General features: G+C 67.2%; 102 protein-coding genes, 1 tRNA gene, 1 other RNA gene and 1 pseudogene (1 of these 105 running past the window's edge). 71 read left to right on the forward strand and 34 right to left on the reverse strand.

The features are described from left to right. Positions 1–170 precede the first annotated feature (170 nt). Positions 171–1526 (forward strand): N-acetylmuramoyl-L-alanine amidase, encoded by a 1356-nt coding sequence (locus K3F48_RS05790; protein WP_222574476.1) that lies wholly within the window; start codon positions 171–173, stop codon positions 1524–1526. 152 nt (positions 1527–1678) lie between these two features. Beyond that, positions 1679–4099, forward strand: coding sequence for a penicillin-binding protein 1A (locus K3F48_RS05795; RefSeq protein WP_222574477.1), 2421 nt, complete (start codon positions 1679–1681; stop codon positions 4097–4099). 265 nt (positions 4100–4364) lie between these two features. Here K3F48_RS05795 and ccmB read toward each other — a convergent pair whose 3' ends face one another. The 4 genes and pseudogenes from ccmB to K3F48_RS05810 all read right to left on the reverse strand — a co-directional run. Next, on the reverse strand, positions 4365–5036 hold the full coding sequence (ccmB, locus tag K3F48_RS05800) for a heme exporter protein CcmB (protein ID WP_222574478.1): 672 nt from the start codon (positions 5034–5036) through the stop codon (positions 4365–4367). Beyond that, on the reverse strand, positions 5033–5680 hold the full coding sequence (ccmA, locus tag K3F48_RS05805; RefSeq protein WP_222574479.1) for a heme ABC exporter ATP-binding protein CcmA: 648 nt from the start codon (positions 5678–5680) through the stop codon (positions 5033–5035). The genes ccmB and ccmA overlap by 4 nt, the downstream gene beginning before the upstream one ends. Positions 5681–5777: 97 nt before the next feature. Next, positions 5778–6086, reverse strand: coding sequence for a DUF167 domain-containing protein (locus K3F48_RS24225; protein ID WP_370631365.1), 309 nt, complete (start codon positions 6084–6086; stop codon positions 5778–5780). 18 nt (positions 6087–6104) lie between these two features. After that, positions 6105–6791, reverse strand: a pseudogene (locus K3F48_RS05810) (spermidine synthase); the annotation flags it as partial. 490 nt (positions 6792–7281) lie between these two features. Between K3F48_RS05810 and K3F48_RS05815 the strand changes: the two are divergent. From K3F48_RS05815 to K3F48_RS05840, 6 genes are all read left to right on the forward strand, one after another. Beyond that, positions 7282–8523 (forward strand): aminotransferase class I/II-fold pyridoxal phosphate-dependent enzyme, encoded by a 1242-nt coding sequence (locus tag K3F48_RS05815; RefSeq protein ID WP_222574481.1) that lies wholly within the window; start codon positions 7282–7284, stop codon positions 8521–8523. Between the two features lie 123 nt (positions 8524–8646). Beyond that, positions 8647–9834, forward strand: coding sequence for a hypothetical protein (locus tag K3F48_RS05820; RefSeq protein ID WP_222574482.1), 1188 nt, complete (start codon positions 8647–8649; stop codon positions 9832–9834). Next, complete coding sequence (locus K3F48_RS05825) at positions 9831–10826, forward strand: fatty acid desaturase (protein ID WP_222574483.1); 996 nt, start codon at positions 9831–9833, stop codon at positions 10824–10826. The genes K3F48_RS05820 and K3F48_RS05825 overlap by 4 nt, the downstream gene beginning before the upstream one ends. 8 nt (positions 10827–10834) lie before the next feature. Further along, positions 10835–11479 (forward strand): sterol desaturase family protein, encoded by a 645-nt coding sequence (locus tag K3F48_RS05830; RefSeq protein WP_222574484.1) that lies wholly within the window; start codon positions 10835–10837, stop codon positions 11477–11479. Between the two features lie 120 nt (positions 11480–11599). Further along, a complete protein-coding gene (locus K3F48_RS05835; protein WP_222574485.1) occupies positions 11600–13207 on the forward strand; it encodes an ATP-binding protein in 1608 nt (535 codons plus the stop codon). Positions 13208–13248: 41 nt separating this feature from the next. Then, positions 13249–14268: a sensor histidine kinase gene (locus K3F48_RS05840; protein ID WP_222574486.1), complete on the forward strand. Its 1020-nt coding sequence runs from the start codon at positions 13249–13251 to the stop codon at positions 14266–14268. 8 nt (positions 14269–14276) lie between these two features. Here the strand turns inward: K3F48_RS05840 and K3F48_RS05845 are convergent, their stop codons facing one another. Together K3F48_RS05845 and leuC are read right to left on the reverse strand one after the other, a co-directional pair. Continuing rightward, on the reverse strand, positions 14277–14699 hold the full coding sequence (locus tag K3F48_RS05845) for a metallopeptidase family protein (RefSeq protein ID WP_222574487.1): 423 nt from the start codon (positions 14697–14699) through the stop codon (positions 14277–14279). A 4-nt stretch (positions 14700–14703) separates the two neighbouring features. Beyond that, positions 14704–16113 (reverse strand): 3-isopropylmalate dehydratase large subunit, encoded by a 1410-nt coding sequence (leuC, locus tag K3F48_RS05850; RefSeq protein WP_222574488.1) that lies wholly within the window; start codon positions 16111–16113, stop codon positions 14704–14706. A 247-nt stretch (positions 16114–16360) separates the two neighbouring features. Here leuC and K3F48_RS05855 point away from each other — a divergent pair, with 247 nt between their 5' ends. The 3 genes from K3F48_RS05855 to K3F48_RS05865 are packed head-to-tail and all read left to right on the forward strand — an operon-like array spanning position 16361 to position 18280. After that, positions 16361–17365, forward strand: a complete 1005-nt coding sequence (locus K3F48_RS05855) for a small ribosomal subunit Rsm22 family protein (RefSeq protein WP_222574489.1) — start codon at positions 16361–16363, stop codon at positions 17363–17365. After that, complete coding sequence (locus K3F48_RS05860; protein ID WP_222574490.1) at positions 17362–17787, forward strand: glyoxalase/bleomycin resistance/extradiol dioxygenase family protein; 426 nt, start codon at positions 17362–17364, stop codon at positions 17785–17787. The genes K3F48_RS05855 and K3F48_RS05860 overlap by 4 nt, the downstream gene beginning before the upstream one ends. Before the next feature lie 52 nt (positions 17788–17839). After that, entirely contained in the window at positions 17840–18280 is a 441-nt protein-coding gene (locus tag K3F48_RS05865; protein WP_222574491.1) for a nucleoside deaminase, read from the forward strand. On the opposite strand, the gene K3F48_RS05870 is transcribed toward K3F48_RS05865, so the two are convergent. Continuing rightward, a complete protein-coding gene (locus K3F48_RS05870) occupies positions 18265–19137 on the reverse strand; it encodes a patatin-like phospholipase family protein (RefSeq protein WP_222574492.1) in 873 nt (290 codons plus the stop codon). The two genes, K3F48_RS05865 and K3F48_RS05870, sit on opposite strands and share 16 nt — an antisense overlap. Before the next feature lie 320 nt (positions 19138–19457). Between K3F48_RS05870 and K3F48_RS05875 the strand changes: the two genes are divergently transcribed. Then, on the forward strand, positions 19458–19694 hold the full coding sequence (locus K3F48_RS05875) for a bacterioferritin-associated ferredoxin (RefSeq protein ID WP_222574493.1): 237 nt from the start codon (positions 19458–19460) through the stop codon (positions 19692–19694). Positions 19695–19729: 35 nt separating this feature from the next. Beyond that, a complete protein-coding gene (gene bfr / locus K3F48_RS05880; protein WP_222574494.1) occupies positions 19730–20206 on the forward strand; it encodes a bacterioferritin in 477 nt (158 codons plus the stop codon). Positions 20207–20458: 252 nt separating this feature from the next. On the opposite strand, the gene K3F48_RS05885 is transcribed toward bfr, so the two are convergent. Continuing rightward, positions 20459–21712 (reverse strand): MFS transporter, encoded by a 1254-nt coding sequence (locus K3F48_RS05885; protein WP_222574495.1) that lies wholly within the window; start codon positions 21710–21712, stop codon positions 20459–20461. Positions 21713–21724: 12 nt separating this feature from the next. Continuing rightward, the gene (locus tag K3F48_RS05890) at positions 21725–22342 is read right to left on the reverse strand and encodes a helix-turn-helix domain-containing protein (protein ID WP_222574496.1); all 618 of its coding nucleotides are present in this window, start codon (positions 22340–22342) and stop codon (positions 21725–21727) included. Between the two features lie 181 nt (positions 22343–22523). On the opposite strand from K3F48_RS05890, the gene K3F48_RS05895 reads away from it, so the two are divergent. Then, positions 22524–23360 (forward strand): UDP-2,3-diacylglucosamine diphosphatase, encoded by an 837-nt coding sequence (locus K3F48_RS05895; protein WP_222574497.1) that lies wholly within the window; start codon positions 22524–22526, stop codon positions 23358–23360. Next, on the forward strand, positions 23360–24439 hold the full coding sequence (locus tag K3F48_RS05900) for a glycosyltransferase family 1 protein (RefSeq protein WP_222574498.1): 1080 nt from the start codon (positions 23360–23362) through the stop codon (positions 24437–24439). Before K3F48_RS05895 ends, K3F48_RS05900 begins: the two co-directional genes overlap by 1 nt. On the opposite strand, the gene K3F48_RS05905 is transcribed toward K3F48_RS05900, so the two are convergent. Next, complete coding sequence (locus K3F48_RS05905; protein ID WP_222574499.1) at positions 24389–25015, reverse strand: hypothetical protein; 627 nt, start codon at positions 25013–25015, stop codon at positions 24389–24391. The two genes, K3F48_RS05900 and K3F48_RS05905, sit on opposite strands and share 51 nt — an antisense overlap. Positions 25016–25147: 132 nt before the next feature. Between K3F48_RS05905 and K3F48_RS05910 the strand changes: the two genes are divergently transcribed. After that, a complete protein-coding gene (locus K3F48_RS05910) occupies positions 25148–25930 on the forward strand; it encodes a molybdopterin-synthase adenylyltransferase MoeB (protein WP_222574500.1) in 783 nt (260 codons plus the stop codon). Here K3F48_RS05910 and K3F48_RS05915 read toward each other — a convergent pair. The 9 genes from K3F48_RS05915 to secA form a co-directional block, all read right to left on the reverse strand. After that, on the reverse strand, positions 25914–26264 hold the full coding sequence (locus K3F48_RS05915; RefSeq protein ID WP_222574501.1) for a RidA family protein: 351 nt from the start codon (positions 26262–26264) through the stop codon (positions 25914–25916). The genes K3F48_RS05910 and K3F48_RS05915 overlap by 17 nt on opposite strands. A 493-nt stretch (positions 26265–26757) precedes the next feature. Beyond that, on the reverse strand, positions 26758–28293 hold the full coding sequence (locus K3F48_RS05920) for an acyl-CoA carboxylase subunit beta (protein WP_222574502.1): 1536 nt from the start codon (positions 28291–28293) through the stop codon (positions 26758–26760). A 48-nt stretch (positions 28294–28341) separates the two neighbouring features. Further along, the gene (locus K3F48_RS05925) at positions 28342–28998 is read right to left on the reverse strand and encodes a hypothetical protein (protein ID WP_222574503.1); all 657 of its coding nucleotides are present in this window, start codon (positions 28996–28998) and stop codon (positions 28342–28344) included. A 41-nt stretch (positions 28999–29039) separates the two neighbouring features. After that, positions 29040–29115: transfer RNA gene (locus tag K3F48_RS05930), tRNA-Val, on the reverse strand. A gap of 169 nt (positions 29116–29284) precedes the next feature. Then, a complete protein-coding gene (locus tag K3F48_RS05935; RefSeq protein WP_222574504.1) occupies positions 29285–29569 on the reverse strand; it encodes an HU family DNA-binding protein in 285 nt (94 codons plus the stop codon). Positions 29570–29822: 253 nt separating this feature from the next. Beyond that, complete coding sequence (lon, locus tag K3F48_RS05940; RefSeq protein ID WP_222574505.1) at positions 29823–32246, reverse strand: endopeptidase La; 2424 nt, start codon at positions 32244–32246, stop codon at positions 29823–29825. Between the two features lie 256 nt (positions 32247–32502). Continuing rightward, on the reverse strand, positions 32503–33765 hold the full coding sequence (gene clpX / locus K3F48_RS05945) for an ATP-dependent Clp protease ATP-binding subunit ClpX (protein WP_222574506.1): 1263 nt from the start codon (positions 33763–33765) through the stop codon (positions 32503–32505). A gap of 336 nt (positions 33766–34101) precedes the next feature. Next, entirely contained in the window at positions 34102–35322 is a 1221-nt protein-coding gene (locus K3F48_RS05950; RefSeq protein WP_222574507.1) for a 6-phosphofructokinase, read from the reverse strand. A 111-nt stretch (positions 35323–35433) separates the two neighbouring features. Next, on the reverse strand, positions 35434–38250 hold the full coding sequence (gene secA, locus K3F48_RS05955) for a preprotein translocase subunit SecA (protein ID WP_222574508.1): 2817 nt from the start codon (positions 38248–38250) through the stop codon (positions 35434–35436). A 382-nt stretch (positions 38251–38632) separates the two neighbouring features. Between secA and rimP the strand changes: the two genes are divergently transcribed. The 34 genes from rimP (at position 38633) to K3F48_RS06125 (ending at position 76728) form a co-directional block, all read left to right on the forward strand. Then, the gene (gene rimP / locus K3F48_RS05960; RefSeq protein ID WP_222574509.1) at positions 38633–39409 is read left to right on the forward strand and encodes a ribosome maturation factor RimP; all 777 of its coding nucleotides are present in this window, start codon (positions 38633–38635) and stop codon (positions 39407–39409) included. 39 nt (positions 39410–39448) lie between these two features. Continuing rightward, complete coding sequence (nusA, locus tag K3F48_RS05965; RefSeq protein ID WP_222574510.1) at positions 39449–41068, forward strand: transcription termination factor NusA; 1620 nt, start codon at positions 39449–39451, stop codon at positions 41066–41068. A gap of 15 nt (positions 41069–41083) precedes the next feature. Then, a complete protein-coding gene (locus K3F48_RS05970) occupies positions 41084–41800 on the forward strand; it encodes an RNA-binding protein (protein WP_222574511.1) in 717 nt (238 codons plus the stop codon). After that, positions 41793–44477: a translation initiation factor IF-2 gene (gene infB, locus K3F48_RS05975; protein ID WP_222574512.1), complete on the forward strand. Its 2685-nt coding sequence runs from the start codon at positions 41793–41795 to the stop codon at positions 44475–44477. The genes K3F48_RS05970 and infB overlap by 8 nt, the downstream gene beginning before the upstream one ends. A 26-nt stretch (positions 44478–44503) precedes the next feature. Then, positions 44504–44986: a hypothetical protein gene (locus K3F48_RS05980; RefSeq protein WP_222574513.1), complete on the forward strand. Its 483-nt coding sequence runs from the start codon at positions 44504–44506 to the stop codon at positions 44984–44986. A gap of 359 nt (positions 44987–45345) precedes the next feature. Then, positions 45346–45780: a 30S ribosome-binding factor RbfA gene (rbfA, locus tag K3F48_RS05985; RefSeq protein WP_222574514.1), complete on the forward strand. Its 435-nt coding sequence runs from the start codon at positions 45346–45348 to the stop codon at positions 45778–45780. Next, a complete protein-coding gene (gene truB / locus K3F48_RS05990; RefSeq protein WP_222574515.1) occupies positions 45777–46676 on the forward strand; it encodes a tRNA pseudouridine(55) synthase TruB in 900 nt (299 codons plus the stop codon). The genes rbfA and truB overlap by 4 nt, the downstream gene beginning before the upstream one ends. A 98-nt stretch (positions 46677–46774) precedes the next feature. Then, on the forward strand, positions 46775–47605 hold the full coding sequence (gene murI, locus K3F48_RS05995; RefSeq protein WP_370631363.1) for a glutamate racemase: 831 nt from the start codon (positions 46775–46777) through the stop codon (positions 47603–47605). Positions 47606–48028: 423 nt separating this feature from the next. After that, an RNA gene (gene rnpB, locus K3F48_RS06000) (RNase P RNA component class A) lies at positions 48029–48413 on the forward strand. Positions 48414–48708: 295 nt separating this feature from the next. Beyond that, positions 48709–49737 carry a 16S rRNA (cytosine(1402)-N(4))-methyltransferase RsmH gene (rsmH, locus tag K3F48_RS06005; RefSeq protein WP_222574516.1) on the forward strand — a complete coding sequence of 343 codons (1029 nt, stop codon included), beginning with the start codon at positions 48709–48711 and terminating at the stop codon, positions 49735–49737. After that, positions 49737–50126: a hypothetical protein gene (locus K3F48_RS06010; RefSeq protein WP_222574517.1), complete on the forward strand. Its 390-nt coding sequence runs from the start codon at positions 49737–49739 to the stop codon at positions 50124–50126. Before rsmH ends, K3F48_RS06010 begins: the two co-directional genes overlap by 1 nt. Next, complete coding sequence (locus K3F48_RS06015) at positions 50123–51874, forward strand: penicillin-binding protein 2 (protein ID WP_222574518.1); 1752 nt, start codon at positions 50123–50125, stop codon at positions 51872–51874. Before K3F48_RS06010 ends, K3F48_RS06015 begins: the two co-directional genes overlap by 4 nt. Continuing rightward, positions 51874–53325 (forward strand): UDP-N-acetylmuramoyl-L-alanyl-D-glutamate--2,6-diaminopimelate ligase, encoded by a 1452-nt coding sequence (locus K3F48_RS06020; protein ID WP_222574519.1) that lies wholly within the window; start codon positions 51874–51876, stop codon positions 53323–53325. The genes K3F48_RS06015 and K3F48_RS06020 overlap by 1 nt, the downstream gene beginning before the upstream one ends. Then, a complete protein-coding gene (locus K3F48_RS06025) occupies positions 53322–54743 on the forward strand; it encodes a UDP-N-acetylmuramoylalanyl-D-glutamyl-2,6-diaminopimelate--D-alanyl-D-alanine ligase (protein WP_222574520.1) in 1422 nt (473 codons plus the stop codon). The genes K3F48_RS06020 and K3F48_RS06025 overlap by 4 nt, the downstream gene beginning before the upstream one ends. 11 nt (positions 54744–54754) lie before the next feature. After that, positions 54755–55837: a phospho-N-acetylmuramoyl-pentapeptide-transferase gene (gene mraY, locus K3F48_RS06030; RefSeq protein ID WP_222574521.1), complete on the forward strand. Its 1083-nt coding sequence runs from the start codon at positions 54755–54757 to the stop codon at positions 55835–55837. 3 nt (positions 55838–55840) lie between these two features. Continuing rightward, positions 55841–57265, forward strand: coding sequence for a UDP-N-acetylmuramoyl-L-alanine--D-glutamate ligase (gene murD, locus K3F48_RS06035; RefSeq protein WP_222574522.1), 1425 nt, complete (start codon positions 55841–55843; stop codon positions 57263–57265). Beyond that, complete coding sequence (locus K3F48_RS06040) at positions 57262–58407, forward strand: FtsW/RodA/SpoVE family cell cycle protein (RefSeq protein ID WP_222574523.1); 1146 nt, start codon at positions 57262–57264, stop codon at positions 58405–58407. The genes murD and K3F48_RS06040 overlap by 4 nt, the downstream gene beginning before the upstream one ends. Further along, complete coding sequence (gene murG, locus K3F48_RS06045) at positions 58404–59507, forward strand: undecaprenyldiphospho-muramoylpentapeptide beta-N-acetylglucosaminyltransferase (protein ID WP_222574524.1); 1104 nt, start codon at positions 58404–58406, stop codon at positions 59505–59507. The genes K3F48_RS06040 and murG overlap by 4 nt, the downstream gene beginning before the upstream one ends. Continuing rightward, positions 59504–60910 carry a UDP-N-acetylmuramate--L-alanine ligase gene (murC, locus tag K3F48_RS06050; RefSeq protein WP_222574525.1) on the forward strand — a complete coding sequence of 469 codons (1407 nt, stop codon included), beginning with the start codon at positions 59504–59506 and terminating at the stop codon, positions 60908–60910. The genes murG and murC overlap by 4 nt, the downstream gene beginning before the upstream one ends. A 214-nt stretch (positions 60911–61124) precedes the next feature. Next, positions 61125–62033, forward strand: a complete 909-nt coding sequence (murB, locus tag K3F48_RS06055; protein WP_222574526.1) for a UDP-N-acetylmuramate dehydrogenase — start codon at positions 61125–61127, stop codon at positions 62031–62033. Then, positions 62030–63553, forward strand: a complete 1524-nt coding sequence (locus K3F48_RS06060; protein WP_222574527.1) for a hypothetical protein — start codon at positions 62030–62032, stop codon at positions 63551–63553. Before murB ends, K3F48_RS06060 begins: the two co-directional genes overlap by 4 nt. A gap of 68 nt (positions 63554–63621) precedes the next feature. Further along, positions 63622–63858 (forward strand): AbrB/MazE/SpoVT family DNA-binding domain-containing protein, encoded by a 237-nt coding sequence (locus K3F48_RS06065; RefSeq protein WP_222574528.1) that lies wholly within the window; start codon positions 63622–63624, stop codon positions 63856–63858. After that, positions 63845–64228, forward strand: a complete 384-nt coding sequence (locus tag K3F48_RS06070; RefSeq protein ID WP_222574529.1) for a type II toxin-antitoxin system PemK/MazF family toxin — start codon at positions 63845–63847, stop codon at positions 64226–64228. Before K3F48_RS06065 ends, K3F48_RS06070 begins: the two co-directional genes overlap by 14 nt. Continuing rightward, positions 64225–65148, forward strand: a complete 924-nt coding sequence (locus K3F48_RS06075; protein ID WP_222574530.1) for a D-alanine--D-alanine ligase — start codon at positions 64225–64227, stop codon at positions 65146–65148. Before K3F48_RS06070 ends, K3F48_RS06075 begins: the two co-directional genes overlap by 4 nt. A gap of 173 nt (positions 65149–65321) precedes the next feature. After that, the gene (locus tag K3F48_RS06080; protein ID WP_255608400.1) at positions 65322–66122 is read left to right on the forward strand and encodes a cell division protein FtsQ/DivIB; all 801 of its coding nucleotides are present in this window, start codon (positions 65322–65324) and stop codon (positions 66120–66122) included. Beyond that, positions 66119–67438 (forward strand): cell division protein FtsA, encoded by a 1320-nt coding sequence (gene ftsA, locus K3F48_RS06085; protein WP_222574532.1) that lies wholly within the window; start codon positions 66119–66121, stop codon positions 67436–67438. Before K3F48_RS06080 ends, ftsA begins: the two co-directional genes overlap by 4 nt. A gap of 93 nt (positions 67439–67531) precedes the next feature. Further along, positions 67532–69262 carry a cell division protein FtsZ gene (gene ftsZ / locus K3F48_RS06090; protein ID WP_222574533.1) on the forward strand — a complete coding sequence of 577 codons (1731 nt, stop codon included), beginning with the start codon at positions 67532–67534 and terminating at the stop codon, positions 69260–69262. Positions 69263–69576: 314 nt separating this feature from the next. Further along, a complete protein-coding gene (gene lpxC / locus K3F48_RS06095) occupies positions 69577–70506 on the forward strand; it encodes a UDP-3-O-acyl-N-acetylglucosamine deacetylase (protein WP_222574534.1) in 930 nt (309 codons plus the stop codon). Between the two features lie 153 nt (positions 70507–70659). Next, positions 70660–71433 (forward strand): 3D domain-containing protein, encoded by a 774-nt coding sequence (locus K3F48_RS06100; protein WP_222574535.1) that lies wholly within the window; start codon positions 70660–70662, stop codon positions 71431–71433. A 156-nt stretch (positions 71434–71589) separates the two neighbouring features. Next, positions 71590–72702: an endonuclease/exonuclease/phosphatase family protein gene (locus K3F48_RS06105; RefSeq protein WP_222574536.1), complete on the forward strand. Its 1113-nt coding sequence runs from the start codon at positions 71590–71592 to the stop codon at positions 72700–72702. A gap of 309 nt (positions 72703–73011) precedes the next feature. Then, a complete protein-coding gene (locus K3F48_RS06110) occupies positions 73012–74430 on the forward strand; it encodes a histidine kinase (RefSeq protein ID WP_222574537.1) in 1419 nt (472 codons plus the stop codon). A gap of 287 nt (positions 74431–74717) precedes the next feature. After that, positions 74718–75512 carry a L,D-transpeptidase gene (locus K3F48_RS06115; RefSeq protein ID WP_222574538.1) on the forward strand — a complete coding sequence of 265 codons (795 nt, stop codon included), beginning with the start codon at positions 74718–74720 and terminating at the stop codon, positions 75510–75512. Positions 75513–75638: 126 nt separating this feature from the next. Further along, entirely contained in the window at positions 75639–75782 is a 144-nt protein-coding gene (locus K3F48_RS06120; protein ID WP_222574539.1) for an oxidoreductase, read from the forward strand. A gap of 7 nt (positions 75783–75789) precedes the next feature. Further along, positions 75790–76728: a site-specific tyrosine recombinase XerD gene (locus tag K3F48_RS06125; protein WP_222574540.1), complete on the forward strand. Its 939-nt coding sequence runs from the start codon at positions 75790–75792 to the stop codon at positions 76726–76728. Between the two features lie 6 nt (positions 76729–76734). Here the strand turns inward: K3F48_RS06125 and K3F48_RS06130 are convergent, their stop codons facing one another. Next, on the reverse strand, positions 76735–77613 hold the full coding sequence (locus K3F48_RS06130) for an alpha/beta fold hydrolase (RefSeq protein WP_222574541.1): 879 nt from the start codon (positions 77611–77613) through the stop codon (positions 76735–76737). Between the two features lie 351 nt (positions 77614–77964). Between K3F48_RS06130 and sucD the strand changes: the two genes are divergently transcribed. From sucD to K3F48_RS06150, 4 genes are all read left to right on the forward strand, one after another. Next, a complete protein-coding gene (gene sucD, locus K3F48_RS06135) occupies positions 77965–78849 on the forward strand; it encodes a succinate--CoA ligase subunit alpha (RefSeq protein WP_222574542.1) in 885 nt (294 codons plus the stop codon). Between the two features lie 330 nt (positions 78850–79179). Continuing rightward, complete coding sequence (locus K3F48_RS06140; protein ID WP_222574543.1) at positions 79180–82197, forward strand: 2-oxoglutarate dehydrogenase E1 component; 3018 nt, start codon at positions 79180–79182, stop codon at positions 82195–82197. Between the two features lie 2 nt (positions 82198–82199). Further along, positions 82200–83438, forward strand: a complete 1239-nt coding sequence (gene odhB / locus K3F48_RS06145) for a 2-oxoglutarate dehydrogenase complex dihydrolipoyllysine-residue succinyltransferase (RefSeq protein WP_222574544.1) — start codon at positions 82200–82202, stop codon at positions 83436–83438. Positions 83439–83623: 185 nt separating this feature from the next. Further along, a complete protein-coding gene (locus K3F48_RS06150) occupies positions 83624–83893 on the forward strand; it encodes a DUF1150 domain-containing protein (protein WP_222574545.1) in 270 nt (89 codons plus the stop codon). 230 nt (positions 83894–84123) lie between these two features. On the opposite strand, the gene K3F48_RS06155 is transcribed toward K3F48_RS06150, so the two are convergent. Beyond that, complete coding sequence (locus tag K3F48_RS06155) at positions 84124–85530, reverse strand: Do family serine endopeptidase (RefSeq protein ID WP_222574546.1); 1407 nt, start codon at positions 85528–85530, stop codon at positions 84124–84126. A 74-nt stretch (positions 85531–85604) separates the two neighbouring features. Further along, positions 85605–86276, reverse strand: coding sequence for a spermidine synthase (locus K3F48_RS06160; RefSeq protein WP_222574547.1), 672 nt, complete (start codon positions 86274–86276; stop codon positions 85605–85607). Positions 86277–86468: 192 nt separating this feature from the next. Here K3F48_RS06160 and cysS point away from each other — a divergent pair, with 192 nt between their 5' ends. From cysS to cimA, 4 genes are all read left to right on the forward strand, one after another. Further along, positions 86469–87833, forward strand: a complete 1365-nt coding sequence (cysS, locus tag K3F48_RS06165; protein ID WP_222574548.1) for a cysteine--tRNA ligase — start codon at positions 86469–86471, stop codon at positions 87831–87833. Positions 87834–88297: 464 nt separating this feature from the next. Continuing rightward, positions 88298–88432, forward strand: coding sequence for a hypothetical protein (locus K3F48_RS24230; protein ID WP_255608403.1), 135 nt, complete (start codon positions 88298–88300; stop codon positions 88430–88432). Then, positions 88432–88935 carry a GNAT family N-acetyltransferase gene (locus K3F48_RS06170; RefSeq protein ID WP_222574549.1) on the forward strand — a complete coding sequence of 168 codons (504 nt, stop codon included), beginning with the start codon at positions 88432–88434 and terminating at the stop codon, positions 88933–88935. The genes K3F48_RS24230 and K3F48_RS06170 overlap by 1 nt, the downstream gene beginning before the upstream one ends. After that, the gene (cimA, locus tag K3F48_RS06175) at positions 88932–90527 is read left to right on the forward strand and encodes a citramalate synthase (RefSeq protein WP_222574550.1); all 1596 of its coding nucleotides are present in this window, start codon (positions 88932–88934) and stop codon (positions 90525–90527) included. The genes K3F48_RS06170 and cimA overlap by 4 nt, the downstream gene beginning before the upstream one ends. A gap of 47 nt (positions 90528–90574) precedes the next feature. On the opposite strand, the gene K3F48_RS06180 is transcribed toward cimA, so the two are convergent. Next, a complete protein-coding gene (locus K3F48_RS06180; protein ID WP_222574551.1) occupies positions 90575–91180 on the reverse strand; it encodes a TIGR00730 family Rossman fold protein in 606 nt (201 codons plus the stop codon). Between the two features lie 171 nt (positions 91181–91351). Here K3F48_RS06180 and K3F48_RS06185 point away from each other — a divergent pair, with 171 nt between their 5' ends. Then, a complete protein-coding gene (locus tag K3F48_RS06185) occupies positions 91352–93253 on the forward strand; it encodes an ABC transporter ATP-binding protein/permease (protein WP_222574552.1) in 1902 nt (633 codons plus the stop codon). A 25-nt stretch (positions 93254–93278) separates the two neighbouring features. On the opposite strand, the gene K3F48_RS06190 is transcribed toward K3F48_RS06185, so the two are convergent. The 6 genes from K3F48_RS06190 to ccmI all read right to left on the reverse strand — a co-directional run bounded on the left by K3F48_RS06190 (position 93279) and on the right by ccmI (position 99335). Continuing rightward, entirely contained in the window at positions 93279–94040 is a 762-nt protein-coding gene (locus K3F48_RS06190) for a methyltransferase domain-containing protein (protein WP_222574553.1), read from the reverse strand. A gap of 15 nt (positions 94041–94055) precedes the next feature. Next, the gene (locus K3F48_RS06195; RefSeq protein WP_222574554.1) at positions 94056–94973 is read right to left on the reverse strand and encodes an outer membrane protein; all 918 of its coding nucleotides are present in this window, start codon (positions 94971–94973) and stop codon (positions 94056–94058) included. A gap of 214 nt (positions 94974–95187) precedes the next feature. Next, positions 95188–95634, reverse strand: a complete 447-nt coding sequence (locus K3F48_RS06200) for a cytochrome c-type biogenesis protein (RefSeq protein ID WP_255608405.1) — start codon at positions 95632–95634, stop codon at positions 95188–95190. Positions 95635–95816: 182 nt separating this feature from the next. Then, a complete protein-coding gene (locus K3F48_RS06205) occupies positions 95817–97793 on the reverse strand; it encodes a heme lyase CcmF/NrfE family subunit (protein WP_222574555.1) in 1977 nt (658 codons plus the stop codon). Next, positions 97790–98242, reverse strand: a complete 453-nt coding sequence (gene ccmE / locus K3F48_RS06210; protein ID WP_222574556.1) for a cytochrome c maturation protein CcmE — start codon at positions 98240–98242, stop codon at positions 97790–97792. Before ccmE ends, K3F48_RS06205 begins: the two co-directional genes overlap by 4 nt. A gap of 4 nt (positions 98243–98246) precedes the next feature. Then, positions 98247–99335 (reverse strand): c-type cytochrome biogenesis protein CcmI, encoded by a 1089-nt coding sequence (gene ccmI, locus K3F48_RS06215; RefSeq protein ID WP_222574557.1) that lies wholly within the window; start codon positions 99333–99335, stop codon positions 98247–98249. Positions 99336–99516: 181 nt separating this feature from the next. Between ccmI and K3F48_RS06220 the strand changes: the two genes are divergently transcribed. From K3F48_RS06220 to rplA, 8 genes are all read left to right on the forward strand, one after another. Continuing rightward, positions 99517–99918, forward strand: a complete 402-nt coding sequence (locus K3F48_RS06220; protein ID WP_222574558.1) for a CCDC90 family protein — start codon at positions 99517–99519, stop codon at positions 99916–99918. A gap of 21 nt (positions 99919–99939) precedes the next feature. After that, on the forward strand, positions 99940–100956 hold the full coding sequence (gene pdxA / locus K3F48_RS06225) for a 4-hydroxythreonine-4-phosphate dehydrogenase PdxA (protein ID WP_222574559.1): 1017 nt from the start codon (positions 99940–99942) through the stop codon (positions 100954–100956). Continuing rightward, positions 100953–101852 carry a 16S rRNA (adenine(1518)-N(6)/adenine(1519)-N(6))-dimethyltransferase RsmA gene (rsmA, locus tag K3F48_RS06230; protein ID WP_222574560.1) on the forward strand — a complete coding sequence of 300 codons (900 nt, stop codon included), beginning with the start codon at positions 100953–100955 and terminating at the stop codon, positions 101850–101852. Before pdxA ends, rsmA begins: the two co-directional genes overlap by 4 nt. Next, positions 101849–102067, forward strand: a complete 219-nt coding sequence (locus K3F48_RS06235) for a hypothetical protein (RefSeq protein ID WP_222574561.1) — start codon at positions 101849–101851, stop codon at positions 102065–102067. The genes rsmA and K3F48_RS06235 overlap by 4 nt, the downstream gene beginning before the upstream one ends. A 214-nt stretch (positions 102068–102281) precedes the next feature. Beyond that, positions 102282–102473: a preprotein translocase subunit SecE gene (secE, locus tag K3F48_RS06240; RefSeq protein ID WP_222574562.1), complete on the forward strand. Its 192-nt coding sequence runs from the start codon at positions 102282–102284 to the stop codon at positions 102471–102473. Between the two features lie 80 nt (positions 102474–102553). Beyond that, positions 102554–103084 carry a transcription termination/antitermination protein NusG gene (nusG, locus tag K3F48_RS06245; protein ID WP_222574563.1) on the forward strand — a complete coding sequence of 177 codons (531 nt, stop codon included), beginning with the start codon at positions 102554–102556 and terminating at the stop codon, positions 103082–103084. A 169-nt stretch (positions 103085–103253) separates the two neighbouring features. Beyond that, positions 103254–103682, forward strand: a complete 429-nt coding sequence (gene rplK, locus K3F48_RS06250) for a 50S ribosomal protein L11 (RefSeq protein WP_222574564.1) — start codon at positions 103254–103256, stop codon at positions 103680–103682. A gap of 4 nt (positions 103683–103686) precedes the next feature. Beyond that, positions 103687–104391, forward strand: a complete 705-nt coding sequence (rplA, locus tag K3F48_RS06255) for a 50S ribosomal protein L1 (protein WP_222574565.1) — start codon at positions 103687–103689, stop codon at positions 104389–104391. Between the two features lie 77 nt (positions 104392–104468). Here rplA and K3F48_RS06260 read toward each other — a convergent pair whose 3' ends face one another. Next, a complete protein-coding gene (locus K3F48_RS06260; RefSeq protein WP_222574566.1) occupies positions 104469–105143 on the reverse strand; it encodes a glycosyltransferase in 675 nt (224 codons plus the stop codon). Between the two features lie 226 nt (positions 105144–105369). Between K3F48_RS06260 and K3F48_RS06265 the strand changes: the two genes are divergently transcribed. Then, on the forward strand, positions 105370–106773 hold the full coding sequence (locus K3F48_RS06265) for a cation diffusion facilitator family transporter (RefSeq protein ID WP_222574567.1): 1404 nt from the start codon (positions 105370–105372) through the stop codon (positions 106771–106773). A 64-nt stretch (positions 106774–106837) separates the two neighbouring features. Next, entirely contained in the window at positions 106838–107086 is a 249-nt protein-coding gene (locus K3F48_RS06270) for an exodeoxyribonuclease VII small subunit (protein WP_222574568.1), read from the forward strand. 43 nt (positions 107087–107129) lie between these two features. Here K3F48_RS06270 and K3F48_RS06275 read toward each other — a convergent pair whose 3' ends face one another. From K3F48_RS06275 to K3F48_RS06285, 3 genes are all read right to left on the reverse strand, one after another. Then, a complete protein-coding gene (locus K3F48_RS06275; RefSeq protein ID WP_222574569.1) occupies positions 107130–108401 on the reverse strand; it encodes an efflux RND transporter periplasmic adaptor subunit in 1272 nt (423 codons plus the stop codon). Continuing rightward, on the reverse strand, positions 108398–111583 hold the full coding sequence (locus tag K3F48_RS06280) for an efflux RND transporter permease subunit (RefSeq protein ID WP_222574570.1): 3186 nt from the start codon (positions 111581–111583) through the stop codon (positions 108398–108400). Before K3F48_RS06280 ends, K3F48_RS06275 begins: the two co-directional genes overlap by 4 nt. A gap of 130 nt (positions 111584–111713) precedes the next feature. Further along, positions 111714–112181, reverse strand: a complete 468-nt coding sequence (locus K3F48_RS06285) for a MarR family winged helix-turn-helix transcriptional regulator (protein WP_222574571.1) — start codon at positions 112179–112181, stop codon at positions 111714–111716. Between the two features lie 195 nt (positions 112182–112376). Here K3F48_RS06285 and K3F48_RS06290 point away from each other — a divergent pair, with 195 nt between their 5' ends. After that, positions 112377–112622 (forward strand): hypothetical protein, encoded by a 246-nt coding sequence (locus K3F48_RS06290; protein WP_222574572.1) that lies wholly within the window; start codon positions 112377–112379, stop codon positions 112620–112622. Positions 112623–112640: 18 nt separating this feature from the next. Here K3F48_RS06290 and K3F48_RS06295 read toward each other — a convergent pair whose 3' ends face one another. After that, positions 112641–112946 carry a hypothetical protein gene (locus tag K3F48_RS06295; protein WP_222574573.1) on the reverse strand — a complete coding sequence of 102 codons (306 nt, stop codon included), beginning with the start codon at positions 112944–112946 and terminating at the stop codon, positions 112641–112643. Positions 112947–113200: 254 nt separating this feature from the next. Between K3F48_RS06295 and K3F48_RS06300 the strand changes: the two genes are divergently transcribed. Next, positions 113201–113966: the 5' portion of a hypothetical protein gene (locus tag K3F48_RS06300; protein ID WP_222574574.1), read on the forward strand. Its footprint extends 65 nt past the window's final position; the window shows 766 of its 831 coding nt (coding positions 1–766); the start codon lies at positions 113201–113203; its stop codon lies beyond the right edge, outside the window.

The raw sequence follows: 113966 nt of genomic DNA on the forward strand, positions 1-113966 counted from the left end.
CGGGAATCGAATCGCAGAGGCATCATCGCCACCGCCGCAGCGCCGGCGAGGGGGCACTGGTCAGTACCCCGGCTAACGAGCTGTTAACCAAAACGCAGCAAGTAGGATTTGCTCTCGCCCGCCGAGGCGGGCCGCGCCATACTGGCTCGGGAGCGAACGGGGCGGAAAACATGGGCTGGACGAGACCGACGGGGACCGTCGTCGAGCGCGACGGCGCACGGCGAGGGCGCGGTTTCGTCTTTGCCCTCGCCTCCCTGCTGTCGCTCGACCTTTCGGTCCTGGCCGCGCCGGCGAGTCCCAGCCGCGACACGGCGCCGGATCATTCGACAGCAGCGACGAAATCCCCCGCGGTCGAGGCCATAGCGGCCCGGCTCGAGCAGAAAAAGGGGCGCGCTCGGCTCGTCTTCGAGACGACAGCTGCGGTCGCCGCCACGGCCTTTCCGGTCGCCGACCCGCCCCGCATCGTCGTCGATCTGCCCGAGGTCGCCTTTCGTATCGATCCCGGCGCCGGCCAGCCCGCCCCGCGTCGCGGCGCGTCAGCGGCGGAGCCGGACGGATTGGTGCGGTCCTTCCGCTTCGGGCTTTTCGCGCCCGGCCGCTCGCGCATCGTCCTCGATCTCGCCGGGCCGGCGAAAATCCTGCGCGCGGAGAGCGAAGCCGATCAGAAAGAGCCGCGCCTCGTCGTCGAGCTCGAGCGGACCGACGCGGCGAGCTTCGCGGCCGCCGCCGCCGCCCATGCTCGGCCCGTCGCGCCGACGGCCGAGGCGGCGGCCCCGCCGCAGCCGGGCGACAAGCCGGTGCTCGTCATCGATCCGGGACATGGCGGCGTCGACGTCGGCGCGACCGGCGCCCATGGCGAGCAGGAGAAGGCTATCGTCCTCGATTTCGCCCGCACGCTGAAAGCCAGGCTCGAGGCGACGGGCAGGCTGCGCGTGGTGCTGACGCGCGAGGAGGACGTCTTCGTCGCTCTGGACGAGCGCGTTCGCGTCGCGCGTCGCGCGGGCGCAGAGCTGTTTCTCTCGATCCATGCGGACACTCTGGCCGAGACCAACGTCGAGGGCGCGACCGTCTATACCGCGTCGGGGCGCGCCTCGGACGCCGCGGCCGCCAAGACGGCGGAGAAGGAGAATCTCGCCGACCGCGCCGCGGGCCTCGACGCCGCGGCGGAGGAGGACGCGGCCGGCGTCGGCGACATTCTCTACGATCTCGCGCGCCGCGAAACGCGGGCGTACAGCCGCGTCTTCGCCCGCACGCTGGTCGCCTATTGGCGGACGTTCGGCCATCTCAACAAGAATCCCGACCGCTCCGCCGGATTTGTCGTGCTCAAGGCCTTCGACGTGCCTTCGGCTCTGCTCGAGCTCGGCTATCTGTCGAGCGCGAGCGATCTCGCGCGGCTGACCTCGGCCGAATGGCGGGAGCGCGCCGCGGATTCGACCGCGCAGGCGATCGACAGCTATTTCGCCGAACGAGACGAGCCGAAGACGGAGCCGGCCAAGGCGGTCGCCGCCAGCGCGCGCCCACAATAAAACATAAAACGCGCCGATAAGCCGCGGCGGCGGCCAAAGCGAACGATTCGCCGAACGGCTTGCCGCGGCGGCGAAATATGCTCTACACGGGACGCCGGCGGCGCGGCGCGCGCCAGATAATGTTGCGGCGTGTCCCTCAAGGATGAACATTCATGCGGCTGTTCGCCCGGTTTCTCGGATTCCTCTTCGCGACCGGCGCCATCGTCTTCCTGATCGGCGTGACGGCGGCTGCGGGCATAGTCTACATCTTCTCCAAGGACCTGCCGGACACGGCGCAATTGCGCAATTACGAGCCGCCGGTGACGACCCGCGTCCACGCCAATGACGGGTCGATCCTCGCCGAATATTCGCACGAGCGCCGCCTGTTCCTGCCGAGCGCCTCGATTCCGCCGCTGGTCAAGCAGGCCTTCATCTCGGCCGAGGACAAGAATTTCTACACGCATAATGGCGTCGACTTCGAGGGCATCGCCCGCGCCGTGTCGATCCTCGCCCAGGGCGGACGCCATATGCAGGGCGCCTCGACCATCACCCAGCAGGTGGCCAAGAACTTCCTCGTCGGCAATGAGCGCTCGATGGAGCGCAAGATCCGCGAGGCGCTGATCTCCTTCCGCATCGAGGCGGCCTATTCCAAGGACCGCATCCTCGAGCTCTATCTCAACGAGATCTATCTCGGCCTCGGCAATTACGGGGTCGCGGCGGCGGCGCTCAACTATTTCAACAAGTCGGTCTATGAGCTGACCGTCGCCGAGGCGGCCTATCTCGCCGCGCTCCCCAAGGCGCCGAACAACTATCACCCCTTCCTGCATCGCGAGCGGGCGATCGAGCGGCGCAACTATGTCATCGACCGCATGGTCGCCGACGGCGTCATCGCGCAGGCGGACGGCGACAAGGCGAAGACCGAGCCGCTCGGCGTCAATCCGCGCGTCACGTCGCCCAACACTTATGTCGCCGGATTTTTCGCCGAGGAAGTGCGCCGCGAGCTCTTGGAAAAATACGGGGACAAGAAGCTCTATGAGGGCGGGCTGTCGGTGCGCTCGACGCTCGACCCGAAGATGCAGGCGATCACCCGCAAGGCGCTCGCGGACGGCCTCGTTCGCTTCGACGAGGCGCATGGCTTCCGCGGGCCGATGCGCCATATCGACATCTCCTATGATTGGGGGCTGCCGCTCGCCGAGATTCCCGCGCTCGGCGATGTGAAGCCGTGGCGTCTCGCCGTGGTGCTCGAAACCTATGACGCCTATGCGCGCGTCGGCCTGCAGCCGGGACGCGAGAAGTCCGGCGAGGTGGCGCGCGAGCGCGAGACCGGCCAGCTGACGCAGGAAGGCATGCGCTGGGCCGGCCGCAGCGTCCGCGCGGCGCTCACGCCGGGCGATGTGGTCTATGTCGAGCCGCTGGCCGGCAAGCCGGGGCAGTTCCGCCTGCGGCAGATTCCGGAAATCTCCGGCGCCATGGTGGCGATGGACCCCTATACGGGCCGCGTCTTCTCCATGGTCGGCGGCTTCTCCTACGACCAGTCGGAGTTCAATCGCGCGACGCAGGCGCTGCGCCAGCCGGGCTCCTCGTTCAAGCCCTTCGTCTACGCCACGGCGCTCGACAATGGCTACACGCCGTCGTCGTCGATCCTCGACGAGCCGATCACCATCGTTCAGGCCAATGGCGAGAGCTGGACGCCGGAGAATTTCGAGGGCGGCCACGGCACGGGCGCGCACCCGCTGCGCTATGGCGTCGAGCATTCGAAGAACATGATGACGGTGCGCCTCGCCAAGGACGTCGGCATGCCGCTCATCGCCGAATACGCGAAGCGCTTCGGCATCTATGACGACATGCCGCTCTATCTGCCGATGGCGCTCGGCGCCGGCGAGACCACGGTGTTGCGCATGGTCACCGCCTATTCGATGCTGTGCAACGGCGGCAAGCGCATCAAGGCGACGCTGATCGACCGCATTCAGGACCGCTGGGGCCACACGCTCTACAAGCACGACGAGCGCCAGTGCCTCGGCTGCGACGCGCCCAAATGGGAAAACCAGAACGAGCCGAAGCTGATCGACAAGCGCGAGCAGGTGCTCGATCCGCTCACCGCTTATCAGATCACCTCGATCATGGAGGGGGTGATCGAGCGCGGCACCGGCCAGTCGATCAAGGCGGTCGGCAAGCATCTCGCCGGCAAGACCGGCACCACCAACGACGCCAAGGACCTGTGGTTCGTGGGCTTCTCGCCCGATCTCGCGGTCGGCGTCTATATCGGCTACGACCGGCCGCGTCCGGTCGGCGAGGGCAAGAGCGCGCAGGCGGCGACCTATGCGGCGCCGATCTTCCGCGACTTCATGACGGTGGCGCTGAAGGACAAGCCCGACGTGCCGTTCCGCGTGCCCCCGGGCATCAAGCTGATCTCGGTCGATGCGCATTCGGGCCTGCGCAGCAAGGGCCAGGGCTCGATCCTGGAGGCGTTCAAGCCGGGAACGGCCCCGCCCGATTCCTATTCGGCGGCCGGCTCCGACGGCGGGCTGCGCTCCGGCGGCGCGCAGGATGTCGACACGCAGCTCGGCGGCAGCGGGACCGGCGGACTGTATTGAGCGGGGGCGGGAGGGGATAAGGGGAAAAGCGCCACGGCGCAGATCGCGCTCTTCCTTCCTCCCACTTTGTGGGAGGAAGGTGGTCCGGCGCAGCCGGGTCGGGATGAGGGCGCCTCGGGTCTGCGCCTTCTTCTGAAGCGGCCGACTTTCTTTCGTATGCACTTTTGAAAATTCTGCGCGTTTCCGCGGACCCTCATCCGACCCGACTTCGTCGGGCCACCTTCTCCCGCGAGCGGGAGAAGGGAGCGCGCGTCGAGATTCCGCTCTACTCCCCCAAATGCCGCAAGGCCGCCGCCGCGGCGAAGGGGCAGAGGGCGAGCGACGCCAGGGTGATCGCGCAGAGAATGGCGAAGGGCGCGGCGAAGGGCACGGTTCCGCCGGAGGCCGCTCCGGCCGCAGACACGCCGAAAATCAGCACCGGGATCATCAAGGGCAGCGCCAGCAGCGCCATCAGCAGGCCGCCGCGCCGCAGCGTCACCGTCGCCGCCGCGCCGATCGCGCCGATCAGCGTCAGCGCCGGCGTGCCGGCGAGCAGCGTCGCCGTCACCGCGGCCAGCGCCGTCTCGTCCTGCTGCAGCATCAGGCCGAGCGCCGGCGCGGCCAGCGTCAGCGGCAGTCCGGTCGTCACCCAATGAGCCGCGCATTTGACCAGAACCACCAGCTCGAGCGGCGTCGCCGCGAGCGGGAAGAGGTCGAGCGACCCATCCTCCATATCGGCCTGGAACAGACGGTCGAGGCAGAGCAGGCTGGCGAGCAGAGCGGCGATCCACAGAATCGCCGGGCCGATGCGCGCCAGCAGATTGGGGTCCGGGCCGATGGCGAAAGGGACGATGGTCACCATCACCAGGAAGAACACGACCCCCATGGTCGTAGAGCCGCCGATGCGACGGGCGACGGCGAGATCGCGCAGGAACAGCGCCGGCAGAGGAGAATTCACGGCTTGCCTCCCAGCGCCAGCTCGTTCGCCCCGGCAAGGCCGAGCGGCTCATGGGTGGCGGCGACGATCATTCCGCCCTCGGCGAGATGCGCGCGCATCGCCTCGGCGAGCCGCTCGCGGGAGGCGCGATCGAGCGCGCTGGTCGGCTCGTCGAGCAGCCACAGCGGGCGGAAGGCGACGAGCAGGCGCGCGAGCGCGATGCGTCGCTTCTGGCCCGCCGACAGAATGGCGACGGGCGCGGCGCCGAGATGGGCGAGCCCGACCCGTTCCAGCGCCTGCGCCGGCGCGAGGCCGCGGCGGCCGTCGCCGCCGCCGAGAAAGCGCCCCCAGAACGCGAGATTTTCCAGCGCGGTAAGCGGCGCTTTCAGGCCGTCGGCATGGGCCAGGTAGTGAAGATGGGCGGCCGGCTCGTCCTCGCGCGTCCCGACGACCTCGATGCGCCCGCGGCGTATCGGCAGCAAGCCGGCGATGGCGCGCAAAAGCGTCGATTTGCCGGCGCCGTTGCGCCCGGTGACGACGAGCGCCTCGCCGCTCGTGAGCGAGAAGCCGAGGCCGTCGATGACCGGCCGGCCGCCGCGCTCGACGCAGAGATCCGTGACCCGCAAGCGCAGCGGCTGTGAATCGGGGGACGGGTCGGCGCTCATGGGCAAGGCAATAGGCCAAATCGCGTCGTGATGGAAAGAGCCCCCCTCGAGCCTTCATTCAGATGACGCAGACCAGCAGCTTCCGGGGCCGGGCGGCTCAAGTCCGGCGAAACGGGCCCGGAAGCTTCTGCGGCGCCGCGATCCGCAATTGCTTGTTGACGTTCATGCGGCCGAACACCACCTCGATCGCCGATGGCGGGACGCCGAATTCGCCAGCGAGAAAGCGCACCATATGATCGGTCGCCCGGCCTCGGCGCGGCGCCGTGGTCACGCTGACCTCAAGCTGATGGCCCCGGGGCTTGCCGATGGCGTCGCGGCTGGCGGCCGGGCGGCCCAGAATATTGACCACCAGCGTCTCGCCGTCCCACCAGAAAAACGGCCCGTCCTCCGCCGATTTGCGCGTCACGGATCGGCTCGGCCGCGTCCGCGGCGGCGAATCGGCGCGCGTTCCGAGCCAGATCACATGCCGCGCGCCGCCGCCGCGTCCATTGGCGCGCGCTCCGACCTCCTCCACGCCAAAGCCGGCCTTGCGCAACCGCGCGGAAAACGCCCGATCCGGCGCGCAGGACCACACGGACAGCACGCCGCCCGGGCGCAGCGCGGCGCGCGCCGCCCGCAATCCGTCGAGGCCATAAAGCCCGTCATTGGCGTCGCGCGTCAGGCCCTCGGGGCCATTGTCGACATCGAGGAGAATGGCGTCATAGCCGCCGCGGCCGGCGCGGATCAGCCGTCCGACATCCTCCACCTCTATGCGGACGCGCGGATCGCCGAGGCTATCGCCGAAAACCTCCGCCATCGGCCCCCGCGCCCAGGCCACGACGGCGGGCGCGAGCTCGGCGACGATGATCCACGCCCGCGGGCCGAGAGCGCCGAGCGCGGCGCGCAGGGTGAATCCCATGCCGAGCCCGCCGATGAGCACGCGGGGCTGCGCCCGCTCCGCGATTTTCGTGCAGGAGAGCGTGGCCAGCGCCTCCTCCGAGCCGCTGAGGCGGCTGTTCATCAGCTCGTTGGCCCCGAGCATGATGGAAAATTCCGCGCCTCGCCGCTTGAGCCGCAATTCTCCGTCGCCGCCGGGCACGGGAGCCGTATCGATGAGGGTCCAGGGGATCAAGAGACGGCTCATTCCTCGGAGGCTAAGCGCTCGTCGCGTGATAGCCCGAGGCGCGCTTCCGCGTCCAGCCGGCGGGGCAATGGGGCGAGTGCCGACGCCTCGCCCGCGCAGAGGAAGGGGGAGGGGCTTGCGAGGCTCGGGGCGGCGCAGGGCGATCGGGTGAAGGACAAAAATCCCGGAACCCTCGTCCTGAGGAGCCGCCGCAGGCGGCGTCTCGAAGGACGGCCGCAGCGCGAATTCAAAGGCTTCTCCCGATTGCCGCCCTTCGAGACGCCCGCTTCGCGGGCTCCTCAGGACGAGGACTCTGAGTCATTCTCCCTTCACCCGATCGCCCTGCGGGGCGGCGACGGATCGCTGGCGCTCCGAGGCCGAAGAATGCTAAGCCTGCGGGTCTGTGCGGGCGCCGTCGAGCAATCGGGCGCCCGCTCATCGTGAGGCGGCCGCTCGCCCGAAGGCGCGCGCGGCGACACAATCGGGACGGCGCATCAAGGTGGCGAAGCACAACAGCCTTTCGGATTACGCATCGAGACGATTTCGGTTCGCCGGCAATGCGCTCCTGCAATTCCACGATCCCTTCTTCGCCGAGATCGATCGGATGAGGAGCGAGTTCGAGGCGAGGGGAACGCATTTCGTCAGCTTCGCCAATTATGATTATCTCGGCCTCGCCAATCATCCCAAGATCGTCGAGGAGGCCGATCGCGAGCTGCATCGGCTCGGCGTCGGCGCGCTCGCGTCGCGCCTCGTCGGCGGCGAGCGCTCGACGCACAAGCCGTTCGAGGCCGAGATCGCCGAGTTTCTGGGCATGGAGAGCGCGCTGACGCTGGTCTCCGGCTATCTCGCCAATGTCACCACCATCTCCTGGCTGCTCGGCAAGCGCGACGCGCTGTTCATCGACGAGCTCGCCCATAACAGCATCGTCGCCGGCTGCGAGGGCTCGCCGGCCGAGACGATCAAGTTCCGCCACAACGACTTCGATCATTTGGAGCAGCTGCTGCGCGAGCGGCGCGAGGAGTTCCGCCATGCGCTGATCGTCGTCGAGGGCATCTACAGCATGGACGGCGACACCGCCGACCTGCCGCGGCTCGTCGAGATCAAGGAGAGGCATGACGCCTGGCTGATGGTCGACGAGGCGCATTCGCTCGGCGTGCTGGGCGAGACCGGGCGCGGCCTCGCCGAATTGCAGGGCGTCGATCCCAATCGATTGGATCTCGTCGTCGGCACCATGTCGAAGACGCTCGCCTCCTGCGGCGGCTTCGTCTGCGCGAAGAAGCCGGTCATCGACTGGTTCCGCTACACGCTGCCTGGCTTCGTCTACTCCGTCGGCCTCTCGCCGGTGATCCTCGCCTCGGCGCGCACGGCGCTGCGGCTGATGCAGGAGGAGAATTGGCGCGTCGGCAAGCTCGCGCGCAACGCCGAATTCTTCCGCGATCACGCGCACGCCAATGGGCTGAGCACCGGCCCCGCGATCGGGCGCGGCGTGGTGCCGATCCTGTTCCAGGACAGCGTCGAGACCATGTGGGCCTCGCAGCATCTTTTGGAGAAGGGATTCTACGTGCCGCCGATCGTGCAGATCGGCGTGCCCAAGGACCAGCCGCGGCTGCGCTTCTTCCTTTCCGCCAGTCATTCGGAGGAGGAGATTCGCGGCGTCGTGGAGGCGCTGCGCGATCTGCCGCCGGTCGCCGCGGAAGCGCATGAATTGGTGAGAAAGGCGATGGCGGGGGCCGCAGGGTGAAAGCGAATAGAGAGTAGCGAATAGCGAATAGCCCCTACTCGCTATTCGCTATTTCGCTACTCGCCTTTCTCCGCGTCGTTTTGCCCGCTTTCGCCCGCCTCACAGGCTCGATAGGTGTTTCACATGGCCGGCATCGAGATTCTTCCCGTCGATAGCCTCTCGAGGTTTCTGACCTTCTGCAAGCTGCCGCGCCTTCTCTACAAGGGCGAGAAGGGTTTCGCGCCTCCGCTCGACGCCGAGCGCTGGACGGTCTACGGCCATAAGCTCAATCCGCATTTCAAGCTGGTCGAGGCGCAGGAGTTTCTGGCGCGGCGCAACGGACAATGGGTCGGCCGCATCGCGGCACAGATCTACAAGCCGCCGATAGAGCCGGTCGGCGCCTCGCGCGCGCAATGGGGCACGCTCGACGCGATCGACGATCTCGAGGTGGTGCGCGCGCTGACCGAGGCGGCGGAAGCCTGGCTCGGCGCGCGCGGGGCCGAGCGGATCAACGGCCCCTTCTCGCCGTCGATCAATGCGGAACTGGGCATGCTGGTCGAGGGGTTCGACGCGACGCCCATGATCTTGATGCCCTGGCATCCCCGCTATCTCTCGCGCCACGTCGAGGCGCTCGGCTATACGAAGGCGCGCGATCTCATCTCTTATCGCTACATCACGGCGGAGCAGGATTTCCGCGATAATCTGCGCATCGCCGAGCGGCGCGAGTGGCGCAACCGGCTGAAGATCCGTCAGCTCGATCTCGAACGGCTGAAGAAGGGCGAGACGGCGTTGATGGCGGAGCTGTTCAACGACGGCTGGCGCGACAATTGGGGTTTCGTCCCCTTCCTCAAGGAAGAGTTCGACGCCTCGGCCGATGTGCTGAAATATATCATGCCGCCGGAGTTCGGCATCGTCGTCGAGCTCGACGGCGTTCCGCAATCCTTCGCCGTCACCCTTCCCAATCTGCACGAGATCACCGCCGATTTCGACGGCCGGCTGCTGCCGTTCAACCTGCCGCGGCTGATCTCGCGTTTCCGCAAGCACAAGTTCCGCACCGCGCGCCTCGCTCTGCTCGGCACGCGCAAGACGCTGCAGAACAGCGCCACCGGCGGCGCCATTCTCCTCGCGATGATCGAGGAGATGCGCCAGCGCGGACGCAATGCGCAGATCGTCCAATTCGAGGCCGGCTGGGTGCTCGAGGACAATATGGGCATGCGCAAGCCGATCGAGATGTTCGGCGGCCAGATCGACAAGATTCACCGCATCTATGAGAAGCATTTGCCGGGCGGCGCGGGAGCGCCCGCGCCGGTCACGCAAGAGGCGACGCCATGAATGTCATCTCTATTTCCGCGACATCCTCGGCCGACCGCTCGCATGTGGAGCGGCGGCGGCTCATCCTCGAGGCGCATCCCGAAGTGAAAAGCCTCTTCGGCAAGGACGACGTCACCTTCAAGATCACCGCGGCGATTTTCGCCGGGCAATTGCTGATCGCCGCCATTCTCGGATGGCTCGGCCTCGCCTATTGGCCGCTCGCCCTGCTGCTGGCGATCTCTATCGGGGCCTTCGCCAATCACGCCAATTTCGTCGTCATTCACGACGCGATTCATAATTGCGTGTTCGAGAGCACCTTCGCCAACAAGCTTACGGCGCTGCTCGCCGATCTCCCCAACGCCTTTCCGACGGCGATGGGGTTTCGCTGCTATCACATCAAGCATCATTCGCATCTCTCGGCCTATGATTACGACGCCGATATTCCGAGCCGCTGGGAGGCGGATTGGGTCGGAAGCAGCACATGGCGCAAGGCGGCGTGGCTGTTCTTCTTCCCGGCCGTGCAGCTCGCGCGCCTGTCGCGGCTCAAGGGCACGGTGCCGATCATGGGCCTCTGGACCTATGTGAACATCGCCGTCATCGCCGCCTTCGACGTCTTCGTGCTGTGGGCTTTCGGCCCCAATGCGCTGCTCTATTTGTTCCTGTCCTTCTGGTTCTCGGTCGGCGGGCTGCATCCGTTGAGCGCGCGCTGGGTGCAGGAGCATTTCGCCTTCGGCCCGAACCAGGGCACGTTCGACTATTACGGCCCGCTCAACACGCTCGCGCTCAACATCGGCTATCACAACGAGCATCATGATTTTCACGAGATCCCGTGGCGGCGCCTGCCCGAGCTCACCAAAATGGCGCCCGAGTTCTACGAGCCGCTCGCTTGTCACCGCTCCTGGTTCGCTCTGCTCGTGACTTTCGTGTTCGATCCGCGCTACTCGCTGCGGACGCGCTCGGCCAATGTGGAGCTCGCCAGCGCCTCTCAGGCGATTCCCGTCCCCGCAGAATAGTGGAAACGATGACAGCGACCGAACACGATGCGCTCGCGGCCTCGCCGCGCCTCTTCGAGAGCGATGTTCTCGACAAGCTCTCGCGCGTCCACCATCTGACCCCGCCGCTCGTCTACGGCCCGATCATTCTCTGGCTGCTCGCCTACGCCAGCGGCTATGCGGGCGCGGGCGAGATCACGCTCGCCTTCGTCGTCGGCTATCTGGCGTGGACGCTCACCGAATATTTCGGCCATCGCTTCCTCTTCCACACCGTGTTCTCGCTGCCCTTCGGGCTCGGACCGCGCTTCCAATTTCTCATTCACGGCGTGCATCACATCTATCCGAACGATCCGCTGCGGCTGGTCATGCCGCCGCTGCTGTCGGCCCCGATCATGCTGATCGCGCTGACGCTGATCCGGCTCGTGTTCGGTGGCGCTTTCGCCTGGCCGACGCTCGCCGGCTTCATCGCCGGCTATGTGCTGTACGACTGCGTGCACTATTGGACGCATCACGGCCAGCCGAAGTCCGAGCTCGGGCGCCTGGTGCGCCGGCTGCATATGCTGCATCATTTCCGCGATCCGGAGCGCGGCTTCGGCGTTCACGCCATCTGGTGGGATTATGCCTTCGGCACCGCTTACGAGAAGGGCCAGACGCCGGGAACGCACGCCGTGTGAGCGCGCGCGTTTTCGCGTCGAATCCGCGCACTACAAGAATCCCCGACGCGGTCATAAATGAGCCGTGGGGAAGGGGAATGCTGAAGGCGCGGCGCAGGCTGCGGCGGTCGGACCGCTCACATGTCTCATGTCCGAGGATCGGAAAGCTCCGTGGCGGCGCATCCGAAGATCCTGAGGGAAGGGGCCGGCGGCGTCCGCGCCCTCGTCTCCGCATTCGCGGGCCGGCTGGCGACGCTGTATCATTCGCCGCTGTCCTGGCGCATCGCCCTCGGCGCCGCGGCGGCGCTCGTCGGCGTCGTGTGGCGGCTGCTCGTCGGCGGCGACGTCAGCCGCTACCCTTACGTTACCTTCTACCTGCCGGTGCTCTTTGCTTCCTTCGCCGGCGGCGCCGTGTCCGGTTCGCTGGCGCTGCTGCTCGGCGCTTTGGCGGCGCTGCTCTGGTTCACGACAATGGCGGGCGCGCAGGACGCGCTGGCGCTGCTCATCTTCCTCGGCGCCAATGCCGTCATCGTCTTCGTCGGCGAAGCCTTTCAGCGCACCTTGACGCATGTCGACAATCTGGAGACTCGCCACGCCGTCGAGCGGCTCGCGGCGCAAAATGCGATGCTGGTCGAGCAATTCGGCGCTGTGGCGCTGGCGGCGCCCGGCGTCGTCTTCTCCTTCCGGCTGGACGCTTCCGGCCGGGGCTCCTGCCCCTATCTCGCCGAGAATGTGCGGACCGTCTTCGGCGTCGCGCCCGACGACATCATGGGCGACGCCGCGCCCATGCTCCGCCGCATCGATCCGCAGGATGCGGAGCGCATGCGCGCGAGCTTCGCGCGCTCGGCCGCGCAGATGACGCTGCTGCGCGAGGAATTCCGCTTCGAGCATCCGACGAAAGGGCGGATCTGGCTGGAGACGCAGGCGCAGCCGGTGCGTCAGGCGGATGGGGCCATGATCTGGCACGGCTACGCCCAGGACGTCACCGAGCGCAAGCTCGAGGAAGCGGCGCGGCGCGCCGCCGAGCAGGCGCTCGAACAGCGCATCGTCGAGCTCGAGCGCGCCAATGAGCGCCTCGCGCGCTTCGCTTATGTCGCCTCGCATGATCTGCAGGAGCCGCTGCGCAAGATCGTCGCCTTCTCGCAAATGCTCGACGCCGCCATCGCCGCGACGGATTACGCGGATGTCGGGCACGCGGGCGAGGTGATGCGCCGCTCGGCGCTGCGCGCGCGCGAGCTCGTCGACGATCTGCTGGTCTATTCGCGGCTGACCGACGCGCCGCTGAAGCTGCAGCGGCGCGATCTGCGCGTCGAGATCCAGTCCGCCCTGACGGATCTCTCGGAGCTGATCGAGGAATCGAAAGCGGATATTCATCTCGACGCGCCGAATGTGGAGTTCTCGGTCGACCCTCCGCAATTCGCGCGGCTCATGCATAATCTCGTCAGCAATGCGATCAAGTTTCGTCGCCCGGGCGAGACGCCGCGCATCGCCATTTCGGCGCGCGTCGAGAAGGACGTTCTGCGCCTGCGCGTCTGCGACGAGGGCGTCGGCTTCGAGGCGAAATATGCGAAGGCGATTTTCGAGCCGTTCAAGCGGCTGCACAGCAAGGCGCAATATCCCGGCACCGGCATCGGCCTCGCCATCTGCAGGACCATCGCCGAGCGCCACGGCTGGACGCTGACCGCCTGCTCGCAGCCCCAGCAGGGCGCGACCTTCGAGCTGGCGATGCCGATCGACAGTCCCGCGTGACGCGCGAAAGCCGCGCGTCAGGCGCAGGAGGAGGAACGACCATGCTCCTCGCCGCGGCGAAGCGAAGCCGCGCTTGGCCCAAATGGATGCGCTATGCCGGCGCCACAGCGCTCGCGTTGCTCGCTTTTCTCGTCCAGCTGCTGCTCCGTCAGGATTTTCCGCCGCATCTCTTCTTCGCGCTCGCGCTTCCGGCCGTCCTCTTCTCCGTCACGCTGTTCGGCGGCAATCCGGCGGCCTGGTCGGTCGCGGTGAGCGCCTCCCTGACTGGCTATTTTCTGCTGGATCCTCCCGGCTTCGCGATTGCCGGCCCGGTCGACGCCATGGCGCTGGTGCTGTTCATCGGCATGTCGTCGCTGCTGATCTTCGTCGTCGAGGATCTCGTTCGGGAACTCGATCGGGCGACGCTCGACGCCACCGCCGCGAAAGGCGCGCTAAACAGCCTCTCCGAAGCGGACCGGCTGAAGGATCTGCTTCTGCAGGAAATGGCGCACCGGACCAAGAATGATCTGCAGTTTTTGTCCTCCATGCTCCAGATCGAGGGCCGCGCGCTCGAGGAGGGGAGAGGCAGGGCCTCGCTGCTCGCGGCGGCGAGCCGCATGTCAGTGGTGGGTCGCGTCCACTCGCTCCTGCAGCGCGGCGGCTGCGCTCGGGTGGACATGCAGCCGCTCATCGACGATCTCTGCGCCGATCTGCGCGTCTCGCTCGTCGGCCTGCGGCCGATCGCGCTCAGGGCCGAAGTCGAATGGGGGCTTCTGCCGGTCGATGCGGCGCGCTCGATCGCGCTGATCGTCAATGAGCTGGTCACCAACGCGCTCAAGCACGCCTTCCCCGACGACCGCCTGGGAACGGTGATCGTCCGCCTGAGGCGCGACGAGGACATGCTGCATTTGCTCGTCGAGGACGATGGAGTCGGCCTTTCCGCCACCGGACCGACATCGAAGGACGTCGCCTTGGGACAAAAGCTCGTGCGCTCGCTCGCCCAGCAGCTCGGCGGCGTCCTCCGCATCGCCCCCGCGGAGAAGGGAATGCGCTGCGAGCTGCGCCTTGCCGCGCCGGCGTGAAACGAAGCTCACCCGGCCCGCTGCTCGATCTCCTCGATGTCCTCGTCCGAGAGGCCGAAATGATGGCCGATCTCATGCACGAGGACGTGCGTCACGACCTCCTGCAGCGTATCCTCGCCGTCCGCCCAATAGTCGAGGATCGGGCGGCGGTAGAGCCAGATCATGTTGGGCGGCTCGCCGGTGCGCGACACGGCCTCGCGCTGCGCGAGACCCTGGCCGCGAAACAGCCCCAGGAGATCGAACTCCGTCTCGCATTCCATCTCCTCGAGGATCTCCTCGTCCGGAAAATCCTCGACATGGATCACGAGCCCTTCGCACAGGCGCGTGAAGCGCGACGGCAGCGCAGCGAAAGCGGCGTCGGCCAGCACCTCGAGGTCCTCGAGAGTGGGCGCCCGCAGCTGGGCGAGAGCGCTGTCGTCGAGCGGGGCCATGGCGCTATCTCCAGCTGCGCACATCCACGAAGCGGCCGGCGATCGCCGCCGCCGCCGCCATGGCGGGCGAAACGAGATGCGTGCGGCCCTTATAGCCCTGGCGGCCCTCGAAATTGCGGTTCGAGGTCGAGGCGCAGCGCTCGCCGGGCGCGAGGCGATCGGGATTCATCGCGAGGCACATGGAGCAGCCGGGCTCGCGCCATTCGAAGCCGGCGGCGACGAAGACCTTGTCCAGCCCTTCGGCCTCGGCCTGCGCCTTCACGAGGCCGGAGCCCGGAACGACAATGGCGTTTACCCGCGGGTTGATGGATTTGCCGGCGATCATCGCCGCGGCGGCGCGCAGATCCTCGATGCGGCCATTGGTGCACGAGCCGATGAAGACGCGGTCGATGGCGATGTCGCTGGCCTTCTCGCCGCCCTTCAGGCCCATATAGTCGAGCGCCCGCGCGATGGCCGCGCGCTTGGCCGGATTGGCGACGCTGTCCGGCGTCGGCACCAGGCCGGTGATCGGCATCACGTCCTCGGGCGAGGTGCCCCAGGTCAGCGTCGGCGGCAGGCTCGCCGCATCCAGCACGATCACGCGATCATAATGCGCGCCCTCGTCGCTGCGCAGCGTGTCCCAGTAGCGGCAGGCGGCCTCGAAAGCCTCCTCCTTCGGGGCTTTCGGCCGGCCGCGCAGATAGTCGTAGGTCTTCTCGTCCGGAGCGACGAGGCCGGCGCGGGCGCCGCCCTCGATCGACATGTTGCAGACGGTCATGCGGCCCTCGATCGAAAGATCGCGGATCGCCTCGCCCGCATATTCGATCACATGTCCGGTGCCGCCGGCCGTGCCGATCTCGCCGATGATGGCCAGGATGATGTCCTTCGCGGTCGCGCCCTCGGCCAGCTTGCCGTCGACGCGCACCAGCATATTGGCGGCCTTCTTCTGGATCAGCGTCTGCGTCGCCAGGACATGCTCGACTTCCGAGGTGCCGATGCCATGGGCGAGCGCGCCGAAGGCGCCATGCGTCGAGGTGTGGCTGTCGCCGCAGACGATGGTCGAGCCCGGCAGCGTGAAGCCCTGCTCCGGCCCGACGATATGGACGACGCCCTGACGCGCGTCATGCTCGTTGTAATATTCGACGCCGAATTCGGCGGCGTTGATGGCGAGCTGCTCGACCTGCGCCTTGCTCTCGGGGTCCTCGATCGGCTTGGAGCGGTCGGTGGTCGGCACATTATGGTCGACGACGGCGAGCGTGCGCTCGGGCGCGCGGAGCTTGCGCCCCGCGGCGCGCAGCCCCTCGAAGGCTTGCGGGCTCGTCACCTCATGGACGAGATGGCGGTCGATATAGATGAGGCACGCCCCGTCCTCCTGCTGCTGGACGAGGTGATCGTCCCAGATCTTGTCGTAGAGGGTGCGCGGGCCTGCTGACATTTTTCTGTTCCTCGACGACGCGTGACTCTCGAGAAGGCGCTCGGGAGGGAGTGAATCCCCCGAGTCTCGGGGAACACCCCACCCCGTCCGGCTTCGCCGGCCGACCCTCCCCCTCGAGGGGAGGGTGGGACGTCTCCGTTCCGACCTCACGCGAAAATTTGCCTATTGTCGGGTCCGGTTCTACCCGCAACAGAGGCGGCTTGGAATATCTAATCTCGGCGCCGCCGAAGCGGGAGGCTCATCCGACGTGACGCGATTTTCCACGACGCCGCCGGCCGATCTCACGGCGGCGGTCGCACGCCTGCTGGAAGAACGCTCGCGGCGGGAGCTGGCCGAGCGCGCGGCGCGCATCTCGGCCATTTATCGGGCGCAGGGCCGCACCGCCGACGCGATCGCCGACGAGGCCGACGCGCTCGCCTATGCGCTGACGCGGCTGCCGGCGACCTATGCCGCGACCATCGACGCATTCGGCCGGCTGGCCGAGCAGGCGCCGCAGTTTTGTCCGCGCCGCATGCTCGATCTCGGCGCCGGACTCGGGACGGCGAGCCTTGCGGCGGCCGAGGCCTGGCCTGAGATCGAGGCCGTCACGCTGCTCGACCGCAGCCGCGCCTTTCTCGACACGGCGCGGCGGCTCGCCGGCTGCGGCGTCGGCGCGCTCGCGCGGGCGCGGCTCGTCGAGGGCGATGTGCTCGCTCCGCCCGCGGAGCGCTTCGACCTCGTCGTCGCGAGCTATGCTTTGACCGAGATCGCCGAGGCTTCGCTCGCCGCCGCCGTGGACGCCGCCTGGGCCGCCTGCGACGGCGCGCTGGTCTTCGTCGAGCCGGGGACGCCGCGCGATCATGGGCGGCTGATGGCCGCGCGGGCGCGGCTCATTGCGGCCGGCGCGCGCATTCTCGCGCCTTGTCCGCACCATGCGCCTTGCCCGATCGCGCCGCCCGACTGGTGCCATTTCTGCGTGCGGCTCGCCCGCTCGCGCGATCACAAGCTGGCGAAAGGCGCCGACGCGCCCTTCGAAGACGAGAAATTCGCCTATCTCGTCGCCGCCCGCGAGAGCCTCGACGCGGCTCCCGCCGCCGCGCGGGTTCTGGCGCGGCCTGCGATCCTCAAGCACGGATTAAGGATAAAGCTTTGCATGCGGGCGGGAATCGCGGAAGCTACGTTCGAAAAGCGCGATAAGCGGACATTCGGTCCTATAAAGAAGAAGGCCTGGGGCGATGCGCTCGCCCTCGAGGAAACGCCAGCGAAACCATGACCATGCAGCGTCCGAGGGTCGCTCCCTATCTCACCGTCACGCCGGCCGCCGGCGCGATCGCGTTCTACACGGCCGCCTTCGGCGCGCAGCAGCGCGCGCTGATGCCGTCGGTCGACGGGTTGCGCATCGCCCATTGCGAGCTCGCCATCAATGGCGGCTCGGTGATGCTCGCCGATGTTTTTCCCGAGCTCGGCCACGCCCGCCCGCCTTTGCCGGGCGAGCAGGTGACGGTCTCGGTCAGCCTCGAATATGACCGGGCCAAGGAGGTCGACGAGATCGTCGCGCGCGCCGGGCAGCTCGGCGCCAAGATCGAGACGCAGCCGACCAACTCCTTCTGGGGCACGCGCTACGCCGCGCTGCGCGATCCGTTCGGCCACCGATGGATCTTGAACGCGCCGCTCGACGGCTCGCCGATGAGCTGACGATAGAGCGAGCCTTCAGGCTCGCTTTCTCGAAACACCGCAGGCGACTCTCGTGACCGATCCGCTCACCGCCGCCTTCGACGCCGCCCGCGCCGCCTTCGCGGCCGACGAGGTGCCGGTCGGCGCGGCGGTCGTCCGCAATGGCGCGATCGTCGCCGTCGCCGGCAATCGCACGCTGCGCGACTGCGATCCCACCGCCCACGCCGAAATGCTCGCCATCCGCGCCGCCTGCGCGACGCTCGCAACCGAGCGGCTCGCCGATTGCGATCTCTATGTCACGCTCGAGCCCTGCGCCATGTGCGCGGCGGCGATCTCCTTCGCGCGCATCCGCCGGCTCTATTTTTCCGCCGAGGATCCCAAAGGCGGCGGCGTCGAGCACGGCGCGAGATTCTTTTCACAAAAGACCTGCCATCACGCTCCGGAGGTCTATGGCGGCTTGCGCGAGCGCGAGGCGGCGGAGCTGCTGCGCGCCTTCTTTCAGGCGAGGCGCTGAAGAGAAAGCCGCGCCGACGCGCGCCGCAGCCCGTCCGCGACCTGCACGCGGCAGTCGTCGCCGGCGGCGAAAATCTGCTTGGCCTTGAACAGATCGAGCGCGAGATATTGGGTGACGGCGGGCGAGACCAGCACGTCGGGCGGCTGCTCGGCGAGCATGCGCGCGCTGATGGCGTTCATCATGATCTGGCTCGCGACGATGATGGTTTCGAACGGCGAGGGCGGCCGCCCGCGCGCGCGTCCATTGCTCGAGCCCGAGACGTCGACGGCGACGATGATGTCGGCGCGCCCGACGAGATGATTATAGGGAAGCGGATTCACGAGGCCGCCGTCGAGGAGATAGCTGTCGCCATGCGCCACCGGCCGCACGAGGCCCGGAATCGCCATGGAGCCGGCGACCGCCGGCCGCAGCGGGCCGGACGAGAGAACGACTTCACGCCGCAGGCGGAAATCCGTCGCGACGGCGAAAAAGGGGATCGTCAGCTCCTCGAAGCTCGCCGGAACGCCCTGTGGCCAGAAGGCGTCGAGAAACCGCTCTGCGTCCACCAGCGCCGGATGGGCGAAATCCGAGAAGGTGCGCGCGCGCCGCCGCGCGCGCGAACGCAGCAGACGGCGCGCGAGCCGCATGCGGTTGCGGAACAGCTCTTCGGCATGGGCGCGCATCTCGGCGCCGGAAAAGCCCGCGGCATAGGCCGCGCCGACAATGGCCCCGATCGACGTGCCCGCGATGGCGCAAGGGCGCACGCCCAATTCGTCCAGCGCCTCCAGCACCGCAATATGGGCGAGACCGCGCGCGCCGCCGCCGCCGAGCGCCACCGCGACGCTGAAGCCGAAAGCGTTTCCCGTCTTTTGTTCCATGAGAGAGGATGAACAATAATCTTCGGGCGAGCGCAATCTCCGACGTGGCGCGATCCGGCCTGGCGCGATTCTGCCTGGCGCGATCCGGCGCGGCGGCGGGAGCGCGGGCGCTCTCGGTGCGCCGGGGGGCTTGTTTTGGAAACTTTCCACAGTATTTAAGAGGCAAAATGGAGAGGTGGTGGCGCGTGATTTGCGTCGTCTCCGCGCAACGGCGCCTGGTGTCGGCAAGCCGACAACGAGGCGCTGGAAAAATTGGATCTGGTCAGGTAAGCTACTGAAATCACAGCTAGTTTACAACCTTTCCAAACTAGGTGCGGAAGATGATCGTCTGCTCTTGCAACGTGCTCTCGGATGGGCAAGTCCGCGAGCTCCTCGGAAGAAGATCGGATCGGCCCAGCGTCGGAGCGGTCTTTCGCCATATGGGATGCGAGCCGCGCTGCGGCCGATGCGCGCGCAACATCAGCGCGCTCGTCGATCAGCACGCGTCGTCGCCGTCGGATCATTGCAGCGGCGCCGGCGAGTGCGATAATTGTCGCGCGGACGAATTAGCGGCGTGACCTGAAAGCGCCGCGACGATGGGAAAGGGGCGCTTATGCGCGGCGACGCAAAACTGATCGAATATCTCAATCGCGGCGTTCGGGCCGAGTTGACCGCGATCAATCAGTACTGGCTGCATTATCGCATTCTCGACAATTGGGGCTTCAAGGAGCTCGGCAAGAAGTGGCGCGCCGAATCCATCGAGGAGATGGAGCACGCCGACCAGTTCGTGCATCGCATCCTCTTCCTCGAGGGCTTTCCGAACATGCAGAGCCTCGATCCGCTGCGCATCGGCCAGTCGGTCGAGGAGATCATCCGTCTCGATCTCGCCACCGAGGTCGACGCTCGCGCCCTCTATCTCGAGGCGGCCGCCTATGCGCTCTCGATCAATGATCGCATCAGCCAGAACCTGTTCGAGGATGTGGTGAAGAGCGAGGAGCGTCACATCGATTTCCTGGAGACGCAGCTCGAGCTCATCAAGCAGCTCGGCGTCCAGCTCTATTCGCAAAAGCACATCGGCGATCTGTCCTGAGCGGACCCGATCGGCTATGTCCTCCATTAGCCGACTCTCGAGGCGCGATCCTTCTCCCACTCGTGGGAGAAGCGACCCTCGCGTCAGCGAGGGTCGGATGAGGGCGCCTCCGGATGGCGGCGGCAGATTTGACCTGAAGAGGGTTTTCGGCCGGGACCCTCATCCGGCCCGGCTTCGCCGGGCCACCTTCTCCCGCCAAGCGGGAGAAAGGGAGCGCCCTATTTTGGAGTTCTGGGGGCGGGCTCGCTTATGTCAGGTCGCGCCGCTGTGCTGCGGCTCCGGCGGGACGAGATGCGTCGCGGCGCGCCACTGGTCCGCGAGCTTGGCCACGCCGAAGGACAGCGCCGTTCCCGCGAGGGCAAAACCCGCCATCGCCAGATAGGCGTGCTCACCCATCACCGTGTAGAGCGGTCCCGACAGCAGTGTGAACAGGCCATTGCCGCCGGCGATCGCCGCGGCGAGCCACGCCTGGGCCTGCGCCTGGCGCTCCCTGCCGCCGAGCGCGGCCAGCAGATAGGCCGGCCCGATCTGCACCGCCGCGCATGAGGCGCCGTGCAGCGCCTGGGCGAAGAAAATTCCCACAGGCTCGAGGTCGAACGACATCAGCATCCAGCGGATCACCGCCGCGACTCCGCCGACCACGAGGAAGGTCGCGGCGCGCGCTTCGCCGCCGAACCAGCGTCCGGCCATCAGAAAGGCCGCGACCTCGGTCGCGAGCGCGACGACCCAGGCGAAGGCGACAAAAGTGTCGCTGTGGCCCATTTGCTTCCAATGCAGCGCGCCGAAGGCGTTGACCATCGAATGCGAGCTCTGGATGAGCGTCGCTGCGGCGATCAGCAGAATGACGAGGCCCGGCCGCTCGACCGGCGCGCCGCGGCGCAAGGCGCAGCTCGGCGCCGCATGGCCGAGCCCGATCAGCGCGCCGAGGCTCCAAAGGCAGGAGAGCGCGCCGACGCCGGCGAGCAGCCAGATGATGTCCTCGGACGGAAGCGCGCCGGCGATCGGCCCGCTGGCGGCGAGAAAGACGAGGATCGACACCGAGCCCCAGCCGCGCACCCAGGAATAATGCATTTGCGGCAGGCCGAGATCGCGGCGCCGACGCGCTTGCTCGAAGCTGATGCCGTCGGCGAGCGGCGCGATCGGCCCTTGCGCGAGCGCGACCATGGCGACCGCGCAGAGTATGGCGGCAAAGCCGTGCGAGAGGCCGGTGACGGCGTAGCCGGCCGCGATCGCCGCCGCGCAGGCGACGAGCAGCGGGCCGTGATCGCCGTGGCGATCCGCCCGGCGCGAGGCGAGCAAGGTCGAGCCGATGCGGATCACCGGCTGCACGGCGAGAATGGCGGCGATCTGCAGAGCGTCGAGCCCGCGCCCCGACAGCCAGATCGAGAAGAACGGCAGCTGCACGCCGACGATGGCGTAAATCGCCGCGAACAACAAGGAGAGACGCAGCTCCGCATGGCGATCGTCCACACGCTCGATCGTCGCCGCGGCCTCGCGGCGTGGCATTCCCGACAAAACTCACTCCATTGCCGCTGCTTTGAGGATGACGACCATGGTCGCCTGGGCCATGGTCGCGCCGATGTTGCGAATCACATGCGGACGGTCGCAGCGATAGCGCAAGGTTTCGCCCGCGCGCACAATGGCTCGCGCGCCCGCCACCTCGACCTCGAGCTCGCCCTCGCGCGAGGACAGGCTCTCGACCGAGCCGCGCTGATGCGCCTCCGATTCCAGCACGCCGCCGGGATCGGCGGAGAACTCATAACATTGCAGCCATTCTACGGTTTTTATCCAGCCGATGATGGCCAGGCGACATTTTCCGTCGTCGGAGACGAGGATCGGCGTGTCCGATTTGCTCGTCTTTTCCAAAAAGGGCTCGTCCTCCGTCATTTGCAGGACGCCTTCGATCGAGACGTCGAGCGCCTGGGCGAGGCGCCAAATGGTCGCGAGCGTCGGATTGGTCTCGTTGCGCTCGATCTGGCTGATGATCGATTTGGCCACTCCCGACTGCTGCGAGAGTTCGGACAGCGAGAGATTATAGGCCTTGCGCAGCCGCTGGACAGTCGCGCCGAGCTGGCCCGTCAACGCCAGAGCTCCGGCTTCCAAGATTTTCTGCCTGTCGCGACCCTCGACGCCCATGCGCTCTCCCCGGCGAATTTCGATCGGAAAGATATTCGAAGGCGTTCGAAATATCGAACGAGAAATTCAGCCTTCGCGGCGCCCGACGACGCGACCGAGGCGATTGTCATCGTCGCGCAATATGAATCTGGTGGGAAGTCGTGGCGGCAAAGGGCGGCACTAGAAGAGGCGACGCGTCGAAATGACCGCAACGGATCCATCGGCCGACTCCCAAGAGGCCCGGCGCTTCCGGACCTTGTTCCTGTCGGACCTTCACCTCGGCACGCGCGGGCTGCAGGCCGAGCTCCTGCTCGATTTCCTCAGGCATCACGACGCCGAGACGATCTATCTCGTCGGCGATATCGTCGACGGCTGGCGGCTGAAGAACGGCTGGTATTGGCCGCAATCGCACAATGACGTGGTGCAGAAGCTGCTGCGCAAGGCGCGCAAGGGCGCGCGCGTGATCTATGTGCCGGGAAATCATGACGAATTCGCTCGCGACTATGCCGGCATGGTGTTCGGCGGCGTCGAGGTGACCGAGACCGACGTCCATGAGACCGCCGACGGCAAGAAGATGCTCGTCATTCATGGCGATCAATTCGACATCGTCGTGCGCCACGCCCGCTGGCTCGCCTTCCTCGGCGATTGGGCCTATGAGCTGGCGCTGTTCCTCAACATCTGGAACAATCGCATCCGCCGCTTGTTCGGCGTCGGCTATTGGTCCTTCTCCGCCTGGGCGAAGCTGAAGGTGAAGAAAGCGGTGAATTTCATCGGCGATTTCGAGGAGACTCTGGCCGCCGAGGCGGCGCGTCGCGGCGTGGATGGCGTCGTCTGCGGCCATATCCATCATGCGACCATTCGCAGGATCGGCGACATGCTCTATGTGAACACGGGCGATTTCGTCGAGAGCTGCACCGCTGTCGCCGAGCATTCCGACGGCCGCTTCGAGATCCTGCATTGGCGGACGACGGCGCAGGAGCGCGTGGCCGCAGCGCAGGAAGACACGGGCGCGGCCGCGCCGGCGAGGGCCGCCGCCTGATGCGAATACTGATCGCGACGGACGCCTGGCGTCCGCAAGTCAATGGCGTCGTGCGTTCCCTCGAGTCGATGGCGGGCGCGGCGAGCGCGCTCGGAGCGACCATCGAATTCCTGACGCCGCAGGACTTCGCCTCCTTTCCGATGCCGACCTATCCGGAAATCCAGCTCGCTCTGGCGTGGCCCGGGGCGGTGTCGCGCCGGCTCGCGCAAGGCTATGAGCATGTCCACATCGCGACCGAGGGACCCGTCGGGCTCGCGACGCGCGCCTGCTGCCGGCGCCAGGGCCGTCGCTTCACGACGAGCTATCACACGCGCTTCCCCGAATATATTCACGCCCGCTCGCGCCTGCCGGTCAGCGTGACCTATGCGCTGCTGCGGCGCTTCCACAATAGCGGCTGCGGCACGATGGTTTCGACGCAGACCTTGGCGCAGGAGCTCGCGGGGCGCGGCTTCCGCCGGCTGATGCGCTGGTCGCGCGGCGTCGACCATGGCCTGTTCCAGCCCGGCGCCGCGATCGATCTCGGCCTGCCGCGGCCGATCTTCCTCTATGCAGGGCGCCTCGCCGTCGAGAAGAATGTCGAGGCTTTCCTCTCGCTCGATCTGCCGGGGACGAAGCTGGTCGTCGGCGACGGGCCGGCGCGCTCCGCGCTGGAGGCGCGCTTTCCGCAGGCGCGTTTCGTCGGCGTCAAGACCAGCGCGGAGCTGGCGACGCTCTATGCGAGCTCCGACGTGTTCGTCTTTCCGAGCCGCACCGACACATTCGGCATGGTGCTGCTCGAGGCGATGGCTTGCGGCCTGCCGGTTGCGGCGTTTCCGGTCGCCGGCCCGCTCGATGTCGTCGGCGGCAGCGGCGCCGGCGTTCTGAGCGAGGATCTGCAAGCTGCCTGCCTCGCGGCGACCGAGGTCCCCCGCGCCGTTCCGCGCGACCATGCGCTGACCTTCACCTGGGAGGCGAGCGCGCGGCAGTTCCTCGACAATGTGGCCGCCGCCCATCAGGCCGGCGAGTCGGCCGCCTCCGGCAAGGCCGCCTCAGCCGAACAGCCGAAGCTTTTCGTGCAGGGAGAGATGATCAAGCCGTGACAGCGCGGCGAGACGCGGGTCGACGACGATCGGCTTCGCCTTTGCCGGCTCCGGCGGCTCGGCGTGTTCGACCGCCTGCGCTTCCGCGGCGATGTCCTCGGACCATTCCGCCTCGTCATGGGCGAGGTCCGTGGCGAAGACTTCCGGCGCGCCCACGATCTCGACAATGATCCCGCTCTCCGGCTCGACGGGCGACGGCGCGGCTTCGCGCGCAGCGGCCGCGGCGTAAGCGGCGAATTGCTCCGCGAGGGCGTCGGCCTGGGCGCAGAAACTTTCATCGAGTCCGCTGGCGCGCAGGGTGTGCGCGAATTCGCGCGCCCGCTCGGCGAGGCGCTGCGGCAGCCGCCAGTCGCGGGCGGGCTCCGCCTCGGGCGTCTCTCGCTGGTCTTCGACGCGCGTGGCCACATAGCGCTCCAGCCGGTCGACCGCCTGCACCAGCCGCTCGGTCTCGGCGGCGCGCTGACGGCGTGCATATTCGAGCAGGAACCAGCGGCCGCGCACGGTTTCCATCACCGCGGCTTCGATTCTGTCATAATCTTCCGGGTAGAGCCCGGTGGGCGGAGCCGGTAAATTCATGAACCAGTCCTCGCGAAGCCGGCGCCGCGAATCGGCGCATGCCCAGCAAAAGCGCGGTTCGCGTCTTATGCAAGTCTTATTGACGGAATGGAGGCGGGACCGTGCCGCCGTCGGAGGAAAAGGAGCGGAGCAATGACCTTTTCGGCGGAAGAGATCGAGCGCTATGCGCGGCATATCGTGCTGCGCGATGTGGGCGGGCCCGGTCAGCAGCGGCTGAAGGCGGCGCGCGTGCTCGTCATCGGCGCCGGCGGGCTCGGCGCGCCGCTGCTGCAATATCTCGCCGCCGCCGGCGTCGGCGCGCTCGGCGTCGCCGACGACGACGAGGTCTCGCTGTCCAATCTGCAGCGGCAGGTGATCCATGGATCGATGGATGTCGGCCGGCTGAAGGTCGAGAGCGCGCAGGACGCGCTGCAGCGGCTCAATCCGCATGTCCATGTCGAGGCGCATGCGCTGCGCGTCACCAGGCAGGACGCACGCGCGCTCGTCGCCGACTACGACATCGTCGCCGACGGCTCCGATAATTTCGCGACGCGCTACATCGTGTCCGACGCCTGCTTTTACGAAAAGAAGCCGCTCGTCACCGCCGCGGTCGGCGGCTTCGACGCCTCGCTGACGACGCTGCGGCCTTTCGAGACCGGGCCGGACGGAACGCCCAACCCGACCTATCGCTGCCTCTTCCCCGCGCCGCCGCCGCCCGGCGCCGTGCCGAGCTGCGAGGAAGCGGGCGTGCTCGGCGCCCTCACCGGAATCGTCGGCGCGATGATGGCGCTCGAGGTGATCCGCGAGATCGTCGGATTCGGCGAGGGGCTGGTCGGGCGGCTCGTGCTGTTCGACGCGCGCGCCATGCGCTTCGAGACCCTGCGCTACGCCTATGATCCCGACAATCCGCTATCGGGCGTCACAGCGCCGCGATGACGGCGATCTCGACCTTGTAGGCCGGGGCGACGAGCTTCGCTTCGACCGTGGCGCGCGCCGGCGGGTCGTTCTTGTCCACCCAGACGTCCCAAACGGAATTCATTTCGGCGAAGGTGGCGATGTCGGCGAGATAGATGGTCGCCGACAGAATCTTGGCCTTCTCGCTGCCCGCCTCGTCGAGGATCGTGTCGATGAGACCGAGAATCTCGCGCGTCTGTTCGGCGACCGAGCCGCCCTTGGTCGCCTCGGCCACCTGGCCGGCGGTGTAGATCACGCCGCCATGGACGACGGCCTTGCTCATGCGCGCGCCGGCGCCGATCCGCTTGATGGACATTGTCGCTCCCTTATCTCGATGCGGCGAGGCATAGGCCGAGGCGGCGAGACGAGCAACAGGAACGTCCCGTTCTGCGGCGCGTCCTATCGATCGAAAGGAAAACTCTATCGCGGCTCTACATACACAAAGAGCGGGGACGGCCCGTGCCTTTCCCCACTCTTTGGTACCCGTCCTTTGACCGGAAGATTCGATGCGGCCTCGGCGGGCCGCTGCGCGGACATTGGTGTGGAGCGTCTCGCGGATCGAAATAGCTTCCGGCGTCCTCCCCGACTTGGACCTCAGCCAGCGACTCGTCGAACGCCTTTGGCGCTCTTATGTTTTTTCCTGCCAGCTCGGCGTGGAGGACATTATGACAGGCCGAGGTGTTTGTCATCTGAAAAGGGCGCAGGATGAAAAGAAATTGTGCGGCGGGCGCCTTCGCTGACGGCATTTTTTGCTGCGCCGCCGCGCTCGTCGAGACCGGGCGGCGCAGAGCCCCGCCCGGTCGGATAGGTCAGAGCGGGATGTTGTCGTGCTTCTTCCAGGGATTCTCCAGCTCCTTGTGGCGGAGCAGGGCGAGCGCGCGGGCGATGCGCTTGCGCGTCGCGCTCGGCATGATGACCTCGTCGATGTAGCCGCGCTCGGCCGCGACGAAGGGCGAGAGGAAGCGGTCCTCGTATTCCTTGGTGCGCTGAGCGATCTTCTCGGCGTCGCCGAGATCGGCGCGGAAGATGATCTCCACCGCGCCCTTGGCGCCCATCACGGCGATCTGCGCCGAGGGCCAGGCGTAATTGACGTCGCCGCGCAAATGCTTGGAGGCCATCACGTCATAAGCCCCGCCGAAGGCTTTTCGCGTGATCAGCGTCACCTTCGGCACGGTGGCCTCGGCATAGGCGAACAGCAGCTTGGCGCCATGCTTGATGAGGCCGCCATATTCCTGCGCCGTTCCAGGAAGGAAGCCCGGCACGTCGACGAAGGTGACGATCGGAATGTTGAAGCAGTCGCAGAAGCGCACGAAGCGCGCCGCCTTCTTCGAGGCGTCGATGTCCAGCACGCCCGCCAGCACCATCGGCTGATTGGCGACGAAGCCGACCGTGCGCCCCTCGATGCGGCCGAAGCCGACCACCATGTTCTTGGCGTGCGTCTCCTGAATCTCGAAGAAATCGCCCTCGTCGGCGATCTTCGTGATCAGCTCCTTGATGTCATAGGGCTTGTTCGGATTGTCGGGGACGAGGGTGTCGAGCGAGGCGTCGAGCCGCTCGGTCTCGTCGAAGCTCGGCCATTCCGGCGGGTCCTCCTTGTTGGAGGAGGGCAGGAAGTCGATGAGCCGGCGCATCTGCAGCAGCGCCTCGACATCATTGTCATAGGCGCGGTCGGCGATCGAGCTCTTGGTGGTGTGCACCGAGGCGCCGCCGAGCTCCTCGGCCGTCACCGTTTCATTGGTGACGGTCTTCACCACATCCGGGCCGGTGACGAACATATAGCTCGTGTCGCGCACCATGAAGATGAAGTCGGTCATCGCCGGCGAATAGACGTCGCCGCCGGCGCAGGGACCCATGATCACGGAAATCTGTGGAATGACGCCGGAGGCCAGCACATTGCGCTGGAACACCTCGCCATAGCCCCCGAGCGCCGCGACACCCTCCTGAATGCGCGCGCCGCCGGCGTCGAACAGGCCGATGATCGGCGCCCGGTTCTTCAGCGCCATGTCCTGCAGCTTGGTGATTTTCTGCGCATGCGTCTCCGACAGCGAGCCGCCGAACACGGTGAAGTCCTTGGCGAAGACGAAGACGGCGCGGCCGTTCACCGTGCCCCAACCGGTGACGACGCCGTCGCCCGAGATCTTCTCGCCCTTGTCCATGCCGAAGTCGGCGCAGCGATGCGCGACGAACATGTCGAATTCTTCGAAGGAGCCGTGATCGAGCAGAAGGTCGATGCGCTCGCGCGCCGTGAGCTTGCCGCGCGCATGCTGCGCGTCGATGCGCCGGGCGCCGCCGCCGAGACGCGCCGAGTCGCGGCGCTGTTCGAGACCATCGATGATATGCTTCATGGAACGCTGACCTTTGTTGGAGCGGCTGCGAGGCCGTTCGTTCTTCTTTTACAGGTTGGGCGTGCCGAGACGCCAGCGGGAGATTTCGGCCGATGTGAGCAGATGCACGCGATCGGGCGAGGTGCGCTCGGCGAGCGCGATGAGGTCGCGGCTCACCCCCATGGAGGCGCTGTAGCGGGAGAGCGCTTTGCGCATCCCGCCATCGGCGTAGCGGCGCTCGCGCAGCGTCTCGCCGCTCATCGGATCGACGCCGTCGACATAATTGAACATGCGGTGGACGCCGACCCGGCTCTGGCGCGGGATGACGCGCTTCAGCCCGCCCATCAGCGCATAGACGCAGGCGGAATAGCAGCGGCCGGACACCAGTGGGCCGCCCTCGGCGGCGATGCGGGCGACGACGACCGCCATGCCGAGCTTGCGCAGTTCTTGGCCGAGCTCCATCGAGGCGACCACTTTGCCGCCGGGCGAATCGATCAGCAGAATGCCGCGCAGCGGCTCGCGGCTCGCGCGCATGCGCAGAAAGCGCAGAAAGGCGTCGGGCGTCTGCTCGACGATCTCGCCTTCCGCGGCGACCACCTGCGGGCAGCTGCCGCCGCAATGGGAATCCGCCAGCGTCACCAGACGAAACGACATTTCGTCCGCGCGGGCCGCCGGGGCCGCGGCGATCGCCACGGAGGCGACGAGAGACGCATAAAGGATGTTCATTCGATGCCGCTCGGCGCTCCGCTGCGTCGATTGCGCTGGACTGGTGGGCGGTGACGGACTCGAACCGCCGACCCTCTCGGTGTAAACGAGACGCTCTACCAACTGAGCTAACCGCCCCGTGCGTCCGGCGCAGCCGAAAGACGCGGCATAGATTTACGGGACAGGGGCCCTTCGGCGCAAGATGGCGCCGGGCGCATGCAGCCGCCGGCGAGGGTCGCGCCCCGACGGCGAGCGGACGCTTGCTCCGCTCTTCGAACGAGCGGCGCGCGAGCGCGCGGCGTTTTCCTCACTTCGCCTTGTTGAGCGCGGCCTTCAGCGTTGCGCCGGGCTTGAAACGGGCGCTGTTGGACGCGGGAATCTTGATCTCTTCGCCCGTGGCCGGATTGCGGCCCACGCCGGCGGCGCGCTTCTTGACGGAAAATGTGCCGAAGCCGACGAGCCGGACTTCGTCGCCCTTTTTCAGGGCCATGGTGATGCCTTCCAGCACGGCGTCGATAGCGGCGGCAGCGGCGGCTTTCGACGTGTCGGTGGCTTCCGCGACGTGCTCGACCAGCTCCAGTTTATTGACCATGGTCCAATCCCTTCTCTTCTCCGCCGGGGAGCCGGGCGTCGAAAGGGCGAGCGGCCACGAATCGTCGAACCCGGCGTCCGAGAGTGATGTGCCGGAATCTCAGTAAAAGCAAGGGTTGGAACGTCAAGGACCGCCGCAATCCCTGGGAAACGGGGACGGCGGACGCAGATCGACGCGCAAAGGCCCGAAATTCCGGGCGGGGGCGGGGAAGACCCGCGCCGCTCTGCGCGGCGCGGGCCTCGAGCTCGGGCGGTCAGTGCGCGCGCACGCCCGCCGAATCGTCCTCGACGACATTATGGGCGATCGTCGCGGGCTCCTCCCAGACGATCGGGGTCGGCTGGCGCACGAGCGCGTGAGCGAGCACCTCGTCCATGCGCGAGACCGGCACGATCTCGAGCGCGTTCTTCACCGCCTCCGGGATGTCGGCCAAGTCCTTGGCGTTCTCCTCGGGGATCAGCACCTTCTTGAGGCCGCCGCGCAGCGCCGCGAGCAGCTTCTCCTTCAGGCCGCCGATCGGCAGCACGCGGCCGCGCAGCGTGATCTCGCCGGTCATGGCGATATCGCGGCGCACCGGAATGCCGGTGAGGATCGAGACGATCGTCGTCGCCATCGCGGTTCCGGCCGAGGGGCCGTCCTTGGGCGTCGCGCCTTCCGGCACATGGACGTGGATGTCGCGGCGGTCGAACAAAGGCGGCTCGATGCCGAAATCGACGGCGCGGGAGCGCACATAAGAGGCGGCCGCGGAGATCGACTCCTTCATCACGTCCTGCAGATTGCCGGTGACGGTCATCTTGCCCTTGCCCGGCATCATCACGCCTTCGATCGTCAGCAGCTCGCCGCCGGCGCCGGTCACGGCGAGTCCGGTGACGACGCCCACCTGATCCTCGAGCTCCGCCTCGCCATAGCGGTATTTGTGGACGCCGAGATAGTCGGAGATATTGTCGTTGGTGACGTGGACCTTCCTGCCCTTCTCCTTCGACAGCAGGATCTCCTTCACCGCCTTGCGGGCGAGATTGGAGATTTCGCGCTCGAGATTGCGCACGCCGGCCTCGCGCGTGTAGCGGCGGATCAGCGTCTGCAGCGCATCGTCGTCGATCGCCCATTCGTCGACCGCGAGGCCATGCTTCTTGACCGCGCTGGGAATGAGATGCTTGCGCGCGATCTCCGCCTTCTCGTCCTCGGTGTAGCCGGCGATGCGGATGATCTCCATGCGGTCCATCAGCGGCGCGGGAATGTTCAACGTGTTCGCCGTCGTCACGAACATGACGTTCGACAGATCGTAGTCGACCTCGAGATAGTGATCGGCGAAGGAGGAGTTCTGCTCCGGATCGAGCACCTCGAGCAGCGCCGAGGACGGATCGCCGCGGAAGTCCATGCCCATCTTGTCGATCTCGTCGAGCAGGAACAGCGGATTGGACGTCTTGGCCTTGCGCATCGACTGGACGATCTTGCCGGGCATCGAGCCGATATAGGTGCGCCTATGGCCGCGGATCTCCGCCTCGTCGCGCACGCCGCCGAGCGACATGCGCACGAACTCGCGGCCCGTGGCCTTGGCGATCGACTTGCCGAGCGAGGTCTTGCCGACGCCGGGCGGGCCGACGAGGCACAGGATCGGGCCGGTCAGCTTGTTGGCCCGGGTCTGCACGGCGAGATATTCGAGGATGCGCTCCTTGACCTTGTCGAGGCCGAAATGATCGGTGTCGAGCACGTCCTGCGCCGCCTCGAGATCGCGCTTGATCTTCGACTTCTTGCCCCAGGGCAGCGCCAGCAGCCAGTCGAGATAATTGCGCACGACCGTTGCTTCCGCCGACATCGGCGACATCTGACGCAGCTTCTTGAATTCGGCGACGGCCTTGTCGCGCGCCTCCTTCGAGAGCTTGGTGTTCTTGATGCGCTCCTCGAGCTCGGCGAGATCGTCCTTGCCGTCCTCGTCGCCGAGCTCCTTCTGGATCGCCTTCATCTGCTCGTTGAGATAGTACTCGCGCTGCGTCTTCTCCATCTGGCGCTTGACGCGTGTGCGGATGCGCTTCTCCACCTGCAGCACGGAGATTTCGCTCTCCATCAAGGCGAGGCACTTCTCCAGCCGCTTGGCGACGGAAATCGTCTCCAACACGTCCTGCTTCTCGGCGATCTTCACCGAGAGATGCGAGGCGACGGTGTCGGCGAGCTTGGAAAAATCCTCGATCTGCGTGACCGCGCTGGCGATCTCGGGCGAGACCTTCTTGTTGAGCTTCACATAGGAGTCGAACTCGGCGATCACCGAGCGGCCGAGCGCCTCGATCTCGACAGGCGTGTCGGTCTCGTCGCCGAGAGCCTCGGCGTCCGCCTCGTAATAGTCGTCGGTGCGCGTATAGGAGCGCACCTTGGCGCGCGCCACGCCCTCGACCAGCACTTTCACCGTGCCGTCGGGGAGCTTCAGCAGCTGCAGCACCGAGGCGAGCGTGCCGATCTGATAGATGGAGTCCGCCGCCGGATCGTCGTCGCCGGCGTTCTTCTGCGTCGCCAGCAGAATGAGGCGATCGGATTTCGTCACCTCCTCGAGCGCGCGGATCGATTTGTCGCGCGCGACGAACAGCGGAACGATCATATGGGGAAAGACCACGATGTCGCGCAGCGGCAGAACCGGGTAACTCTCGACCGCGCCGGGCGCGATGGAATTCCGCTTTTCGTTCGTCATTTCGTGTTTCCTGTTCCGTTTCGCCCTTCGCCCCGGGCGGGTCGAGGCGGGGCTATGACGCTTGGAGGCAAGCAAGTTCTGGGCTAGACGCCGTCGATTGAAAGAGCCGCCTTCTTCGCACATATGCTTTGAAGGCGTTACGCAACAAATGGGCCTGACGGCCGCGCTATTCAAGAACTCTTGAAAAACAACCATCTGCGACCAATTCGCGAGCGGGGGCGGCGCTATCTAGAGGCCGCTCCTGCCGAAATTCGCGTCACGCGCTGGCTCCGCTCTTCTCGCTGCGCTCGGCATAGATATAGAGCGGCCGCGCTTTGCCTTCGACGACCTCGGGACCGATGACGACCTGCTCGACGCCTTCGAGGCCCGGCAGCTCGAACATCGTGTCGAGCAATATGCCTTCCATGATCGAGCGCAGGCCGCGCGCGCCGGTGTGGCGCTCGATCGCCTTGCGTGCGACGGAGGAGAGCGCCTCGTCCTGGAAGGTGAGCTCGGTGCTCTCCATCTCGAACAGGCGCTGATACTGCTTGACCAGCGCATTCTTCGGCTCGGTGAGGATGCGCTTCAGCGCCTCCTCGTCGAGATCCTCGAGCGTCGCGATCACCGGCAGGCGGCCGACGAATTCGGGGATGAGGCCGAACTTCAGCAGATCCTCCGGCTGCACATGGCGGAAGATGTCGCCGGTGCGGCGCTCGTCCGGCGCCTGCACGGTGGCGCCGAAGCCGATGGAGGTGCCCCGTCCGCGCGAGGAGATGATCTTCTCGAGGCCGGCGAAGGCGCCGCCGCAGATGAAGAGAATATTGGTCGTGTCGACCTGCAGGAATTCCTGCTGCGGATGCTTGCGCCCGCCCTGCGGCGGCACGGAGGCGATCGTGCCTTCCATGATCTTCAGCAGCGCCTGCTGCACGCCTTCGCCCGACACGTCGCGGGTGATCGAAGGATTGTCCGACTTGCGGGAGATCTTGTCGATCTCGTCGACATAGACGATGCCGCGCTGCGCGCGCTCGACATTATAGTCGGAGGCCTGCAGCAGCTTCAGAATGATGTTCTCGACATCCTCGCCGACATAGCCCGCCTCGGTCAGCGTCGTCGCGTCCGCCATGGTGAAGGGCACGTCGAGAATGCGCGCGAGCGTCTGCGCCAGCATGGTCTTGCCGACGCCGGTCGGGCCGATGAGCAGAATGTTCGATTTGGCGAGCTCGACGTCGCCGTGCTTGGTCGCGTGATTGAGCCGCTTGTAGTGATTGTGCACCGCGACCGACAGCACGCGTTTCGCCTGCGCCTGGCCGATCACATAATCGTCCAGCACCTTGCAGATTTCGCGCGGCGTCGGAATGCCGTCGCGCTGCTTGACGATGGACTTGTTCTCCTCGCGGATGATGTCCATGCACAGCTCGACGCATTCGTCGCAGATGAACACCGTCGGCCCAGCGATGAGCTTGCGCACCTCGTGCTGGCTCTTGCCGCAAAAGGAGCAGTAGAGCGTGTTCTTCGAATCGCTGCTGCCGACCTTGCTCATGTCTCAGTCTCCTGACGGATCGGCCCGCAGATGCGAATCGAACCAACCTCACTCGATATCAGCGTCGACCTAACAAAACGTGCAGGCGGCGCCCGCCCGTCGCTTCCCGGGATCCGCGACGCTTCGGCGTCGTGCTCGGACCTCAGTCTATAAGTCTCGACGCGCTATGCAACCACGACGCCCGGCTATAAATCAAGCAAGAATCGAGCCTTGGGTAGAGGCGAATGGAAATTTCCGGTCAACAAACCATTTCCGACATGGAAAGAATTTCTAAATCAGCAGGTTGAGCTCGTGTTGGGCAGCCGGCGGCGCCCGCGCCCGCCGGCTGTGCGTCTGTCACTTTTTCAAGATTTTAGCGACATGATTGTGTCGCAAACGATAGGCGTCGGGCATCCCGCTGCCGAGCAGGGGACGCAGATAGAGCCGGAAGGCGTCGGTCACATCGGTCCCGCTCTCGCTGATGAATGCGTCGGGCATCACCTTGGTCTTGCCGGCGACCGCCTCGAGCGGCGTGAGCTGATAGTCGACCGAGTAGAAGCCCGTGCGGTGAATTGTCACGGAGCCGTTCTTGTCGCCCCACAGCGCGAACTGCACCGCCTTCTCGCCCACCTCGCGCGCCTCGCGCTGATCCACATCGGAGACGCAGCCGACGAAGCTCCGCTGCACATAGCCGAAGGTGTCGGCGCGCACGCGCTTATAGCCGAGCCTCTTCTTGATGAGCTCCGTCAGCATGTCGGCGAGCGCGCCGCCGCCGAGATGCACATTGCCATGCGCGTCCTTCTCCACCTGCTCGGCGAGCTTGGCGGCGATCGGCGTGTGATTCTCATCGGCGATTCCTTCCGACACGGCGATGACGCAGCGGCCGTATTTGTCCATCGTCGCCATCACATCGGCGAGGAAGCGCTCGGTGTCGAACGCGCGCTCGGGCACATAGATGAGATGCGGGCCATCATCCGGGAACTTCTTGCCGAGCGCCGAGGCCGCAGTCAGGAAGCCCGCATGGCGGCCCATGACCACGCCGATATAGACGCCGGGCAGCGCCCAATTGTCGAGATTGGCGCCGGCGAAGGCCTGCGCGACCCAGCGCGCCGCGGAGGGAAAGCCGGGGGTGTGGTCGTTGACCATCAGATCATTGTCGATGGTCTTGGGGATATGCACCACGCGCAGCGGATAGCCGGCTCTGGCGGCTTCGTCGGAGACGATGCGCACCGTGTCGGAGCTGTCGTTGCCGCCGACGTAAAAGAAGCAGCCGACGCCATGCGCGCGCAGCACCTCGAAGATCTCGTGACAATATTTGAGGTCCGGCTTGTCGCGCGTGGAGCCCAGCGCCGAGGACGGCGTGCCGGCGACCATCTCGAGATTATGCGTCGTCTCCTGCGTCAGATCGACGAAGTCCTCATTGACGATGCCGCGCACGCCGTGCAGCGCGCCATAGACGCGCTCCACGCAGCGGAACTTGCGCGACTCGAGAATGGCGCCGACGAGCGATTGATTGATGACGGCGGTCGGCCCGCCCCCTTGCGCGATGAGGACTTTGGAGAAGTCGATGTCGGACACGGATAGGCTCCAGTAGCAGCGGCGTTTCAAAGGCGAATAGCGAGTAGCGAATAGCGAGTGGTTCAGTCACGCTCGCTATTCGCTATTCGCTATTCGCTATTCGCTACTCGCTCACACGAGCGCGCCGTGGCAGTGCTTGAATTTCTTGCCCGAGCCGCAAGGGCAGGGCTCGTTGCGGCCGACCTTGCCCCAGCCCGCCGGATTGTCCGGATCGCGAGCCTGCGCTTCGGCGACGGCGCCCATCGCCTGCGGCGAGAAATCGGCCGCGGCGAGCCGCGCGTTGAGTTCAGCGAGCGCGCTCTCTCCGCCGCCCGCCGCATTCGGGTCCGGATGCACATATTCCATCGGCGGCAGCTCGGTGGGCGCCGGCGGCGCCTCGAAGGAGACCTCGACGCGCATCAGCTGCGAGGTGACGGCCTCGTCCCAATGCGTCATCAGGCTGCGGAACAGCTCCAGCGCCTCGGACTTGTATTCGTTGAGCGGGTCGCGCTGCGCCATGCCGCGCCAGCCGATCACCTGACGCAGATGGTCGAGCACCACGAGATGATCGCGCCACAGCTGATCGAGCGCCTGCAGCACCACCTGCTTCTCGATCATGCGCGAGAGCTGCGCCGTATTGCGCTCGACGCGCGCGGCGTAGGACTCATTGGCCGCATTGAGCAGACGCTCCTTGATCTCCTCGTCGGCGATGCCCTCCTCCTTCGCCCAATCCTCGATCGGCAGATCGAGATTGAGCTTGGCGCGCGCTTCGTCGGCGAGGACCTCGACATCCCAGGACTCGGCATAGGCGTCATGCGGAATATGCTCCGCGACGAGCTGCGCGACGACGTCCTCGCGCATCTCGTTCACCGTCTCCTCGACGCTCTCCTCCGCCATGATCTCGCGCCGGCGCTCGAAGATCACCTTGCGCTGGTCGTTCATGACGTTGTCGAACTTGAGGATGTTCTTGCGGATGTCGAAATTGCGCGCCTCGACCTTGTGCTGCGCCTTCTCGAGCGCCTTGTTGATCCAGGGATGGACGATCGCCTCGCCCTCCTGCAGGCCGAGGCTGACCAGCATCTTGTCCATGCGCTCGGAACCGAAGATGCGCATCAGATCGTCCTGCAGCGACAGGAAGAATTTCGAGCGGCCGGGGTCGCCCTGGCGGCCGGAGCGGCCGCGCAGCTGATTGTCGATGCGGCGGCTCTCGTGACGCTCCGTGCCGATGATGAAGAGGCCGCCGGCGGCGATCGCCTTCTCCTTGAACTCGGCGACCTCGGCGCGGATCGCGGCTTCCTTGGCTTCGCGCGCGGCGCCCTCCAGCGCGGCGCATTCCTGCGCGACGCGCATCTCGACATTGCCGCCGAGCTGAATGTCGGTGCCGCGGCCGGCCATATTGGTGGCGATGGTGATCGCGCCGGGCACGCCCGCCTCGGCGACGATATAGGCCTCCTGCTCGTGGAAGCGTGCGTTGAGAACGGCGAACAGCCGCGACGGCTTGCCGGAATGCGCCGCCTCATAGAGCTTGCCGAGCGCCTTGGTCGGGTCGGAGAAGTCGATTTGCTTATAGCCCTTGGAGGCCAGGAACTCGGCGAGCTGCTCGGATTTCTCGATCGAGGTCGTGCCGACCAGCAGCGGCTGCATCTTGGCGCTCGCCTCCTCGATCTCGGCGGCGATGGCGTCGAGCTTCTCCTTGCCGGTGCGATAGACCTCGTCGTCCTCGTCGATGCGCTGCACCGGACGATTGGTTGGAATCTCGACGACGTCGAGCCGGTAGATCTCGGCGAACTCCTCCGATTCCGTCGAGGCCGTGCCGGTCATGCCGGCGAGCTTCTCGTAGAGGCGGAAATAGTTCTGGAAGGTGATCGAGGCGAGCGTCACATTCTCCGGCTGGACGGTCACGCGCTCCTTGGCCTCTAGCGCCTGATGCAGCCCTTCCGAGTAGCGGCGGCCCGGCATCATGCGGCCGGTGAACTCGTCGATGATCACCACCTCGCCCTTGCGGACGATGTAATCCTTGTCGCGCTGAAACAGCTTGTGCGCACGCAGCGCCTGATTGACATGGTGGACGAGCGTGACGTTCTGCGCCTCGTAGAGCGCGCCCTCGACGAGCACGCCGGACTCGGCCAGCAGCTCCTCCATATGCTCGTTGCCGGCCTCGGTCAGATTGACGGTGCGCTGTTTCTCGTCGAGCTCGAAATCGTCCTTGTCGAGCTTCGGAATGAGCTTGTCGATGGCGTTGTAGAGGTCGGACTTGTCGTCCGAATGGCCGGAGATGATGAGCGGCGTGCGCGCTTCGTCCACCAAAATGGAGTCGACCTCGTCGACGATGGCGAAGACATGCGCGCGCTGCACCATCTGCGCCAGCTCATATTTCATATTGTCGCGCAGATAGTCGAAGCCGAATTCGTTGTTGGTGCCATAGGTGATGTCGCTGGCGTAGGCCGCGGCGCGGTCCTCGTCGGAAATATCGTGGACGATGACGCCGACGCTCATGCCGAGGAAGCGATAGACGCGGCCCATCCATTCGGCGTCGCGGCGGGCGAGATAGTCGTTGACGGTGACGACATGGACGCCGCGCCCGGCGAGCGCGTTGAGATAGACGGCGAGCGTCGCCACCAGCGTCTTGCCCTCGCCGGTGCGCATCTCGGCGATGGCGCCCTCGTGCAGCACCATGCCGCCGATCAGCTGCACGTCGAAATGCCTCTGGCCGAGCACGCGCTTGGCCGCCTCGCGCACAGTGGCGAAGGCGGGGACGAGCAGATCGTCGAGCTTGCGGCCGTTCTCCAGCTGTTCGCGGAACTGCTGCGTGCGGGCGCGCAGGTCGTCATCCGAAAGAGCGGCGAGCTCATCCTCCAAGCCGTTGATCGCCTTGACCTTCGGCTGATAGGTCTTGAGACGGCGGTCGTTGGCCGAGCCGAAAATCTTCTTGGCGATGGCGCCGAGCATTGCGGGGACCCTTCCAGATGAGCTGCCGGCGGAGGCCGGAGCTGGCCGCCTTTTCGCACAACTTCCTTTCGATTTGGAAATCTATTTTCGAAAGGCGGCGGGGCGCGACAGCGCGGCCGCGCCTCAGAAAGGCCGGCGCTGCGATGACGCGCGAGAGATAAGAGCCGCTCGAGCCCTTGTCAATCAATCCGGCGGCGGCGTCCGACCGGCCGAGCCGACGCTCCTGGCTTTTACTTGCCTCCGGGGCCAGCCGTGGTGTATAAGCGCGCCCAGTTTCCATCTCATAACGGTCACGCCGTCGTGATCGCTGCTTGAGAGTGGGGCCCGGCCGGGACCCGCTCTTTTTTGTTTGCGCCGGCCCGTGAGGCTTCGAAACCCGAGGATGAGCCGCTTGGCAGAAACGCCCGCCGCCGGCGCCGACAGCGCGCCCACTCCGCTCGACGAGCCGCGTCTCAGCGGCGAAACGGGTGTCGCGGCGCGCGTCGCGCATATCGCCGAGCCGGTGCTGGCGCAGCTCGGCTATCGCCTGGTGCGCGTGCGCATCCTCTCGCAGAATGGCGTCATTCTGCAGATCATGATCGAGCGGCCCGACGGGACCCTGGCCATCGAGGATTGCGAGGCCGCGAGCCAGGCGCTCTCGCCCGAGCTCGATGTCGAGGATGTGATCGCCGAGGCCTATCGGCTCGAGCTGTCCTCGCCCGGCATCGACCGGCCGCTGGTGCGCGTCTCGGATTTTCGCCGAGCCATCGGCCAGGAGGCGAAAATCGAGCTGACGCTGCCGCTGGCGTCTGGCCGCAAGCGATTTCGAGGCGATATCATCGCCGTCGAGGGCGAAGGACGCGAGGCGGTGGCGACGCTCGAGCGCAAGGATGCGCCGCCGGACGAAGAGAAGACTGTGCGCCTGCCTCTGCGCGACCTCGACGAGGCCAAGCTGATGTTGACCGAGGCGCTGATCCGTGAATCGCTGCGCGCCGGCAAGGCCGACGCCGAGCAAGACCAAGACCAAGAACAAGAGGAGGCCGGCGCGGCGCAGGAGCGTCCGCGCCGCGGTCCGGGCCGTTTCGCCGCCGCGGCGAAGCAAAAGGCCAAGCCGCTGGTTCCAGCCGGAATTCAGGCGGGGTTGAAAAAAGGAGGCGGGCCCGGTCGCACGCGCGTCTGACGCGCCGCTCCGGAGCCGGCTCTTATTGAGGAGCGACAGATGGCCGTCAGCGCCAACAGGTTGGAAATCCTGCAGATCGCCGATGCGGTCGCGCGCGAGAAATCGATCGACCGCTCGATCGTGATCGCCTCCATGGAGGACGCGCTGCAAAAGGCGGCGCGCTCGCGCTATGGGCAGGAGACCGAGGTGCGCGCCGAGATCAATCCGAAGAGCGGCGAGGTGCGCTTCTCGCGCCTGCTGCTCGTCGTCGATCTGGTCGACAACGACGCGACGCAGATTTCCATCGAGGACGCGCGCAAGCGCAATCCGGCGGCGCAGGTCGGCGACTGGATCTCCGAGACGCTGCCGCCCTTCGACTTCGGCCGCATCGCCGCGCAATCGGCCAAGCAGATCATCGTGCAGAAAGTGCGCGAGGCCGAACGCGATCGCCAATATGAGGAATTCAAGGACCGCATCGGCGAGATCGTCAACGGCGTCGTCAAGCGCGTCGAATATGGCAATGTGATCATCGATCTCGGCCGCGGCGAGGCGATCATCCGCCGCGACGAGATGATCCCGCGCGAGACCTTTCGCCCCGGCGACCGCGTGCGCGCCTATGTCTATGACGTGCGCCGCGAGCAGCGCGGGCCGCAGATCTTTCTCTCCCGGACGCATCCGCAATTCATGGCCAAGCTGTTCCGCCAGGAGGTGCCGGAGATCTACGACAATGTCATCGAGGTGAAGTCGGTCGCCCGCGACCCCGGCTCGCGCGCCAAGATCGCCGTCATCTCGCGCGATTCCTCGATCGATCCGGTGGGCGCCTGCGTCGGCATGCGCGGCTCGCGCGTGCAGGCCGTCGTCGGCGAATTGCAGGGCGAGCGCATCGACATCATTCCCTGGTCTGCGGACGCGGCGACCTTCATCGTCAATGCGCTGCAGCCGGCTGAGGTGGTCAAGGTGGTGCTCGACGAGGATACGGCGCGCATCGAGGTGGTGGTGCCGGACGATCAATTGTCGCTCGCCATCGGCCGGCGCGGCCAGAATGTGCGGCTCGCCTCGCAGCTCACCGGCTGGGACATCGACATTCTGACCGAGGCCGAGGAATCGGAGCGCCGGCAGAGGGAGTTCATCGAGCGCACCAAGGTGTTCATGAACGCCATCGACGTCGACGAGGTGGTCGGCCGCCTGCTGGCGTCGGAAGGCTTCACATCGGTCGAGGATCTCGCTTTTGTCGACCTCGCCGAGCTGGCGACGATCGAGGGCTTCGACGAGGATACGGCGGGCGAGATCCAGATGCGCGCGCGCAACTATCTGGAAAGGGTGGAAGCCGAGAACGAGGCTCGCCGCAAGGAGCTCGGCGTGCTCGACGAGCTGAAGGAGATCGACGGGATCACCACCGCCATGATGGTCAAGCTCGGCGAGAACGATGTGAAGTCGATCGAGGATCTCGCAGGCTGCGTCCCCGACGATCTCGTCGGCTGGACCGAGAAGAAGGGCGGCGAGACGGTCAAGCAGGCCGGCTTCCTCGAAGGCGTCGATCTTTCGCGCGAGGAGGCCGAGGCGCTGATCATGGCCGCGCGCGTGCGCGCCGGCTGGATCGAGGCGCCGCAGCCTGCCGAGGAAGAGGCCGAGGGCGACGAGGAGACGCAGGCGCAATCGGCGGATGGGGCCGCGGAGTAAGGAGCAGAGAGCCGGGTGAGAGACGTGGAGGCCAGCGAGCGGATGTGCATCGTGACGCGACGGCGCGACGCGCCGGAGGCGATGATCCGCTTCGTGCGCGCGCCGGACGGCGTCCTGACGCCGGACATCAGGGAGCGCCTGCCCGGCCGCGGAGCCTGGGTGACGGCGCGCGCCGATCTCGTCGCCGAGGCCTTGAAGAAGCGCGCTTTCGCCCGTCAATTGAAGGCCGAGGTCTCCGCCTCGCCGACGCTGCCTCAGGATGTGGATCGCCTGCTCGAGGCCGACTGCCTGCAGTCGCTCGCTCTCGCCAACAAGGCCGGCGCGGTGACGACCGGCTTCGGCAAGGTCTGCGACGCGCTCGAGAAGCGCGCGGTCGCCGCGCTGCTCGAGGCGCGCGACGGCTCTGCGGAAGGCCGGCGCAAGCTCGCGCAGGCGGCGCGGCGCGCGGCGGCGGCGACGGAACGAGACGCCGAGCCGCCCGCGACGATTGCTCTCTTCGATTCGTCGCAATTGGATTTGGCTTTGGGCCGCACAAATGTGATACATGCAGCCCTCGCGCCGGGCGGACCGACGCAGGCCTTTTTGACGCGCTGCCGCCGTCTCTCCGCCTATCGAGGCGAAAACGCTCGGAATCAAGCGGAAGAGAGCGGCGGCGACGACGCGAACACCGTCGGCCCGACGGCCGACGCCAACGAACCGGCGCAGCCCGAGGATCGGAAACTGGATGAGTGAGACCGAGAACACCGGCGAGAAGGGGACCGCCCCGTCGAAGACGCTGCATCTGAAGCAGCGTCCGACGGAACATGGCGGCATGGTGCGGCAGAGCTTCCCCCACGGCCGCTCGAAGGTGGTCGTGGTCGAGAAGGTGAAGCGCCGGGCCCCGGGGCATGTCGAGCCGACCAAGCCTGCGCCAGCCGCGGCGGCCCCGTCCGCAGCGGCTCCGTCCGCGCCGGCTCCATCGCCGCCGCCGCCGCCCCCGCCCCCACGCGCCGAGAGGTCGCATGCGCCCGCGCCCAAGCGAGGAGCCGGCGTCGTTCTGCGCGCTCTGACCGACGAGGAGCGCGAAGCCCGCGCCCGCGCCCTGGTCGATGCGCGCACGCGCGAGGAGGAGGACCGCCGCCGCGCCGAGGCCGAGGCCAAGGCGCGCGCCGAGCGTGAGGAGCGCGAGCGCGCCGAACGCGCCGCCGCCGAAGCGCGCAAGCGCGAGGAAGAATCCCGTCTCGCGCGCGAAGCCGAGACGAAGCGCAAGTCGGAGGAGGAGGCGCGTCGGCGTCTGGCCGGCGGCGGCGCGCCCGAGCCGCAGCCCGCGAGCGCGGCTGCGCGTCCCGCCGCCGCTCCGCGTTCGACGACGACGGCCCCGCGCGAAGGCGCCCCGCGCCCCGCCGGGGGAGCCGCGGCGCAGCCGGCCGGCGAGAGCGCCGACGCCAAGCGCGTCGTGGCGCGTCGTCCCGCCGGCGTCATCGCCGTCAAGGCGCCGACGCCGCCGCGTCCGACGCCGTCCCGCGGCGGCGCGCAGAAGGACCGCGGCCGCCTCACCGTCTCCACCGCGACCTCGGAGGAGGAGGAGCGCACGCGCTCGGTCGCCGCCTTCCGCCGTCGCACGCAGCGCCTCAAATCCTTCGGCCAGGCCGAGCAGAAGGAAAAGATCACGCGCGAGGTGATCCTGCCCGAGACCATCACCATCCAGGAGCTCGCCAACCGCATGTCGGAGCGCGGCGTCGATGTGATCCGCCTGCTGATGAAGCAGGGCGCGCTGCACAAGATCACCGATGTGATCGACGCCGACACGGCGCAGCTCGTCGCCGAGGAGATGGGGCACACCGTCAAGCGCGTCGCCGAGTCCGATGTGGAGGAAGGCCTGTTCGACACGCCCGACGCGGAAGGCGAGCTCGCGCCGCGTCCGCCGGTCGTCACCATCATGGGCCATGTCGACCACGGCAAGACCTCGCTGCTCGACGCGATCCGCCAGGCCAATGTGGTCGCGGGCGAGGCGGGCGGCATCACGCAGCATATCGGCGCCTATCAGGTGACTGCGCCGAGCGGCGCGCCGATCACCTTCATCGACACGCCCGGCCACGCCGCCTTCACGGCGATGCGCGCGCGCGGCGCCAAGGTGACCGACATCGTGATCCTGGTGGTCGCGGCCGACGACGGCGTCATGCCGCAGACGATCGAGGCGATCCATCACGCCAAGGCGGCGGAGGTCCCGCTGATCGTCGCGATCAACAAGATCGACAAGCCCGACGCCAAGCCGGAGCGCGTGCGCACCGAGCTGCTGCAGCACGAGGTGCAGACCGAGACCTTCGGCGGCGAGACGCTGGAGGTGGAGGTCTCCGCCAAGGAGAAGCTCAATCTCGACAAGCTGCTCGACGCCATCATCCTGCAGTCGGAAGTGCTCGACCTCAGGGCCAATCCCGAGCGCTCGGCCGAGGGCACGGTGATCGAGGCGCGGCTCGACAAGGGTCGCGGTCCGGTCGCCACCGTGCTGGTGCAGCGCGGCACGCTGGAGATCGGCGACATCATCGTCGCCGGCTCGCAATGGGGCCGCGTGCGTGCTCTGCTCGACGACAAGGGCGCGGCCGTGCAGAGCGCCGGCCCGTCCTTCCCGGTCGAGATCCTCGGCTTCTCCGGCACGCCGGAGGCGGGCGACCGCGTCGCCGTGGTCGAATCCGAAGCGCGCGCGCGAGAGATCACCGAATATCGCGAGCGTCAGCGCCGCGAGAAGCTGGTGGCGCGCGGCGGCGGGGCCCGGACCTCGCTCACCGACATGATGAGCCAGTTGAAGATGGCGGGGCGCAAGGAGTTCCCGCTGGTCATCAAGGGCGACGTGCAAGGCTCGGTGGAGGCGATCATCGCGGCGCTCGACAAGCTCGGCACCGACGAGGTCGGCGCGCGCATCGTGCATGCGGGCGTCGGCGGCATCTCCGAGTCCGACATCGCCCTCGCGGAAGCGTCGAATGCCGTGGTCATCGGCTTCAACGTGCGCGCCCATAAGGAAGCGCGCGAGGCGTCCGAGCGCGGCGGCATTGAAATCCGCTACTACAACATCATCTACAATCTCGTCGATGATGTGAAGGCGGCGATGTCCGGCCTGCTGGCGCCGACGCTGCGCGAGACCATGCTCGGCAATGCGCAGATTCTCGAAGTGTTCGACATCACCAAGGTCGGCAAGGTGGCGGGCTGCCGCGTGACCGACGGCTCGGTGGAGCGCGGCGCCAATGTGCGTCTCATCCGCGACAATGTCGTCGTCCACGAGGGCAAGCTGTCGACGCTCAAGCGCTTCAAGGACGAGGTCAAGGAGGTCCAGGCCGGACAGGAATGCGGCATGGCCTTCGAGAACTATCAGGACATGCGCGTCGGCGACGTCATCGAGTGCTATCGCATCGAGGAGATCAAGCGGACGCTGTGAGGGCGTTGCCGACCAGGAGAGTTCCGATGGGCGATACGCAGGAACGGAAGCTTGCGTCGCAGCAAGTCGCGATCGACGTTCGTAAGCAGGGCGGGTCTGCCGCCTTCGATGGCAATGATGAGCTTTGGAGCACGCTGGGGAGGAGACTCGCCGCAGCGTCTGGGCGCATGGATAGCGACGCTATGGAGTCCGCGCTGACGCGTGGCGACATCGACGGCGCTATCCTCGCAATGCTGGGCCGCGTGGGATTCTCGAGCAAGGCCCCTGCGGAATCGGAAGGCTCACTCGTGACTGCGCAGGAAATGCTTGAAGAATTTTGCGCTTCCGATCCTCCTCTGGCATTCGATCTTGCTCTCGCTTCGCTGAAGCGTTCGGCTGACATGATGGCGGAAATCGTCGATGAAACGCGCCGCGACCTCATCGAGATCGAGATTCGACGAAAGCAGATCGATCGGACGCAAGCGCGAACTCGCGAAATTCTCGAAGAGCTTATCGGGGAATCGCGATGACGGATGAGCGCGAGGCTGGAGGGCCGAAGCCATCCGGCCAGACGTCCGACCGTGGCGGATGGAAACTGACATGGAGCCGATTCTTCGAGTTCGGCAAGAATATTCTCGAACTCGAGCACTCCGTCTCGGCGTTGAAGGCCGAGAACAAGGATCTCCGTAGAGAGCTACGCGACACCCAACGCCAGCTCGATGAGTTGAGCGGGGAAGTGAAAGCCTATCCAGGTTCGTCGGCAATGCTATGGATGACAAGATCGACGCGAAGGTCGAGAAAGCGGAAGTCCGCGCCTTCGAGCGACTGCTCTCCATGGTGCGCGGATCGACGCGCGAAATCGAATAACATTCGATAAAGAAAAAAGCCCATGTCCAGAACCCATCACGCCCACGGGGCGGAGCCGTCGCAGCGCATGTTGCGCGTCGCCGAGCTCGTCCGCCACTCCATCGCCCAGATGCTCTCGCGCGGCGAGATCGTCGATCCCGTGCTGGAGACGCATGTCGTCACCGTCTCGCGGGTGACGATGAGTCCCGATCTGAAGCTCGCCACCGTCTATGTGATGCCGCTCGGCGGCAAGGACGGCGAGGAGGTGGTGCGCGCCTTCGAGCGGCACAAGAAATTCCTGCGCGGCGAGATCGCGCATCACGTCAATCTCAAATTCGCGCCCGAAGTGCGCTTCCGCATCGACGACAGCTTCGACAATGTCGCGCGTATCGACGCGCTGCTGAATTCCGAGCGCGTGCGCCGCGATTTGGAGCAGCCCTCGGATCAAGACAAAGACGAGAACGGCGCCCGCCAATGAATGAGAGAAGATCGACCCGCACCGTCGTCGACGGCTGGGTGGTGCTCGACAAGCCCGTCGGCATGACCTCGACGCATGCGGTCTCGCGCTTGAAGCGCATCTACAATGGCAAGAAGGCCGGCCACGCCGGCACGCTCGATCCACTCGCCTCCGGCATATTGCCGATCGCTTTCGGCGAGGCCACCAAGACCGTGCCCTTCGTGCAGGACGGCGAGAAGGCCTATAGCTTCACCGTGCGCTGGGGCGTCGAGACCGACACCGACGACGCCGACGGCAAGGCGACGCGCGAGAGCGAGGCGCGTCCGACGATCGGCGACATAGAGGCGCTGCTGCCGCGCTTCACCGGCGACATATTGCAGGTGCCGCCGCAATATTCCGCGATCAAGATCGCTGGCGAGCGCGCCTATGATCTCGCCCGCGACGGTGAGACGGTGGAGCTGAAGCCGCGTCCCGTCACCATTCATCGCCTCTCCATCGTCGATGCGACGGAAGAGGAGACCAGGCTGGTCATGGAATGCGGCAAGGGCGCCTATGTGCGCTCGATCGCGCGCGATCTCGGCCGGCTGCTCGGCTGCTTCGGCCATGTGAGCGCGTTGCGCCGCACGCGCGTCGGGCCATTCTATGAGGAAGACTCCTACACGCTCGACGAGATCGAGGGCGGCGAGGCCGGCAATGCGCTGCTCTCCGTCGAGGCCGGCCTCACCGAACTGCCCTGCGTGATCGTCGATCGCGATGCGGCGGCGCGGCTGCGGCGCGGCGGCTCGCTGATCCTGCGCGGGCGCGACGCACCGGCCGGCGGCATCGTCTATGCGGCCTGCGGCGGCGTGCCGGTCGCTTTCGGGCCGGTGGTGGAAGGCGCGCTCGAGCCTTCGCGCGTGTTCAACCTGCCGTTTTGAATTGCAATCGGTCGGCGAACCGCTTTCTATTGTGGGGACGTCGGCGTTGGGGCGGTCGGAAGTAGCATCGGGGCCGACTGCCTATTGCCGACTGCCCAATGCCGACAGATAGCTCACTGCCCATGTTTCCCGCGCCAAAAATCCTCGTTTTCGACTCCGGCCTCGGTGGCCTCACTGTCTTTGTGGAGGTCGCGAAGCTGCGACCTCATGCGACCCTCGTCTATTGCGCCGACGACGCGGGCTTCCCCTACGGGCCGCTTTCGAACGAGGCGCTGGTCGCGCGCGTCATGCTCGTCATGGAGCGGCTCGTTGCCGAGCATTCGCCAGATCTCGTGGTCATCGCCTGCAACACGGCCTCTACGCTCGCTCTGCCGCATCTGCGCGCCCGCTGGCCGCAAATTCCATTCGTCGGCACCGTGCCGGCGATAAAGCCCGCCGCCGAGCGCTCCCGCTCGCGCCTCATCTCCGTGCTGGCGACGCCCGGCACGGTGGCGCGCGATTACACGCGCACGCTCATCGCGAGCTTCGCCGAGGGCTGCGAGGTGACATTGGTCGGCTCGATGCGCCTCGCCCCCATCGCCGAGGATTTTTTGCGCGGCGTCGAGGTCTCGGAGGCGGAGATCGCCGGCGAGATCGCGCCTTGCTTCGTCCGGCGCGCCGATGGCGCGTGGACGGATGCGATCGTGCTCGCCTGCACGCATTATCCGCTGCTGCTGGAAATATTCCGGCGCCTCGCGCCCTGGCCGGTCGAGTGGATCGATCCGGCGCCCGCCATCGCCCGCCAGGCGGACCGCCTGCTGGACCAGCGCTTCGGCCCCGATCGCGTCGCCGCGCCGGCGCCGCGCCGCGCGATCTTCACGAGCGGCGCGCGCCCGGCGCCGCCTTTGGCCGCCGCTCTGGCGCGCCTCGGATTTGAAGAAGCGGAATGAGTTCCCGGCTCGGCCCGAGCGGGGGCGAGACGCGCCGCTAGCGGCATCGCCTCGCCCCCGTGGCTTGAAAAACGCTGGGAACCGCCCCTGCGCCAAGCCGCTTGGCGCCGAACAGCATCGAGAATGCGCGCGATGACGCGGAATCCCCTGTTGCCCCCCGGCTCAAAAAAGCATCTTGGAAAAGGACGCGTCGCAGAGCCGGGCAAAGCGCCCGCATTTGAATAGAGCCGCGAATATCGCGCCTCCTGCGGGGTTCCGCGAGCGAAAGACCCTTAGCACGGACAGAATTTCCTGAGCATTTCCCAACTCTCGGTCGGCCGATCGTTTCTCCCCCGGCGGGCCAATGGCGCCTCACCCGATCGCCCTCGTCCTGCGGGCCAATTCTCTTGACCTTCCCGATCGCGACGCCTATCGCTCAAGGGGCCAGCCGGCTGGATGGCCGCTGCTCTCGAGCAGAGGAAAGTCCGGGCTCCACGGAGACACGGCGCCGGATAAGGTCCGGCGGGGGCGACCCCAGGGAAAGCGCCACAGAAAGCAAACCGCCACGGTCCTTCGGGCCCGCGGCAAGGGTGAAAGGGTGCGGTAAGAGCGCACCGCTCGGGCGGCGACGTCCGAGGCATGGCAAGCCCCGCCGGGAGCAAGACCGAATAGGGGCGAATTCGGAAGCAGCGATGTTTCCACGGCCCGTCTCCGGGCCGTCGCCCGGGTTGGTCGCTAGAGGCGGCAGGCAACCGCCGTCCCAGAGGAATGGCCATCGCGCGCGGGAGACCGCGCCATACAGAACCCGGCTTACAGGCCGGCTGGCCCTGTCGGGGCAGTGGGCGGTCGGCAATGGGCAGTCGGGGCCGGCATGGCGAGCGACCCGCCCATCGCCGGCCGCCCCCCGCCTCCCCGCCCTCCTCGTCGACGCTCTCTCGTCAACGCTCCCTTAACCCTGAGGTTGTCTTAATGGAGCATCGGCGCTTTGCCGCTTTTTCGCTCGCCGCGCCGATTTCGACGCCTCTCGGTTCTCCATGCTCTCCGTATGTGTTCGATACGATGATGCTTCCGGATGCTCGGCGGGACGGTCCTTCGCGCGCCGGCGCCCGGGGCGGAGCGCCGTCATGACGTCGAGCGGCCGGACGCGCCCGGACGAGCCCGCGCGCCACATTCCCGTTCTGCTCGAGGAAGCGATCGCAGCGCTTGCGCCGCATGCTGGCGCCGTCTATCTCGACGCCACCTTCGGCGCTGGCGGCTACACGCGCGCGCTTCTCGCGTGCGAAAACACGCGCGTGCTCGCTCTCGATCGCGACCCGCGCGCGATCCGCGACGGCGCGGCCCTGGTCGACGCCGCCGGCGGGCGGCTCATGCTGGTCGAAGCGCGCTTCTCCGAGCTGGCGCTGATCGCCGAGCGAGCCGGTCTGGCGCCGCTCGACGGAATCGTCGCCGACATCGGCGTCTCGTCCATGCAGTTCGACGAGGCCGAGCGCGGCTTCTCCATCCGCAATGACGGCCCGCTCGACATGCGCATGGAGGGTCGCGGCCGCAGCGCCGCCGACATCGTCGCCGAGGCGGACGAGGAGACGCTCGCCGATATTTTCTATCACTATGGCGAGGAGCGCGCGTCGCGGCGCATCGCCCGCGCCATCGTCCATGCGCGCAACGAGGCGCCCATCGTCACGACCCACGCGCTGGCCGCGCTCATCCAGCGCGCCGCGCCGGGGCGGCCGGGCGACATCCATCCGGCGACGAAGAGCTTTCAGGCGTTGCGCATCGCCGTCAATGACGAGCTCGGCGAGCTGGTCGCCGCGCTCGTCGGCGCAGAGCGCGTGCTGAAGCCGGGCGGCAAGCTCGTCATTGTCTCGTTCCATTCGCTCGAGGACCGCATCGTGAAGCAGTTCCTCGCCGAGCGCTCGGGGCGCGGCGAGACGCGCTCGCGCCGCCTGCCGGGCGAGCCGGTCCCGCCGCCGCCGACCTTTATCGTCGAGGATTTCAAGCCTGTGGCGCCGTCCGACCGGGAGATCGCCGCAAATCCGCGCTCACGCTCGGCAAGGCTGCGCGTCGCGACACGGACCGACGCGCCGCCGCGGCCGATGGGCGAGGCGCTCGCGCGCCTGTCGCGTCTTCCCGAACGCGTTCCGAGGAGACGCTGATGCTGCGCTTTCTCAATATCGTCGTCATTCTCGCGCTGATCGGCTCGGCGGTCTACGCCTATTCGATCAAATATCAGACGATCCTGCGCGCCGAGCAGATCACCAAGCTGAAGCACAAGGTGAAGGCCGAGCAGGACGCCATCGCCGTGCTGCGCGCCGAATGGTCGTTTCTGACGCGCCCCGAGCGCGTGCAGGAGCTCGCCGACAAATATCTCGAGCTCGAGGCGCTCGGCGTCGGCAAGATCGTGACGGCTCAGTCCTTGCCCGAAAAGCCGGAGCGGATCGATTCGATCGGCCGCAAGCTCGATGCGCTCGGGCTCGGCGGCGCGGCGACCACGCCCGCCGCCAGCGAGCCGGCGCCGACCACCCCGAAAGGAAAAGCGCGATGACGACGCCGCACCCCCCTGCGCCGAAGCCGCTCGGGCGCTTTCTCGCGGCGCTCTTTTCCATCTCGCTCGACAAGAGCGGCGCGCGCATGCGCTTCGTCGCGGGCTGCTTTCTCTGCCTCTATCTCGGCATTGGCGCGCGTCTCGCCTATCTCGGCTTCAAGCCGGAGCCGCCGACCGTGCGCCGCGCCGCAGCCGACGCCGTCGCCGCCGCGCGTCCCGACGTGCTCGACCGCAATGGCGAGATTCTCGCGACCGATGTGAAGACCATGTCGGTGTTCGCCGAGCCGCGCCGCATCATCGACAAGGACGAGGCGACCGAGCTTCTCACCGCCGTGCTGCCCAATGTCGACCCGCGCGAGCTGCGCGAGCGCTTAGGGTCGCGCAAGGGCTTCGTGTGGGTGAAGCGCGAGGTGACGCCGCATCAGCGCGACGAGGTGTTCCATCTCGGCCTGCCGGGCGTCGGGCTGCTGCCGGAGAACCGGCGCGTCTATCCCGCCGGGCCGATCGCGGCGCATGTGCTCGGCTATGTGAACATCGACAATGCCGGCATCGCCGGAATCGAGAAATATATCGACGGCCAGGGCCTCGCCGACCTGCATGGCTTCGGCTTCAGCGTGACGCCCGAGGATCTGCGGCCGATCTCGCTCTCCGTCGACATCAGGGCGACTCATGCGCTGCGCGACGAGCTGGAGCGCGGCGTCGAGCATTTCAAGGCCAAGGCCGGCGCCGCGGCGATTCTCGACGTCAACACCGGGGAGGTGGTCGCGCTCGCCTCGCTCCCCGACTATGATCCGAACAAGCCGCCGGACATGCGCGACCAGACCTATATCAACCGCATGAATGTCGGCGTCTATGAGATGGGCTCGACCTTCAAGGCGTTGACCATCGCCATGGCGCTCGATTCCGGCAAGGTCAATCTCAACTCGCGGCTCGACGCGCGCGGCGCCTTGAGCTTCGGCCGCTTCCGCATTCACGATTATCACGCGCAGAACCGCGCGCTGACCGTGCCGGAGGTGTTCACCTATTCTTCCAACATCGGCACCGCGCGCATGGCGCTCGGCCAGGGCGTCGAGCGGCACAAGACTTTTCTGCGCAAGATGGGCCAGCTCACGCGCATGCGCACCGAGCTGCCCGAGAGCGCCGAGCCGATCGTGCCGAGGAGCTGGGGCGAGCTCAACACCATGACCATCGCATTCGGCCATGGTCTCGCCGTCGCGCCGCTGCAGGCGATGATGGCGGTCGGCGCGCTCATGAACGGCGGCTATCTCATCACGCCGACATTCCTGAAGCGCAGCGAAGCCGAAGCCAAGAAGGACGCGCCGCAAGTGGTGAAGGCCGAGACCAGCGAGGCCATGCGCTATCTGATGCGGCTCAACGCCGAGATCGGCACGGCCAAGAAGGTCGACGTCGAGGGCTATTATGTCGGCGGCAAGACCGGCACGGCGGAAAAAGTCGTCGGTAAGCATTATTCCAAGAATCGTCTGTTCACCACATTCATGGCCGTGGCCCCGTCCGACAAGCCGAAATATCTGTTCCTCACCATCATGGACGAGCCGCAGGGGCTGCCCGAGACGCATGGCTACGCCACCGCCGCCTATAACGCCGGCGCGGTGACCGCGCAGATCATCGAGCGCGCGGGGCCGATCCTCGGCCTGCCGCCGCGCTTCGAACGGCCGCAGCTGCCGTTCCCGCTGCTTTCCAAGCTCTACCCCCAGGCCAATGTGACGGCGGGCGGAGGAGGACATTGATGAAGCTCTCGCAGCTTCTCGGCGCGGCCGCCGCCGCCGGGCTCGGCGATCTCGACATCGCCGGCGTCACGGCCGACAGCCGCGAGGCCCGTGACGGCTACGCCTTCTTCGCCGTGCCGGGACACGCCGGCGACGGCCTCGCTTTCGCCGAAGACGCGCGGGCGCGCGGCGCGAGCGTCGTCGTCGCGCCGCGCGCGGCGGAGATCGGCCTGCCGCTGGTCGTCGTTCCCGACGTGCGCGCCGCGCTCGCCCATGCGGCGGCGAAATTCTATCCGCGCCAGCCGCAGATCGTCGCCGCCGTCACCGGCACCAGCGGCAAGAGCTCGGTCGTCGATTTCCTGCGCCAGATCTGGATTGCGCTCGGCCGTGAGGCGGCGTCGCTCGGCACCATCGGCGTCATCGACAAGACTGGCGCGCATTACGGCGCGCTGACGACGCCGGGACCCGTCGCGCTGCACCAGACCCTCGACGATCTTTGCGCGCGCGGCGTCTCGCATCTCGCCATGGAGGCGTCCTCGCTCGGCGTCGACCAGCGCCGGCTCGACGGCATGCGGCTCTCGGTCGGCGCCTTCACCAATTTCTCGCGCGACCATCTCGATCATCATCACGACCTCGAGGAGTATTTTTCCGCGAAGATGCGCCTCTTCGACACGCTGCTGCAAAAGGGACAGACCGCGGTGATCGACGCCGACAGCGCTGTCGCCGCGCGAGTCGCGGCGGTTTGCGCCGCGCGCGGCCTCGTTCTCTTCGACGTCGGCGCGAAGGGCCGCGCGATCGAGCTGCTTTCGGTCGCGCCGAGCGCGCTCGCGACGCGCATGAGTCTGCGTCACGCGGGCGAAACCTATGACGTCGCGCTGCCGCTCGCCGGCGGCTTTCAAGTCTCCAACGCGCTCGTCGCGGCCGGCATGGCGATCGCGAGCGGCGAAGCGCCCGCCCGCGTCTTCGCCGCGCTCGAGAATTTGCGCGGCGCGCCGGGGCGGCTCGAATTGATCGGCGCGCGCGACGGCGCGCCGGTGTTCGTCGATTATGCGCATAAGCCCGACGCGCTCGACAAGGTGCTCGCCACTGTGCGCGAGCTGGCGAAGGGCCGGCTCGTCGTCGTCTTCGGCGCCGGCGGCGACCGCGACAAGGGCAAGCGTCCCTTGATGGGCGAGATCGCCGCGCGCACGGCCGATGTCGTCGTCGTCACCGACGACAATCCGCGCAGCGAGGAGCCGTCTTCGATCCGCGCCGCCATTCTCGACGCCGCGCGCGCCGGCGGCGGCGCCGAAATTCACGAGATCGGCGATCGCCGCGCGGCGATCGAGACGGCGATCTCCTGGCTGCGCGACGGCGACGCCTTGATCGTCGCCGGCAAGGGCCATGAATCGGGCCAGATCATCGGCGATCAGGTCCTCCCCTTTTCGGATCGGGCCGTCGTCGAGGCGGCGTTGCGAGGCAGGGCCGGATGAAAGCAGAACCGCTATGGTCGGGGCTCGGACTGGTCGGAGCGCTGCGCGCGCGCGTCAGCGGCGGCCTGCCGCGCGACGTCTCTGGAATCTCGATCGACACGCGCACGCTCGCGCCGGGCGATCTCTTCTTTGCGATCAAGGGCGAAGCGCGCGACGGACATGAGTTTGTCGCCGGCGCCTTCGAGCGCGGCGCCGCCGGCGCCGTCGTCGACGAGGCGCATGCTGGCGCGCTCGCCGGCCTCGCGCCGCTCTATGTCGTCAAGGATGTGCAGGAGGCGCTGGAGCGGCTCGGCGCGCGCGCGCGTGAACGCTCCAATGCTTATGTCGTCGGCGTCACCGGCTCCGTCGGCAAGACCTCGACGAAGGAGATGGCCGCCGCCGTGCTGTCGCGCTTCGGCGCGACGCATGCCTCGGCGGCGTCCTACAATAATCAATGGGGCGTGCCGCTGTCGCTCTCGCGCATGCCGGCCGCGACGCGCTTCGGCGTGTTCGAGATCGGCATGAATCATGCCGGCGAGATCGCTTCGCTCGCGCCGCTCGTCGAGCCGCATGTGGCGTTGGTGACGCGCGTCGCGCCGGTGCATCTCGAGCATTTCGCCTCGCTCGAGGCTATCGCCGACGCCAAGGCGGAGATTTTCTCCGGCGTCGTCGACGGCGGCGTCGCCATTCTCAACCGCGACGACGAGACCTTCGAGCGGCTGCTCGAAGCCGCGACCGCCTCGAGGGCCGCCCATGTGTTCGGCTTCGGCGTCTCGGAAGGCGCACAGGCGCGGCTGCTCTCCTATGATCCGCGCGAAAATGTCGTCGAGGCGGATATTTTCGGGCGGCGGCTGCGCTATCGCATCGGCGCGCCGGGGCGCCATTTCGCGCTCAATTCGCTCGCCGTGCTGAGCGTCGTCCATGTGCTCGATCTCGATCTCGCGCTGGCCGCGGCGGCGCTCGCCGATTTCGCGCCGCCCAAGGGGCGCGGGCGCCGCGAGCTGCTGCCGGCCGGCGCGGCGCCGATGACGTTGATCGACGAGAGCTACAACGCCAATCCGACCTCCATGCGCGCGGCGATCGAATTGCTCGGCGCGGAACGGCCGCTCGGGCGGCGCATCGCCGTGCTCGGCGATATGCTGGAGCTCGGACCGACCGCCGGCGAGCTGCACGCCGAGCTGGCGCGGGATCTCGAGGCGGCGGGCGTGGATCTTCTGTTCACCGCTGGCCCGCTGATGGCGCGGCTCTTCTACGCCGCGCCCGAGCGAATGCGCGGCGCGCATCGCGCCACGGCGCGCGAGCTGGAGGAGGCCGTGCTCGATGCGATCGGCTCCGGCGACGTCGTGATGGTCAAAGGCTCGAATGGCTCGCGCATGACGCGGATCGTCGAGTCGATAAGGGCGAGATTCGCTCCCGCGCCGGAGGGCGCGGCGGAGTAGAGGAAAATCCGATGCTGACGCTGCTCGCGGACTTCTCCAATCTGTTCAGTCCGCTCAATCTCTTCCGCTACATCACCTTCCGCGCCGCCGGCGCGGCGGCGACGGCGCTCGCCTTCGTCTTCTTCTTCGGCCCCGGAATCATCGCGGCGTTGCGCATCAAGCAGGGCAAGGGGCAGCCGATCCGCGAGGACGGACCGGCGAGCCATCTGCTCACCAAGAAGGGCACGCCGACCATGGGCGGGCTGATGATCCTCTCGGGCCTGCTCGTCGCCACATTGCTGTGGGCCAATCTGAAGAATCCTTATGTCTGGATCGTCATCCTCGTCACCGCCTGCTTCGGCGCGATCGGCTTCTACGACGATTATCTGAAGGTGACGAAACAGTCGCACAAGGGCTTCTCCGGAAAGGCGCGGCTCGCGCTCGAATTTCTCGTCGCGGCGCTCGCCTGCTATGCGCTGACGCGCATCGGCGGCGAGAACATGTCGAAGCTCGCTCTGCCGATGGTCAAGGGCTTCGCCTTCTCGCTCGGCTGGTTCTTCCTCGCCTTCGGCGCCTTCGTCGTCGTCGCGGCGGGCAATTGCGTCAATCTCACCGATGGGCTCGACGGGCTCGCCATCGTGCCCTCGATGATCGCCGCCGGCGCCTTTGCGATCATCGCCTATCTCGCCGGCAATTCGATCTTCTCGGATTACCTCGGCATCAATCACATCGCCGGCACCGGCGAGCTCACCATCGTCTGCGCCGCAGTGATCGGCGCCGGGCTCGGCTTCCTGTGGTTCAACGCGCCGCCGGCGCAGATCTTCATGGGCGACACCGGCTCGCTGGCGCTCGGCGGGCTGCTCGGCGCCATTGCGGTGGCCATCAAGCAGGAGTTCGTGCTCGTCATCATCGGCGGCCTGTTCGTGCTCGAGGGCGCCTCGGTGATCGTGCAGGTCGCATCGTTCAAGCTCACCGGCAAGCGTGTGTTCCGCATGGCGCCGATCCATCATCATTTCGAGCAGATGGGCTGGACCGAGCCGCAGATCGTTATCCGCTTCTGGATCATCGCCTTCGTGCTGGCCCTCATCGGCCTCTCGACTCTGAAGCTGAGGTGAGCAATGACGCCGGTCACGACATTCGCGCATCGCAGCGTCGCCCTGTTCGGCCTCGGCGGCTCCGGCCTCTCGACCGCGCGCGCGCTGATCGCCGGCGGCGCGACGGTCGCCGCCTGGGACGATGGCGAGGCGGGCCGCGCCAAGGCGGCGGCGCAGGGGATCGAGCTCGTCGATTTGTCGAGCGCCGATTGGAGCGGCTTCGACGCGCTGGTGCTGTCGCCCGGCGTGCCGCTCACGCATCCGACGCCGCATTGGACCGTGGAGCGCGCGCGCGCGGCGGGGATCGAGATCATCGGCGATATCGAGCTGTTTTGTCGCGAGCGCGAGCGCCATGCGCCGGGCGCGATCTTCATCGCCATCACCGGCACCAATGGCAAATCGACGACGACGGCGCTGATCGCCCATATTCTGCGCCGCGCCGGCAAGGATGTGCAGCTCGGCGGCAATATCGGCACGCCGATCCTCGATCTCGAGCCGCCGTCGGAGGAGCGCATTCACGTCGTCGAATGCTCCTCCTTCCAGATCGATCTCGCGCCCTCGCTGGCGCCGACGATCGGCACTCTCATCAATCTGACGCCCGATCACATCGACCGTCATGGGACGATGGAGAATTATGCGGCGGTGAAGGAGCGGCTCGTCGAGGGCGCCGACATCGCGCTCGTCGGCGTCGACGACGCTTACTCTCATGCGATCGGCGCGAGGCTCATGCAGGCGCATTGCGAAGGCCAGCGCGTCATTCCGGTCTCGGCGACGCGCGCGCTCGATTGGGGCTTTTACGTCGAGAACGGCAAGGTGATCTATCGCGAGGCCGGACATGGGCCGGAGGAGGCGGAGACGCTCGGCGACCTCGCCGATGCGCGGGCGCTGCGCGGCGCGCATAATGCGCAGAACGCCGCTTTCGCCGCCGCCGCCGTCTGGCATTGCGGCCTCTGCTGCGAGGAGATCGCGGGCGGCCTCGCCGATTATCCGGGCCTGCCGCATCGGATGGAGGAGGTCGGCCGCCGCGGCCGCGTGCTGTTCGTCAACGACTCCAAGGCGACCAACGCCGACGCCGCCGAGAAGGCGCTGCTCTCCTTCGACGACATCTTCTGGATCGCCGGCGGCAAGGCCAAGGAAGGCGGCGTCGAGCCGCTGCGTCCGCTGTTTCCGCGCATCCGCAAGGCCTATCTGATCGGCGCCGCCGCGCAGGATTTCGAGCGCACGCTGCACGGCGCCGTCGAGCTCGAGCAATGTGGAACGCTCGACCGCGCGCTTCGCCGCGCGGCCGAGGATGCGGCGCTGAGCGATGCGCGCGAGCCGGTCGTGCTGCTGTCGCCGGCCTGCGCCTCCTATGACCAATTCGCCAATTTCGAAGCGCGCGGCGACGCCTTTCGGCGCCTCGCGCAGGATATGCATGCGCAATCTCGCGACTCCGGAGAAGCCTCATGATCTCGCGCGCGGAGCGTACGACCTTTTCCGATTGGGCCTGGACGATCGACCATTGGCTGCTGGCGAGCATCGCGCTGCTGATCGTCAGCGGTCTCGTGTTCTCGATGGCCGGCAGTCCCGCGGTCGCGGAGCGGCTGCATCTTTCCACCTTTCACTTCGTCAATCGCCAGGTGATGTATCTCGCGCCGGCGCTCGTCGTGATGATCGGCGTCTCCTTCCTCTCGCCGCGCCATGTGCGCCGCGCGGCGCTCGTGCTGTGGCTCGTCGCGCTCGCCCTCGTCGTGGCCACCTTGTTCTTCGGCCAGGAGGTGAAGGGCGCGCGCCGCTGGATTTTCGGCGTGCAGCCCTCCGAATTTCTGAAGCCGGCCTTCGTCATCGTCGCCGCCTGGGCTTTTTCCGAAGGCGCGAAGCGCAAGGATGTTCCGGGCAGCGTGCTCGCCATCATCCTTCTGCCCGTCACCATCGCGCCGCTGGCGCTGCAGCCCGATATCGGCCAGACCATACTGGTCTCGCTCGTCTGGGCGGGACTGCTGTTCATGGCCGGCATTCATTGGTTCTGGGTCGTCGGCGTCGGCGGCGCCGGAGCGATGGGGGTGGTCGCGGCCTATAAATTCCTGCCGCATGTTCATGCGCGCATCACCCGCTTTCTGGAGCCGCAGGCGACGGGGCAGGGGGTCGCCGACACGTTCCAGGCCGACACCGCGCTCGACAGCTTCATCGGCGGCTCCTGGCTCGGCAAGGGGCCGGGCGAAGGGACGATGAAGCGCATCCTGCCCGACGCGCATACGGATTTCATTTTCGCCGTCGTCGGCGAGGAGTTCGGCGTCATCGTCTGCATGGCGCTCGCCTCGGTGTTCGCCTTCATCGTCCTGCGCGGGCTGTCGTCCGCCGCGCGCAACGAAGATGCGTTCTGCGGCTTTGCGACGGCCGGGCTCGTCATGCTGTTCGGCCTGCAGAGCTGCATCAACATGGCCGTCAATCTGCAATTGATGCCGGCCAAGGGCATGACGCTGCCTTTCGTCTCCTATGGCGGCTCCTCGCTCATCTCGCTCGCGCTCGGCATGGGCTTTCTGCTCGCGGTCACGCGCAAGCGCCCGAACATCGAAGCGGCGGCCGGCTTCCCGGCGGGAGCGGCGGCGTGAAGACGAGGCCCGTGCTCCTCGCCGCCGGCGGCACCGGCGGCCATTTGTTCCCCGCCGAGGCGCTGGCCCATGCGCTGCGCGCGCGCGGCGTCGAGGTCGAGCTCGTCACCGACGAGCGCGCGCTGCGCTACGGCGGCGAATTTCCCGCGCGCGCCATGCATACCATCGCCGCGGCGACGCCGCGCGGCGGCTCGGCGCTCGACAAGGCGCGCGCCATCGCGCTGCTCGGCTTCGGAACCTTGCAGGCGCTGCGTCATCTGCGCCGCCTGCGCCCGCGCGCCGTGGTCGGCTTCGGCGGCTATCCGAGCGTGCCGCCGCTGTTCGCCGCGACCTTGCTGCGCGTTCCGACCGTGCTGCACGAAGCCAATGCGGTGATGGGCCGCGCCAACGCCTTTCTCGCGCGGCGCGTCGACAGCATCGCGGCGGGCTTTCCACTCGCCGGCGTCCCCGATGCGCTCGCGCGCAAGATCACCGTCACCGGCAATCCGCTGCGGCCGGCCGCGCTGGCGGCCGCACAGCGCCCCTATCCGGATTTCGCCGACGGCAAATTGCGCCTACTCGTCACCGGCGGCTCGCAGGGCGCGCGCATCATGGCGGACATCGCGCCGCCCGCGCTCGAATCGCTGCGACAAGAGCTGCGCGAGCGCATCGAGCTGACGCAGCAGACGCGCGAGGAAGATCTCGCGCGCGTCGCCACATCTCACGCGCGCGCAGGGATCGTTGCGCAGATCGCGCCCTTCTTCGCCGATCTTCCCGAGCGCATCGCGCGGGCGCATCTCGTCATCGCCCGCGCCGGCGCGTCGACCGTCACCGAGCTTTCCGTCATCGGCCGGCCGTCCATTCTCGTGCCGCTGCCGCATGCGCTCGATCAGGATCAGGCGGCCAACGCCGCCGTTCTCGCGCAGGCGGGCGCGGCGGAGGTCGTGCGCCAAGCGGATTTCACGCCGCAATGGCTCGCGGAGCGCATCGCCGATCTCGCCGCGCGTCCCGATCTGCTGACCGAACGCGCGCGCGCGGCGAAAGCGGTCGGCGTCGCCGACGCGGCCGAGCGCCTCGCCGATCTCGTGCTCGCCCTGTCCGAGCGAAGGAGCGTCTCATGAGACTTCCCGCCCGGCTCGGCCCCATTCATTTCATCGGCCTCGGCGGCATCGGCATGTCCGGCGTCGCCGAAATATTGCTCGCGCGCGGCTATGAGGTGCAGGGCACGGACGCCGCCGACGGCGCCAATCTGCAGCGGCTCGCCGGCAAGGGCGCGCGCGTGCATGTCGGCCATGGCGCGCAATGGCTGGGCGAAGCCGCCGTCGTCGTGATCTCGAGCGCGATCAAGCGCGACAATCCCGAGCTCGTGGAGGCGCGCCGTCGTCGCCTCCCCGTCGTGAAGCGCGCGGAGATGCTGGCGGAGCTGATGCGCGACAAGCGCTGCGTCGCCGTCGCCGGCACGCATGGCAAGACGACGACCACCTCGCTCGTCGCGACCTTGCTCGACGCTGGCGGATGCGATCCGACGGTGGTCAATGGCGGCATCATCAACGCCTATGGAACCAATGCGCGTCCCGGCGCCGGCGAGTGGATGGTGGTCGAAGCCGACGAGAGCGACGGCACCTTCTTGAAGCTGCCGGCCGAGGTGGCGATCGTCACCAATGTCGATCCCGAGCACCTCGATCATTTCGGCACATTCGAAGCGGTGAAGCAGGGCTTTCGCAGCTTCATCGAGAACCTGCCCTTCTATGGCTTCGCGGCGGTGTGCATGGATCATCCGACCGCGCGCGAGATCATCGAGGCGATCGAGGACCGCCGCATCATCGCCTATGGCGAGGACGAGCGCGCCGAGGCGCGTCTGGTCGGCCTCGAGCTGGCGGGGGGCGTCGGACGCTTTTCCGTCGTGATCCGCGACCGCGACACGGGCGCTGTGACGCGCATAGACGATCTCGTGCTGCCGGCGGCGGGGCGGCACAATGCGCTCAATGCGACGGCGGCGATTGCGGTCGCGCATCGTCTCGGCGTATCGGCCGATCAGATTCGCGCGGGGCTCGCGAGCTTCTCCGGCGTGAAGCGGCGCTTCACCAAGACCGGCGAGTGGAACGGCGTCGCGATCTTCGACGATTACGGCCATCACCCGGTCGAGATCGCCGCGGTGCTGCGCGCCGCGCGCGCGTCGACCAAGGGCAGAGTGATCGCGATCATGCAGCCGCATCGCTACACGCGGCTGCAATCCCTGTTCGATCAATTCGCCGCCTGCTTCGCCGACGCCGATGTGGCGCTGATCGCCGATGTGTATCCCGCCGGCGAGACGAAGATCGAGGGCGTCGACGGCGCCGCGCTCGCGCGCGCTGCGCGAGAGCAGGGACATGCGCGAACGTCGGCGCTCGCGTCGCCGAGCGAGCTGCCGAAGATCGTGGCCGAGATCGCGGCGCCTGGCGATTATGTCGTGTTTCTCGGCGCCGGGGACATCACGAAATGGGCCTATGCGCTGCCTGCTCAGCTCGAGGAGCTGTCCCGATGACGCGCGCGCGCGCTCTCGAGACGCGCGCGCTTCCTTCTCCCACTCGTGGGAGAAGGTGGCCCCGCGTAGCGGGGTCGGATGAGGGTCCTCGCCGTCACGACGATTTCGAAGCGCTTCCAAGACATCACCAACCGCAGCCGCCCTCATCCGACCCGACTGCGTCGGGCCACCTTCTCCCGCAAGTGGGAGAAGAAAGAGAGCACGGAGATTGTGGATGAATTTATCCGGTCTCTCCGCCCTCCTCCCCGATCTTCGCGGCCGCCTCTCCGCCGACGAGCCGCTCGCGCCCTTCACCTGGTTTCGCGTCGGCGGGCCGGCGCAGTTCTTCTTCTCGCCGGCCGACGAAGCCGATCTTTCCTATTTCCTTTCGCGCCTGCCGCGCGACATTCCGGTCACGATCATCGGCCTCGGCTCCAATCTCATCATCCGCGACGGCGGAATTCCGGGCGTCGTCATCCGCCTCGGCGCCAAAGGCTTCGGCGAGATCGCGGTCGAAGCGGGGGAGCGGCTGCGCGTCGGCGCCGCGGTTCCGGATGTGAAGGCCGCGCGCGCCGCCGCCGACGCCGGCCTAGACGGGCTCGCTTTCTATCGCGGCATTCCCGGCGGCATAGGCGGCGCGCTGCGCATGAACGCCGGCGCCCATGGCGGCGAGACCAAGGATGCGCTGATCGAGGCGCGCGGCGTCGACCGCTCCGGCGCCGTCCGCGTCTTCTCCAACGCCGATATGGGCTTCTCCTATCGCCACAGCGAGGCGCCCGAGGATGTGATCTTCACGCAGGCGCTGTTCCAGGGCCGCAAGGGCGATCCGCAAGCCATTCTCGCCGAAATGGAGCGGATCACGCAGGCGCGCGAGGCCTCGCAGCCGATCCGCGAGAAGACCGGCGGCTCGACCTTCCAGAACCCGCCCGGACACAAGGCCTGGCAGCTGATCGACGCCGCCGGCTGCCGCGGCCTCACGCTCGGCGACGCGCAGGTCAGCGAGATGCACTGCAATTTCCTCATCAACCGCGGCAGGGCTGCCGCCGCCGAGATCGAGGGGCTGGGCGAGGAGGTGCGGCGGCGGGTGCAAGCGGCGAGCGGCGTTCTCCTGCAATGGGAGATCAAGCGGATCGGCGTCCCATGACCGCGCTGGAGAAGAGCGGCACGGTCGAGAGGAGCGGCTCGGCCGCTCCGGACCCGCTCGAGCGCGCGCTCGGCAGCCCCTGGCTCGGCGCGGGGCTCGCGGTCGCGGCGATCGCCGCGCAGCTCGCCGGCCATATCGATTGCGACGTCTCCTGGTTCCTGACCTTCGCGGAAAAAACCGTCGACGGCGCGACGCCTTACATCGATGTGACCGATCCCAATCCGCCGGCCTCGTTTCTGTCGCTCGTCCCCGCCGTGCTGCTCGCCCGCGCGCTGCATGTCGCGCCGGAGGCGAGCGTCGCGGCGCTGGTCTTCGTCTTCGCCGCAGGGGTGATCGGCCTCGCCTTTCACCTGCTGCGGCTCGGCGCCGTGCGCAGCCGACGCTCCTCGCTGCTGCTGCTCAACGTCATCGTGTTCCTGCTGTTGTTCGCGCCGGCGCTGGTGTTCGCGGAGCGCGAGCACATTGCCCTGCTCGCGAGCCTGCCGCTGCTCGCCGCGCTCGCCATCGAGCAGCGGCGCCCGGCTCCATCCCGAGCGGCGCGCCTCGTCGCCGGCCTCGGCGGCGGCCTCGCCATCGCCCTCAAGCCGCATTTCGCGCTCGCCATTGCGCTGCCGGCGCTGGCGAGCGCCTGGCGCGAGCGCCGCCTGCGCGCTCTGTGGCGGGAGGAGCTCGTCGCGGCCGCTCTCGCCGCGGGCGCTTATGCGGTCGCAGTCGTCCTGCTGTTCCCGGCCTATGTCGAGCGAGCGCTGCCGCTGGCGCTCGAGGTCTATGGGCCGGCGCGCGACGGTCTCGCGCATCTGATGATCTTCTCGCTCGCGCCCGCCTATCTGGCGCTGCTCGCCGGCCTCCTTTTCGCGTCGCGCGGCGGGCTCGATCGCGCGACGCTGGTCTTTCTCTGCGCGTCGATCGGCTATTTCGTGGCCTTTCTGGTGCAGGGCAAGGGCTGGATCAATCACGCCTATCCCGCGCTCGCGCTGATCCTGGCCGCCTTTGCGCTGCTGGCGCTGCGCCGCCACGCGCCGGGCGCCGCGCCATCGACGCTCACCAAGTTTCTGTTCGTCCCCGCGCTCGTGGCCGCGCCGGCCTGCTTCGGCCTCGCCGAGCTCCTCGCCGACGCAGAGGAGCATCCGGGGCTCACCGAGGCAGTCGCCTCGGTCTCTCCGCCGCATCCGCGCGTCGCGACGATCGCACGCCAGCTCGACTTCGGCCATCCGCTCGTGCGTCGGCTGGAGGGCCAATGGATCGGACGGCAGAACGCGCTCTGGGTGACGGCGCTCGTCGGCCGCCTGCTCCCTTCCGCCGACCCCGAGCGACAGGCGCGGCTCGAGTCCCGGCGCCGCACCGATCTTTCCGACTTCGCCGAGGATTTGCGCAGGGGGCGGCCCGATATCGTCGTGGTCGAGGACGAGGCGACCCGCCGCTTCGCGCTGGCCCGCCCCGAGACCGCGGCGGCGCTCGACGGCTATCGCCTCGCCGCGCGCGCCGGAGAGATCGAAATCTGGCGGCGAGCGGCCGAGTGAGGGGCGCAATTTCAGATCGCGAGAAATTGTGGTAAGACTGTAAGACGGTAAGATGAGGAGGTAGGGCCATGACCTCGGCCCCGCGCAAAACGGTCTATTCTAAGGTTTCCGTCAAGAGCCAAACCGTGGTTCCGGCCGAGGTGCGCGAGCGCCTGCGCATCAAGCCGGGCGACCGGCTCCGATACATCATCGACGATACCGGAGTGCGGATCGAGCGAAGCGCTCCGGGACAGGAGGACGATCCGTTCGCGACCTTCTCCGAATGGGCGAGCGACGCCGACGACGAAGCCTATGCCGATCTCTGAGCCGCTCCGCTACCTTGCCGGGGATGTGGTCGTCGTGCCCTTCCCCTATGCGGACCGCTTCGCGGAAAAGCGGCGGCCGGCGCTCGTCGTCTCGAACGAAGAGCTCCAGGCCGCCGGCTTCATATGGGTGGTCATGATCACGACCGCTCAGAACTCCGGGATGGCGCACGACATTGCGATCGACGACCTCGCCCGAGCCGGGCTCTCCAGGCCCTCGATCGTTCGGCCGATGAAAATCGCAAATGTCGAGCCGTCTCGCATCCTCCGTCGCGCCGGGAGCCTGCGGCTGGAGCAGACCGAAGCCGTGTTCGATATCATTCGCACTTTCATCGGGCGCAGAGGCGCCACAACCGCGAAGGCCTCGTCATGACTGCTCACGTCGCCGTTCTCATGGGCGGGCTCTCGTCCGAGCGCCCGATCTCCCTGCGCTCGGGAGAGGCGAGCGCCAAAGCGCTCGAAGCCGAGGGTTACCGCGTCACGCGGGTCGATGTCGGCCGCGACGTGGCGCAGGTGCTCGAGGCCCTGAGGCCGGACGTCGCCTTCAACGCGCTGCACGGCCGTTTCGGCGAAGACGGCTGCATTCAGGGCGTTCTGGAGATTTTGCGCATTCCTTATACGCATTCCGGCCTGCTCGCGTCTGCGCTCGCCGGGAAGAAGGACATCGCCAAAGCCGTCATGGCGGCGGCCGGCGTGCCGGTCCCCGAGGGGTGTGTCGTGCATCGGCTGGAGGCGGCCAAGGAGCATGTCCTAAAGCCGCCCTATGTGTTGAAGCCGGTGAGCGAAGGCTCTTCTTTCGGCGTCTTCATCGTCAAGGACGGACGCTCTCATCCGCCGCAAGAAATGGCCGCGACCGATTGGGCGCATGGCGACATGATGCTCGCCGAGCAGTTCATCGACGGACGGGAACTGACCTGCGCCGTGATGGGCGAGCGCGCCCTCGACGTCATCGAGATTCTGGTGCCCGACGGCGGCTGGTACGATTATCACGCCAAATACGCCAAAGGCGGCTCCAAACACGTGCTTCCTGCAAATCTTAAACAAAATATTTACCAAGAGGTCCAACAGTTGGCGCTCGAGGCTCATCGGGCTCTCGGCTGTCGCGGCGTCAGCCGCGCGGACTTTCGCTACGACGATTCCCCCGGCGGCACGGGCGATCTCGTCGTTCTGGAGGTCAACACCCAGCCGGGAATGACCGAGACCTCACTCGTTCCGGAAATGGCCGCTCACGCGGGCTATTCGTTTGGCGGGCTTGTGAGATGGATGGTGGAAGACGCGTCCTGCGATCGCTGAGGGAGCCGCTTTCGGCTCTCTTTCCGCTCGCGCCTGCCCAACCCGTCCAGAGCCCCGCTTTCGCCGCTCCCTTTCCGGCGCCGGCCGCCGCTCCTCGCCCGCGCCCTCCGGCCGCTCCGGCGGCCTCCCCGGCGGCGCGCGCGCCGTCCGGCCGCTGGTCGCGCCTCGCGGCCTTGCTGTCCCTTCCCGGCGTCGGGCCCGTCTCGGCCGCCGCTCTGTTCGGCGTCGTCGGCCTCACTGCGGCGACGCAGAACGGCGATTACGACCGCTTCATCGCCGAGAACGGCGCGCTCCGGGACGTCGTCGCCCGCAATATCGGCTTCCCGATAGAGGTCGTCACCATCTCGGGCCTCGGCGAGATGACGGAAGGCGATGTGCTCGCCGCCTCCGGCGTGCAGCCGACCCAATCGCTGCTGTTCCTCAACGCCGAAGCCGTGCGCGGGCGCCTCGCCGAGCTGCCGCTGGTCGAGAGCGTGCGCGTGCTCAAGCTCTATCCGGATCGCTTGGTGATCGCGCTCGAGGGCCGCCGCCCTTTCGCGCTGTGGCAGCGCAATGGCGCGCTCTCCGTGATCGCGGCCGACGGCATGGTCATCGACGAGGTCAGGGACGAGCGCTTCCTCGATCTGCCCTTCGTCGTCGGCGAGGGCGCCGAGAAGCGCGTCGGAGACTATGCGCGGCTGCTCGAGGCGGCCGGCGAATTGAAATCGCGCATTCGCGCCGGCGTGCTGGTCTCCGGCCGGCGCTGGACCTTGACCATGACCAATGGCGTCGAGGTGAAGCTCCCCGAGAGCGAGCCCGAGACGGCGCTGACGCTGCTGCGCAAGCTGCAGCGCGAGGCGCGGATTCTCGACAAGGACATTCTTTCGGTCGATCTGCGCGCTCCCGGGCGCGTCGTGGCCCGCCTCTCCGAGGAGGGCGCGGCGGCGCGGGCGGCGGCGCAGGCGCGAAACGGACGCAAGGGCCGCCAGACATGAAAACGCGCTTGTTTCCGCCCCGCATGAAGCAGCTCCCGGCGCGCCGCAGCGCGACGATCGCCGCTCTCGACGTCGGCACCTCGAAGATCGCCTGCCTCATCGCCCGGCTCTCGCCGGTCGGCGGCGACGGCCCGAGCGCGCGCGGCCGCACGCATCGCGCGCGCGTGCTCGGCATCGGCCATCAGCGCTCGCGCGGCGTGAAGGCCGGACAGATCGTCGACATGGAGGAGGTCGAAGCCGCCATCCGCCGCACGGTGGACGCCGCCGAGCGCATGGCGCGGACTCAGGTCGACAGCGTCATCGTCACCGCCTCCGGCGGCCGGCTGGCCTCGCAGCATTTCGCGGCCAAGACGCGCATCGACGGCGCCGCCGTCGCGGCGAGCGACGTGCATCGCGTGCTCGAGGCCTCCGCCACCCATGTGACGGAGCGCGGCCGCGTGGTCCTGCATTCGCTGCCGATCGGCTTCTCGCTCGACGGCGCCTGCGGCATTCGCGAGCCCGCGGGAATGGTCGGCGCCGAGCTCGGCGTCGATCTGCATGTGGCGAGCGTCGATCAGGCGGCGATGCGCAATCTGCTGGTCGCGATCGAGCGCGCACATCTTTCCATAGAGGCGGCGGCGGCCGCGCCTTATGTCGCCGGCCTCGCCGTGCTCGAGGCTGACGAGGCCGAGCTCGGCGCCATCGTCATCGACATGGGCGCCGGCGGCGCCTCCGTTGCGGTGTTCTCCGGCGGCGTGCTGGTCCACACCGATGCGGTCACGCTCGGCGGCAACCATGTCACCATGGACATCGCCCGCGGGCTCGACTGCCGGCTCGCCGACGCCGAGCGCTTGAAGACGCTCTATGGCGCCGCCATCGCCTCGCCCTCCGACGAGCGCGAGACGGTCGCTTTCGATCATGTGGGAGAGAGCGGCGAGCATTCGGCGCATGCGTCGAAGTCGCATCTCGTGCGCATCATCCTTCCGCGCGTCGAGGAGACGCTCGAATTCCTGCGCGATCGGCTCGCCGCCGCCGGCTATCCGGCTCATGCGGGCCGCCGCATCGTGCTGACCGGCGGCGCCTGCTTGCTCACCGGGCTTCCGGAGGCGGCGCGGCGCATTCTCGGCGGCCAGGTGCGCGTCGGCCGTCCGGCGGGCATCGACGGTCTGCCGGAATCGGCCAGGAGCCCCGCCTTCGCCGCGGCTGTCGGCCTTATCGTCTATCCGCAATTCGCCGGCCGCGAATATTTCGAGCCGCGGCGCGAGCAGGAGGCGCGGGGGACGGGAACGGGCGGTTACATGGCCCGCGTCGGTCAGTGGTTGAAAGAGAGTTTCTAGCGTTCGAACGAGAGAGCGACGCGCGCGTCGGCGAAGCGCTCCGGGGGAATCGAAGCCGACGCCGTGGTTGAATAAGTCGAGAGGCCTCACAAAATGACGATCAATCTCAAAGCGCCCGAGCTCCGGGAATTGAAGCCCCGCATTCTGGTGTGCGGCGTCGGCGGCGGCGGGGGCAACGCCGTCAACAACATGATCATGTCGGGCCTCTCCGGGGTGGACTTTCTGATCGCCAACACCGACGCGCAGGCGCTCGCCTCCTCGCGCGCCGAGCGCATCATTCAGATGGGCCTGCAGGTGACCGAAGGCCTCGGCGCCGGCGCCCAGCCGGAAGTCGGCCGCGCCGCCGCGGAAGAAGCGCGCGAGGAAATCCGCGACCATCTCTCCGGCTCGCATATGGTGTTCGTCACCGCCGGCATGGGCGGCGGCACCGGCACGGGCGCCGCGCCGGTCATCGCCTCCATCGCGCGGGAGATGGGCATTCTCACCGTCGGCGTCGTCACCAAGCCCTTCCATTTCGAAGGCTCGCGCCGCCTGCGCATCGCCGAATCGGGCATCGCCGAGCTGCAGAAGTCGGTCGACACGCTGATCATCATTCCGAACCAGAATCTGTTCCGCATCGCCACAGAGAAGACCACCTTCGCCGACGCCTTCGCCATGGCCGACCAGGTGCTCTATTCGGGCGTCGCCTCGGTCACCGACCTCATGGTGAAGGAAGGCCTCATCAATCTCGATTTTGCCGACGTGCGCTCGATCATGCGCGGCATGGGCAAGGCGATGATGGGCACCGGCGAGGCGACCGGCGAGCGCCGCGCCAGCCTCGCGGCGGAGGCGGCGATCGCCAATCCGCTGCTCGACGAAGTGTCGATGAAGGGCGCGCGCGGCCTGCTGATCTCCATCACCGGCGGCAACGACCTGACGCTGTATGAAGTGGACGAGGCGGCGAGCCGCATCCGCCAGGAGGTGGATGAGGACGCCAACATCATCCTCGGCGCGACCTTCGACTCCTCGCTCGAGGGCGTCGTGCGCGTGTCGGTGGTGGCGACCGGCATCGATCTGCCGAGCGCCGCCATGGAGGACAGCGCGGCCGCCGAGGCGCGCCTCGCCGAAGCCGCCGAGCGCCTGCGCGCGCAGGCGGCGTCTCACCGGTCGCAGCCCGCGCCGACCGCCCAGCCGATCGTCGTCGAGACCGCGCCGCAGCCGGCTCCGCACGCCTATGCCGAGCCGCGGCCGGCGCCGGCTCCGGAGCGGCCCGCTCCGTCCTATTATGCGGAGCCCGCGCATGGGGCGCCGATGTCGTCGCATGGCGTCTATATCGAGCCGGTCCAGACTGTCCGGCCGACCTATGCGGCGCCCGAGCCGATGATGGAGCCGGCGCGCGCCCCCGCGCCCGAGTCGGAGGGGCCCTATATTCCCCCGGCTCCCGAGCTGCCGCGCACGCGCCTGCCGCAGATCGAGGATTTTCCGCGGCCGATCCAGGAGCAATATCGCCAGGCGCGCGGCGAATATCTGCAGCCGCCCGCGGGCGCCGGGACCGCGCCTGAGGCGCGCCGGCGCACGCTGCTCGAGCGTCTCGCCTCCTTCGGCGCCAGCCGGCAGGAAGACGCGATGCCGACGGCGCCGTCCGCCGCGCCGCGCCCGCCGCAGCGGACCGCCGCGGCGCCCGCGCCGTCCCATGCGGATTACGCCAAGCGGCCGGCCGCTCCGGCTCCTGCGCCAACAGGCCACGCCGGTCTCGACCCGCACGGCCGCCGCGCGCCTGTCCGCTCGCTCGAGGAGGAGCAGCTCGAGATCCCGGCCTTCCTGCGCCGGCAGGTGAATTCCTGACCGCGCGCCGGCGTCGACGGCGCTAGAGCGTCATCCGATCGGATCGGATGATGCTCTAGCCTTCTTTCTTTCGAGCGAATTCTGATCGATCGAACGGTTCCGTTCGATCGGAAAGCGCTCTAGACCCGCCACGGCGGGTCTATTTATTTGCCGCCGCGACGCTGCGGAGCCGGTAACAATCTGTAAGAAAGCGTGACTGGCGAAGCGCCGCGGCCGCGGCTATGGTGCGTCTTCAGAGGCGCGGGGCCTCGGGCGCTCGCGATCCGGCGCCCCGAATGACCAGTGGTGTTCCTTGCTCGGGTCGGCATGAGCTCATGAGATCGCGCCCATCGACAAATCTGCAGACGACGTTGGCGGCCGCCGTGACGCTCGAAGGCGTCGGCGCGCATAGCGGACGTCCCGCGCGGATCGTGCTGTCGCCCGGCGACGCCGGCTCCGGCGTCGTCTTCTCGCGCGGCGGCCGCGCTTCGGCGGTCGACGCGTCCATCGCCGCCCTTGCTCGCAACGTCTCCTCGACCGATCTCAGCGTGCGCATCGGCGCCGGCGAGGGAAGCGTCGCCACGATCGAGCATCTGATGGCGGCCTTGAACGGCCTCGGCGTCGACAATGCCGTCGTCGACATCGACGGGCCGGAAGTCCCCGCGATGGACGGCTCGGCGGCGGCCTTCGTCGCCGCGATCGACGAGGCCGGCGTCGTTCCGCTGCCGGCGCCGCGGCGGGCGATTCTCCTGCGCGCGCCGGTGCGCGTCTGCGACGGCGCCGCCTGGGCGGAGCTCGCGCCCGCGCCCGCCGGCGGCTTCCACATGGATGTGGAAATCTCATTTCCCGGCGCGCCGATCGGCCGCATGCGCCGCCGGCTCTCCCTCACGCCGGCGCGGTTCCGCGCCGAGCTCGCCCGCGCCCGCACCTTCGGCTTCCTCGGCGACGCCGAGCGGCTTTGGCGCTCCGGCCTCGCGCTCGGCGCCTCTCTCGACAACACGGTGGTCATCGCCGAGGAGCGCATTCTCAATCCCGAGGGATTGCGCTTCGCCGACGAATTCGTGCGCCACAAGATGCTGGACGTCCTCGGCGACCTCGCCCTCGCCGGCGCGCCGATCATCGGCGCCTTCCGCTCCTATCGCGGCGGCCACCGCCTCAATCTCGCGCTTCTGGAGACGCTGCTGGCGACGCCCGGCGCCTATGAGATTGTCGGCGCTGCCGAGCAGAGCGCCCGACCGACAGCGCGCGTCGGCGCCGGACGCTGAAGCGGCGAAGGGAGAGCATCTCCCGCCGCTTTGAGCGAGCCTTCAGGCTCGCTGTCGTGCGGCTTCAAAACCGTCGACGCAGATCATTTCGTTTTTCACTCAGTTCAATTTCAGGGCCGTCCTGCCGACGACCCGAAAAGCAGGAGAAAAGCAATGAGTTTTATCCTTAGATTTCGCTCTTCTCTCGATGCGCCGGCGCTCACGCCCAAAATCGCGCCGAAGCTCTCTTTGGCCATAGCCGTCCTTCCGTCTCTGGCCGCCGCGCAGGAAGCCCTGCCCGAAAAGCGAGCGATCAGCCAGTTCCTGGCTCCGACATGCGCCGAGATCGCCTCCCATGCGGATGAGTTTCCCAAATATGGCGTTCAGCGTGCGACACAATACTTTACGCCGCTGTTTGCCCCTGGTCCCGATGGCAGGCTGAAGCCGGAAGATCGCCGCGCTTGTCTCAACATAGAAGGGTCATGCCTGGTCGGAAATTACTTGTACAATTATCCGAGCACGAGCGGCGTTCGGCGCGATGCGATCACCTACAAATTCGGCAAAGGAAGCGGCAGAGGTCCGCATAATATGACGAATGCGTTGGATCCCTGTCGCACGCTCGCCGCTGATCCGAGGCATTATCCGAGCGGCACGGTGATCTTCATTCCAGATATGCGAGACAAGGTTTGCCCACAGTCGGCAAAGACCGTCGATGGCTGCTTCGTCGTCGGCGACGTCGGCTCGGCGATAAAGGGCAAGCAGCGTTTCGATATCTTCACTGGCGAGTGCTCGCGCTACAGCAAGAGGACGAACACGTGCAATGATCCGGCGAATGCGAGCTTCGTCGCGCCGGCCGGCGCGGCGTTTCACGTGATCGAGCCCGACCATCCTCTGGCGATGAAATTGCGGAGCGAAGCAGACGAGTTCATCAATCGAAATTGGCAGTGAGCCGGTCGAAGCCCGACCAATGTCGGCCGCGCCGAAAGGGGCCGCGGAGCGGGCGAGGGCGCCGCTCCGCGCAGGCTCGAAAATTGCGAGAAACCCGGTATAATCGCGCGCCGACGCATCGACATTTTTCGACGCGCATTTCGATGGGAGCAAGGAATGAAGCTCGCATCCTATAATCTCGAAAATCTTTTCCTGCGCGCCCGCGCCATGAATGGCGAGGCCTATACGGATGGCAAGAAGGCGCTCGAGGCGCATGCCGAGCTCGGCGTCATCCTCGCCAAGCCGACCTATACCGGCGCCGACAAGGCCAAGATCATCCGCCTGCTCGAGACCTTGCGGCTCGACAAAGCCGACGATCCCGGTCCCAACGGCTTCGCCGTTCTGCGCCAGAATCGCGGGCGTCTCCTGAAGCGCTCGCGCGACGGCGTCGAGATCGTGGCGGAGGGGCGCGCGGACTGGATCGGCTGGGTCGAGCTGAAGCGCGAGGAAGTGAATGAGGAGGCGACGCGCAACACGGCGCGCGTCATCAATGACGTCGGCGCCGATGTGCTCGGCGTCATCGAGGCCGAGAGCCGGCCGGCGCTGGTTCGCTTCAACGAAAATCTCATCGGCGCGATGGGCGGCGTTCCCTACGCCCATGCGCTGCTGATCGACGGCAATGACGACCGCGGCATCGATGTCGGCCTCTATGCGCGCGAAGCCTATGAGGTCGAGGCGATTCGCACCCATGTGGACGATAGCGACGCGCAGGGGCGCATCTTCAGCCGCGACTGCGCGCATTATGAGGTCCGCACGCCGCAAGGCAATGCGCTGCATGTGCTGGTCAATCATTTCAAGAGCAAGGGATTCGGCTCGCAGACGACGTCCAATCTACGGCGGCAGCGGCAGGCGGCGCGGGTGAAGCAGATCTACGCGCGTCTTCGCGAAAGCGAGACCTATGTCGCCGTGATCGGCGATCTCAACGACACGCCCGACAGCGCGCCGCTCGTGCCGCTGCTGCGCCAGACCGATCTGAAGGACATCAGCGAGCACGCGAGCTTCGACGACGGCGGCCGGCCCGGCACGTTCGCCAATGGGACCGCCGCCAATAAGATCGACTATATTCTGCTCTCGCCGGCGCTCTTCGACGCCGCGCGCGCGGGCGGCATCTTTCGACTCGGGGTGTGGGGCGGCCGCAATGGAACGCTGTTCCCGCATTATCCGGAGATCACGAGAGCCGTCGAGGCCGCCTCCGACCATGCGGCGATTTGGGCCGACATCGACATCTGATCTCGTCCCGCTCGGCTCGTGGTCCGCTTCATCGAAACTGATGGGCCTCGAGGGCGAGCCCGAAGGCTCGCGGTCCAGGGGCCGCGCTCGGAGCGCGAGCCTTCAGGCTCGCTATTTCAGCCCATCGAATCGACTGAATCACGCCACCGGTCCCGGGCGCGCCCCTGCTTTTCCCGATAAAATCAGGAATATTCGGCAATCGCAACAGGCGGATCGGGAGATTTTCCGTAGCCCGCAGGCGAAACACCGTGTCATCGTCGGGATGAACCGCCATCGACATCGCGTCGTCGAGGGCGACGGGGTGAAGCCATGCGCGCGCGATCTCTCAAATCTGGACTGAGCCGGCTCGTCGGCGTCGTCCTGGTCATGACCTTTCTCGTCAATGTCGCTGTGCTGGTCTTGCATGCGGGGCCGCGCATCCGCGCGGAGGACGAGACGACGGTGCGGCTCACGCATGAGCTGCTGGCGACGGCGCTGGCGAGCCTGCAGGAAACCGCCGATCCGGCGCCCGCCCTGCGGCGTTTCTACGAGAGCCTCGGCGCGCTCCGCCACGTCGACATCAAGATCGTCAAGAACGAGGATGCGGCTTCGCTCGCCCGCTTGCGGCCGAAGGCGCGAGCGGAGAGCGGCGTGCCGGACTGGTTCGTCGCTCTGGTCGATGCGCCCACCAGAGTCTCGATCCTGCGGCTCGGCATGTTGCCGAGCGCTCTCATGCGCGGCGCCGACGACGGCCGCATCGCCATTGTCTCCAATCCGATCGACGAGCTCGCCGAGATCTGGGCGGATGTGTCCTGGCTCGCTTTCATCAGCCTCTCCGTCACCGTGACCTTTTTCGGCGTCGTTCTCGTCTTCGTTCGTTCGTCGCTGAAGCCCTTCGAGGGAATGCGACGCGCGCTCGCCGATCTCGAGGCGGGCAAGACCAATGTTCGCGTCGCGCCGCATGGAGCCGAGGAGTTCAGGAGCATTGCCGACGCGCTGAACTCGCTCGCCGCGACGCTCGATCACGTCAAGGCCGAGAACCGGCGTCTCCTGAATGAGCTCATTCGCGTCCAGGACAAGGAGCGAAAGGAAATCGCGCGCGATCTCCACGACGAGGCGGGCCCGTGCCTGTTCTCGATCCGCGCCGGCGCCGTGACGCTGCTCGACATCGCCGCCAGCCCCGCGCCGGATATAGCGCGCCTGCGCCGCGCCTGCTTCGACGTCGACAAGGCGAGCGAGGCGATCCAGACTCTGGTCCGAAGCCTGCTCGATCGATTGCGGCCGCGCGGCCTGGCCGAGTTCGGGCTCGGCGCCGCCGTCGAGGATTTGATCGCGTCCTGGCGGGCGAGCCGTCCCGATGTCGTCTGCGAGCTGGTTTCTCCTCACGATCTCTCGTCCTTGGATGAGCCGACCGCCTCGACCGCCTATCGCGTCGTGCAGGAGGCCACGACGAATATTTATCGGCACGCGCGGGCGAAATTCGCCGAGATCCGGATCGAGTTCGCCTCGCTGCCGCTTTTTGCCGACGGCGAGTCGGAACAGGAATGCGCGCCAGGCCTGCAGATCACCGTCGAGGACGACGGCGTCGGGTTGCCGGACCGGCATCGCTTCGGCCATGGCCTGTCGGGAATGCGCGAGCGCGTGCAGGCGCTCGGCGGGCGGATGGCGATCGAGAATGGGCGGCTCGGTGGAGCGCGGATCTCGGTGGCCTTGCCGATTCAGGAGCTCGAGGACGAAGACGACGGGTGAAGCGGCGACGCGCTCTCGAGCCGTTTCCGATCCGAGTGGATCGGAAACGGCTCCAGTTCATTTGATTTGGAGCGCATTCCGATCGATCGAACGATGCCGTTCGATCGGAAAGGGCTCTCGAGCATTAGCGAAATATTCACCACGCCGCATCGGCTGTTTCGTAAACGATAACCATAATGAATGCTTCATATTTACATTCGAATTCGTGAGCTTATCCTTGTCTTTGTCAGCATTCACAATAGATGGCGCCGATGTTCTGATCGGCGCGAAGAGGGTTTACGCGTTCCATGCGTCGAAGAGCCTTTGCCCAAGCCGCGCCCCTCCGCGCTCTCACGACCGCCTTCTGTCTGGCCCTCGCATCCGGCGCCTTTGCCGAGCCGCGCGTCGTGCCCGGCATCGGCGAGCGCGAGGCCGCGCGCCTGTTCGCGGCCCCGCCGGCGCCTATCGCCGCGCCCGAGCCGGCGCCGGCAGCGGTCGCCGCCGTCTCTCCCGGCGCCTATGGCGGGGGCTTCATCGAGCTGCTGGTGACCGGCTCCACGCCGAGCCATGCGCGCCGCGCGCCGCAGGCGCAAGCGCCGGCGCACATGCAGCTCGCGGCCTATGCGCCGCCGCAGCAGGCCAATGTGCAGCGGGAGATCGAGCCGGTCTTCCAGCGCGCCGAGGTCGACTATGGCGGCGGCGAGCGGCCGGGGACGATCGTCGTCGATTCGGACAATAAGCTGCTCTACTACGTGCTCGCCCATGGCCGCGCGATGCGCTACGGTATCGGCGTCGGCCGTCCCGGCTTCACCTGGACCGGGGTCAAGCCGATCACGCGCAAGGCGCAATGGCCCGACTGGACCCCGCCGGCCGAAATGCTCGCGCGCCGCCCCGATCTGCCGCGTCACATGGCTGGCGGCCCGGCCAATCCGCTCGGGGCGCGCGCGCTCTATCTCGGCGGCTCGCTCTACCGCATCCACGGCACCAATGAGCCCACCACCATCGGCCAGAACGTCTCCTCCGGCTGCATCCGCATGATGAACGAGGATGTGGTCGACCTCTACGACCGCGTCCATGTCGGCACTCGGGTGGTGGTTCGTTGACTCTGTCGCTGCGTCGGGCATGGACGGACGCGGCGACTCCGATATTTTAGAGGTGCCGGCGCCGTTGCAATCGCCTCGGCTTCGCGCGATACCCGGCCGAGCCGATGTTCTTCGTGAGGCGCAGTCGTGCCCAGCCTGATCCGCTTTCTGGTCATCGTCGCCGTTCTCGCCGGCCTCGCCTATGCGGGCATGCTGGCGGTCGTCGGCACGGTCACGCCGCAGCCGCGCGAGATGACGCAGACGATCAATCCGCAGCGTCTCAACAAGTGAGCGACCCATGGGCGAGGCGAAGCGCCATCCGCTGATCGGCGCCTATCTCGACATGCTCGCCGCCGAGCGCGGCGCGGCGCGCAACACGCTCGACGCCTATCGGCGCGACCTCGAGGATTATCTCGCCCATCTCGCGCGCGCCGGCGCCGAGCCGCTCTCGGTCTCGACCGAGGGGCTGCGCGCCTATCTCGCCGCGTTGGAGACGCGCGGCATGACCGCCGCGACCAGCGCGCGGCGGCTCTCGGCGCTGCGCCAGTTCCACAAATTCCTCTATGTGGACCGCTATCGCGCCGACGACCCCTCCGCCCCGCTCGAAGGTCCGCGCCGCCAGCGCAGCGCGCCGGACATTCTCTCCGTCGATGAGGTCGAGCGCCTGCTCGACATGGCGCGGGAGGGGCTCGAAGATGAGAGCCGTCCGGCCGGCGAGCGCCTGCGCGCGGCGCGGCTCTACGCGCTGCTGGAGACGCTCTACGCCACCGGCCTGCGCGTGTCGGAGCTGGTCTCGCTGCCGGCGGGCGCGGCGCGCAGCCGCGATGATTTCTTCACCGTGCGCGGCAAGGGCTCCAAGGAGCGGCTCGCGCCGATGACGCCGCGCGCCAAGGCCGCGCTCACGGTGTTTCGCGCGCTTTTGGCCAAGCACGCGCCGGGGCTCGCCGATTCGCCTTTCCTGTTTCCGTCGGACGCCGCCGAGGGGCATTTGACGCGCCAAGCTTTCGCTCGCGACCTGAAGACGGCCGCCGCCGCCGCGGGACTTTCCGCGCGCGACATCAGCCCGCATGCGTTGCGCCACGCCTTCGCCAGCCATCTCCTGCAGAACGGCGCGGATCTGCGCGTCGTGCAGGAATTGCTCGGCCACGCTGATATTTCGACCACGCAGATCTATACGCATGTGCTCGACGAGCGCATCCGCGCCATGGTGAGGGACCTGCATCCGCTGGGGGATTGAGCGTCGCTACCCCCGCCTCTCCACAAAATCCGCGACCGCCTCGATCGTCGGCGCGTCCAAGAGCAGCGGCGCATGGCCCTGGCCTTCGACCGTCAGCCGCTCGAGCAGCGGATGGCCCTCGGCCATCGCCTCGAAAGTCTCCTTCGACAGCAGGTCGGAATTGCCGCCGCGGATGACGAGCGTCGGGATCGGCGCCATCGCCTGCCACTCCTCCGCAAACAGCAGCGGGCCGCTGTCGGGGCCGATCTCGTCCAGCACATGGGCGAGCTCAGGGTCGTAGCGCAGCGCCAGCTTTCCGTTCGCTTCGGTGAAAGTCGCGCGGGCGAAGGCCTCCCATTCGTCCTGGCTCAGAGCGGGAAATTGCGGGCCGGCGACGAGCTTCAGCGAGGCGAGCGCGATGGAGAGCGACGGCACTGTCGGCATGCGGCCGACATAGCTCTTGATGCGGCGCAGGCCGCCCGCGTCGATGATCGGGCCGATGTCGTTGACGACCGCCGCTCGCAGAATCTCCGGCCGCCGCGCCGCAAAGCGCATGATATGAATGCCGCCGCGCGACGTGCCGACGAAAATCGCCCGAGTGACGCCCGCCGCTTCGAGCGTCGCCAGAATATCGGCGTCCTCGACATCGAGGCTGTAGCGGCGCCAGTCGGTGTCCCAATCGGACAGGCCGCGCCCACGATAGTCGAGCGCCAGCACGCGGCGTCCTCGTTGCGCCAGCGCTTCCGCCAGTCGCTCGAAGTCCTCCGCCGAGCGCGTGAGGCCGGGCAGGCAGACGACGGGCGTGGCGGCGCCGCTCTGCGCGGGCAGGTAGTCGACATAATGCAGACGCAGACCGTCCGCGGCGGAAACGAAGCGGCTCTCGCGCCGCACGGCCTGCCGATCCATGCGCCCTCTCTGTTTCGGTCGGGTTCCGATAAGATATAGGCTCGCAGTGCGCGGCGCGCCCGGCTTTTTCGTGCGTGATGCGTGGGCCGGCGCCTAGAAATTCTCCTGCCATGGGAAAAGACGGGCATGCTGCCATAATTTCGCGCAGCGGCTGAAGCCGCTTCGACTGCTCGGCGTCTTGATGCGAGCGACGCGTCTCGATATTTTGCGAGGGTGCGGGCCGAAGCGCAGCCAAGACGCGCCTCCCGGCCTGAAAAATCCGCTGCGACCCCTCCCACAGGAAACTCGTGGCGGGAGGTCGGCGGTCCGATTCCGGCGGCGAGGCTGCGCCGCGACGCCCCAGGGACCCAAATGTCCGTCCTCATCGACACGAACACCAAGGTTATCTGTCAAGGATTCACCGGCAAGAACGGCACGTTCCATTCGGAGCAGGCCATCCTCTACGGCACGCGCATGGTCGGCGGCGTCTCGCCGGGCAAGGGCGGCTCGACGCATCTCGACCTTCCCGTCTTCGACACGGTCGCCGAGGCGCGGGAGAGGACCGGCGCCGAGGCCAGCGTCATCTATGTGCCGCCGCCGGGCGCGGCCGACGCCATTTGCGAGGCGATCGACGCCGAGGTTCCGCTCATCGTCGCCATCACCGAAGGCGTGCCGGTGCACGACATGATCCGCGTCAAGCGCGCTCTGTCCGGCTCCCGGTCGCGGCTCATCGGGCCGAACTGCCCGGGCGTCGTCACCGCGGGCGAGAGCAAGATCGGCATCATGCCGGGCAATATCTTCAGCAAAGGCTCGGTCGGCGTCGTCTCCCGCTCCGGCACGCTGACCTATGAGGCCGTGTTCCAGACGACCCGCGAGGGTCTCGGCCAGACCAGCGCGGTCGGCATCGGCGGCGATCCGGTCAAGGGAACCGACTTCATCGAGGTGCTGGAGTTGTTTCTGGCCGACGACGCCACCAAATCCATCATCATGATCGGCGAAATCGGCGGCTCGGCGGAGGAGGATGCGGCTCAGTTCCTCATCGACGAGGCCAAGCGCGGCCGCAAGAAGCCGATGGTCGGCTTCATCGCCGGCCGCACGGCTCCGCCCGGGCGGCGCATGGGTCATGCCGGAGCCATCGTCTCCGGCGGCAAGGGCGACGCCGAGAGCAAGATCGCGGCGATGGAAGCGGCCGGGATCAAGGTATCGCCTTCGCCTGCGCGCCTCGGCAGGACTCTCGTCGAGGTGCTGAACGGCTGAGTGGAACGCGGATCGAAGGCGGCGCGGCCCGCTCCCTCACCCTCCCCCGCTTCGCGGGCGAGGGAGGCGACCGGCGATTCGTGAACCTTCGATGACGCGCGGTGTGTGCTCCCTCTCCCGCGAAGCGGGGGAGGGCTGGGGAGGGGGCTTCGGGAGCCCCGCGCTTTTGCTCATGCACGCGATCGAAAGCCGGAGCCCGGCGAATGAACGGAGCCGACGCCGCGAGGCGCCGGCCTCTCGTCGTCTCCGGCGACGAAGCGAAATCGTAATGAAGCGTAAAAAGGATTTCGCTCTACTTTATACGAGCTCGACGCTCGGGAGATAAAACAAATGGCGCGTCTCGAGACGAATGGCGGTTCGGCGGGAAACGCTCCGCAGCCGCGCAGGAGCGCGACTGCGCAGAGCCGGGCTCTGCAGGGCGTCGACGCCGCTTATGTCGAACATCTGCTCGCAGCCTATGAGGCCGATCCATCCTCTGTCGGCCCGGCTTGGAGGGAGTATTTTGCGAGCCTCGGCGCGATCGGCGAGCCGGCGGGGCCGGCGGGCCCGTCCTGGGCGCGGCCGGGTTGGCCGATCCTGCCGACCGACGAGCTCGCCGCGGCGCTGGCCGGCGGAGAGCCGGCCAAGCCCGCGCCGAGCAAAGGCGCCGAAAAGCCGGCGGCGCCGCCCTCGGCCGAGGAGATCCAGCGCGCGGCGCGGGACAGCGTGCGCGCCCTGATGATGATTCGCGCCTATCGCATGCGCGGCCATCTGCACGCCAATCTCGATCCGCTCGGCCTCGAGCAGCGCCAGGATAGCGAGCGCCACGACCATGGCGAGCTGCATCCCGGCACCTATGGCTTCTCCGACGACGATTACGACCGCAAGATCTTCATCGACGGCGTGATGGGCATGAAATACGCCAGCGTCTTCGAGATGGTGGCGATCCTGCGCCGCACCTATTGCGGGCCGATCGGCTATGAGTTCATGCATATCTCCAATCCCGAGGAGAAGGCCTGGATCCAGTCCCGCATCGAGGGCCCCAAGAAGGAGATCGCCTTCACCGCCGAAGGCAAGAAGGCCATTTTGCGCAAGCTGGTCGAGGCGGAAGGCTTCGAGAAATTCCTCGATGTGAAATACACCGGCACCAAGCGCTTCGGCCTCGACGGCTCGGAATCCATCGTGCCGGCGCTGGAGCAGATCATCAAGCGCGGCGGCGCGCTGGGCGCGAAGGAGATCGTGCTCGGCATGGCGCATCGCGGGCGTCTCAACGTGCTGTGCCAGGTGATGGGCAAGCCGCATCGCGCATTGTTCCACGAGTTCAAGGGCGGTTCCTTTCTGCCGGACGAGGTCGAGGGCTCGGGCGATGTGAAATATCACCTCGGGGCCTCGTCGGACCGCGAATTCGACGGCAATAAGGTGCATCTGTCGCTCACCGCCAATCCGTCGCATCTCGAGATCGTCGATCCCGTCGTGCTCGGAAAGGTGCGCGCCAAGCAGGATCAATATCATTGCCCCGACAATGAGCGCCGCTGCGTGATGCCGTTGCTGATCCATGGCGACGCGGCCTTCGCCGGCCAGGGCGTCGTCGCGGAATGCTTCGGTCTCTCGGGGCTGAAGGGCCATCGCACCGGCGGCTCGGTGCATTTCATCATCAATAATCAGATCGGCTTCACCACCTATCCGCGCTATTCGCGCTCGTCGCCCTACCCTTCGGATGTGGCGAAGATGGTCGAGGCGCCGATCTTCCATGTGAATGGCGACGATCCGGAGGCTGTGGTCTACGCCGCGCGCATCGCGACGGAGTTCCGCCAGCAATTCCAGAAGCCCGTCGTCATCGACATGTGGTGCTATCGCCGCTTCGGCCATAACGAGGGCGACGAGCCGGCCTTCACCCAGCCGCTGATGTACAAGAAGATCAGGGCGCATAAGACGACGTTCGATCTCTATGCGGAAAAGCTGATCGGGGAAGGCTTGCTGACGCGCGAGGACGTCGAGGCGATCAAGACCGAATGGCGCCAGCGCCTCGAGCAGGAGATGGAGGCGGCGCAATCCTATCGGCCCAATAAGGCCGATTGGCTCGACGGTCGCTGGGCGGGCGTGAAGCCCGGCTATCAATCTTCCGAGGACGAGCGCCGCGGCAAGACCGGCGTTCCGGTCGAGACGCTGCGCCGCATCGGCGACGAGCTCACCAAAGTTCCCGAGACCTTCCACATCCATCGCACGATTCAGCGCTTCCTCGATTCGCGACGCGCGGCGATCGTGAGCGGCGCCGGAATCGACTGGGCGACGGCGGAAGCGCTGGCCTTCGGCTCGCTGCTGGCGGAGGGTTATAATGTCCGCCTCTCCGGGCAGGACAGCGAGCGCGGAACCTTCTCGCAGCGCCATTCGGTGCTGGTCGATCAGGAGGATGAATCCCGCTATCTGCCGCTGGAGCATCTCGGCCAGGGGCAGGGGCGTTTCGAGGTCATCAATTCGATGCTCTCGGAAGAGGCGGTGCTCGGCTTCGAATATGGCTATTCGCTCGCCGAGCCGCGCTCGCTGGTGCTGTGGGAGGCGCAATTCGGCGATTTCGCCAATGGCGCGCAGGTGATTTTCGACCAGTTCCTGTCGGCGGGCGAGCGCAAATGGCTGCGCATGTCCGGCCTCGTCTGCCTGCTGCCGCATGGCTATGAGGGCCAGGGGCCGGAGCATTCCTCGGCGCGGCTCGAGCGCTATCTGCAGCTCTGCGCCGAGGACAATATGCAGGTCGCCAATTGCTCGACGCCGGCGAACTACTTCCATATCCTGCGCCGGCAGCTGCATCGCGACATTCGCAAGCCGCTGGTGCTGATGACGCCGAAATCGCTGCTGCGCCATAAGCGCTGCGTCTCGCGCCTCGACGACATGGGCGAGGGAACGATGTTCCATCGCTTCATCTCCGACGACGCCGAGCTGCATCCCAATGAGTCTTTCCGCTTGGCGCCGGACGATCGCATCGCTCGCGTGATCATGTGCTCGGGCAAGGTCTATTACGACCTTCTGGAGGAGCGCGAGTCGCGCGGCGCGAACGATGTCTATCTGCTGCGCGTGGAGCAGCTCTATCCCTTCCCGCTGAAGGGCCTCGTCACCATGCTGTCGCGCTTCAAGCAGGCCGATGTGTTCTGGTGTCAGGAGGAGCCCAAGAACATGGGCGCTTGGTTCTTCGTCGAGCCTTATCTCGAATGGGTGCTGACCCAGGCCGGCGGCAAGTCGAAGCGCGCTCGCTATATCGGCCGGCCCGCCTCGGCGGCGACGGCGGCCGGCACCATGTCCAAACATCAGGCGCAGCTTCGGGCCTTTCTGGATGAAGCCTTCTCGGCGCGCGTGTCTTCCCTGGCGGCGGAGTGAACATGACGGAAATCCGCGTTCCCACCCTCGGCGAATCGGTCACCGAGGCGACGATCGGCCGCTGGTTCAAGAAGGCGGGCGACGCCGTCGCCGCCGATGAGCCGCTGGTCGAGCTCGAGACCGACAAGGTGACCCTCGAGGTGAACGCCCCGGCCGCCGGCGTGCTCGCCGAGACGCTGGCCAAGGAAGGCGAGACGGTGACGCCGGGCGCTCTGCTCGGCCAGATTTCCGACGGCGCCGCCGCCGCTGTCGCGCCGCGTGCGGCGGCGGTCGCGGCGCCGGCGCCCGAGCCCGTCGCGGCCGCCGCCGGCGTGGCTGTCGCCGAGGCGCCGAGTCGTCCGCCGGCGCCTTCCGCCGCCAAGATCGCCCGCGAGCAGGGCCTCGACCTCTCGGGCGTCATCGGCTCGGGCAAGCAGGGGCAGGTGTTGAAAGAGGATGTGCTGGCGCTCGCCACCAGGCCGGCGCCGGCTCCCGTCGCGCCGCCGCCCGCCCCGGTTATCGCGCCGCCGGCGCCGCGCCCCGCCTCCGCCCCCGGCGACGCCGAGCGGGAGGAGCGCGTCCGCATGACGCGCTTGCGCCAGACCATCGCCAAGCGCCTCAAGGAGGCGCAGGCCAGCGCCGCCATGCTGACCACCTTCAACGAGGTCGACATGTCGGCGGTGATGGCGCTGCGCAACCGCTACAAGGATTTGTTCGAGAAGAAGCATCATGTGAAGCTCGGCTTCATGGGCTTCTTCGTGAAGGCCTGCTGTAAGGCGCTGGAGGAAATCCCGGCCGTCAACGCCGAGATCGACGGCGCCGACGTCATCTACAAGCATTACTGCCACATCGGTGTGGCGGTGGGCACGGAGAAGGGCCTCGTGGTGCCGGTGGTGCGCGACGCCGACCGGCTCAGCGTCGCCGAGATCGAGAAGGCGATCGGCGAGTTCGGCCGCCGGGCCCGCGAAGGCCGGCTCGACCTCGAGGATCTGACCGGCGGCACCTTCACCATTTCCAATGGCGGCGTCTATGGCTCGCTGATGTCGACGCCGATCCTCAACGCCCCGCAATCGGGCATTCTCGGCATGCACAAGATCGAGGAGCGGCCGGTGGTCGTCGCCGGCAAGATCGAGATCCGGCCAATGATGTATCTCGCCCTCTCCTACGACCATCGCATCGTCGATGGGAAGGAGGCGGTGACCTTTCTGGTGAGGGTCAAAGAGCAGCTCGAGGACCCGGCGCGGCTGGTTATCGACCTCTAGAGCGCTTTCCGCTCGAACGGAATCGTTCGAGCGATCAGAATTCGCTCCAAACGGCTCTAGCGTTGCCGAAGCGAGAATCCGCGGCGCCGCCCCTAACAATCCGGGGCTACGATGTACAAATATCTCCTGTGCTACGAAGGTAGGCGCCCGTGAGGCGGGTCGTATCGACCGCCGAGGAGAGTGTCATGGAAGGCAAGACCGCAACCGAGAGAAAGCTCCCCCTTCTGACCCCCGAGCAATTCGCCCATCTCGGCGACGGAGCCATCGCCTATGTGCGGACCATGCGGTCGGAAGATGTGACGCGGCTCTATCCGCAGGCGCCTCCGATCCAGCCGGGCATCACCCTGTTCGCCCTGCTCGGCGCTGACGGCAGCCCGATCGTGCTCGCCGATACGGAAGAGGGCGCGCGGGCCAACGCCTGGGAGCACCAGCTGCAGACCGTCAGCCTCCACTGAAGGCTGACGGGCGAAGCGTTGCGCCTTCAAGACGCAATTTGACCGACGTAAAGTTTGATTTTACAGTTCGGCTCGATGATCGGACGCTTGGATGCATATGCAAGTCAATTACGATCTCGCTCGGATCCGAGCCCGCTCGGCGTCGATAAAGGTCGAGCGTCTCGCGCCGAGAGAGGCGTGAGCGAAGCGCGCCGCAGGCCGTCACGAAGCCGCCCGACGGCGCATGGCTCCTATCCCCCCACCACGGTCGTGAACACCTGGCCGCCACGGGCCAGCGTGATCTTCCAGTAATAGCGGCGCCCGCCGGTCGCCTGCTCCAGCTCGCGGCTCGAGCCGATCTTCTCGTCATTGATGGCGAGGATGACATCGCCCTTCTGCAGATTGAGGCGTGCGGCGACCGAATTCTGGTCGATCTCGGTCACGACCACGCCGGCCGCGACTCCCTGCACCGACAGCTCCTCGATGACCGCCGGCGACAGATTGACCACTGTCGCGCCCGCGAAGGGCGAGGAGCCCTTCACCTTCACCGGATCGCGCGGCGGCGTTTCCGGCGCCGGGGAGAGGCGCAGCGGCAGGAACACGGTCTTGCCGCCGCGCAGCACGCCGAGCGTCGCCTGGCCGCCGAGGGGCTTGGTCGCGAGGCGATAGCCGACCGCCTCCGGATCGTCCGCCGACTGGCCGTCCACCGAGACGATGACGTCGCCGCGCTTCAGCCCCGCGTCCGACGCCGGCCCCTTGGCGAAGAGGTCGGCGATCAGCGCGCCGGCCGGCCGCTCGAGGCCGAGCCCGTCGGAAATCTCCTTGGAGAGATTCTGCAGCGTGGCGCCGAGCCACGGGCGCTTCACCTGATGGCCGCCGCCCTTGGCGGCCGCCACGACGATCTTGACCATATTGACCGGAATGGCGAAGCCGATGCCGACCGAGCCGCCCGATTTGGAGAAGATCGCCGAATTAATGCCGACGACGCGCCCGTTCAGATCGACGAGCGGACCGCCTGAATTGCCGGGATTGATGGAGGCGTCGGTCTGGATGAAGAAGCCATAGTCCGAGATGCCGACCTGGGTGCGGGCGAGCGCCGAGACGATGCCCTGCGTCACCGTCTGGCCGACGCCGAAGGGATTGCCGATGGCGAGGGTCAGGTCGCCGACCTCGAGCGCGTCCGAATCGCCGAGCTCCATGGTCGGGAAGGCGGAGCCTTCGGTCAGCTTCAGCACGGCGAGATCGGTGCGGGGGTCGCGCAGCAGGATCTTGGCCGGAATCTCGCGCTTGTCGGCGAGCGACACCTTCACATCGGTCATCCCCTCGATGACGTGATTATTGGTGACGACGATTCCGCTCGGATCGACGATGACGCCGGAGCCGAGCGATTGCGCGGTCGGGCCGCGCGGCCCGCCGCCGCCCTCGCCGAAGAAGCGGCGGAAGATCGGATCATCGAAGAAAGGATTGGCCGGCCGCTGCTCGATGCGCGTCGCAAACACATTGACGACCGCCGGCGTCGCCTTTTTGACGATCGGCGAGAAGGAGAGCACCGCGTCCGCATGCGACTGGGGAATGACGCGCGGCTGCTGCGCCAGCGCCGCCGAGCCGAGCGCGCAAACGAAAGCCGCCGCAATGAGTTGACGCCAGAAAAGTCGCATTCGCCGATCCTCTCGGGGTAGATTCGCCGCGCGCATATTAGCGCGAAAAGCGACCGCCTCGTGGAATTCGGCGCTCAGAACCGGCGGGCCGTGTAGACCACATGCAACGGATCGCCTGCGACGCCGCGCGCAGCGATTTCCTGCGCGCGCCACGCCCATCCGGCCGCGTCGAGCGCCGCTTCGAAATTGGGCGAGGGATCGGCGGACCATACGGCCAGCACGCCTTCCGTCGTGAGCGCGGATCGCAGCCGCGCGAGCCCCTCGGGCGAATAGAGCCCGCCATTGGCCGCGCAGCAGAGCGCGTCCGGTCCATTGTCGACGTCGAGAAGCACGGCGTCGAAGCGGCGGTCGGCGGAGGCGATCAGCGCGGCGATGTCGCCGATGCGCAGAGTGACGCGCGGATCGTCGAGGGGGCGGCCGGCGAGCAGGGCCAGCGGGCCGCGGTTCCAGGCGACGATCTCGGGCAGCAGCTCGCAGACCGTCACGCGCGACTCCGGCGGGGCGGCGTGCAGCGCGGCGCGCAGGGTGAAGCCGAGGCCGAGGCCGCCGACGAGGATGCGCGGCGCCGGCGCGCGCAGCTCCTCGAGCGCCAGCTGCGCCAGCGCTTCCTCCGAGCGATGCGCGCGATTGGACATGAGATCATAGCCGTTGCAGCGGATCTCGAAGATTCCTGCGCGGCGGCGCAGGATCAGCTCGTCGCCCGCCGCCGTGCGGGCTCTGGCCAGCTCCTCCCAGCTCTCAGTCATCCGTTCCGCCTCGCTCTGCGGCGCCGCGGCGCCTTGACGGAAGCCACGGGAGCGCGCATGTTAACGCCATGCTACGCACGCTCCGCTCCCGCCTTTGTCGGATCATTATCAGCTAGCGAAATCGCTGGCCGGAGCCGTCACGTCTCTCTTCGACACAAATGACGCCCCGGGCCGGCAGGCCGAGGGGAAATCATGTCGTCCGACGCTCCCGTTTTGAAGCTCTACAACACGCTGACGCGCGTCAGGGAAGAGTTCCGGCCGCTCGATCCGGCCCATGTGCGCATGTATGTCTGCGGGCCGACCGTCTATGACTACGCCCATATCGGCAACGCAAGGCCGCTGATCGTCTTCGACGTGCTGTTCCGGCTGCTGCGCCATCTCTATGGCGCGGAGCATGTGACCTATGTCCGCAACATCACCGACGTCGACGACAAGATCAACGCCCGCGCCGCCGAGCGCGGCATTTCGATCCGCGAGCTGACCGAGGGCACCAACGCCGTCTTCCAGGCCGATGTGGCCGCGCTCGGCTGCCTGCCGCCCAGCGTGCAGCCGCGCGCGACAGAACATATCGCCGAGATGATCGCCATCGTCGAGCGGCTGATCGCCTCCGGCCATGCCTATGCCGCCGACGGCCATGTGCTGTTCGACGTGCCGTCCATGGCCGATTACGGCCGGCTGTCCCGCCGCCCGCTCGACGAGATGATCGCCGGCGCGCGCGTCGACGTCGCGCCCTATAAGCGCGGCGACATGGATTTCGTGCTGTGGAAGCCGTCCAAGGACAGCGAGCCCGGCTGGGAGTCGCCCTGGGGGCGCGGGCGGCCGGGCTGGCACCTCGAATGCTCGGCGATGTCGTGGAAGCATCTCGGCGAGACTTTTGACATTCACGGCGGCGGAATCGACCTCGTCTTCCCGCATCACGAGAACGAGATCGCGCAGACGCGCTGCGCCTTCGGCCATGAGGCGATGGCGAATTACTGGATGCACAATGGCTTCCTGCAGGTCGAGGGCGAAAAAATGTCCAAGAGCCTGGGGAATTTCGTGACCATTCACGAATTGCTGCACACGGAGAATTTCGGCGGACGCAAATGGCCGGGCGAGGCGCTGCGCCTGGCGATGCTGCGGACGCATTATCGCCAGCCGATCGATTTTACCGTGAAGGCGCTGGAGGAGGCGGAGGCGAGCCTGCGCAGATGGAGCGCGCAAGCGGGCGAGGCGTCCGCCGAGCCGGGCGTCTCCGGCGATGTGCTGAACGCGCTCGCCGACGATCTCAACACGCCGCTGGCGCTCGCCACGCTGCACGAACTGGATGGCGCCGCTCTGAGCGGCGCGTTGAAGCTGCTCGGCGTCGATCTTCGCGCTTATGTGCGCTGGGTGGAGGCGCAGACGCGGGAGGCCGTCGATGTGGCGAAAGTCTCAGCATTGATCGAGAGCCGCCTCGCCGCCCGCGCGGCGAAAAACTGGGCCGAGTCCGACCGTATCCGCGACGAACTCGCCGCGATGGGCGTCGCGCTGAAGGACAATAAGGACGGCACGACGACATGGGAGGTGAAGCGGTGAGCGCCGCCCCCTGCTCCAGCGCGCGCAAACCCTCTCCCATAGGGAGAGGGTGGCCGCGAAGCGGCCGGGTGAGGGGCTACGGCGCCGGGAGCTTTGGCGGAGAGCGGGGTTCCCCTCATCCGACCCCGCTTCGCGGGGCCACCTTCTCCTCAGGGGAGAAGGAGTCGCGCTCCACCACTCGGAATCTAGTTCAGGCGCGGAAAAGGGCGCCTCGGCGCGCGGCAGCGGGCGATGTCCGCGGCGCGGCGGATTTCCTGCAGCACCCAGTCGAGCCGCTCCTTCACCTCGTCATTGGTGAAACGCAACTCCAAAAACCCGTGGCCCGCAGCTCACGCCACAACAGCGCTTCTGCAGGCGTGCTCGTGGCGCGCAATCGCCGCGCAAATGGCGTGAGCTTGGACATCAACGCGAGCTTCCTGCCGGATCGCATAACAATCAAGCGTCGCAACCGCGAGGAGACGTCCATGCCTGAAATCGACTGGCGCAAATACCTCCCCTTCCCTGGGCATTGGGCGTCGTACCTCCTGTTCAAGCTCGTCATCCTCGCTTTGGCCGCGGCCTTCGCCTGGCATGTGCTGAGCGCGCTCGAGGTGATCTGATGGCCCGCGCCGCGCCCCCTGCGGGCCTGCGTCCTTTTCTGCCGGCCGACGCGCCGGCGCTGGCGACTATTTTTCGCGAGAGCGTCGAGACGCTCGCCGCCGACGATTATGACGAGGATCAGCGCGCCGCCTGGGCCGCCGCGGCGGATGACGAAGCGGCCTTCGCCCAAAAGCTCGCCGGCGCGCTGACCATCATCGCCTCGCTCGACGGCGAGATCGCGGGCTTCGCCTCGCTGCGTGACGGGACGCTGCTCGACATGCTGTATGTGCATCCGCGCGCGGCGCGGCGCGGCGTCGGCTCCGCGCTCATAGATGCGCTCGAGAAGCTCGCGCGCGGCCGCGGCGCGCGCGAGATCAGCGTCGACGCCTCCGACGCCGCGCGCGATTTCTTTGCCGCGCGCGGATATATTCCCCACCAACGAAACCTGCGCGAGCTGCGCGGCGAATGGCTCGGCGCCACGACGATGAAGAAGACGCTGGACGAAAAGGCGCAGCAGCGATGACGCGGGAACGGCTGACGATCTTCGATACGACCTTGCGTGACGGCGCGCAGACGACAGGCGTCGATTTCTCGCTCGCCGACAAGCGTCAGATCGCCGCTCTGCTCGACGATCTCGGCGTCGATTATATCGAAGGCGGCTATCCCGGCGCCAATCCGCTCGACACGGAATTTTTCGCGAAGCGTCCGCAGCTCAAAGCGCGCTTCGCCGCCTTCGGCATGACGCGCCGCCAGGGCCGCTCGGCCGGCAATGACCCCGGAGTCGCCGCGCTGCTCGACGCCGATTGCGATTGCGTCACCTTCGTCGCCAAGGCCTGGGATTATCAAGTGCGCGTCGCGCTGCGCTCGACGCTCGACGATAATCTCGACGGTATTCGCCAATCGGTCGCCGCCGCTGTGGCGCGCGGCAAGGAAGCGCTCGTCGACTGCGAGCATTTCTTCGACGGCTACAAGGACAATCGCGACTATGCTATTCGCTGCGCCATCGCCGCGCATGAGGCGGGCGCGAGATGGATCGTTCTCTGCGACACCAATGGCGGCTCGCTGCCGCACGAAGTGGAGCGCATCGTCGCGGAAGTGGCGCGCGTCATTCCGGGCGATCGGCTCGGCATTCATGCGCATGACGACACCGGACAGGCGGTCGCCGTCTCGCTCGCCGCGGTGCGCGGCGGCGTGCGCCAGGTGCAGGGCGCGCTGAATGGATTGGGCGAGCGCTGCGGCAACGCCAATCTGACGACCATCATCGCCACTCTGCTGCTGAAGGAGGAGTTTTCCGAGCGCTTCGAGATCGGCGTGACGCGCGAGAGCCTCACGGGCCTGACGCGCGCGAGCCATGCGCTCGATGAATTGCTGAACCGCGCGCCGAACCGTCACGCGCCCTATGTCGGCGCCGGCGCCTTCGCCACCAAGGCCGGCATTCACGCCTCCGCCGTGCTGACCGATCCGCGCACTTACGAGCATGTGCCGCCTTCGAGCGTCGGCAATCAGCGCCGCGTGCTGGTGTCCGATCAGGCGGGAAAATCCAACATCGTCGCCGAGCTCGAGCGTCTCGGCGTCCCGATGCGCAAGGATGATCCTCGTCTTTCGCGGCTGCTCGAGGAAGTAAAGGAGAAGGAGGCGCAAGGATACGCCTATGAGGGCGCCGACGCGTCGTTCTTTCTGCTGGCCAAGCGCGTGCTCGGCGAGCTGCCGCATTATTTCGACATCGAGCGCTACAGCGTCGCGGTCGATCGCCGCTTCGGCGCGATCGGCGCCTCCGACGACGCCGGCGCCGAGGCGATCGTGAAGCTGCGCATCGACGGACGTTCGACGATCTCGGCAGCCGAGGGCAATGGCCCGATCAATGCGCTCGACGTCGCGCTGCGCAAGGATCTCGGCAAATATCAAACCTTCATCGAGGATGTGAAGCTCGTCGATTATCGCGTGCGCGTGTTTCAGGGCGGCACGGATGCGGTGACGCGCGTGCTGGTCGAATGCGCCGACGCCAAGGGCGAGATCTGGTCGACGGTCGGCGTCTCGCCCAATGTCGTCGACGCCTCCTTCGAGGCGCTGGTCGACGCCATCATTTATAAGCTCGTGACATCGGGCGCGACATAGAAGCTGCGTCCCTTCTCCCACGAGTGGGAGAAGGGAACGCCCTTCTTTCAAAAATGCTGCTCGATGTCTTGCGCTTCGCCTTCCTGCGGCGGCGTGTGAACGGCGCGCAGCATCGGAATCACATCCTCGATGCGCTCGGCCACCAGATAGCGCACCTCATAGCCCGGACGAATGAAGCCGGCGTTGTGCATATGCGCGAACAGCAACAGGAGCGGCTTCCAGAAGCCGCCGATGTCGGCGATGACGAGCGGCTTGCTGTGGCGACCGAGCTGGATCCAGGTCAATTGCTCGGTCAGCTCCTCGAGCGTGCCGATGCCGCCCGGCAGCGCCACGAAAGCGTCGGATTTCTCGAACATCAGCCGCTTGCGCGTATGCATGTCGGGAACGACCTGCAGCTCGGTGACGGTCGGCAGCGCGATCTCGCGCTCATCGAGAAAGCCGGGAATAATTCCGGTGACGCGCGCCCCATTGGCGAGCGCCGCGCCGGCGACGACGCCCATCAGCCCGCAAGAGCCGCCGCCGAAGACGAGCTCCATTCTCTCGCGCGCGATCGCCGCGCCGAGCGCTTCGGCCGCCTGCGTGAAAATCGGATCATCGCCCGCGGATGAGCCGCAATAAACGCAAATGCGCTCGATCTTCCGACTATCGTTCATATGATGTTGATGGCGTGCGGGCGCGCTCGCGTCAAGGCCCGCGCGCGCCTCCCGGCCGCGCGCCGCTGCGCGCGGCGCTATTGGAGCGACCGTGCGTTCTCCCCGCAAAGCTCTTATATGAACATTGGACGTCATGGAGGCGGCTCCTGCATGAGGGGACGGGAACGAGTGATGCGACAGGTCGAGCAAGACGACGCGGAAGCTTCGGTACATGGGGCGGTCGAGGCGATCGAAAAGCCTTTCGGCGACGTTTCCGCGCTCGCGACGATCCGCGGTCTGTGGCCCTATATCTGGCCGAAGGGGCGGCGCGATCTGGAGCGGCGCATTTTCTACGCGCTGATTCTGCTGATCGTCGGCAAATTGGTGAACATGGCCGTTCCCTTCGCCTTCAAATGGGCGGCCGATTCATTGACGCTGGACGACGCCGCGCCCGTGCTGCTCGGCGCCATGGCCTTCACTCTGCTCTACGGCGTGCTGCGCACGCTCTATGCGTTTCTGACGCAGGCGCGCGACGCTCTGTTCGCGGCGGTGGCGATGCATGCGGTGCGCAGGCTCGCCGACCACGTCTTCGTGCATATGCATCAACTCTCGCTGCGCTTCCACATCTCGCGCAAGACCGGGGGGTTGACGCGCGTGCTCGAGCGTGGCCGCAACGCGATCGAGACGCTGACGCGACTGGTGATGTCGACCGCGGTTCCCACCGTCATCGAATTCGTTCTGGTGCTCGGCGTGCTCGTCGCGCAGTTCGATCTCGCTTATGCTCTCGTCGCGACGCTGACGATCATCGCCTTTCTCGCCTACACGCTCGTCGCCACCAATTGGCGGATCGCCATTCGCCGCGCGATGAACGAGAGCGACGTCGACGCCAATGTGAAGGCGATCGACAGCCTGCTCAATTACGAGACGGTGAAATATTTCGGCGCCGAGCGGCGCGAGGCGGAACGTTATGACAAATCCATGGCGCTCTACGAGGGCGCAAGCGTCAAATCCTATATCTCGCTCGCCGTGCTCAACGCCGGCCAGGCGCTCATCTACACGGCGGGCCTCACCATCATCATGGTCATGTGCGCCTATGGCGTGAAATCGGGACGCAACAGCGTCGGCGATTTCGTGCTGGTCAACGCGATGATGATCCAGCTCTATCAGCCGCTCAATTTCATGGGGACGCTCTATCGCGAGACGCGGCAGGCGATCGTCGATATCGAGACGATGTTCGCCATTCTCTCCGAGCAGCCGGAGATCGCCGATCGTCCGGACGCGCGCGATCTGTCCGTCGGCGCGGGGCGCGTCGTCTTCGACAATGTCGCTTTCGCCTATGATCCGCAGCGGCCGATCCTGCGCGGCGTCTCCTTCGAGGCGCCGCCCGGCGCGACCATCGCCATCGTCGGCCCCTCGGGCGCCGGCAAATCGACGATCTCGCGTCTTTTGTTCCGCTTCTACGAGCCGCAATCGGGCCGCATTCTCATCGATGGGCAGGATATTTCCGCCGTCACGCAGCGCAGCCTGCGCGACGCCATCGGCATGGTGCCGCAGGATACGGTGCTGTTCAACGACACCATCGCCTATAATATTCGCTATGGCCGCTGGGACGCGAGCATGCGGGAGGTGCGCGAGGCGGCGCGGCTCGCGCAGATCGACGATTTCATCCGCCGCGCGCCGGGCGGCTATGAGGCGCAGGTCGGCGAGCGCGGGCTGAAGCTCTCGGGCGGCGAGAAGCAGCGCGTCGCCATCGCCCGCACGATTTTGAAGGGACCGCCGATCCTCATCCTGGACGAGGCGACGTCGGCGCTGGACAGCTTCACCGAGCACGAGATTCAGGAGGCGCTCACGCGCGTCTCGCGCGGCCGCACCACGATCGTCATCGCCCATCGCTTGTCGACCGTGGTGGATGCGGACGAAATTCTGTTCCTCGATCAGGGCCGCATCGTCGAGCGCGGCCCGCATCGGCAATTGCTGGCGCGCGGCGGCGCCTATGCGGCGATGTGGAGCCGCCAGCGCGAAGCCGACGCCGCCGAGCGCGCGCTGCGTCGCGCCGACCAGGGGGAGCGGGAGGCGGAGGAGGCCGCGACCTGAGCCCTGTCGGGGAGCCGACGCGCTTTCAGGAAGAGGCGGCGGCGGGCTTTTGCGCGGCGAAATAGACGAAAGTGCTGCGCAGGAACGAGTTGCGGGTTTCGACCGTGTCCCAGTCCGCGGTCCAGTTCGCGCCCGTGACGGCGCGCACTGTAAAGCCTGTCTGCTCGAGCTGCGCTTTGGTGTGGGACGGCGGCGCGGCATAGCCGAGCATGGCGCCGCCCTCGTCGACATAGCGCGCATACCATTGCGACAGATGGCGATTGCCGAGCTGCCAGCCGAGAAGCCGCAGCGGATGGCGCAAGCGCGGCCGCTCGCAGAGCACGGGCGCCAGCGCCTCGCCGATCAGATTATGCGTGCTCATGATCAGCACGCCGCCCGGCCGTAGAACGCGGAAGATCTCGGCCAGACCTTCGAGGCGCGCCGCGAGCGGAAACAAATGATCGAGGCCCTGCACGCTGAACAGCGCCGCGTCGAAGACCGCATCGGCGAAGCCCAGAGCCTGCGCATTCATCTGCGCGACAGGGGCGCCCGGACTCCGGCGGCGCGCCTCGGCGAGCAGGGGGAAGGAGATGTCGAGCCCATGGACATCATAGCCGCCGTCGGCGAGCGGTCGCGTCGTGCGGCCGGAGCCGCAGGCGATGTCCAGCACGCGCGCGGGAGGCGCGGGAAAATAGCGCGCGATCCAATCCTTCTCTATGGCGTAGAGGCCGCAGTCGACGGAGAAGGTCGCCACCGCGAAATCGGCCTCGTAATAAGCGCGAGACTCGAGCAGGCCGTCGCTGTCCATCGGATTGCTCCCGCTTCAATAGGTCGCGACGACCGGCGGAGCGGCCGGCGAATGGAAGAGGTCGAGCCGGTAGTTGAGGCCGGCGCGCAGAACATGCCCGTTGAAGCGCGAGCCGGAATCGATGGTGACGAGCCCGGTCCCGCCCGAACCCGGGCCGGGAATGGCGTTGGTGTTGAAAGAGAGATAACCCGAGGAGCGCACGCGGCCGAGATCGTAATAGAGATATTCGATCTTGGCGCTCCAATTGCCGCGGAACGCCCATTCGACGCCGGCGCCCGCGGCCCAGCCGACGCGCGTGTCGTCATACTGGCTGCGAGCGAAGCCGAAGACATTGGAACCCGCCGGAACCAGCGGCGAGCCGGTCCAATAGGCGTATTGCGTCTGCGTCACGGTCTGCGAGGCGCGACCGAACGCGAGGCCGCCCGTCAGATAGAGCAGCGCCTCGGGATGCACGGCGAAGCCGAAGCGGCCGCGAACGGTGGCGAGATAATCGAGATTGCGCGTCACCTGCGTTTCCGTCGAGATCGAATAACGGGTGAGATTTGGCACGGTCAGCACAGCGTAGCGACTCTCGGAGCCTTGGACTGCGGTCCCCTGCGCGTCGGCCTCGACGCCGACGACGAAGCGGGGCGCGAGTTGGTAATTGTAGCCGATCTGCCCGCCGCCGAAGGCGCCGTTGAAGCTCGGCGTGGAGACGCCGCGCGCGCCGAGCGCGGAGGTCGCGCCGAACAAGGGGGCGTTGTCGAGCATGGCGAAGCCGCGAGAATCGATTCCGTTGCGCGCTCCCCAGATATAGCCGGCGTTGGCGCCGAGATAGACGCCGGTCCAGGAGAAAGGCGGCGGCGGCGGCGCGATGGCGGCGAGGTCGGCGGCGGCGGCTCGGCCGCCGATCGCAGCGACACCGAGCGCCGCTGCGAAGGGAAAGGCTTTCATCGGCAAGGACCCTCGATCAAAGAGGAAGGACGGCGCGCTTCCGGCGACCGGCGTCGAGAACAAGCGAGAAGGAAATCGATCGGATCAATGATACCGAGGCCTTTTACGCCCGGTCAATGAGAGCAGTTTCGTGGTTTTCGGGGAGTGCGGAAATGTATCGACGCCGCAGCGAAGCGGCGATGCGCAATATTGCTTACGCGCCTTCGCGAGCGGATCAATGATCGTCCGTTGTCTTCTGCGGATCGATGGAAACGCCCAAGGCGTTCAGTTGGGCGCGCTCCGCCTCGGTCAGCGCGCCGGCGCTCGCGCGGCGCCCACGCCGCGCGGTGAAATAGATCACCGCGGCGCCGCCGCCGAGGGCGAGGAGCGGAGCGGCCCACAACAGCCAAGTCTCAGGCTTTACCGGCGGACGCAGAAGAACGAAATCGCCATAGCGGGCGACGACGAACTCGCGCACCTCGGCGTCGCTCGCGCCGCCCTTCAGCTTCTCGCGCACGATGAGGCGCAGATCCTTGGCGAGCGGCGCGTCGGAATCGTCGATCGACTGATTCTGGCAGACAAGGCAGCGCAATTCGCCGGCGATGGCGCGGGCGCGCGCCTCGAGCGCGGGATCGGCGAGCTTTTCGCCGGGCTCGACGGCGAGGGCGGGGGAGAGCGCCAAGCTCGACAGAAGAGCGGAAATAATGAGCGCCGCTCCCCTCTCCCGCTTGCGGGAGAGGGTGGCTCGACGAAGTCGAGACGGGTGAGGGTCAGAGCCGCCCTCATCCGACCCTCGCTTCGCGAGGGCCACCTTCTCCCACAAGTGGGAGAAGGGGAGAGCGGCGAGGTTCGGAAAAAGCCCCATCATTCCGCCGCCTGTGCGTGCGTCGTGACGCGCGCGCGCGCGGCGACGCCGATGCGCAAGCGGCGGTCGGCGAGCGAGCAGGCGCCGCCCAAGGCCATGACGACCGCGCCGAGCCAGATCAGCAGCACCAGCGGCTTGTAATAGAGCCGCGCGTCGATGGTTCCATCTTCGTGCTGCTCGCCGAGCGCCGCATAGACCTGGCCGAGGCCGAGCGTGACGATGCCGGCCTCGGTGCGCGCCATGCGCCGCGCCTGATAGAAGCGCTTCGCGGGCTCCATGCGGGCGAGCGTGGCGTCGCCCTCGCGCACCGCCATCACGGCATAGGTCTCGGCGTAATTGGGGCCGGCGCGTGAGGCGACATCCTCGATCGCGATTCGATATGGGCCGACGTCATAGGCGACGCCCGGCTTCATCGCCACGATCTGCTCGACGCCCCAGCCGGTCGCCGCGAGGCCGAGCAGCGTGAGGCCGACGCCGGCATGTGCGATGGAGGCTCCCCAGGCCGAGAGCGGCAGGCCGCGCGCACGCGAGACAATGGAGCGGAGCGGCGCGCCACGCGGCGCGGCGCGCATCGCAATGTCGCTGAAGGCGCCGACGACGAGATAGATGGCGAGGCCGGCGCAGATCACCGAGAGGAAAGGCGCGCCATGCAGCGCGGCGAAAATCGCGATCGCGACGACGCCGGCGGCAAAGGCGGCGCGCAGCCGCTGCAAGGCGCCGAGGAGATCGCCGCGCTTCCACGCGAGCAATTGGCCGATCGGCATCGAGAAAATCAGCGGCAGAGCGATCGGAATCAGCACCGTGTCGAAAAAGGGCGCGCCGACCGAAATCTTCTCGCCGGTCAGCGCTTCGAGCGCGAGCGGATAGAGCGTGCCGATGACGACCGTCGCGCAGCAGACCGTCAGCAGCAGATTGTTGACGACGAGCGCGCCTTCGCGCGAAATCGGCGCGAACAGGCCGCCGGTCGGCAGAGCGCTCGCGCGCAGCGCGAACAAGGCCAGAGCGCCGCCGATGAAGACGGTGAGAATGGCGAGAATGAAGACGCCGCGCGCGGGATCGCTGGCGAAGGCGTGCACCGAGGTGAGCACGCCCGAGCGCACCAGGAAGGTGCCGAGCAGCGACAGCGAGAAGGCGAGAATGGAGAGGAAGATGGTCCAGACCTTCAGCGCCTCGCGCTTCTCCATCACCGCCGCGCTGTGCAGCAGCGCCGTGCCGGCGAGCCAGGGCATCAGCGAGGCGTTCTCGACCGGGTCCCAGAACCAGAAGCCGCCCCAGCCGAGGGTGTAATAGGCCCAGTACGAGCCCATTGCGATGCCGAGCGTCAGGAAGATCCAGGCGGCGAGCGTCCACGGCCGCACGAAGCGCGCCCAGGCGGCGTCGATGCGTCCGCCGATCAGCGCCGCGGCGGCAAAGGAGAACACGATCGAGAAGCCGACATAGCCGAGATAGAGCAGCGGCGGATGGATCGCGAGGCCGGGGTCCTGCAGAATCGGGTTGAGGTCGCGCCCCTGCCAGGGCGGATCGGCGACGCGCGCGAAAGGATTGGAGGTGAAGAGAATGAAGGCGACGAAAGCCGCGCCGATGAGTCCCTGCACGGCGAGCGTGTCGGCGCGCAGGCGGTCCGGCATGGCGCCGGAGAATACGGCGGTCAGCGCGCCGAAGAAGGAGAGCACGAGGACCCAGAGGAGCATGGAGCCCTCGTGATTCCCCCAGACGCCCGAGACCTTGTAGACCATCGGCTTTAAGGAATGCGAATTCTCGATCACATTGACGAGCGAGAAATCCGAGACGACATGCGCGTAAGTCAGCGCGCCGTAAGCAAGGGCGACGAGGCCGAACTGCGCGAGCGCCGTCGGACGCGCGACGCTCATCAAGGAGGCGTCGCGCAGGCGCGCGCCGGCGAAGGGAAGGATCGCCTGCGCGATCGCCAGAGCGAGAGCGAGGACGAGCGCGAAATGTCCGGTCTCGACGATCATTGCTTCGCCTCCGTCCCGTCGCCCTTCCACACGCCCTGCTTCTTCAGCGCGTCGGCCACGTCGCGCGGCATGTAGCGCTCGTCGTGCTTGGCGAGCACGCTGTCGGCGCGGAACACGCCGTCCGGCGCGAGCGTCCCGTCGACGACGACGCCTTGTCCTTCGCGGAAGAGGTCGGGCAACAGACCCGTGTAGGCGACGCGAAGGTCGCTCGTCCTGTCGGTGACGACGAATGCGACATTGCGGCCGTCGCCGCGCGTGACGGCGCCTTCTTTCACCAGACCGCCGATGCGCAGCCGCGCGCCCGGCGCGAGCTGCTTTTGCGCGAGCTCGGAGGGCGTATAGAAGAACACGATATTGTCGCGCAGCGCGAACAGCACGAGGCCGACGGCGAGCGCGAGCGCGGCGAGCGCGCCGCCGATCAGAACCAGCCTCTTGCCCTTGCGCGTCATCTCGTCATCCTCCGACGCCCAGCTCGCGCGCCAGCGCGTCGACGCGAGCGAGGCCGTCCCTGTCGTTCGCCAGCGCCTTGCGCGCGCCGTCGAGCGCCGTCTTCGCCTGCGCCGCCTCGTCGAGCACGCTATAGGCGCGAATGAGCTTCAGCCAGCCCTCGACATCCTCGCCATTCTGCTCCAGCCGGCCCCGCAGCCGCTCGACCATCGAGCGGATCGCCTGCAGCTGCGCGCCTTGCGGCATGGCGGCGATCTTCGCGCCGTCTTCGCTCGCCGGCGCCCCGCGCAATTGCGCGAGCAGAGCGGTGACGCGCTCGCGCCAGGGCGCGTCCGGGGCCGAGTCGCCGAGCAGCTTCGACCAGAGGTCGATGGCCTTGTCGCGCTCGCCGTTCTGCGCCGCGGCGAGGCCGATGTAATAGCGGGAGATGGCGGATTTCGGATCGAGCGCCAGCGCCGCCTCGAAATCGCGCTGCGCCTCCTCGCTCACGCGGCCCTTCTCGGCCATCACGCGCGCCTCGCCGAGCGAGGCGTGGCGCTGCGGCGTCGGCCCCAGCAGGCGCAGCGCCTTCTGATAGGCGTCGACGGCGTCGGCGGCGCGGCCGTTGCGCAGATAGAAGGGCGCCACCACCTCATAGCCGCGCCCATCCTCCGGGTGCTCGGCGAGATGCGCCTCGATGCGCGCGACGGCGCTGGCGAGATCGCTGTGGGCAGGCGCGGCTTCGAGCCGCGCCTGCAATGGCAGATCCGGCAGGTTGGAATGGCCGAGGCGCGAATAGACGAGCAGGGCCAGCGCCGGAACGACGAGAATGGCGAAGGCGGCGGCGGCGACGGCGTTGCGCCGCGACGGCTTCGCTTCGCCGGCGCGCGCCGCGCGGGCGCGCAGCAGGCGGCGCGCGGCTTCGGCGCGGGCGATTTCGCCATCCTCCCGCGAGAGGCGTCCTTCGGCGCTCTCGCGATCGATCTCGGCGATCTGCTCCTCGAAGAAGGCGATGTCGGTCGCCGCCGGATCGGCGGCCTCGCCGCGGCGCGCGAGCGGCCACAGCACGCTCATCACTGCGGCGCCGGTCAGAAGAGCGAAGACGAGCCAGATCATGGCCCGGCTGTTTAGAGGGAATCCGCAAAAGAGGAAAGGGAGATGGAAATTCTTCGGGAATTCGATAGAGAGCGCGCAGGGACCGCCGAGCCGCTCATGTCGGCGCGGCCCGAGCGGAACGTCTCTGGACGGGACGGCGAAGCCGGGCCATATTCGAAGAGGTTCCCGATAAGGATCGAAAATGAGCGCGGCCGTCGCCTTCGACACATTGAAATTCGTCAAGAGGCTCGAGGCTGGCGGCTTCACTCAGTCTCAGGCGTCCGCCGCGGCCGAAGCTTTTGCGGAAGCGACGAGCCAGGAGCTGGCCACCAAGACGGAGCTCAAGGCCGAGTTCGCCGCTCTTCGTTCGGACCTCAAAGCCGAATTCACGGCCCTGCGTTCCGAAATCACCGCCGTGCGCTCGGAGCTCGAGACCAAAATCGCAGAGGTTCGTTCCGAGTCGAGAGAGAACAAGCTGGGCCTCGAGGCGAAAATCGAAGCGAGCAAGGCGGAACTCGTCAAATGGATGTTCGGAACAGTCGGCTTCCAGACGCTCGTCGTTCTCGGCGCCGTGCTGGCGCTGTCGAAATTCATGCATCCTTGATCGCGCTCGCCCGCTGACGCCATGGAGGACGCTCTGGCCGCCCGGCCCCCTCTCGCCCTCACCCAGGGCGATCCCTCCGGCATCGGCCCGGAGCTGGCGCTGAAGGCGTGGCGCGCGCGCGACGAGCGCGGGCTTCCGCCCTTCTTCGTCCTCGCCGATCCGGATCACCTCGCCGGCGCCGCAGCCGCGCTCGGCCTCGAGGTTCCGCTGCGCGAGGCGGCGCCGTCCGAGGCCGCTGCGATCTTTCCGCAGGCGCTGCCGGTGGCGCCGCTCGGGCGCGCGGTTCGCGGCGTCCCCGGCGCGCCGGCGCCGGAGGACGCGGCTTCGACCATTGCGTCGATCGAGCGCGCCGTGGACTTGGTGACGAAGGGCGAGGCGCGCGCGCTCGTCACCAATCCGATCGCCAAAAATGTGCTCTACGCCGCCGGCTTCGCTCATCCCGGACATACCGAATTTCTGGCGGCACTGGCCGAACGGCGCTTCGGCCGTCCCTTCCGCCCGGTGATGATGCTGTGGGCGGAGGAGCTGGCCGTGGTTCCCGCGACCATTCATGTGGCGCTCGCCGATGTTCCGCGCCTGCTGACGCGCGAGCTGCTGGTCGAGACCGGCGCGATCGTCGCCGCCGATCTCGAGGCGCGCTTCGGCGTAGCGTCGCCGCGCCTCGCCTTCGCCGGACTCAATCCGCACGCCGGCGAGAGCGGCAGCATGGGGCGGGAGGAGATCGAGGTCATCGCCCCGGCTGTCGCCGAGCTGCGCGCGCGCGGGATCGACGCCAGCGGGCCGCATCCGGCCGATACGATGTTCCACGCCGCCGCCCGCGCCCGCTATGACGTCGCCATCTGCCCGACGCATGATCAGGCGCTGATTCCGATCAAGACGCTCGCCTTCGATCGCGGCGTGAATGTCACGCTGGGCCTGCCGTTTGTGCGCACCTCGCCCGATCACGGCACGGCCTTCGACATCGCCGGCAAGGGGATCGCCGACGCGGCGAGCCTCATCGAGGCGATCCGCCTCGCCGACCGCATGACGGCGCGATGATCGACGATCTGCCGCCGCTGCGGGAGGTCGTCGCCAAACATGGCCTCATGGCCAGCAAGGCGCTCGGCCAGAATTTCCTGTTCGATCTCAATCTCACCGCCCGCATCGCCCGCGCCGCCGGCCCGCTCGACGGCGCGACCATTATCGAGATCGGCCCGGGGCCGGGCGGCCTCACCCGCGCGCTGCTGGCGGAGGGCGCCGGCCGGGTGATCGCGGTGGAGCGCGATGCGCGCTGCATTCCGGCGCTGCGCGAGATCGAGGCGCGCTATCCGGGCCGGCTCGTCGTCGTCGAGGGCGACGCGCTCGCCGCCGACCCCGCGGCGCTCATGCGCGAGCACGGCCTCGGCGGGCCGGCGCGCATCTGCGCCAATCTTCCCTATAATATAGCGACCGAGCTGCTCGCCCGCTGGATCGAGGCCGAGCCCTGGCCCTCGGCCTTCGACCGCTATGTGCTGATGTTCCAGCGCGAGGTGGCGTTGCGCATCGTGGCGACGCCGGCGCAGCGCGCCGATTACGGACGGCTCGCCGTGCTGTGCGGCTGGCGCACGCGCGCCCGCATCCTGTTCGACCTCTCGCCTTCGGCCTTCACGCCGCCGCCCAAGGTCGTCTCCTCGGTGGTGGAGCTCGTTCCCAACGCCTCGCCGGCGCCCTGCGCGGCGCGCCTTTTGTCGCAGGTGACCAAGGCCGCCTTCGGCCAGCGCCGCAAGATGCTGCGCCAGAGCCTGAAAGCGCTCCCCTTTCCGGGGCTCGACGTCGCGCGCCTGCTCGCCGACGCCGGCATAGAGGAGACGCGGCGGGCCGAGGAGATCGACATCGGCGAATTCGTCGCATTGGCGCAGGCTCTGGCCGTCCTATCTCGAATGGGCGGCGACTTCGACGAGGAGGGGCGGCAATGACGAAATTCTATTTCGCGGCGGTCGAGACGGAAGAGGGCCCGCGCGCCGAGCTCAAGATCGCGACGCCCTATTCGCTCGCGGCGGATGTGTTCGATCCGAGCGGCAGCTTCGAGGAGTATGAGGCCAAGCTCGACTCCGCGCTCGGCGAATTGGAGCGCACGCGCGAGGAGGCCCGCGCCTGGTTCGCCAAGCACGCCGGCTCGCCGGCGATCTGACGATTTTCACGCGGACATTTCGCCGTCGAAATTTCGCTGTCGAAATTTTACTTGGCGCGCGGCCTCGGGTGGAATATAAGCTGCGGTCGCGTGGCGCGTGGCCTGTCGGTCCCGCGCCGCGATCGTTTTGTGGCGCGCTTCGCTCCGCCGCGGCGCTCCTCGCGTAAGATGCGGTCGCGACGCCTCGAGCTTCGCGAACCAACTCGGTGAGCAAATGGCCAATCCGTTTCAATTCCTGCAGGATGTGCGTTCGGAAGCGAGCAAGGTCGTGTGGCCGACGCGCCGCGAGACCCTGATCACCACCGGGCTGGTGGTCCTGATGGTGCTGTTTGCGAGCCTGTTCTTCGTGCTCGTCGACAAGACGCTGCACGTCGCCGTCGGGCTCTTGCTGCGGGTGGGTCAGTAATCGCTGCTTTTCGCGGAGCGCTGCGCGCCCGCGCGCCCTGATCGGCAGGGCCAGACAAGATTCGGAGCCGTCGCGCCGTCATGAGCATGCGCTGGTACATCGTCCACGCCTATTCGAACTTCGAGAAGAAGGTCGCCGAATCCATTCGGGAAGGCGCCGCGCAGCGCAGTCTCTCGGACAAGTTCGAGGAGATCCTCGTGCCGACCGAGCAGGTCGTCGAGGTGCGCCGCGGCCGCAAGGTCAGCTCGGAGCGCAAGTTCTTCCCGGGCTATGTGCTGGTGAAATGCGACCTCACCGATTCGGTGTTCTCGCTCATCAAGAACACGCCCAAGGTCACGGGCTTCCTCGGCGCGGACAATAAGCCGATGCCGATCAGCGACGCCGAGGCGCTGCGCATCAAGGGCCAGGTGGCCGAGGGCGTCGAGCGCCCGAAGCCCACTGTCACCTTCGAGGTCGGCGAGACTGTGCGCGTCGCCGACGGCCCCTTCGCCTCTTTCAACGGCGTGGTGGAGGAGGTCGACGACGCCCGCTCCCGCCTCAAGGTGGCCGTGTCGATCTTCGGCCGCCCGACTCCGGTGGAGCTGGAGTTCGCGCGGGTGGAGAAGGTTTGAGATATCCCTCTCCCGCTTGCGGGAGAGGGAAGAACTCCCCCGCTGCGGGGAGGAGAGAACGTGGCGGGCGCGCCCTTTCGCCAAAGGGAGATCGCGTCGGACCACGAGCTGCAATCGGCGGCCCGGACGCGCGAGCGTCATCGGGCTCGCTCAACGTTGGAGATGAGACATGGCGAAGAAAATCGCCGGCTACATCAAGCTGCAGGTGCCGGCCGGCGCGGCGAATCCGTCGCCGCCGATCGGTCCCGCGCTCGGTCAGCGCGGCCTCAACATCATGGAATTCTGCAAGGCGTTCAACGCCAAGACGGGCCAGATGGAGAAGGGGACGCCGATCCCCGTCATCATCACCGCCTATCAGGATCGCTCCTTCACCTTCGAGCTGAAGCAGCCGCCGGTGTCCTACTTCCTCAAGCAGGCGGCGGGCGTCAAATCGGGCTCCAAGACGACGGGCCGCAACTTCGTCGGCAAGGTGACACGCGCGCAGATCCGCGAGATCGCCCAGAAGAAGATGGCCGACCTCAACACGACGTCGGTCGATTCGGCCGCGGCGATGATCGAGGGCTCCGCCCGTTCCATCGGCCTCGAAGTGGTGGAGTGAGATCATGGCGCATATCGGAAAACGCATCGCCAAGGCCCGCCAGGCCGTCGAGCGCACCAAGCTCTACGCCGTCGACGAGGCCATCAAGCTCGTTCGCGCCAATGCGAGCGCCAAATTCGACGAATCGGTCGAGATCGCCATGAATCTCGGCGTCGACCCCAAGCATGCGGACCAGATGGTTCGCGGCGTCGTCAATCTGCCGAACGGCACCGGCCGCACGCTGCGCGTCGCTGTCTTCGCGCGCGGTCTCAAGGCCGACGAGGCCAAGGCCGCGGGCGCGGACATCGTCGGCGCCGAGGATCTCGTCACCATCGTCCAGGGCGGCACGATCGAGTTCGATCGCTGCATCGCCACTCCGGAGCTGATGCCGCTGGTCGGCCGTCTCGGCAAGGTGCTCGGCCCGCGCGGCCTGATGCCGAACCCGAAGGTCGGCACGGTGACGATGGACGTCGCCGGCGCAGTGAAGGCCTCCAAGGGCGGCGCCGTGGAGTTCCGCGTCGAGAAGGCCGGCATCGTGCAGGGCACAGTGGGCAAGGCCTCCTTCGAAGAGGGCAAGCTCGTCGAGAACATCCGCGCCTTCGTCGACGCCGTCGCCAAGGCGAAGCCCGCCGGCGCCAAGGGCACCTATATTCAGCGCGTGGCGCTGAGCTCCACCCAGGGGCCGGGCGTCAAGGTGGAAATCGGATCTCTCGGCGCGCCGCAGGCGTAAGGCGTCGGCTTTTCAAAATCGTCGAAGGGCCGGCGGCTCTCGCCGGCCCGCGCTCGTTCCGACGGCGTCCGGGTCGGTCAAGCTTCGAACAGACGCTCGCTCTGCTGGCGTTCGCTCCAATGCGATCCCGGCCCGCGATAGAGAAATTTATAGATGTGAAAGCCAGGGCTCGCGTCCGTATCCATGACGTGAAAGCCGACGCTTTCGCGGAACTCGGCCTTCATCTCCCATTTCCCATGCACTTTGTCGAACATGAGTTCGACCATCACGCGCGTTCCCGTCAAATCGAATATGTTGTAGGCGACATGTTCCTTCGTCGCCTCCTCCCGACGCTTGTGCGCGACGAGATTGTCGAACGCCCTTTCCAGCATTCGATCGAAAATTGGAAGCCGGCGGCGCGCCGCCAGGACGCCATTCATGAAATTGAATCCGGGGCTCCAGCCCTTGCGGAACAAGATCAGATCGTAGCGAGCGAGATCGGCCAGAGTTTCGGCCAGCCGCTCGCTGGAGGACGGCCCGGTATGCGCATCGACGTATAATCCGCCGTAATGGCGAAGCAAGGCCAGTCGCGCGACATCGGATTTGCACGCGGGAATACGAATTTTCTCATAAATCTCGCGCTGCGCGTCGCTGTCGAACAGCGGCAGGACATCGGCGTCGCCGAAGCAGGCGAAGCTCGGATATGACCGGCGCCAGGCCGGCACGGATTCCGGCTGATGCGTCTCGTGTCCGGTCCAGAAGGTAAAAAGCACTGAAAACGCCTCGCCGAGCATTTTTTCGAGGGGGGAGCATAGGGCGTCGACGTGAAAAGTCGAGCCGCGACCTCGCGTGTCGGCGCGTCCGAACTCGGCGCGCTTCTTCCGTCGCCGCGCCGGCGCATGCTGCAAATCGGTCAGAGCCGGGATATCACGTTGCCGAATGCGCGCCGGCTTGCTAAATCGTTCGAGCTCGCGCACGCTTCTTGCGGAGCAGAGATTCATGCCGGACACTGCCCTCCCTCGACATGATGTCGCCGCGCGCAAGGCCGCCGCCGCCAAGGCGTCGATCGCCGCCAGCGCGGCGCTCACCATCGCCAAGCTCGCCGCCGGAATCTGGTCGGGCTCGCTGGCGCTGATCTCCGAGGCCGGCCATTCGGCCGCCGACGTCGCCGCCACCATCCTCACTTATTACGCCGTGCGCCAGGCCGAGAAGCCGGCGGACGAAAAGCATCACTACGGCCATGCCAAGGTGGAGTCGCTCGCGGCGCTGATCGAGACCGGCCTGTTGTTCGGCCTGGCGCTGATCGTCGCCGTCCAGGCCGCGCAGCGCCTTCAGGGCGGCGAGGTCGCCATCGACGCCGGCTGGCCGGCCTTCGCGGCGCTCGGCGCATCGATCGTCGTCGATTTCTTTCGCTCGCGCCAGCTCGACGCCGTCGCCAGAGAGACGCAGAGCGACGCGCTGGCTGCCGACGCGCTGCATTTCGCCAGCGACCTCGTCTCTTCCGCCCTGGTCGTCGTCGGCCTTCTGGCGACGCGCGCCGGCTTTCCGCAGGGCGACGCGCTCGCCGCCTTCGGCGTCGCGGCCTTTATCGCCGTCGCGGGCTGGCGCCTCGGCCGGCGCACCGTCGCCTCTCTGCTCGACGCGGCGCCGCAGGAGATCGTTCCGCGCATCGACGCGATCCTGCGGGCGACGCCGGGCGTCATCGCCGTCGAGCGCCTGCGCCTGCGCATGGCCGGGCCGAAGGTGATGGGCGAGGCGGTGATCGGCGTCTCGCGCACGCTGCCGCTGGAGCGCGCGGCCCGCATCAAGGACGATGCGGCCGCGGCGATCATGCGGGAGTTTCCCGGCGCGCAGATCACGCTGGCCGCCCATCCGATCGCGCTCGACGACGAGACGGTGCTCGAGCGCATCCTGCTCGTGGCCGCGCGGCGTCGCCTCCAGGTGCATCACATCATTGCGCAGCAGATCGGCGAGCGGCTCTCGATCACCCTCGATCTCGAATTGGAAGGGGCGATGCCGCAGGGCCGCGCCCATGCGATCGCGACGAGCCTCGAGCAGGCGATTCTCGAGGAGTTCGGCCCGGCCGTCGAAATCGAGACTCATATGGAGCCGCTGGAGCCGCATCCGCTTCTTGGACGAGACGCCGAGCCGCAGACGCGCGAGCGCCTCGAAGAAGCGCTCGCGCGCCACGCCGCGCGCTTTGGAACATTGACCGACATCCACGACGTTCGCGTGCGCGAGACGGCCGAGGGGCTGGTGGTCAATTATCATTGCTACGTCGACCCTCGGCTCCCGGTCGAGGCCGTTCATGCGGCGGTCGACGAGACGGAGCGGGCCATGCGCGCAGAGTTCCCGGACATATTGCGCATCGCCGGCCATGCCGAGGTCGACGATCACGCATGAGCCTTCGCGCGCGCGTCGTGCTACAATCGCGGCGATTCACTGAAGCCGCAAGGGAGCCCGTCCCGTGTCCGACGCCAATTCCGACATCGACGCCCTGCCGTTCGAGAAGGCCATACAGGAGCTCGAGGAGATCGTCGGCAAGCTCGAGAAGGCGAGCGTCTCGCTCGACGAATCGGTCAAGCTCTACGAGCGCGGCGAAGCGTTGAAGAAGCGCTGCGACGCTCTATTGCGCGAAGCCGAGGCGCGCATCGAGAAGATCACGCTCGCCGCCGACGGCCAGCCGAAAGGCGTCGCGCCGCTGGATGTGGAGTGAAGGGCGAGTAGCGAGTAGCGAATAGTTCTACTCGCTATTCGCCTCACTGCCGGATCGTGACCTTTCTGCCGTCACGAATATCGACCGGCGGATCGAGCACGACGCGCTCGTCGCCGGCGAGCCCATCCTCCACATCGACGCTCGTTCCATAGTCGCGGGCGATGGCGACCGGCGCCATGCGGATCACATCGTCCTTGCCGACCACGGCGACGCGCGGTCCCTGCGCGCCGAATAGAATTGCCGGCGCCGGAACATTCACATGCGGACGCACGCGGGGGATGTCGAGGACGAGGCGCACGAACAGTCCCGGACGCAATTCGCCGGTCGGATTGGGAATGTCGACCTCCGTCAGCAGCGTGCGCGTCGCCGGATCGAGCGAGACGGCGTTGCGCGTCACGCGGCCCTTGAAAGTCTTGCCGAGCTCGGGCGAGAGAATCTTCGCCTCGAGCCCATCGGCCATGCCTTGCGCTTCGGTCTGCGGCACGGAGACCTGCACGCGCAGCACGTCGTCGCGCGCCATCTGGAAGAGCGCGGTTCCGCCATTGGCGTCGGCGCTGACGAGATCGCCGACATCGATATTGCGCACTGTGACGACCCCCTTGAACGGCGCTTTTACATCCTTGAATCCGACGAGCTGAGCGAGCCGCTCCACATTGGCCTGATTGGCCTCGATCGTCGCCTGCGCGACCTCGACGCCCGCCTGCGCGGACGAGACATTGGCGGTCTGCGTCTCGACATTGGCGAAGGCGGTGTCGGCGTTCTGCTTGCTCTCGAAATTATTCTTGGCCAGTGTCGAAGCGCGGTTGTAGGTGACCTTGGCGAGATTGAGATTGGCCTTGCTCTGCTCCACCTGCGCCTTCGATTGCAGCAGCTGCGCCTTGGAGAGGGAGAGCTGCGCCTTCGCCTGCGCATATTGCTGATCGAGATCGGGCGCGGCGATGCGCAACAGTAGATCGCCCTGCTTCACCTTCGAGCCGATGTCGACGCGCCGCTCGGCGATATAGCCGGTCGCGCGGGCGAAGAGGCGCGCCTGCTCGAAAGCGAGCGTCTGTGCGGGCAGCTCGATGTGATAGGGGGCCGAGACCTTCTTCACCTCGGCCACGCGCACGCTGAGCGTGGCGTCGGCCTGCGCCTGTTGGAACGCGGCCGCGTCCCGGTCGCGTTCGGCATGGCGCGTGGCGCCGCGCCACAGCACGACGAGGAGCAGCAAGGCGAGCAGCAGGAAAGGGCCTTTGCGCAGCCGGGGCTGCTCGCGGCCCGCGCCGACGACCGTCGTGGACGCCAAGGGGCTGCGTGGATGCGGCATATCGCTCATAGATAGTCCCTCGGCGCGCGCGGCTCGCCGCGGCGCAGGATCGAATAGAGGAGCGGCACGAACAGCAGAGTCGAGCAGGTGCCGAAGGCGATTCCGCCCATGACCGCGCGCGCCAGCACGGCGTTCGGCTCGGAGCCGTCGCCGAGCGCGAGCGACATCGGCAAGAGGCCGACGAACATCGCCGCGGCGGTCATGAGGACGGGACGAATGCGGGTCATGCCGGCGAGATAGGCCGCCTCCTCGGCCGAAGCGCCGGTCTCCTCGCGATGCTCGCGGGCGAAGGTGACGAGCAGGATCGAATTGGCCGAGGCGACGCCGACCGACATGATGGCGCCCATCAGCGACGGAATGGAGAAGGTCGTGCCGGTGACATAGAGGCTGAACACGATGCCGCAGAAGGCGATCGGCAGCGCCAGGATCACGACGAAAGGATCGCCCCAGCTCTGGAAGTTCACCACCATGAGAAGATAGACGAAGGCCATGGAGGCGATGAGGCCGAGGCCGATGCGGCGGAACGCGAGATTCTTGCTCTCGATCTGGCCGCGCAGGACAATCATATTGCCGGGCTTGAGCTCGCCCTCCAGCTCGGCGACCACTTTTCGAAGATCGCGCTCGATGGCGCCGAGATCGCGATCCTGCAGATTGGCGTAGATGTCATAGGTCGGCTGCGTGTTGGAGTGGTTGACGACGGTCTGCTCTATGCCGCGCCGCCATTGGGCGAGATTGGTCAAGAGATCGACCTGCGCCGTCGGCGCGTTGGTCACGGCCGAGACCGGCGTGTTGGCGAAAGCGTCGAGCGTGGCGATGCGATATTCCGGCGTCTGCACAGAGACCTGATAGGGGATGCCGGATTTCGGATCGGTCCAGAAATTGGGCGAGACCTGGAAGGAGGAGGAGAGCGACACATTGACGTTGCTCGCCACCTGCTGCGTGCTGGCGCCGAGCTGCAGCGCGCGCCAGCGGTCGATGTCGACGAAGAATTCGGGCGCGTCGAGGATCTGGTGAATATGCGCGTCGACGACGCCCTTCACGCCTTTGACGCGCTCCAGCAGCTTTTGCGCGACAATCTGATTGCCCTCCGCGTCGCGGCCGACGATGCGCAGAGCGATCGGCGAGGGCAGACCGAAGTTCAGGATCTGCGTGACGATGTCGGAAGCCTGGAAATAGAAGGTCGCCTCGGGGAAGCGCTGCGGCAGGATCTCCCGCATCTTCTTCATATAGCCGGCGGTCGGCGCATGCCCTGCGTGCAGCGACATCATGATCTGCCCATCGAAATAGGCGACGACCGTTCCGTCGGTGAAAGCGAAATTATAGGTGATCTGCGGCAGGCCGATATTGTCGATGAGCAGCGCGAGATCATGTTCGGGCACGATCTCGCGGATCGCATTTTCCACCTTTTGGAAGAACAGCTCCGTATCCTCGATGCGCAGGCCCGGACGCGCGCGCACATGCAGCGTCATCTGACCCGCGTCGATCTGCGGATAGTAATCCTCGCCGACATTCACGAACAGCGCGCCGCCGAGCGCGAGAACGCCGACGATGAAGACGAACGCCTGCGCCCTGCGGCGCAGAACGGCGGCGAGCAGCAGGCCATATTGGGCCCGCATGCGCTCGAAGGCGTGCTCGAAGGCGAGCTGCACGCGGGCGAGGCCGCCGGCCACTCCGGCGCGGCGCGCGTCCCCTTCCAGCTCGCGGCCGTGATGCTCATGCGCGAGCAGCTGATCCATCAGGATCGGCGTCAGCGTGCGCGAGAAGAAATAGGAGGCGAGCATGGCGAAGACGACGGCCAGCGCCTGCGGCGTGAACAGATAGCGGGCGACGTCGGTGAGGAACAGCACCGAGACGAAAGCGGCGCAGATGGCGAGCGTCGAGATCAGCGCCGGCTTGGCGATGCCGGACGCGCCCTCCGCCACCGCATGGCGGAACTCCTTGCCCTCCTCGAACAGTCGGTAGGTGTTCTCGATGGCGACCGTCGCGTCGTCGACCAATATGCCGACGGCGAGGGCGAGCCCGCCGAGCGTCATGATGTTGATCGTATGGCCGAGCGCGCTCAGCACGGCGAGCGAGACGAGGATCGACAGCGGAATCGAGATGATGACGATCAGCGTCGAGCGCCAGGACCCGAGGAACAAGAGGATCATGAGTCCGGTGAGGCCCGCCGCGATCGCGCCTTCGCGCAGCACGTCGGCGATCGCGTGGGAGACGAAGACGGACTGATCGAACAGCTCGTTGATGCGCATTTCCGGCGGAATCGCCTCGCGCAGCTTGGCGATGGCGGATTTGACGTTCTCGACGACGTCGAGCGTCGAGGCGTTGCCGTTCTTGAGCACGGTGAGCAGCACCGAGCGCACGCCGTCGACGCGAACGATGTTCTGCTGCGGCGGGCTGCCGTCGCGCACCTGGGCGAGATCGCGCAGCAGCACCGGCGCGCCGTCGGAGAATCTGACCGGAATATTGTTGAGCGTCTCCAGCGCCTCCGGCGTCGAATTGAGCCGAACCACATATTGCAGCTCGCCGAACTTCACGAGGCCGGACGGAACGGTGACGTTCTGCGCGGTGACGGCGTTGACGATGTCGAGCGGGGTGAGGCCGCGCGCCTGCAGCTTGGCGACGTCGAGGTCGACCATGATTTGCCGCTGCTTGCCGCCCCAGGGCGTCGGCAGAGTCGCGCCGGGCGTCGCCGTCAGCGCCTGGCGGACGCGGTAGAGTCCGAAATCATAGAGCTGCTGTTCGGAAAAGCTCTTGCTCGACAGCGCGAGCTGCAGCACCGGCGCCTGCGACGCCGTGTAGCGGATCACGGTCGGCGGATTAATGCCGGGCGGCATCAGCGCGCGGATCGAGTTCATCGAGGAGACGACCTGCGCGATGGCGAGCTCGATGTTCACATCCGGCTGGAAATAGATCTTCATCACCGAGACGCCCTGCAGCGTCTGGCTTTCCATCGTCTTGATGCCGTTGACGTTGTTGGACGTCGAATATTCCGCATAAGTGGTGACGCGCTGCGCCATCTCGGTGGTCGAGAGGCCGGTGTAGGTCCAGATCACCGTCACGACCGGAATGTCGACGTTCGGAAACACGTCCTTGGGCGTCGACACGATCGCCGCGCCGCCGAGGAGCGTCGTCAAAATGGCGATGACGTAGAACGTCAGCCGGAATTTGAGCGCGTATTTGACGAGCTCCATGTGGGTTCGACCTCATGGCCGGACGGCGCGGCGAGCCGCGCTCCGGCGAACCAAATCAACTCGAACATGTGCTGTTTGTGATTATTGGGGCGCCTCGTCTTCCGCGCTCGCGCCCGACCTTTTGTTCGTCTCATTCGGCCTTTTTCAGCCGTTTCGCGGGCGCGCTCAGCGCCTCGCTCAGATTGGCGCGCGTCGTCTCGAGCGCGCGCGTCAGGGCCGCCGTCTCTGCGTCGCCCAAGCCGGCGAGCGCTTCCCGGCGCGTCTGTTCCGAGATCGGCGCCATGGCTTCGAGCAGCGGCAGCGCGGCCTCGCGCAGATAGAGCCGCCACGCCCTCCTGTCGGTGTCGTGCGGGCGCCGCTCGACGAGTCCCTGCGCCTCGAGCCGATCGACGGTTCGCCCGAGGGTGATCGGCTCGATGTCGAGCATGTCGGCCAGGACGCACTGGCTGACGCCTTCATTGCGCGCCAGATAGGCGAGAGCCTGCCATTGCGCTCGGGTGAGGCCGAGATCGCGCGCATTCTGCTCGAACCGCTTGCGCATCAGCCGCGCCGCGTCCGACAGCAGGAAGCAGAATGTGTTGGGCGGCGGCAGGCTCATTGATCCGGCTGGTCTTAGCGGCGCTTCTCATAAGTAAGCTTATTAAATGCTCGAGCGCGAGGAAAAGCAACCCCGTCGCGAGGGCTTTCCCGGATTAAAGGTTAATCCGGCCGGGCGATGGCCGTGCGCGGTCGCGCCCTATCATTTCAACCTCATGGGGCCGCGATCGTCGCGGCCGTCGCAGGAGACGCCGCCATGCGCTTGCTCTTCGGGTTCTCGCTTCTCGTTGCGATCATGGCCGCCGCGCCGGCGTCCGCGCAGGGGACGGCCAAGCAGCGCTCGGCCTGCACCAATGACGCCTATCGCTTCTGCGAGCGGTTGGTGCCCGACGCCGACGCGGTGTCGCAATGCCTCAGAGCCAATTTCGGCTCCCTCAGCCGCGCGTGCAAGGCGCAAATCCAGGGCGCGGCAAAGGGGAAGAGGCGCGGCCGCCGCCACTGAGCGGCGCCCGGCGAGAGATCAAGAACGCCGGGCGAAGCGGCGGATGTCGACGCCGTTCTGGGCCAGCCAGCTGCGCAAGGTCGGGGAGACGGTGACGGTGCGCACGGCCGCGCCATTGACGCGGCAGGCGTTCCTCAGATCGAGGTAATGCGCGTAGATGCGACCGGCTTCCTGGTCGCCGACCACAAGGCGGACCTCGTTCAGCAGGTAATGGACTTCACTTTCGCTGTATTGCGCCACGAGCGGACAGCCGATCGTGACTTTTTCCGCGTAGGCGGGCAGCGACAGGCAGGTCGCCAGGGCCGCGAGCGCAGGGAGCTTCATGCTGTTTCCTCGAAAGCTGTTGGTGTTCCTCTCCCCCCGCGCCGCGTTCGACGCTGCAGCCGCTCTCCCTCTCGCCGGTTTTCTTGTCCGAAGTTTGTCTCTTCCGCTTCAGAAAGATGGTCGCGCTCAACCGAATGTTTACCCTTCGCGCAAATGGTGGCGAGAGTGAAACCTCGACCTCGAGATCATTCGGCAGGGTGCGAGGCCTCGTCGTGTTTTTCCGGCGCGCGCCGCCGGGCGGTTGGAGTGGCGTTATGAGTTGGTCGGCTTCCGACGAAGACATTTCCGTCTATGCGAGCGGCCCGCTGCGGGCGCGGCCGCTCGGCAGCTTCGCCGCCTCTTCGATGGGTTTCGCCGCGCTTCTCGTTTTGGCCGGCGCCGGGCTCTTCCTCCGGCCGCCAGCGCTGCCGGCGATCGACGATTTTCCGACCGCCACGATAGCGCCGCCGCCGCCGGCGAGGGCTCGGGCGTCGGCGCCGGTCGCGCCCAAGGCGGCCTTCGATCTCGATGTCCCGGAGCTCGCCAAGGAGCGGGTCGTCGCCCTCGAGCCGTCGCGGCATGCGGGCGGACGGCAGGAGTCCATGACCTTCGGCGGCTTCGACGCGGGCCGCTTCTATCTGCGGATCGACATTCTCCAGCCGACCGGCGACAAGCTCGGCAATTCCGACTTCTTCCTCGACATGGCGCGCCACGCCGCGGACGCCGGCCTCTCGGTCGTGCGGATCGCTCAGCCGATTCCGCTCTCCGGCCGCGCCGGCGCCTTCGAGGCCGCCGACATCCGCCTGTCGCAGCGCCAGGGGGAAGGCCCCGTGACGGAGCGCGGCTGCACGGCGGTGCGGCTGATCGATTCGACGCTTTCGATCGAGATCGCCGGCCTCGCCTGCGGGGCGGCCGGCCGGCCGGTCGACCGCCGCGTCGCGACCTGCCTGCTCGACCGCGTCTTCTACCTGCCGGGCGGCAAGAACGAGGGCCTGCAAAAGGCCTTCGCCAAGGCCGACGCGCCGTCCTGCTTCGCCGCGC

Source organism: Methylosinus sp. Sm6 (assembly GCF_019802345.1).
Classification (GTDB): domain Bacteria; phylum Pseudomonadota; class Alphaproteobacteria; order Rhizobiales; family Beijerinckiaceae; genus Methylosinus.

Coding starts and splice junctions, on each gene's coding strand:
- murB (WP_222574526.1), top strand. CDS start 61,125: ATGAATTTATCCGGTCTCTCCGCCCTCCTCCCCGATCTTCGCGGCCGC.
- clpX (WP_222574506.1), bottom strand. CDS start 33,765: ATGAGCAAGGTCGGCAGCAGCGATTCGAAGAACACGCTCTACTGCTCC.
- K3F48_RS05840 (WP_222574486.1), top strand. CDS start 13,249: ATGCTCCTCGCCGCGGCGAAGCGAAGCCGCGCTTGGCCCAAATGGATG.
- K3F48_RS05915 (WP_222574501.1), bottom strand. CDS start 26,264: ATGTCCATCAAGCGGATCGGCGCCGGCGCGCGCATGAGCAAGGCCGTC.
- K3F48_RS06160 (WP_222574547.1), bottom strand. CDS start 86,276: ATGACTGAGAGCTGGGAGGAGCTGGCCAGAGCCCGCACGGCGGCGGGC.
- K3F48_RS06190 (WP_222574553.1), bottom strand. CDS start 94,040: ATGGACAGCGACGGCCTGCTCGAGTCTCGCGCTTATTACGAGGCCGAT.
- pdxA (WP_222574559.1), top strand. CDS start 99,940: ATGGAGGACGCTCTGGCCGCCCGGCCCCCTCTCGCCCTCACCCAGGGC.
- K3F48_RS06235 (WP_222574561.1), top strand. CDS start 101,849: ATGACGAAATTCTATTTCGCGGCGGTCGAGACGGAAGAGGGCCCGCGC.
- K3F48_RS05790 (WP_222574476.1), top strand. CDS start 171: ATGGGCTGGACGAGACCGACGGGGACCGTCGTCGAGCGCGACGGCGCA.
- K3F48_RS06280 (WP_222574570.1), bottom strand. CDS start 111,583: ATGGAGCTCGTCAAATACGCGCTCAAATTCCGGCTGACGTTCTACGTC.
- K3F48_RS06180 (WP_222574551.1), bottom strand. CDS start 91,180: ATGAACGATAGTCGGAAGATCGAGCGCATTTGCGTTTATTGCGGCTCA.
- K3F48_RS06275 (WP_222574569.1), bottom strand. CDS start 108,401: ATGAGCGATATGCCGCATCCACGCAGCCCCTTGGCGTCCACGACGGTC.
- K3F48_RS05925 (WP_222574503.1), bottom strand. CDS start 28,998: ATGAACATCCTTTATGCGTCTCTCGTCGCCTCCGTGGCGATCGCCGCG.
- K3F48_RS05905 (WP_222574499.1), bottom strand. CDS start 25,015: ATGAATTTACCGGCTCCGCCCACCGGGCTCTACCCGGAAGATTATGAC.
- K3F48_RS06020 (WP_222574519.1), top strand. CDS start 51,874: ATGAAGCTCTCGCAGCTTCTCGGCGCGGCCGCCGCCGCCGGGCTCGGC.
- K3F48_RS06220 (WP_222574558.1), top strand. CDS start 99,517: ATGAGCGCGGCCGTCGCCTTCGACACATTGAAATTCGTCAAGAGGCTC.
- K3F48_RS05795 (WP_222574477.1), top strand. CDS start 1,679: ATGCGGCTGTTCGCCCGGTTTCTCGGATTCCTCTTCGCGACCGGCGCC.
- K3F48_RS05885 (WP_222574495.1), bottom strand. CDS start 21,712: ATGCCACGCCGCGAGGCCGCGGCGACGATCGAGCGTGTGGACGATCGC.
- cysS (WP_222574548.1), top strand. CDS start 86,469: ATGTCGTCCGACGCTCCCGTTTTGAAGCTCTACAACACGCTGACGCGC.
- rplA (WP_222574565.1), top strand. CDS start 103,687: ATGGCGCATATCGGAAAACGCATCGCCAAGGCCCGCCAGGCCGTCGAG.
- ftsA (WP_222574532.1), top strand. CDS start 66,119: ATGAAAACGCGCTTGTTTCCGCCCCGCATGAAGCAGCTCCCGGCGCGC.
- K3F48_RS06130 (WP_222574541.1), bottom strand. CDS start 77,613: ATGGATCGGCAGGCCGTGCGGCGCGAGAGCCGCTTCGTTTCCGCCGCG.
- K3F48_RS05820 (WP_222574482.1), top strand. CDS start 8,647: ATGGCCGGCATCGAGATTCTTCCCGTCGATAGCCTCTCGAGGTTTCTG.
- murD (WP_222574522.1), top strand. CDS start 55,841: ATGACGCCGGTCACGACATTCGCGCATCGCAGCGTCGCCCTGTTCGGC.
- K3F48_RS05835 (WP_222574485.1), top strand. CDS start 11,600: ATGTCTCATGTCCGAGGATCGGAAAGCTCCGTGGCGGCGCATCCGAAG.
- secE (WP_222574562.1), top strand. CDS start 102,282: ATGGCCAATCCGTTTCAATTCCTGCAGGATGTGCGTTCGGAAGCGAGC.
- rbfA (WP_222574514.1), top strand. CDS start 45,346: ATGTCCAGAACCCATCACGCCCACGGGGCGGAGCCGTCGCAGCGCATG.
- K3F48_RS05910 (WP_222574500.1), top strand. CDS start 25,148: ATGACCTTTTCGGCGGAAGAGATCGAGCGCTATGCGCGGCATATCGTG.
- K3F48_RS06075 (WP_222574530.1), top strand. CDS start 64,225: ATGACTGCTCACGTCGCCGTTCTCATGGGCGGGCTCTCGTCCGAGCGC.
- odhB (WP_222574544.1), top strand. CDS start 82,200: ATGACGGAAATCCGCGTTCCCACCCTCGGCGAATCGGTCACCGAGGCG.
- K3F48_RS06105 (WP_222574536.1), top strand. CDS start 71,590: ATGAAGCTCGCATCCTATAATCTCGAAAATCTTTTCCTGCGCGCCCGC.
- K3F48_RS05920 (WP_222574502.1), bottom strand. CDS start 28,293: ATGAAGCATATCATCGATGGTCTCGAACAGCGCCGCGACTCGGCGCGT.
- K3F48_RS06170 (WP_222574549.1), top strand. CDS start 88,432: ATGGCCCGCGCCGCGCCCCCTGCGGGCCTGCGTCCTTTTCTGCCGGCC.
- truB (WP_222574515.1), top strand. CDS start 45,777: ATGAATGAGAGAAGATCGACCCGCACCGTCGTCGACGGCTGGGTGGTG.
- K3F48_RS06100 (WP_222574535.1), top strand. CDS start 70,660: ATGAGTTTTATCCTTAGATTTCGCTCTTCTCTCGATGCGCCGGCGCTC.
- K3F48_RS05935 (WP_222574504.1), bottom strand. CDS start 29,569: ATGGTCAATAAACTGGAGCTGGTCGAGCACGTCGCGGAAGCCACCGAC.
- K3F48_RS06065 (WP_222574528.1), top strand. CDS start 63,622: ATGACCTCGGCCCCGCGCAAAACGGTCTATTCTAAGGTTTCCGTCAAG.
- K3F48_RS06025 (WP_222574520.1), top strand. CDS start 53,322: ATGAAAGCAGAACCGCTATGGTCGGGGCTCGGACTGGTCGGAGCGCTG.
- ftsZ (WP_222574533.1), top strand. CDS start 67,532: ATGACGATCAATCTCAAAGCGCCCGAGCTCCGGGAATTGAAGCCCCGC.
- infB (WP_222574512.1), top strand. CDS start 41,793: ATGAGTGAGACCGAGAACACCGGCGAGAAGGGGACCGCCCCGTCGAAG.
- sucD (WP_222574542.1), top strand. CDS start 77,965: ATGTCCGTCCTCATCGACACGAACACCAAGGTTATCTGTCAAGGATTC.
- K3F48_RS06205 (WP_222574555.1), bottom strand. CDS start 97,793: ATGATCGTCGAGACCGGACATTTCGCGCTCGTCCTCGCTCTCGCTCTG.
- K3F48_RS06060 (WP_222574527.1), top strand. CDS start 62,030: ATGACCGCGCTGGAGAAGAGCGGCACGGTCGAGAGGAGCGGCTCGGCC.
- K3F48_RS05870 (WP_222574492.1), bottom strand. CDS start 19,137: ATGGAACAAAAGACGGGAAACGCTTTCGGCTTCAGCGTCGCGGTGGCG.
- nusA (WP_222574510.1), top strand. CDS start 39,449: ATGGCCGTCAGCGCCAACAGGTTGGAAATCCTGCAGATCGCCGATGCG.
- murI (WP_370631363.1), top strand. CDS start 46,775: ATGCCGACAGATAGCTCACTGCCCATGTTTCCCGCGCCAAAAATCCTC.
- K3F48_RS24230 (WP_255608403.1), top strand. CDS start 88,298: ATGCCTGAAATCGACTGGCGCAAATACCTCCCCTTCCCTGGGCATTGG.
- rsmA (WP_222574560.1), top strand. CDS start 100,953: ATGATCGACGATCTGCCGCCGCTGCGGGAGGTCGTCGCCAAACATGGC.
- K3F48_RS06185 (WP_222574552.1), top strand. CDS start 91,352: ATGCGACAGGTCGAGCAAGACGACGCGGAAGCTTCGGTACATGGGGCG.
- K3F48_RS06125 (WP_222574540.1), top strand. CDS start 75,790: ATGGGCGAGGCGAAGCGCCATCCGCTGATCGGCGCCTATCTCGACATG.
- K3F48_RS06285 (WP_222574571.1), bottom strand. CDS start 112,181: ATGAGCCTGCCGCCGCCCAACACATTCTGCTTCCTGCTGTCGGACGCG.
- ccmA (WP_222574479.1), bottom strand. CDS start 5,680: ATGAGCGCCGACCCGTCCCCCGATTCACAGCCGCTGCGCTTGCGGGTC.
- ccmI (WP_222574557.1), bottom strand. CDS start 99,335: ATGATCTGGCTCGTCTTCGCTCTTCTGACCGGCGCCGCAGTGATGAGC.
- lpxC (WP_222574534.1), top strand. CDS start 69,577: ATGAGATCGCGCCCATCGACAAATCTGCAGACGACGTTGGCGGCCGCC.
- K3F48_RS05845 (WP_222574487.1), bottom strand. CDS start 14,699: ATGGCCCCGCTCGACGACAGCGCTCTCGCCCAGCTGCGGGCGCCCACT.
- K3F48_RS06110 (WP_222574537.1), top strand. CDS start 73,012: ATGCGCGCGCGATCTCTCAAATCTGGACTGAGCCGGCTCGTCGGCGTC.
- K3F48_RS06150 (WP_222574545.1), top strand. CDS start 83,624: ATGGAAGGCAAGACCGCAACCGAGAGAAAGCTCCCCCTTCTGACCCCC.
- K3F48_RS06010 (WP_222574517.1), top strand. CDS start 49,737: ATGCTGCGCTTTCTCAATATCGTCGTCATTCTCGCGCTGATCGGCTCG.
- K3F48_RS06295 (WP_222574573.1), bottom strand. CDS start 112,946: ATGAAGCTCCCTGCGCTCGCGGCCCTGGCGACCTGCCTGTCGCTGCCC.
- K3F48_RS06070 (WP_222574529.1), top strand. CDS start 63,845: ATGCCGATCTCTGAGCCGCTCCGCTACCTTGCCGGGGATGTGGTCGTC.
- K3F48_RS06115 (WP_222574538.1), top strand. CDS start 74,718: ATGCGTCGAAGAGCCTTTGCCCAAGCCGCGCCCCTCCGCGCTCTCACG.
- K3F48_RS05875 (WP_222574493.1), top strand. CDS start 19,458: ATGATCGTCTGCTCTTGCAACGTGCTCTCGGATGGGCAAGTCCGCGAG.
- rplK (WP_222574564.1), top strand. CDS start 103,254: ATGGCGAAGAAAATCGCCGGCTACATCAAGCTGCAGGTGCCGGCCGGC.
- K3F48_RS06140 (WP_222574543.1), top strand. CDS start 79,180: ATGGCGCGTCTCGAGACGAATGGCGGTTCGGCGGGAAACGCTCCGCAG.
- K3F48_RS05900 (WP_222574498.1), top strand. CDS start 23,360: ATGCGAATACTGATCGCGACGGACGCCTGGCGTCCGCAAGTCAATGGC.
- K3F48_RS05895 (WP_222574497.1), top strand. CDS start 22,524: ATGACCGCAACGGATCCATCGGCCGACTCCCAAGAGGCCCGGCGCTTC.
- K3F48_RS06195 (WP_222574554.1), bottom strand. CDS start 94,973: ATGAAAGCCTTTCCCTTCGCAGCGGCGCTCGGTGTCGCTGCGATCGGC.
- K3F48_RS05980 (WP_222574513.1), top strand. CDS start 44,504: ATGGGCGATACGCAGGAACGGAAGCTTGCGTCGCAGCAAGTCGCGATC.
- bfr (WP_222574494.1), top strand. CDS start 19,730: ATGCGCGGCGACGCAAAACTGATCGAATATCTCAATCGCGGCGTTCGG.
- cimA (WP_222574550.1), top strand. CDS start 88,932: ATGACGCGGGAACGGCTGACGATCTTCGATACGACCTTGCGTGACGGC.
- K3F48_RS05860 (WP_222574490.1), top strand. CDS start 17,362: ATGACCATGCAGCGTCCGAGGGTCGCTCCCTATCTCACCGTCACGCCG.
- K3F48_RS06040 (WP_222574523.1), top strand. CDS start 57,262: ATGATCTCGCGCGCGGAGCGTACGACCTTTTCCGATTGGGCCTGGACG.
- K3F48_RS06290 (WP_222574572.1), top strand. CDS start 112,377: ATGCGCTTGCTCTTCGGGTTCTCGCTTCTCGTTGCGATCATGGCCGCC.
- leuC (WP_222574488.1), bottom strand. CDS start 16,113: ATGTCAGCAGGCCCGCGCACCCTCTACGACAAGATCTGGGACGATCAC.
- K3F48_RS05825 (WP_222574483.1), top strand. CDS start 9,831: ATGAATGTCATCTCTATTTCCGCGACATCCTCGGCCGACCGCTCGCAT.
- K3F48_RS06265 (WP_222574567.1), top strand. CDS start 105,370: ATGCCGGACACTGCCCTCCCTCGACATGATGTCGCCGCGCGCAAGGCC.
- ccmE (WP_222574556.1), bottom strand. CDS start 98,242: ATGACGCGCAAGGGCAAGAGGCTGGTTCTGATCGGCGGCGCGCTCGCC.
- secA (WP_222574508.1), bottom strand. CDS start 38,250: ATGCTCGGCGCCATCGCCAAGAAGATTTTCGGCTCGGCCAACGACCGC.
- mraY (WP_222574521.1), top strand. CDS start 54,755: ATGCTGACGCTGCTCGCGGACTTCTCCAATCTGTTCAGTCCGCTCAAT.
- nusG (WP_222574563.1), top strand. CDS start 102,554: ATGAGCATGCGCTGGTACATCGTCCACGCCTATTCGAACTTCGAGAAG.
- K3F48_RS06015 (WP_222574518.1), top strand. CDS start 50,123: ATGACGACGCCGCACCCCCCTGCGCCGAAGCCGCTCGGGCGCTTTCTC.
- lon (WP_222574505.1), bottom strand. CDS start 32,246: ATGACGAACGAAAAGCGGAATTCCATCGCGCCCGGCGCGGTCGAGAGT.
- K3F48_RS06155 (WP_222574546.1), bottom strand. CDS start 85,530: ATGCGACTTTTCTGGCGTCAACTCATTGCGGCGGCTTTCGTTTGCGCG.
- murC (WP_222574525.1), top strand. CDS start 59,504: ATGAGACTTCCCGCCCGGCTCGGCCCCATTCATTTCATCGGCCTCGGC.
- rsmH (WP_222574516.1), top strand. CDS start 48,709: ATGACGTCGAGCGGCCGGACGCGCCCGGACGAGCCCGCGCGCCACATT.
- rimP (WP_222574509.1), top strand. CDS start 38,633: ATGAGCCGCTTGGCAGAAACGCCCGCCGCCGGCGCCGACAGCGCGCCC.
- K3F48_RS05890 (WP_222574496.1), bottom strand. CDS start 22,342: ATGGGCGTCGAGGGTCGCGACAGGCAGAAAATCTTGGAAGCCGGAGCT.
- K3F48_RS05830 (WP_222574484.1), top strand. CDS start 10,835: ATGACAGCGACCGAACACGATGCGCTCGCGGCCTCGCCGCGCCTCTTC.